Here is a 115,343-nt window from a genome sequence, read left to right on the forward strand (position 1 = left end):
CCTTTTTTATATAATTCTTCATTTCCAAAAAACTCTATTTTCTTTTTTAAATCACTATTAAATTTAAAATGGATTTTTTCCTTAGGCATTTGTAATTCTGCATAGGTTATAGTATATCGTAATGAACGGGTTTCAATAACAGCTTGTTTTATTTCTTCCTTACTGTCTTTATATTCTTCTAATATTTTATTTTTCTTTTCTTCAGAAATTTCACTATAATATTCCTCTTTAATTACCTTATAATATTCCTCTGCTTCAGGGAATTTAAAATTAACAAATTTATTTTCCTTATGAGCATAAGAATTACGTATAACATTCATGTCTTCAGTACTTAAAGTATCAATCATATTTTTTGTCATATTATATTTGAAATCATTAATTTTATAATTATTCATATATCTAAAATACAAAAAATTAGACTGATCATATGCAATTAAAGGCATTTGATTGATTTCCTCAGCATGAGAAAATCTTGGGTCAGCGGGATAACGTTCTCCAAAAATGGTTAATAATTCCACTTCTTTAGGAAAGATTGTACTTATTTCATATATATCACTTTCTATTCCCTCATCAATATATGTATATTTAGAATAATCTTCTTTAGTTTTGCAGCTTATAAAAAGTAAAATACCTAATAATAAAATAGAGTTTTTCATAAAAGGTTAGTTTTTCAATATTTGCATAGATATAAAAAATAAAAATAAAGACTTTATATTATTACCGTTTAAAGATTTAGTTTTATTTCTTTGCCTTAGGTCGTATTACATATAAACCACCTGAATGCGGGAATATGTTTGAAATGTTATATATGTATATAAATATATATCCTTTTTTGTATAATTCTTCAGTGCCAAAGAAGATAATTTTACCATTACCTAATAAATTATATTTAAACTTAATATTTTCATTAGGCATATGTAAATTAATGAAATCTGTTTTATAATAGATAGACATCAAATTTTTCATTTGATTTCTTTTATTCTCATTATCAGGGTATTTTTCATAAATTATTTTAATATTTTCCTTTGATATGGTATCTTTTAATTCACTTTTTGTCTTATAATATTTTTCAGCTTCAGGGAATTTAAAATCTACTAAATCATTTTTTTTCTTATAATTATCCTCAAAAATCTTTTTGTATCTTTTAATACTATCCTCGTTATTAATGGTATCTTTTTTATTAGTTAGACAATTATATTTCATATAATAAGCAATAGAATTATCACGGTCATATATAATAAAAAAAATCATATTTTTTTTATTAAAATATATCAAAGGCATATCCCATGTTTTTTTTTCCTGTTCAGGAGAAAACATTCCTCTAGTCAAGGTATATCCTAACATATTTTTGATTTGATATTTCTCGGACATTAGGGATACAATTTCATAGTTATTACTTTTAAGATTATCATCAATATATGTATATTTAGAATAATCTTCTTTAGTTTTGCAGCTTATTAAAAGTAAAATACCTAATAATAAAATATAGTTTTTCATAAAAGGTTAGTTTTTCAATATTTGCTCAGATATAAAAAAATAAAAATAAAGACTTTATATTATTACCGTTTAAAGATTTAGTTTTATTTCTTTGCCTTAGGTCGTATTACATATAAACCACCTGAATGTGGGAACATATCCAAATTATAAAAAATATATATATACATATATCCTTTTTTATATAATTCTTCATTACCAAAGAGTTCTATATTCTTATTTAAATTACAATTAAATTTAAAATGAATTTTTTCCTTAGGCATTTGTAATTCTGCATAGGTTATATTATACCGTAATGAACGGGTTTCAATAACAGCTTGTTTTATTTCTTCTTTACTGTCTTTATATTCTTCTAAAACTCTCTTTTTTTCTTCTTCAGAAATTTCACTATAATATTCCTTTTTAATTACCTTATAATATTCCTCTGCTTCAGGGAATTTAAAATTAACAAATTTATTTTCCTTATGAGCATAAGAATTACGTATAACATTCATGTCTTCAGTACTTAAAGTATCAATCATATTTTTTGACATATTATATTTGAAATCATTAGTTTTATTATTATTCTTATATCTAAAATACAAAAAATTAGACTGATCATATGCAATTAAAGGCATTTGATTGATTTCCTCAGCACGATAGGTTCTTGGGTCAGAAGCATAAGGGGGACCAAAAATGGTAAATAATTCCACTTCTTTAGGAAAGATTGTACTTATTTCATATTTATCACTTTCTATTCCCTCATCAATATATGTATATTTAGAATAATCTTCTTTAGTTTTACAGCTTGTAAAAAGTAAAATACCTAATAATAAAATATAGTTTTTCATACATCTAAACTTTTTTCGTCAATAAAAATACAGTAAATAAAATTATCATATCGTTTATAGTATTGATTCCAGATTCCTCTAAATACTATTCCATGTAATGAATCTGTCTTTTCATATAATCCTGATTCAAAATGCTTCAGTTCTTCAAGTGTATTAAATTCCTTGGCTAAAAGCTTTTGTAAGGTAGGTGTACTAATGGTTAAAAATCTAAATCCTAATTCAGTAATCTTTTCTTCTAATAAGTTTTTATTAGGTCTATCATATTGTAAAAAATCCTTCATGCTTTTCATTCCTGCTTCTTTTTTCTTTAAAAATTCCATAATAGTCTGCTCTTCTAAAAGTTCCTCAATATCTTTGCTATATTGGTCAACCAATAAATCTACTGCAATAGAAAGATGCCCGGCCATTTTACCTACCCAAGAAGGGAAAAAACCAAAGAATTTCTTTAGTGCCAGATTTCCCAATCCTTTATAATCCGGGGTGCCTGTAGACAGGCTTTGTTCCATTTCCTTTACATCAATAACAAAGCTTAGGGTTTCAAATATCTTAGTACTCAGGTTTGCTGCTGTGTGTACAGGATGGCTTTGGGCGAAAACTTCCAATTGGTTTAGTCCCAGGGTGGTGGCATAGTGGGTGTCTCCCTGCAGGGTAGGGTGTGCCACACGAAAACCGGTATTAGATGCCCGCTTTATATTACGTACATTTCCGTCTATCATAGTAATATCCGTATCATATACGTTTTTGCGGTGTATTACCCTTCCATCCGTGTACATAAGAGAACCTTTTTCTAACTCGCGTATAGCCAGCGTATAAGAATATTCCTTAAACTTGTCCAATGCTTTTGCAGTAGCTTCTTTCATGGCATCTTTGGCTACTCCCTTTATTTTTCCTTTTATTTTTTCTTTGGCCTGATCTATTTTCTTTTGGGTATAATCCTCCTGGTTTAACAATAATTGCAGGTAAATAACATTTCCCTCACTGCTTCGTATTTCGGGAAACTGGTAATTGATTCCGGGTTTTATAAAATATAAATCGGGAATATCGGGTAGCCCCACACTAAGGTAATCCCGAAAAGAAACCGGTAAGCTTTCTTTCTGGTATACCGGTCCGTTATTATTAATTGACCCGATACTGTATGAGGGTTTGTATTCTGCCACGCAATATATTTCTATATCTCCCGGAGTATTATCTTCTTTTACAAAGTCTATAGTCAAATCATTATACAGTATTTTAATAGGAACACAGGCCCTGTTTTCTTCATTGATATAGGCATACTTAGGTCCACCTTTAATTTCCCGATCACTGGCTATAAAATCAAATCCCAATCCCAGCTGTAAGTCATAAAAGGAAATATGTAGCCGGCTCAGGTCTTCATCTATGACATCGTTTGCCTCATTATATATAGGAATATTCTTGGTTTCAATCTGGAAAAACACAGTATCACCTAAACAGGCTTTGTGTATTTTAATAAGCCCATCTCTATCAGAGCTCCACCAGCCCCGTATAATATATTTGCCCCCGGTTTTGGGTTCTTCAGGGTCTCCGCAAATCATTTCCGCATCGGTAGTGAGCTCTATGGCCTCTCCGGCATTTATGGTAAAATTCTCATTATAACAGGTTAGGGTTTCGTATTCCTGAATTATCTTTTTTCCTGCTATTTTCACTATTTTTCCTCCTGCCATAACTCTTAAAATAATCTGGATTTTTCCCCGCTGTTCGTTTTAAAATTTTCACGAGAATGAAACTGGGTTTTTCCTTGAGTTGAAGTTACTTTTTCTTGTGCATTTTCCATTGCTTCTTTTGCTTTAGAGCTTATATTTCCTAGAGCTTCTTCATAGATATCCGCGGCAAACAAGGAATACTGCCTGCCTACCTGGGTGGAGGAATTTTTCCCTACGCTTGTGGTTTGATCTATTCCCACGTTGGTAACCATATTTTTTCCGGCACTCAGCTTTATATCTTCCCCGGCATGTACAGAAAAATTTTTAGGCGCATGTATCGAGATATTCCCTTCACCATCCATAAACATTTTGTTTCCGCTGGGGTCTTCTATCAAGATAGAACCCTTCCCTTGGGCATCATTAAAGATAATCTTGGTCCCACTGCGGGTTTGTATCACCTTTATATCATTCCCCTGCGTATAATACGCCGCAATTTCCCCTCCGTTATAGGCGGTCCCCAGTACTACCGGACATTCGGCATTGCCTCCTTGAAAGGCACATAAGACCATTTCCCCAATCTCCGGGTTAAAATACGTGCCCTTGCTTCCCCCACTATGCGGCTGTATCACCTGCACCCAAGGGGTACTGCTGTTTGACGGCTGCTGCCAGGTAAATTGTACCCGTACCCTTCCCATTTTCTGTGGGTCTTTATTATCTATAACCTTGGCATGCTGGATGTCTGCCTTGGGGGTATTGCTAAGGTCTGTGTAAAAAGGTACACTCAGGTCTTTGGGCACTCCGTAAAAGGTATTGGTATACCCCTCACCATCGGCAAAGTCATGTATAATCTCCGTGATTTTATAGGATTCTATAGGTACTTTTCCGTTTTTGAATATTTTATGATCCGGAATCCAAACCAGCATCTTAGCTATATCTCCGAGCATTATATTCGGATTATTGGAGGTTACTTCTATATCTATCAGGTTTTGTCTTTTTTTGTTTTCCCTCAAAACCGCCTGTTCTATATCCCGTCGACTCTGAGGCAGCAGGCTTTGTTCGTAAAAGCCCGAAGGTTCTACATGGAAGAGCTTTTGGGATACCTGATCGGCATATTGCTGGAAGGGGTTTTTTGAAGCTTCTACCGACTGCCCGGAAGAGTCTACACTATAGCTCTGAGACTGCTTGGGGTCGTATCCGCTATAGTGGTAGTGCTGGGGCTGTACCTCCATTTTCAATTCATAGTCATAGACATCTTCTCCTTCCATCAGTTCGGTAATCTTTCCACCCCAGGGAGAGAAGATAAAGCGGCTGCCGTCATAGTAGAAATATTCTCCGTAACGTGCCGCCAATCGTTGGATAAAGGCAAAATCGGTCTCGTTATATTGTACTATATAGGGGATTTTTTCTTTATGGTTGGGGTTGATTGTGAAATTTATAAGGTTTTGGGGATAGTCGCGGATGACTTCTTTGATGATTTCCTCAAGGCTTTGGTTCTCAAAGCTGCGGCAATGAGACCCGTTTTCCATCAGGATAGAGGGCGATTTCCCCTGCAGGACGATTTGTTTGATCCCGTCTTTTTTGCGGGTGGAAATGCTTGTAAGTACACCGGTAAACAACGAGCAGCTTTTTCCCCATTGCTTGAAGGTAAAGGTTATGCGTTTGCCTAAATCTTTACGGCTGTTTTCTAACAGGTAGGCTTGGTTTTCTCCGTACTCATCGGGATCGCAGAGCATTTCAAAGGTATCGTGGGAATTAACCCTCTGGCGGATTTGAAGGCGGAAGTTCGTGTGGGTGAATCTTGCTTCTCCTGATATTTGTACAAAAACGCTTACCAAGGGAGAGTCGCCGTATAGGTTTTCGCGGCTTCCGCCATAGGTAGCAATTATGCCCTGTAGGGATTGTTGGCGGGCAATTTCTTCCTGGCTCAGGATTTTGAAGGGAGATGAAGGCAGTTCCTCTGGCTCCGGAAATAATGAATCTGACATAAAGCTAGGTTTTTGAGTTGTTTTTTATTAAATAACTAAATAATTAATCATTATTAACCTCATAATGAGATAAGCAAAAATAGGGTTTATTTTAATATGATGGCAACTTTTTTTTAATTATTTTTTTCTGTATTGCTTTCTATGAAAGGATTCTGTTCGGTTTGTATAACAACATTCCTACCCATGTATTATGAATAAAGGGATTCTATATTTTTGTTGACAACCAAAAAAGCAATAAATAATTTTAAAAAGATTGGAAAATTGGGTGAAGAGAAAGAAATTTAGATACTTCTTTTTTCAATTCGGCATAATTTCCGGTAGGAACTACTGTAATATTTTTGCCCGGTTCAATTCCGCAAGCCTCTGTAATAATCATAGGAATATCTAAAGAAATAGCCTCCAGTAAAAGTTGAGGGTGGTGTTCAATATATGCAGGATAGACAAGAAGAGCTATATTATGGAACAGATTATCATTATCGGCAAATTCCACCTCTATATTTTTCCAGAAATCATTTTTTTCTATGGCCTTTCCTGCAATAACTACCGGAAGCCCCAGTTCGGTTATGAGTTTTCGCATTTCATAGGCTCCTTTTCTGCCTAAAGATGAAGCAGGAAACAAAATTTTTTTCCCTTCAGGGGACTTATGTATCTTTTTTTGTGGAATATGCCAAGTGAGTAAATGACTTTTAGAAGGAAATAATTTAGCTATTTGAGTATGAGGGGTAATAATTTTACGGGCTTGTTTCAGGGCCTCATTTTCAAGGCTCCATATGGATGCGGACGCTCTGAAGTCATGCAGGGTAGGACTTTCAGAATAGGTACTGAAAGCTACATCCAGCTTTTTCTGTAAAATTTCTATTGGCAAACGGTACATAAGAACATCCAACGTTCTTCCTGCAGTATGGAAATCTTTATATAAAAAAGGAAGTAGGTTTTGTGAAACTACTAAATGAGTACTTTCTATTGGGATCAATTTAGCCATTTTACGGCAAATTTTTTGATCTTCAGCAAGCGCCAGTTCAAAAGGATTTTTTCCTTTATGTATTTTGAAATTCAGAATCCGACGTAGGGAAGGGATAGAACAAGTTTGAATATTTTTTCCCTTTAAATTCCAGCAATTTTTACTGTTTTTCAATTTATTTTCGGGCGTAAAAGGAAGGAGAACAACATCATTTTCATTAATAACCGATTCCAGGTACTTTTCATATTCGATCCATTTCTCATCCAGTATATAGGTAACTTTTCCGGTATTTTTTATTTTTTCTCTACCATTATGTAATATACAGGCTTTGTTTCCGCAGGAATAACAGTCATTTATTGAAGAAGCTTTAAAAAACTCTTTATAATTTGTGTTGAGTTCTGGATTATTTTTTTGTGAGCTTTTAAATACAACCATCAGCCGGCTATCGGTCATTTGAACTTCTATACGGAAGGGAAAATTGGAGCGGAAACGCAGGTCTATATAATTCCATTTTACAGTAGCATCGCGATTTTTTTCAGCTAATGAACCGGCAATCACCTGAGAGTGCCTATGTCGCTCTATAATTTGAAAATCAGCTTTTAAAGCAGCATCATATAAAGCATTGGAAAGTTGGCATAAGCCGCCGCCCTTGGTAGGAACAATACAGCCTTCTTTTACTTCTCTTCCGGTAACAAATCCCTTACCGAAGTTGGGGTTTCCTATATATTTCCAAAAACTGAAAATTTCTCCGGCAGGAATTTCCACTCCGTTAATATTCCGGGCTGCCAGTCTTAAATTCTGGATTTTGCCGGCAGTAAGTATCCAATTATCTTCCTGGTCGTCCGCATTCCATAAGTAACTTTCTGATGCGGAAATAATCGGTAGGTCTATAAGGGCTTTTTTATCAGGAAATTTTTTATTTCCTTCCAGAGCATTTTTTAGCATTCTTTGGGCAGATAATAGGCAGGTTTTGGTAGTAAAAAGAGTGTTCCGATATAAATTATGTTTTTTTGCCAGTATTAATTTTTTGTTCATAGTAGACTTTAGTTAAGAACTTTTTACGACCAAAAATACATAAAAAATATTATAATAAAATCTAAAAAAAAGAAGCTATGTGGGCAAGAATAAAATATTTTTATCTTTGCACAAATTTTTCAAAATATGAAATGTGGAATTGTGGGCTTACCCAATGTAGGAAAATCTACTTTATTTAACTGTTTATCCAATGCAAAGGCTCAGTCGGCCAATTATCCTTTCTGTACTATAGAACCCAATGTGGGTACCGTATCAGTGCCAGATCTTCGATTAAATAAATTAGAAGAACTGGTAATTCCGGAAAGAGTGGTGCCTGCAGTGGTGGAAATTGTAGATATAGCCGGATTGGTAAAAGGTGCCAGCAAAGGAGAAGGTTTGGGAAACCAGTTTTTGGCAAATATACGGGAAACGAATGCCATTATTCATGTTTTACGATGTTTTCAGGATGATAATATTACTCATGTGGAAGGGAGTATAGATCCTGTGAGAGACAAAGAGATTATTGATATAGAGCTACAACTGAAAGACCTTGAGACTATAGAGAAAAAACTTGAAAAATCTAAAAGAGCAGCAAAAGCCGGAAATAAAGAAGAGCAGTTAATAGTTTCCGTTTTAGAGAAACTACAGAAATTTATAGAAGAAGGACGCAATGCCAGAGAATATGAAACGGATGAAATTACCGGTCCGGTTGTGGCAGACTTACAGTTACTTACTTTCAAACCTATTCTATATGTATGTAATGTTGATGAAAAATCTGCGAAGAGCGGGAATGAGTTTGTAGAAAAAGTACGAGAAAAAGTAAAAAATGAAAAAGCTGAAATTATTGTATTGGCAGCCCAGATAGAAGCAGATATATCTGAATTGGAAACCTATGAAGAAAGACAGATCTTTTTAGAAGAATTAGGATTGGAAGAACCGGGCGTAAATCGTTTAATTCGTCAGGCATATCATTTGTTAGATCTTCAAACTTATTTTACGGCAGGAGTAAAAGAAGTTAGAGCTTGGACCATACAAAAAGGATGGACGGCACCACAGGCAGCAGGGGTTATTCATACGGATTTTGAAAAAGGATTTATCAGAGCTGAAGTTATTGCGTATGAAGATTTTGTAAAATATGGTTCTGAAGCCAAGGTTAAGGAAGCAGGAAAACTATCGGTAGAAGGAAAAGAATATGTAGTAAAGGACGGAGATATTATGCATTTTCGTTTTAATGTATAGCTAATCTTTGGGTTTAGCTTCAATTTACTAAGATTAGTATTAGTATTGATTTTTTATTATTAAAAAAGAATAAGTATTTTATCTTATATTTGTATATTTGTAGCTATTTGTTAATTAAATAGCTATTTTTTTGTTTTTATTTTAATAATTATTATTTCAGTCTTTAAGAAATTGAAAATTATTCATTGTTTAATTATTGGTGAAATAAAAAAAAAATTACATATTTGTACCCAATAATTAAATTGTTTATGAAAAAGATCTTACTTACTATGTCAATGGCTTGCTTAACTATAGCAGGTTTTAATGCACAACTGAATAAAGGAAAAATCCAAGCTTTATCCACTGCAGCAAAAGCTCTTACCGTTACAGATGCTGAGGTACAAGATGCTGCAGCTGCATCGGTAAAATGGATGGATGAACATAATGCTACATGTTCAACCAAAGATAAAGATAAAAAGAAAAAGGCCTATGCAGATCGTTTAGAAAAAATATTCGGCCCTTATAAAAATTATGACGGATTAAAACTTAATTATAAGGTATATTATGTAATAGATGTTAATGCATTTGCAAGTCCGGATGGGAGTGTTAGAGTGTTTTCTTCTTTAATGGATATGATGACTGATGATGAAATATTAGGAATTATAGGACATGAAATAGGACATGTGAAATTAGGGCATTCCAAAAAAGCATATAAACAGGCTCTTCTTACAGCTGCTGCTGCAAAATATGCCGGATCTACTACAGGTTCTGTAGCGGATTTGGTAAATTCCGATTTAGGTGATATTGCAACTAAACTTACCGGTGCGCAGTTTTCTCAAACCCAGGAATCAGCTGCAGATGATTATGCCTACACTTTTATGGTAAATAATGGAAAAGATCCTCATGCTCTGGCTACAGCTTTTGAAAAAATTGCAAAATTGGAAAAAGAAGCCGGAGCAGATAAAAGTACCGGAACTAAGATATTTTCAAGCCATCCGGATAGTGAAAAACGAGTAAAAAGAGTAGAAAGTAAAATTAAAAAAGATAGTAAAAAATAAATAAATACTCTATAATAATAAAAAAATAAAACTACCGGCTAGCCGGTAGTTTTATTTTTTTAATTTTTTGTAAAATTAAAATAATTGATTATTTTTGCATCCGAATTGATTAACCTCTGACGAAAGACGTGAATGTTACTCAAGGTAAATAAGTCATATAATAATACATGGAACCATTAATTAAATATGTACAGGATAAGTACATTGCAAAAAAAGAATTTCCTGAATTTAATGCAGGGGATACTCTTACTGTTTATTACGAAATTAAAGAAGGTAATAAAACGAGAACCCAGTTTTTTAAAGGTGTAGTAATACAGGTAAAAGGAACAGGGGCTACAAAAACTTTTTCAATCAGAAAAATGAGTGGAGATGTAGGGGTAGAAAGAGTATTTCCTATAAATATGCCAGCTCTACAAAAAATAGAGGTAAACAGAAAAGGAAAAGTTCGTAGGTCTAGAATTTACTACTTTAGAGATTTAAGAGGTAAAAAAGCCAGAATTAAAGATGCAAGAGTAAAAGAAGCATAGATTTACTATTCTTTATAATATAACGAAAGGACTGAAAATTCATTTTCAGTCCTTTTTGTTTTTATAAACTTCAAAGCTGTGGTCTGTATATAAAATTATAATTTTTTGTATTTCTTTTTCGTTTGTATTTTCTTTATTTAATTTTTCATTACTATGAGAATCTTCAATTTTGTTACTATTGTTAGCATTTTCATTAAAAGTAGACTTTATTATTTCCTCCGGGTTTTGTTCTTCAGATTTCCTATTGTCATCATCTAAAGGAAAAAGGAGAGGAGAGGAGAGAGTTTCAATAGGCTCTAAATAAGAAGCATCTTCTGTTTTTATTGAGCTGTTATCTTCGTTATTTTGAGATTTTAAAGGTTTCCCTTTGCCTAATATTAGCCAGTCAGAATTTATTTCAGGAAAACAACGTAAAGTACTTTCCAAAAAATCTAAGGAAGGTTTATTTCTTCCTGAAGTTATATGAGAAATTCCGGATCGTTGTACCTGAATTTTATCGGCAAATTCACTAGGTGTTAATCCTAAGATTTCTATTAATGCAATTATTCTTTTGTTAATTTCCATATTTTACATTTGTATATTTAGTTACATATGTAACATACTAGTTTTTATGCAAAATTAATTAAAATATCTCAACAACTTACATAAAAACATTTAAATCTCACTTTAACACAATCTTTAAATAATTAAATATATTTTATTGGTAAACAATAATTTGAATTATATAAAATAAGCATATCTATTTTTTTCAGACAAAACGGCATAGTTTTCATTATCAAAAACATTTCAATTATTTACATTTGTAATTTACAAATGTAAATAATTGAAAACTCTCTATTTTTGAATATATTTGTAAAAAAGTATCTTATGTCCACAGAATTAAAAATCGTTGATCTAGAGCAAAATTTAGACGTTGAAGAAATTTTCAATAACAGATATGTCAATCCTAAAAAATTAAATGACTTCCTAGTAAAAAATTATAAAGAGAATCTAACCTTGTTGGGATATTCTGTTTGTAAAAAACCTATTTTTAAATTATCTATAGGGGTTGGTAAAAAGAATATTCTTCTGTGGACTCAAATGCATGGTAATGAAACTACAGGAACACTGAGTGTTTTAGATTTATTAAAATTTTTAAAAAACGAAAATAAATTAGCAAAAGAGATTTTCGAAAAATTTACATTAGATATAGTTTTAATGCTAAATCCGGACGGATCAGAAATCTGGACGCGAAGGAATATTATGAATATAGATGTAAATCGTGATTTTTTAGCGGAAGCTTCTCCTGAAATCCGAATTTTAAAAAATCTTGTAAAAGAGAAAATCTATGATTTAGCTTTTAATCTTCATGATCAAAGAACTATCTATGGAGTAGGGACAACAAACCATTCAGCTACATTGTCGTTTTTGTCGCCTTCAGTTTCAGAAGATAGAGAAATTACAGAAATAAGAAAACAATCTATGGGAATAATAGCTTCTATATATAAAGAAATAACTAAAATATTACCTAATAAAATTGCCCGATATTCCGATGAATTTTATCCGCGTTCTGTTGGAGATAATTTTCAAAAGTTAGGAATTCCTACCCTTTTATTCGAAGGAGGACATTATCCTAATGATTATTACAGACAGAAAACAAGAAAATATTTTACTTTGGCCTTAATTACAGCTTTACATTCTGCGCTTAAAGATAAATCTACTTGGAAAGATAATTATAAAGATTATTTAGAAATCCCCGAAAATTCAGTTTCATTTTATGATATAATTTATAGAAATGTAGCATTGTCTGAAGATGTAAAAAATACGGTTGATATAGCTATTCAGTACTCAGAGTTCATATTTCCTGAAGAAGAGGATATTTCTTTTGTAGCCAAAATTGAAGAGATTGGAGATTTGTCTTTTTTATATGGTCATAAAGAAATTAATGCAGAAGGAAGAAGATTTTATTCTGAAAATAATAAGTATCCTAAAATAAATATGGAGGCAGATTTTCAATTAGATGAATGGGTGATAGTTAATGGGAATAAGTTGGAATCAATAGTATAATAAAATAATACTTATATTTGTAACTATATTTAGAATATTAATTATTAGATGTTTTTTAATTCTTTTAACTACGCAATTTTTTTATTAATAGTATTTATTTTATATTGGTTTGTTTTCAATAAAAAATTAAAAATTCAGAATCTTTTTCTTTTAGTTTGTAGTTATTATTTTTATTCTTGTTGGGATCGTAGATTTCTTATTTTACTTATATTTTCTACTTTATTAGACTTTTTTTCAGGAATAATGATTGAAAGGCATAATAATAAAAGAAAAAGACGTTTTTGGTTATTGCTTAGTATTATCATAAATTTAGGTTTTTTAGGTTTTTTTAAATATTATAACTTTTTTATACAATCATTTGCTGAGTTATTATCTAATTTAGGTATAAAGCCTCATATTTGGACTCTTCAAATTATTTTACCGGTAGGAATTTCCTTTTATACTTTTCATGGACTTTCATATGTAATAGATATTTATAAAAAAAGAATTCCTGTAGAAAAAAATTTTGTGGATTATGCACTGTTTGTAAGTTTTTTTGCTTTATTGGTTGCGGGTCCTATAGAAAGAGCTACCCATTTACTTCCTCAGTTAAAGAAAAAGAGAAATTTTAATTATTATCAAGCAGTAGATGGATTGCGCCAGATTTTATGGGGATTATTTAAAAAAATAGTAATTGCTGATAATTGTGCACATTATGTAAATATTATTTTTGATTCTTCAGATACATTATCAGGAAGTGAACTTGTTACAGGGGCAATATTATTTGCTTTCCAAATTTATGGTGATTTTTCAGGTTATTCAGACATTGCTTTAGGATCATCCAGGCTTTTAGGGATAAACTTGCTCAAAAATTTTAATTATCCTTATTTTTCCAGGGATGTAGCAGAATTTTGGAGACGTTGGCATATTTCTTTGTCTTCATGGTTTAAAGATTATTTGTACATTCCTTTGGGAGGAAGTCGTGGAGGTACTTGGATGAGAATTAGAAATACATTTATTATTTTTTTGGTTAGTGGTTTTTGGCATGGTGCTAATTGGACTTTTATATTTTGGGGAGGATTAAATGCATTGTTCATTATGCCTTCTATCATATTAAAAACAAATCGTCATAATTTAGATATTGTAGCACAAGGAAAAAAACTACCCTCTTTAAAAGAATTTACATCTATTTTATTGACTTTTATCATTATTACCTTTGCATGGATATTTTTTAGATCAGAAAATTTACATCATGCTGTATCTTATATTTCGAAAATATTTAATGCAGATTTATTCACAGTTCCTTTTATTCAGGATAGGAGGAAATTGTTTAGAATAATTGTGGTTTTTATATTAATATTGTTTTTCTTAATTATAGAATGGATAGGGAGAGAAAATAATTATGCTTTAGAAAAATTGGGTAATAATTGGAATTTTATAATCAGATGGTTCTTTTATTCATTTATTATTTTCTTAATTTTTATGTATATGGAAATAAAAGGTTCACCATTTATTTATTTTCAATTTTAATATTTATAAACAATGTTTAAAAATAAACAAATAATAAGATTTCTGACTAAAATTATATGTTTTTTAGGTTTTTCTATGGTTACTTATTTTTTACTTTTAATTATATGGGGAACATTTTTACCTATTTTTATCAATAAAAATTTACAATTTAAATTTAGAACAGAAGGACATACTTATACACGTTTAAAAGAAGCGGACACGGTAAAAAATGTAGATATTCTTTTTATAGGAAGTTCTCATGTCTTTAGAGGATATGATCCTAGAGTTTTTGAAAAAAATAATTTAAAAATATTCGATCTGAGTTCTGTAGCACAAACTCCTGTAATTTCGAAATTATTATTTGAAAAATATATTCATACCATGAATCCAAAATTGATTATATTAGATATATATCCCACTATTTTGGATATGGATAGAGCTGAAGCAAAAGCAGATTATTTATCTAGTACTGAATTTAGTATGACAAATTTAAAATTAGCAGTTCAATCTAAAAATATATTAGTAATTAATACTTTCTTATACTCTACGTTTTTTCATAGTAGTGGAATATTTGATTCTTATAAAGAACCTAAAAAAAGGTTATATGATAAATATAATTTAAAAGGAAATTACGATGAGTATATCGGTGGGGGATTTGTTGAGACTTCATATAAAAATGGAAATTATGTTCCTGAAAAATTTAAATCTGTAAAATTAGGGTTTCATCATTCTAATATAGAAGAACTTAAAAAATTAATTACACTTATTAAAGAACATAATATTAAATTTATATTAATACAGACTCCTGTAACTAAAAATTTATTTAATTCAATTACTAATAATCGTGATATAGACAAGCAATTTTCTTCTTACGGACCCTATTATAATTTTAATACTATTTTAGATATACCAACTCAGTATTTTTATGATTCGAATCATTTTACGCAAGAGGGAGTAAAATTATTTGACCAAGAATTTATAAATTACATGAAAAAAGATTCAACTTTTGTTTCTGCATTACCATTACATTAAGTTTGGAAAAAATGGTTAATTGGTATGTATAATTAATTCATAATTTTTGTTGGAATATTTAAATATAAATCAAAAAATATATTAAAAAAACTATTTTTTAGGATTTTCCCTATTAGGTTTAATGCCATTTTCTTCCGTAATATACTTAATATTTCCTATTCTAATATCATTAGAATAAACACTTATACAATTTGGATCTTTCTCCCAATATTCCTTAACAGTATATCCATTCATGGCTCCTGAATATTTTCCTTTTTCTACCTTTAAATTGTCAGGATTAACTATAATTTTTAAATCTGTTGCCAAATTCATCATTTCCATATCTCCACGGCTATTTCCTCCAACTATCATAGGTTGGGTTTTAATATATGTATAAATAGCCTCAGCTTTGCCATTATCTTGAGGATATGGGAAAATCAGTTTATTAGTTACTTTATTGTCAGACGAAATTACAGATTTCATTCCTATAATTCTTTCTTTAGGAATTCCTAGTTCATAATTGATAAATCCCTGATATAATAATTCTGTTGAAGCAGTTACTACCCATATTTCAAAGCCATATTCTTTAAGGTTCGCTAATAATTGTTTCATCTCTGGATAAAATTTTCCTTGAAATTTCTGTTGATAGGTGTTCATACCTATTTTTTCAATTTCATAAGGAGACATCCCTGAAAGAAAATTTAAACTATTTTGCAAATATCCATATTCTTCTTTAGGGTGTATAAGTTCATCTATATATTTCATTTTTTCTTGAGATTTAGCATCTTTTTTTCCATAATAGTTATCTTTCGCATAACTATAAATTGCTTCTTCAGATAAGTAAAAAGGAGACTGTCCTAAGAGTGTACCATCGCAGTCAAATACAGCGACTTTACGTTCTGTTTTTGTGAGTGTTGAATTGAGAAAAGATTCCAGACGCTGATTTATTTCATCAGAAAAGCCATATATTTTCCTATAAGTTTGTGATTGAAAAAAAGATGGTATTAATAGAGCAAACCATAAAAAAAAATTTAGGATTAATTTTTTCATACTTAATTTTGTCTTATATCAGGTTGTAAAATTACAAACAATTATATTTATGTGCTATTTTATTGTCTAATGTTTATATTTTAATTATGAAAGTCTATTTTATAAGAAATTATTATTATTCAATTTCAATTATGTAGATAATAAAGTTTGTACTATATTTTTTCAGTTTTCTTTTAATTTATCATTAACCACTCTTTCTTAAATACAAGCAAGCAAAATAATAGTAAGTAATTATGGTTAATAACAAACTATATTTTTTTTCCGCTAAATATATAATGATAAATCAATGTAGTTAAAAATAGTGAAACAAATTTATTAGTTGTTTAAGCTATTAATTAAAAATAATACTTCAAAGATTTTATTAATAGTAGTATCTGAAAAATATATAAAGCAAAAATATATCTAAATCACTAATTTTGTAATTTCGTTTAAATTCAATAATAAAAAATAATTAAATGTCAACAGATAACAATATTTTACAAACTATCATTATTGGGTCAGGACCCGCAGGATTTACAGCTGCAATTTATGCGGCAAGAGCCGAAATACATCCGATTTTAATTTCCGGTATGGAACTAGGCGGACAATTAACTACCACGACGGAAGTGGAAAATTTCCCAGGGTATCCGGAAGGAATTACAGGTCCGGAAATGATGTTGCAACTTCAAAAACAAGCTGAAAAATTTGGTGCAAAGTTAATTGTAGATACAGTTACTGAAATAGTTTTTGGAGAAAATCCAGGAGATATTCATCAAGTAATAACTTCCTCGGGGAAAGAATATCAAACTAGAACTGTAATCATATCAACAGGAGCAAGTGCAAAATATCTCGGTAAAGATTTTGAAGAAAAATATAAAGGAGGAGGAGTTTCTGCCTGTGCAACCTGTGACGGTTTTTTTTACAGAGGAAAAAATGTTGTAGTAGTAGGAGGTGGAGATACAGCTGTAGAAGAGGCTACCTATTTGGCTAAAATATGTAAAAGAGTTTATATGGTTGTTAGAAAAGATTATTTACGAGCTTCTAAAATTATGCAGGAAAGATTAGTCCAAACCCCAAATATTACACTAATGTATAATCATGAAGTTGTTGATTTAAAAGGAGAAAACAATTTAGTAGCCGGGGCAGTTGTAGTAAATAATAAAACCAATGAACAAACCGTATTAGAAGTAGATGGTATATTTATAGCTATTGGTCACCAACCTAATACTAAAGTATTTCAAGGAAAAATTGATATGGATGAAACCGGATATATTCAGGTAAAACCATTTTCAACAGAAACGAATGTTCCCGGAGTTTTTGCGGCAGGTGATGTAGCAGATAAACATTACAGACAGGCTATTACAGCTGCTGGTTCTGGTTGTATGGCAGCCTTGGATGCAGAAAAATATTTAATACTTAATAACCATTAAATTGTTTAAGGTTTTCATAACTTCATGAATTTTTCCAGTGAAATATTAGAACAGGCTGTAGAAGAAATTTCAAAATTACCCGGAATAGGAAAAAGAACAGCTTTAAGGTTAGCACTTCATTTGTTGGATGTACCCATAATTCAGACAGAAAATTTAACAAAAGCATTGTCTAATTTAGTAAATGAAATAAAACATTGTAAAATTTGTAATAACCTTTCTGATACAGATATTTGCCATGTTTGTTCTAATATATATCGTGATGATAAAATTATATGTGTAGTTGAAGATATACGTGATGTAATGGCTATAGAAAGTACACATCAATATACAGGAAAATATCATGTGCTGGGAGGAAAGATATCTCCTATGGAAGGAATAAGCCCTGCCGATTTGTGTATTACTCCGTTATTAAAACGAATAAAAGAACAAAAAGTAGAAGAAATTATATTTGCATTAAGTGCAACTATAGAAGGAGATACAACTATGTTTTATATTTACAAAATTTTAGGAGATACCGACATTAAATTTACAACCATAGCAAGAGGAATAGGTATAGGTGAAGAGTTAGAATATACAGATGAACTTACTTTAATAAGATCGATTCAAAATAGAATTCCTTATCATCAAAATATAAAAAAAGATTGATTTAAATTAAAAAAACCTGAAGTGATTACTTCAGGTTTTTTTAATTTTTTAACCTCCTATATATGCTTATATTTGTAGGAATTTATTTGACAGCATTTGGAAACAAAAGAAAAAAAAAATTTAAAAAGAGGACTTACTAATCGACATATTCAGCTAATAGCTTTAGGAGGAGCTATAGGTACAGGATTATTTTTAGGAATAGGACCTGCAGCCGTTATGGCAGGACCTTCGGTTATTTTAGGCTATGCTTTTGCCGGATTTATTGCCTTTATGATTATGCGCCAATTGGGGGAAATGGTAGTCGAAGAACCGGTATCAGGAAGTTTTAGTTATTTTGCCTATAAATATTGGGGACCGTTTGCAGGATTCATCTCTGGTTGGAATTATTGGATATTGTATATTTTCGTAAGTATGGCTGAATTAACAGCTATAGGCACCTATGTTCAATTTTGGTGGCCTCATATACCATTATGGGTTTCCAGTTTATTTTTTTTCTTGATAATAAATGCTATCAATTTGGCAAATGTTAAAATATATGGAGAAGCCGAATTTTGGTTTGCAATAATAAAAGTTATAGCTATTATTGCAATGATAGTATTTGGCTGTTATTTATTACTTAGCGGTACAGGCGGCCCCCATGCTTCTATAGCCAATCTTTGGAATGATGAAGGTTTTTTTCCAAAAGGTTTTTTTTCAATGAATGAAAATGGAAAATATCAGGGATTGTTGGCGGCTATGGCTATAATCATGTTTTCATTTGGTGGTTTGGAACTTATAGGTATTACTTCTGCTGAAGCAGAACATCCGGAAAAAACCATTCCTAAAGCAACTAATCAAGTTATATATCGAATTTTGATTTTTTATGTAGGCGCTTTAATAATTTTATTTTCACTTTCTCCTTGGAGAGAAATTACAATTGACAGTAGCCCTTTTGTTACTGTTTTTAATACTTTAAAAGGTTTTCGATTTACAATTACTGGATTTACAATTTATTTCACCCATATTGTAGCAAATATTTTAAACTTAGTAGTTTTAACTGCTGCTTTATCAGTATATAACAGTAGTGTATATTGCAATAGCCGAATGTTATATGGATTATCTATTCAAGGTAATGCTCCGAAGTTTTTATCTCGTTTAAATAAAAATCATGTTCCTATCATGGCTATTCTTGTATCTGCTGTTTTTGCTGCTATATGTGTTATTATTAATAAATTAATACCACAAGAAGCACTAGAATATTTAATGTCCTTCGTTGTTTCCGCTTTAATTATTAACTGGATAATGATAAGTTTAACTCACTTATTTTTCAGGAAATCTAAAAATAAAGATAAAATAATACCGAAATTTAGATCGTTCGGCTATCCTGTTACAAATTATATATGCTTAATATTTCTAATAGGTATATTAATAATTATGTGGCTTACTGGTATGAAATTATCTGTAGAATTAATTCCAGTTTGGTTAATTATTTTATTTATAGGCTATAAATTTGTTCAACAAAATAAAAAACAAAAATAATTTTTTATTTGATTTATATTTTGATTTTTAAATTTAATTTATAATAAATAGAAATTCAAATATTATAGAATTTTTGTATATCATGAGGATATTATTTTCGAGTCAGTAATTATATGCATAGTTCATAACAAATTCTTTATATAGAGGCGGAAAAAAAGGAATAAGGATTATTTATTAACACTGGATCAGTAAATAAATGGTTACTTAGTTTCATCTAATAGAGGAGTATAAGTATTTGAATCATCTCTCTATAAAATACATAATAAATAATGAAATGTTTAATGGTTATATAAAATTATAGACGGAACACAGAATGATTTGAAAGAGTTAACCTCTGATACTATCTGATATTAATGGTGTAGGAACAACTTCGCAATTGTTCATGAGTAGAACAGTTGCAGGCATAATTTGGTACTTCTGCAAATAAATATATGAATTTCTATATCGATTTACATTATTAAGCTTTTTAAAATTTATATAAAAAGCTCCTTATTAATAATGATAAATATTCCTAATTCAGGTTTCTAATGGACTAATATAGACTTGTAACCTATGGTAGGTTTGCCTTAATAAATTACAGAATATACTTAAATAAACCAATTAAATTATACCTTTGAGATACCTGAACTCAAAATTATGGCAATGTTAGCTCAATTTTCCTTAATCAAAATATTAAGAATCATTTGTTAACGATTACTTTTCGAAATGAAGTAATGATTATAATTTATGTTATTTTAATCATTTTTCTAAAATTTCTGAGAGTATTTGTGCAGATGTTGAATTAGGAAAAGTAATACTTATTTTTTGTGAAATAGTGGGAGCTATTTCAGTAATGTATTTTTTATTATGATTAATTCCATGTGGTATTTTCCAACCATAAAATATAGCCGGAACATGAGTATCATAAGTATAAGAACTTCCATGCGAAGTACCTTGTATCATATATTCCATATAGGCAGGGTCTAATAATACATAAATTTGTCCGTTTTGTGTCTTGTCATATCCTCTGAAAATCATAGAACCATGTTCGTCAGTAGCAGAAGCATTAAGTATTTGTTTTTCGGTATAGGTTCTTTTTACTCCCGGAAAAGTTTCTATATAATCGGCAAATGTTTCAAATACATCTTCTTTGTTTATACCGTCTTTTTTGATTGCTTCTTCATCAAAATACACATTTTGGTTATAATATGTTGATATAAAATCGTTACCATAAGTTTTTACAGAAAAATCTTTCAATTTTTGTTCTATTTCTTTTCTTTTTAAAGAAAATACCTCATATCCCTTATCATGAAGATATAAAGGATTTTCTGCTCCGGAATGGTCAGCCGTCAAAAAAAGTAAATAATTTTCTTTTCCAACTTTTGTATCTAAATAGGAAAGAATATCAGCGATTAAAAGGTCTAAACGCAAGTATGTATCTTCAGTTTCTATTGATCTGGGAGACGTTTGATGGGAAATAACATCTGTAGCGGAAAAACTAAGAGTTAAAAAATCTGTATCATTATCCTGTCCTAAATTTTCTTTTTGTATAAGTTCCTTGGCAAAATCAACAATCATATTGTTAGTAAAAGGAGTAGATTTTAAAACTTTAGCACCATCTTTTTCATAAGCAGATTTTAAATTATAAGGGAAAATAGCTTTATTATCTTTGTTTATGGATAAAATTTCATAAGGATTTTCATCGGGTAAGCTTTCTTGATAAAATGTTTGATCTTTCAGTAGTTTCCATCCTTCATTAATATATTTCATATATATTTTTTCATTATTAAATGAATTAACCCATTGGGGAAAATCTTTCCCATAAAAAGAACTGGAAATGAAATTTCCATTATTAGATAACCAATATGCTCTATTAGCAAAATGACCTGCAGGTAATATGGCCCCACGGTCTTTCATACTAATTCCAAATACTTTTCCTCGAAAATTTGTAGCTAATCTTAATTCATCTGTTATAGTTGTAGATTGTAAATTTTTTGGAGACATTAATCCTTCCTCTGGTTTCTCAGGATTTCCTTGTGGGGTTACTGTAGAATCCTCTGTGCAATATATTTTTGTTTTGGAATTTCTTATGTACCAACTATTGCCCAATATCCCATGATTTACAGGTGTAGTACCGGTATATACAGAGGCATGTCCGGGTGCGGTATGTGTAGGTACATAATTATAGTGCATGTTAGTATATAAATACCCTTTATCTATTAATCTATTAAAACCATTTTTTGAGAAATAAGGACCGAATCTATATAAATATTCCATTCTCATTTGATCAACAACAATGCCTACAATCAATTTAGGTCTTTCAATTTGAGCATATGAATATAATGTAAAATTAAGAAGTAATAAAACGGTTATTTTTTTTATGTTCATTATATTTTTTTGTTTTTGGAAAAAATTAATAATTAAATTTTAAATGAAATAAAACTAATGGTTAAAAAATATAAAATTAATATATATTAAAATTTTGTGAGTTTTTCAAGGGCAAATTGAATCATTGAATCAATGGCTGAATAGGGATCTTTACTAAAAGTACCCGAATATCTGTTAGTTACTATAGTATTTAAAGAAAGGGCTTTATGTCCCATAAGATGCGATAATCCATAAATAGCCGAAGTTTCCATTTCAAAATTTGTAATGCGATTATTATTATATGTAAATTTAGTTAATTGTTCATTCATAGATTCATTATCTAAATTTAAACGTAATATTCTTCCTTGAGGTCCATAAAAACCAATGGCTGTAGCTGTAATCCCTGATATAACTTTAGAATTTTCTGTCATTAAATGCAGTAATTCTTCAGATCCTTCTGCTAAATAGGGTAAAGCTCTTTTTGGATTCCATTTTGTTTGTATAATAAACTCCTTAGCTATAGGATTCTCATAAAAAGATTCTGTATTTGCATAAAAGCTCATTAGCCCATCAAAACCTAGTCCGTAAGTGGAAGCAACTATTGTATCAACAGGAATATCTTTCTGAATTGCACCGGAAGTTCCTAAACGTACAAATGTTAATTGTTTACGAATTGGTTTAATTTCCTTTTTTTTCAAATCAATATTGGCTAAAGCATCCAGTTCATTTAGAACTATATCTATATTATCAGTTCCCATACCTGTAGATATAACAGTTAGCCTTTTTTGATTAAGTATACCTGTGTTAACGATAATCTCTCTTTTTTGTGAGCGAGTTTCAATCGCATCAAAGTATTTTGATACATTTGAAACACGATTTTGGTCCCCAACTAGAATGATAGTATCTGCTAATTCTTCGGGTTTTATATTACAATGATAAATACTTCCGTCAGGATTTAATACTAATTCAGAACTCGATAATTTACTTGCCATTTTTTTATTAGATATTGTATGTTTAAATAATTATAAAAAAGAGGGAGATATTCAGGTTATCCACCAACACGTTTTGCATTAAAACCTTTATTTTTTAGTATATCCATAATTTTATCCCTGTAATTTCCTTGAATAACAATTGAATTTTCTTTTACAGATCCACCTACTCCTAATTTTGATTTGATATCTTTAGCCAATAATTTTAAATCTTCATTTGTACCATTATAATTTTCAAGAATTGTAACCGGTTTTCCATTTCTTCCTTTTTTTTCATATTTGCAAAGAATAGGTTCTTTCTGAAGAAATATTTTTTTTTCTTTTGCTTGTAATTCAGGAAGATCTTCCTGAAACTGATGATCAGGAAATAATTTTTTAAGCTGATCTTGCAAGTCCATTGTATTATATTTTAATGCTAATTTACAATTTATTATTTTTTGTATTGTTTCTTTTTGAAAGAAAGTGTTTTAATAAATGTAATTATATTCATAAAGTAATGATTATTTTTTTTATTTTGAAGTAATTTTTCACAAAATTAAATTTGTTTCCAAGTAAGTTAAAATTAAGATTTTTTCATTTAATGATTTATGAGAAAATAAAGAATACTTAAAATTATTCTTAATTATATAAAATCACTTCAGGGATTTAGAAACTATAAATCATAAAAAAAATTATATTATAAAAGAACATATAATGAAAATTGTTATTTTAGACCAAATATCTAAAAAAATACATTAAATAAAAATTATGAAGTTTAGAATTAAATATCGTAAAACAACTATATAGAAAAATTATCAATAGTTTTATCTTTTTGCCAATTATATTCAATTTCAGAAGCTATAGTATCCGCTATTTTTTCTCCGTGTAAATCAGAAATAAAGCCTAAAACCATATCCATTCCGGAGCTTATTCCGGATGAAGTATAGAATTTACCATCATTATTCCAGCGGGCCTTTTTTAACCATCTGACATTTAAATTATTTGATATTACCCATTGAAATGCTTTTTTATTGGAGGTTGCAATTCTTCCATTGAGAAGACCTGTTTTTGCTAATAAAGCGCTTCCGGTACATACAGTAAGGATGAATTGACTTTTTTGAGATATTTGTAATATATTATTAAGCAATGGTATATTATTTATTTCTTTACGAGTTCCCCAACCACCGGGAATCAAAAATATATCTGTACCTTGTAAAATTTTTTCTAAAGAAACTGTTTCTAAATTAACTCCATGTGAATTTTTTATGATTCCGCCATTTAATGAATAGAAAGTAACAGAATAAACATCTTTAAGTCTTCCAAAAATTTCCACAGGACCAAATACATCTAAGGTTTCAAAATCCTTAAAAAGTAAAATAGAAACTTCTTTCATAAAATCGAAAATTATATGTTTATTATAATTATATAATTTAAATAAAAAAAGCTCATTCTAAAAGATATGAGCCTTTTTATCTTAATTAGCATTTCTTTTGGAGTTTTTTAGCTGAATTTTAACACACATGGCAAATCTACGAAATATAATTTTTAAAAATTAAAATGTGATAAAATTCATATAAAATAAAATTAATAGATATTATATAAAAAAAAATAAATTCTGTTTTTAAATAGCTACTTTACCTTTGATATGTGGGTGAGGATCATAACCTTCAATTGAAAAATCATTATAGGTAAAGTCAAAAATATCTTTGACTTCAGGATTTATTTTTAAAATTGGTAAAGGTCTCGGTTCACGGGTTAATTGTAATTTTACCTGATCTATATGATTCCTATATATATGTACATCTCCAAAAGTGTGTACAAATTCACCTGTTTCTAAATTACAAACTTGTGCCATCATATGTAATAATAGTGAATAAGAAGCAATGTTAAACGGAACGCCTAAAAACACATCTGCACTTCTTTGATAAAGTTGAAGAGATAATTTTCCTTGAGCAACATAAAATTGAAATAAGGCATGACAAGGTGCTAAAGCCATATTAGGGATATCAGCTACATTCCAGGCAGAAACAATAATTCTCCGGGAATCTGGATTATTTTTTATTTGATTAACAATTTCCGAAATCTGATCTATGTGTTTACCATTAGGAGCTCCCCAGCTTCTCCATTGATGTCCATAGACAGGACCTAAGTCACCATTTTCGTCAGCCCATTCATCCCAAATTCGCACTTTATGTTCATGTAAATATTTTATATTAGTATCACCTTTTAAAAACCATAATAATTCATAAATAATAGAACGAAGATGTATTTTTTTTGTGGTAATTAAAGGAAATCCTTCTTGTAGATTAAAGCGTATTTGATATCCGAAAATGCTTATTGTACCGGTTCCGGTTCGGTCTTCTTTAACAGTACCATGATCTAATATATGTTGTAAAAGATTTAAATAGGCTTGCATAATGATATTATTAAGTAATGTAAAAATTATTTATGTGAATAATTTTTGTATTATTTTTAAATTATAGCGTAATTTATATACAATATTTAGAAATATTTACCAATTTAATTTGTATTATATATTTTTGAGTAAGTAAAGTTTAAATTTTTTTTCTAAGTCTTGCCACCGGAATGTTTAGTTGATCTCTATATTTTGCAATAGTTCTTCGCGCTATATTATATCCTTTGTCATTTAAAATTTTCATTAAATTATCATCTGTTAATGGTTTTTTAGGATCTTCTTTTTCAATGACGTTTTGTAATATAGTTTTAATTTCTCGAGTAGATACTTCATCTCCTTCAGAATTTGTGAGGCTTTCAGAAAAGAGATCTTTAATTAGTAAAGTACCATAAGGTGTATTTACATACTTACTGTTCGCTACACGGGAAATAGTAGAAATATCTAATCCGGTTATTTCAGATATATCTTTAAGAATCATAGGTTTAATTAATTCTTCATCTCCGGTTAAAAAATAATCTTTTTGATAATCCATAATGGCTTTCATAGTGACAAACAAGGTTTGTTGACGTTGTTTTACTGCATCAATAAACCATTTTGCAGAATCAAGTTTTTGTTTAACAAACATTACAGCATCTTTTTGTTCTTTTGATTTATTTTCTGTGTTCTTGTATGTATCAAACATCTCAGAATATTCTCTGGAGACTTTTAATTCAGGAGCATTTCTTCCGTTTAGGGAAAATTCTAATTTACCATTTACAATTTTAATAGTAAAATCAGGTATTATCTGATCTGTATTTTTTGAATTATTAGTAAAAGCTTTACCTGGTTTAGGGTTAAGTTTTTCAACTTCTGTAATGGCATCCCTTAATTCATCTTCAGAAATAGAAAATTTCTGTTGTATTTTGTTGTAATGTTTTTTAGAAAAAGCATCAAACATTTCATCAATAATTCTATAGGCAAGCATGACGCTTTTAGTTTGATTGCGAGATTTTAATTGCAATAAAAGGCATTCCTGTAAATCTCTTGCACCAACTCCGGTAGGATCTAATTTTTGAATATAATTAATTAATAAATTCTCAACGGTTTTTATATCTGTATAAATGCTTTGGGTAAAAGCAAGATCATCTACTATAGAACTTAATTGTCTTCTTAAATATCCATCATCATCCAGATTACCTATAATAAAATCAGCAATTTCTTGTTCCTCTTTTGTTAATCTGAATGTATGTAATTGATTTTCTAAATGTTCATGAAATGATTCATACTGGGCATAAGGTATTTCCTTTTCATCATCATCATCACTATAATTATTAGAATGAGTTCGATAAGATGGAATTTCATCGTCGCTTAAATAATCATCTATATTGATATAAGGAGCTTCAATTATTTCATTTTCAGAAGATTCATCATAATCATTTGTATCATATGGATCATCAGAATCATAAAAATCATCTTGCGCATCATTTTCCAGAGCCGGATTTTCTTCTATTTCCTGTTTTACAGCTTCTTCAAAAGCTAAAGTAGGAAGTTGAACCAGCTTCATTAGTTGTATTTGTTGCGGAGATAATTTTAATAATTGTTTTAGTCTTAAATCCTGTTTTAACATAGACTTATTATTTATATTGAGTAATAATTTAAATCAAATTTACATTATTAAATGATAAGATACAAATACGGGTATAATTATTGTATTAATAAATTATTTTATATCAATTTTATTTTTAGTTTGATGATATATTATTAAAAATAGATAAAAATTAATATTTTGAATTTATAATTATATATTTAAATGTAATTTTTATTAATAGTATAGAGTAAGTTAATAATTATAAGATTAATATGTAGTATTTATATTATACTTATTTAACAGAGAATAGAGGATAATAATATAATTTGATGAAAAATTTTAATTGAAAGTTCTTTAAAAATTGAAGTAAAAATTAAGTTATCTTAACAATCTATTATTGTAAAAAACTCATAAAAAAAGATGTCCAATTTGAACATCTTTTTTTTATTATTTCTTTAAAAATCAGCGTTATTTGGAGTCCTAGGGAAAGGTATAACATCTCTGATATTGCTCATTCCTGTGACAAATAAAATCAGTCTTTCTAATCCTAGTCCAAAACCGGAATGGGGTACTGTTCCATATTTTCGTGTATCGAGATACCAGTTTAGTTCTTTTTCATCCATTCCTAATGAATTCATTTTTTGCTTTAGAATTTCTAGACGTTCTTCTCTTTGCGACCCTCCAATTATTTCTCCAATGCCAGGGAATAATACATCCATTGCCCGAACAGTTTTTTGATCTTCATTTAGTCGCATGTAGAAAGCTTTAATTTTAGCCGGATAATCAAATAGAACTACTGGAGATTTAAAATGCTTTTCTACTAAATATCTTTCATGTTCAGATTGTAGATCCACTCCCCACTCGTCAATAGGATATTTGAATTTTCCTTTCTGATTAGCTTTTGATTTTTTAAGAATTTCTACAGCTTCCGTATAGCTTAATCTTATAAATTTATTATTAAGTACAAACTCTAATTTTTCATGTAAATTTTGTTCGGATTTTTCTTCTTTAGGTTTTTGTTTTTGTTCTTCTTCAAATCTTTTATTAAGAAAATCTAAATCGTCTTTACAATGGTCAACAGCATATTGTATACAATATTTTAAAAAATCTTCAGCAAGGTCAATATTTTTTTCCAAGTCATAAAAAGCCATTTCCGGTTCTATCATCCAAAACTCAGCTAAGTGTCTTGTAGTATTAGAGTTTTCAGCCCGGAAAGTAGGTCCAAAAGTATATATTTTCCCAAGCCCCATAGCGGCAGTTTCACCCTCTAATTGTCCGGATACGGTAAGATTGGTTTTTTTACCAAAAAAATCTTGAGAAAAATCTACCTTGTCTTGATTGTCTTTAGGCAGGTGGTTTAAATCAAAATTGGTTACGGTGAACATTTCTCCAGCTCCTTCAGCATCAGATCCTGTTATAATAGGTGTATTTATATAAAAAAATCCATTTTGGTTAAAATACTGATGAATGGCAAAACTCAGTGCATTTCTGACCCTCATTATAGCTGCGAAAGTATTGGTTCTAAATCTTAAATGAGCCTGTTCTCTCAATTTTTCTAATGAGTGTCTTTTAGGTTGTAGAATTGTTTCCTGAACTTCTTCAGGATTTGCATATCCATAAATTTTTATTTTTTTTGCAATTATTTCAATTTCCTGACCAGCACCCTCACTTTCTGTAACAGTTCCTTCTACTCGAATTGAGGATGCGGTTGTAATTTGTTTTAAAATAGTAGGATCAAAATTATTGAAATCTATAACTATTTGAAGATTATTTATTCCTGAACCGTCATTCAAAGAGATAAATCGGTTAGAACGAAATGAACGTACCCATCCTTTAACCGTAACCTCTTCGTGTAGGGCTTTTTTTCCTTTAGATAACAATTGTTTGATACTATAAATTTTCATGGAATTTTTATATATTTTAAGGTGCAAAGATAAATATTTTTGTGTTATTTTTTAGATATAAAGAAAAGATTGAATGATTATTTGGCTATGTTGAGTAGTTATAAATAAAAACTTTCCATTAGATAAATTTTTATTCTAAATAATAAAATACAGTTATTAAAATTTTGTTTTAAATTCCTTTTTGTTAAAGCATTTATAACTGGTAAAGCATTAGGTCTAAAAACGGATTTTTTATTTTAATATTTATAATTTAAAATTATACACAAATTTTATAGCTACATAAATTTCAGTATATCATAAATGTTCTATTTTTTGCATAAAGTTATGCTTATTTTGCACATTTAGAAAGTATGAAATATTTTTATTTATGTATGATGGAAATTGTATCTTCATTCGTATTTCCTAGACTTGAATTATCTTTTGTATCCAATATTTTATTTAATAAGATATTAATAGAATCAGATTTATAAGTATCAGTTTCTACCATCGGGAGTGGATAGTCCCCAAATAGGCTAGTTAATTTAAAAGCAGAATAAACGGAACTTGAAAATTTATTACCTATAGCTATTATGGTTACTTTTTCATCAATAAGATGAACAAAAACAGCATTACTTCCATGCCACCATCCATTGTGATAAGTAATTTTTTTTCCATTTTTAAGAATCTTCATTCTCATACCTAACCCATAGTTTTTTACCCCATCTTTTTCTTTGCTGTAAGGAGTAAACATAAGGTTTAGTAAATCTTTATTTAAAAAGTTTGGGGCATACATAGCCTGGCTTAATCTGAACAAATCTTCGGGAGTGGTATATACATTTTTGTCGCCATATATTAAATCCAAATGATCAAATTTATAAGCTTTTCCATTAGCATAGTAGGAAGGGGTAGCTGTAGCAAAGTCCTTTTTTTGAAAGACATATGAATGATTCATACCTAGAGGTTTAAAAATCATTAAGCTCAAAGCTTCAGGGAATTTCTTTTTAGTAATATTTTCAACAATTAATGCTAATAAAGCAAAATTGGTATTTGAGTATGAAAAATGGGTGTTTGGTTGTGATAAAAGCTCTGGTTTATATGTAGTGAATATTTGTAATATGTCATTATTTGTAAGTTCTTTTTTCTTGTCCCATATCTTAGGATCATCAACTAAATAAGCGTAATTAGGTAATCCGCTTCTGTGGGAAAGTAAATCTTTAACAGAAATTTCGGAATAGGGAAATGAGGGTAATATAGTATTTACTTTTTGATCTAAAGTTAATTTTTTTGCCTCAACTAATTTCAATATAGCTAAAGAAGTAATTACTTTACTTACGGATGCTATATGCATGGGGGTAGTAGAGGTAATAGGATTTTTTAAATTAGCATCGGCATATCCTGTATATTTTTCTAATAATATTGTATTTCCCCTGGCTATTAAAACTCCTCCGCTTAGCTTTTTTCCTTCCCATATTTGAGAAAAGTAATTATTAAGGCGAATTTTAATTAAGTTATCATTAGAGGCATGGTTTTCAGATTGGGTAAAAATAGTATTGAAGTTTATATTATGAAATCCAGGAAAAGTAGTATTTAAAGTATTAATATTTTTATTTGTTGATTTATTACAGCTAAAAAAAGTTAAATTAAGTAAACAAATACAAATAAATAATAACAAGTTTTTTTTGTGCATGGATTTTCTTTTAAAAAATGCAAGTTATAATTTAAAATGTTAATATTTTACTAATGAAATTATAAAAAAAAATAAATTTATTATATCTATGATCATTCATTATTAAATAATTCGTTTTGCAATAAAACAAATATTTTTATTAATTGTACAGGTAAAAAAAATATAGTTTTCTCCACCTTCTTTTATAGAATATTTTTTTTTAATTTGTTCCGTATTTAACGGATAGTTACGATTGATAATATTATATTTATTGTGAATGTTTTTTGAAGGTGAAAAATCAGTTTCAATTATTTCAAAAATTCTTCCTGGAAAGTTCTCAATAAAATTATCCGAAGTATACAGGTGTGTATTTGGGTGTAGTTTTTTCAGATTAAAACGTAGGCTTATAAGTTTAAAAGCTCCAGATTTTAAAATAGAATTGTTAGGCATAAACAAATATTTTTCTAGCGAAGAAAAAACAACATTAGTTATATTTTTTTCTTCATCTTTATAAAAAGAAAATTCAGGTTGAAAAGTTTCCAAATTAAAACAATGTATATGGGGATTTGTATTTAAAGAGGTTTGCGGATTTAATTTAACCAGTAATTCTTTTACTTCATTTTTCACTGCCAGTATATAAATATCTGAAAGGTTAAGCTGCTCAACGGTTTTTTGAATATCTAACAGAGGAGATAATTTAATATATACATTAGTGGATTTATTAGTTAAAATATCACGTATTTGGAGTATATTCGGAAAGAGATCTTCCAATAAAAATTTTTTATTTTTATTTTCGTCTCTGCGCGAAGGGTCTAAATAAATAAAATTAAAAAAATCTTGATTTTGATTTAGAAAATTTTCAGCTGTATTATTTATAAAGTTAATATGAGTTCGATTTAAAGCCTGAAAATTATGAATAACGAGGTCCATTAAATTAACATCAGGTTCTATAAAATAAAATTCTTTTGCATATTCTGAGATAAAATAACTATCGATTCCGGTTCCACCAGTCAAATCAATTCCTTTTTCGCCTTTTATTATTTTTTGTTTAAATAAAGCTGTGCTTTGAGTTGAGGCTTGTTCTAGGTTAATATGTGGTGGATAGATAATATTTTTCTGTTTACTTAAGAAAGGAAATTTCGTTATGGCAATTTTTTTTCCTTGTATTTGTTGAACAATTTCCAGTGAGGTAACATTTTTAAATGGAGATTTTTTTAACCTAATTTCTGATAAATCTGAAGAAAGGTTATCTACTATATATTTTTGCACCTCTTTATCCAATAAATTTTTATTTATCACTTTTTTAATCTGAATTTTTTGCTAAAATACTATATATTTAAGCACTAATTTAATAAATGAGAGATATTATATATTTGTGTTTTTATTAATTTTTACTTTAATATATATAAACTCAATCTATCGATTTATCTGAAATTTAATCAGCAAGATTATCAATATTGCTTTAATTAATGGAATAAAGAGCATGGATGAATAGAAATAAAAAACTACCTTTGTGTTTCTATTTGTACAAAACAACTATTCTATACTTAAAAAAACAAAATATGCTCATGAAAAATTCATTCTTTTACTTAGCTATTATTATTATATTCTTGGTAAGTTGCGATACAACTCCCAAGGTAAGCTCAAAATCTTTTATAATAGACAATCCAACCTCTGCTACTATCACTGTAAAGATAGATGAACAAGATTATAAGATTCCAAGTAATTCATCAGTTACTACAACTTTAGATTTTGGAAAACATTCAATGACATACAATGGAGAGAAAGTTAATTTTTTTGTAAAGCCCAATGATCAAAATTGTATTATAAACCCTACATTGAGTAATTATTATCTTTATCATGAAATTTATTTGGTAAAAGGTGCTGAAAATGTAACTGAAGATAAATTGAAATATACAGATGATTATTTATACCCTTATGTTAAACCAAATGGAGATACTATAAATGTACCTTTCCTCTTAATCAGTAATACATTATTTATAGAGCAATATCAATATTATTGGCATTTTGATATGGATCATCCTTTTGTCGATATAAATAGTAAAGTAGACGAAAAAGAAAAGAAATTGATGGAAGAGTATATAAAAACATTATTTAAATCTAAAATATTTCGTGAGCATGATTTTCTTGAGTATGTGAAAGATAAAGGAATAGATTTACCTGAAGGTTTCATAAAATCAGAAAAATATAAACTTAGTAATTTACCAGCTTATGAATTTATATCCCAAGATGTAATTGACTCTTGTCCATTATTTAAAAATGATTTAAAGAGTATCAAATCCAGCTTTGATTCCCTTCAGATAATGACAGATAAGGCACGTGCATACAAGCTAATATCTTATGAGTTAAACAATCGCCTTAATGATGTAAGAATTGGAGTCATTAGGCAGAATAACCAATCTTGTGATTTTAATAAAATTGATATGTTAACAAAGCGCAAACCTTCATTTGGAGAGATGAATGCTTATATTGTTAAATAAAAGTATGCTATAAGTAAACATTTAAAAGAAAGATAGATAAATCTCCTAAAAAATATTTTTTGGGAGATTTTTTTAATTTTATATGAGAGTTAAAATTAAAAAAGGGGAGAAGTTGACGGATTTTGAGTGTCCTATCTAACCCATATGCTGTTAGTGTATTAGCAAGATTTCGTTTTTCTTTTTTCACTCGTTTTTCACTTTGTTTTGAAAGTGAATTTTAGAGAACTTTTCCTCTCTAAGCGATAGTGTAAAGATAGTATTTCTGTTCTTATATTTAATAATCAATTTTGAAATAATTAAGTGAGTCTTTATATTTATCTTGGGCTGTTAAACATGTATCAATTAAATAACCGTGAGCTTTTTCCCATTCCTGTAATCCCCGATAATAAAACCATTTCAAATCTTCATCAATGATAAAAGGTATCAGGTTATTAGCCAAACATTCCTTAAACATAATGAGGCGACCGACACGCCCGTTACCATCCTGAAAAGGGTGTATACACTCAAATTTGTAATGAAACTCAATTATATCCTCAATCGTTTTACTCTTTTGAGAATGATAACTATTGAGTAATTCTTTCATCGTATTTTGGACTTCTTTGGGAGAACAGGTTTCCATTCCTCCTACTTCGTTAGGTAGTTTCTTATAATCGCCCACCCTGAACCAATCTTTTCGGCTATCCGAGGTACTGGACTTAAGTATATAGTGCAATTCTTTTATAAGCGATTCGGTAAGTTTTGACTTTGCTTTTTCAATAATCAGGTCGATACAACGGAAGTGGTTGGATGTTTCGATTATATCATCCACATTAATAGTTTCGTTAGTTACCCCTATTGTATTTGTTTCAAAGATATAACGAGTCTGCTCTTCGGTTAGCTTACTTCCTTCGATACGATTGGAATTGTAAGTTAAGTCGATTTGTGTACGATGATAGATACCCCCTTTCAGCTTCATATTTTTTTGCTCTTTAAGGATATTGAGCAAAGGATTATCACTGAATCGGCTACTACTTTTTTGTGGTAAAAGGGCATCTTCGGGTATATTCCACGTTTTACCTGTTAAGAAAGCTCCTTTTATTCTTCCTGTCGCACAATAGTTGCGAATGGTTCTTTCTGGTACTCCCCATTTCTCCGCAAACTGACTAACTGATAGATATTGCATAAATCTAATAAATTGCTGTTATCGGCAAGTTTTATTTAAAATTAGCCTTAAATGTAATTTATTTTGCCGATATAGGCAAGTTTTTATACAGCAAAAAAATAAGTTTGGTATATCTTCTTATAGGATTTTATCTATCTCTTGAGCCCAGCCATCTTTATGTACTATTCGCATTTTTTGCAAATTTCCATCAAGGATTTCTTTTTTTGTCAATTTAGTAAGTTCTTCCCAATCTTTATCAAATACATAAGTAGTATTACCCATCTTTGAACTTTCAAAAATATAGATTGATTTTTCGGGAAAGCCGAAAACAGTGTAATCATAGAAACCACCCTCGCCAAATGCAAGAAAGGATGGATTCTTAGAAGTAATCTTTTCTATTCGATGTTGAACAACAGGTCTATTTCCTTTGGGTAACCTTTCTATTCTATCTTTAATAATAGGTTCAACCTGACTCCAAGGATATTCTCCTTTCGGTAGAATTTTCCAGTTTAACCTTAATACTTGAGGACTTTTTATGATATGTAAATCGGAATTCAAAATATCACATTCTCCAAATAGTTCCAATAACAAATTAATAGCATGCTTATTAATTTCGTAATTATCAACCTTTTTTACAAGTTTGTTTACTAATAAAACTTTCGATTCATTTATATTTTCAATTTTAAGTTCAAGACTAGGTGGTTCAATAAAATCCCTTTGGTATCTCTCTCTTCTAATATAAACAAACTTGGAATGTTCATCACCAAGCCAGTCTGTCCATGTCCAAAGTCTTTCTATATAGTATTCTTCTTTGGGAAGATCTTTTCTGCACTGATGCCTATTTGCATATTTTCTCTTTCACCAGCAATTTGTTTTTCCTGTATTTTGAGTTGGTCGGTTATACTGCTATTCTTCATCGTATTGTAATATTCAAAGCTTTCTGTTAGTTGTCTATCATAGCCGAATAGCCTGTCAAAACCATACTCTGCCTGCTGGAATAAATTCGTTCGGTCAAATCCTCCTTTTATAGCTCCTTCCTTGGTGTTCCTGTGGTTAGTTAGCGGACTTATCTTAATTTTGTTAGATTGGCCTTTACGGCTGACAATCAAATGACAGTGCATATTATTCTGATTATTACTCTCTGACCTTGTACTATTCCTATCAAAATGTATCTTTCCGTAAAACTTTATATCTTCTGATTCTAAGCCTTTGTTAAAGTTCTTGGCATATTCGGGTATAAAGATTTCTCGGATATATCTTTTCATGGCTTCGGTTTGTTCTTGTTCGGTGTTACCCATTGCCCGAAGTTCTTTTTCCGATGGGCTTACATGGATAGCGTAAAACTTCGCATCCGTTTTTAGTAACTGACCTATATTCTTGTCTATATCTTTTATAACCTGTGATTTATAGATGTTATCATCCGTCAGATTGAAAAATCCCTCTGTGTAGATTCCCTGCTTCATTCGTTCTATATCTTCATGTTCGAGGTAATTGCAGAGTTGTCGGCTACTGCCTGCATTGTTGTATGTACCTTTCGATGGTGGTGGAAAGTCGATGTTCATCTTACTGGCTGTTTATCAGATTGGTTATCTGTGATTTTAGATTTTCCTTCTTCTTGCTATCCATTACTCCACAGTTGGATAGCTCTATATACAGATAGATTATTTGCTCTATCTTCTTATTGCCCTGCTTGAAAATCTTGGATAAAGAGTTGATAGCATTGGCATGGTTATTCAGTACATCATTCTGGCTCTTGAAACTGTTGCCGATAACTTCGGATAGTTTAGCCAGTATATTGCGATTGTCCTGTATATTTTCTGCTAAAGAATCAACTAACCCTTTTGATATTGTATCGAATTTTGTAGTGATTGAATGACTTGTGCGTATCATGGGATTGAGTTGTTCTTCTTCATAGTGTCGGATAAAACGGATCAGGTCATCCTGCCGTTTATTTATTTTCCGAAGTTCTGCTTTTGTCGATTCGGGTGTTTCGCTTGGATTGATACTTGCTTTATCTAAATACACAAAAGCCAGTTTTACAACTTCTCCCTTTTTCAGCGAATAGCGTTTACATATCTTTTCCACCAGTTTATTGGTTTCGCTGTCGATAGCTATCGTAGTAAATATAGTTTTGCGATGTTGGTTTGCCATAGTTATAACTATTTTATAGTTATTCGTATATTTAACCTGCTTAAATAGAATTGTTTGTCAATTCTTATTATAGCAGGTGTTATAACAGCATGTTTTAATAACATGCTAAAGCCGAAGGCTTTGCCCCGAAGGGCAAGAGGCAGAACAGGACGAAGTCCGGTTCCCTCTTGCTGAAATTTAGCGAAAACAAAAAGAGCGGTCGAGCGATGTTGTTTTGCTAAATACGGAGCGGTTACTCGAAGGTGTTGATAATAAACAACCTTCGTCATTTTACAATATTCAGCTTAAAGCATAGAACGCAGAATCATTCCTCTTTCCTGTCCTGACTATCCTCTTTCGGATGCTTTTTCTCAAACTCTTGGAAAGTTTGCAAGTCCATATGTTCTTGAACAAAGTTCCGAACATCGGAAGTTCGATAATAGGTTTTATGACCTATTGAAAAGTAAGGTAGTTTACCTGCTGTCCGTTACCTTTGGAGTGTCCTGTAACTTACTTTCAGGAGAAAAGCCAAGTCCTGATTGTCGAGAATCTTTTCATCATCGGTAAATACTTCTTTAGTATTGATAAGTGATTTTAGGTCTTGCCCTATATCTGTTAACTTCTTGGATAGTTTTTCCATCCAGTTTAAAAAGTCCTGATTGTTTAAATACATAATATTCTGTTTTTGAAATTAATATTCTTATTAATTCCAATCGATTGGTAAGGCAAAGCTCAGCAGAACGAAGCAAACAAAATAGGGGAATCCCTATGGACTCCCCTAAATTTAGCTTGTATAATTCTGTATATTAATATTATACAAGTTCATTATTTTTCATCTTTCTATATGTCCCTATTTCTGCGTTCCCTAATAATCAAGTGCATTAGTCAGATTGCAAGTCTTTCGGTTGAATACCCTGCTTTTGGATTTATAGGCATCTCCAAAAGTGAAGTTGAAAGCTTCTGCTAATGTGTTGGCAATATGGATATAGGGAACTGGCTTCCCTGTTTCATCCAGAAACTGGTTGGATAATTTAAATGCAGAAGTAAACTCTCCCATACTATCAATCCCCAAGCATTTCGGCTTAGGGATAAAATAGATTTTTGGATTTTTAGGGGCAGAATCTTCTTTTGGAAAACAAAAGCGTTGATTTTGGGCAATTTGCAGCTTCAGCAATCCAATTTCCGATTCTAGTAACCATATTGTTTTCTGACAATACAGATTTTTAAGCGCATTTTTCCCCCTGCTCGTATAAAATTTGTGTTTGTAGTGCTTGGAACTCGATACGAGTCAGGTTTAACAACCGAAACAGTTGTGTATAATCTGTTTCTGATTGAGTTTGGGTCTTTACTTCGTCTACAAGTTCTACATAGGCACTTTGCATTTCTTCATTCGGCACTGGTGAGGGCTCAGCCAATAAGCTGAAAAGCCTCGTTGTTGTAAGATCATTCATAAGCATAGTTTAAATTGTGAATAAATAGGATTCTATATTGGCTATTTCGTGTATGCTGAATGAATCTAGCTCCAATCTTTATAAAAATCAAATATTCTGTAAAAACGTAATGTATTCATGAGCATTTTCATCTATCCTACTATTTGTCCCATTATGCTCTGCTCCATAAAAAGCAAATAGAGGTTTATAATCAGCCCTGACATATTTAAATGTTATCTCAAAGGGTACTGTGAGTTGCTCTAATGTATATTGGTATCTTCCTGTGGCTTGGTAATCTTCCTCATTAATACCTGCTGTGATAGCTAGTGCTACTTTCTTTCCGGCTAATTTATATTCACTATTTCTGCCATAAGCCCAGCCATGTGCTAAAACTTCATCTAACCATTTTTTGAAAAAGGGTGGACAATTAAACCAGTAAAAGGGGAATTGGAATATTATCTTGTTATACTGTTCCAATAACTTTTGTTCTGCTTGAATGTCTATTCTTTCGTCAGGATATAACTGATGAATATCGTGTAGGACATAATTCTGCGGATATTTTTTTAATTCATCAATCCAACGTTTATTTATGATTGAGTCTTTCAGATTAGGGTGAATAATTACTATTAACGTTTTCATGGTGTTGCTTAATTATTTAAATTTTGTTCTAATATAAATTTCAACCAAAGGTATATAACAAACTACATTTTTCGTATATTAGCATCTAATTGTATGGTACTATCAAAAATGTAAGTAATGTCTAAAATTAAAGAAACATCAACACATTGTGCAAATAAGAAAAGTATGTCCGAAGAGTGTGCAGAAGTATATGCTGCAAACCTAATCGGTGGACAATGGACTTTGGTTATCTGCTGTCATTTATTTAATGGAAAAATGCGTTTTAGTGAATTAAAAAAGAGTATTCCTGATATAACAGAACGAATGTTGACCCTTCAATTACGTAAAATGGAAAATAATGCTTTGGTCAAAAGAACAGTTTATGCAGAAGTTCCACCTCGTGTGGAATATGAATTAACTCCAATTTGTTTAGAACTTAAACCTATTTTAGACCACTTACTGGAATGGGGCAACAAACACAAAATGTCAAAGAAGTTATAATATGTTTATATAAGAAATCCACTTTTTAGATATTTATAATGAAATAACAACTTTACCAACAGTATGCCCAGATTCCATCTGTCGGTGTGCTTCCTGAATTTCGTTGAATGAAAAGACCTTATATATATGTGATTTTATAATTTCAGACTCTAATAATTTTGCTATTTTTCCGAGGTCACTACCATTTGATTTTACAGCCATAAATAGACTTCCTTTAAAATCTTTTTCAAAAGCAACTTTTTTAGACTTTTCGGTAAGATTTGAAGGTAGATTTATTATTGTTCCACCTGATCTTAAAATATTTAGTGATTTTCCAAAGTTATCTCCTCCTTGTGTTTCTAATATAAATTCAATATCCTCCAGCACCTTCTCAAAATCTTGTGTCTTATAGTCAATAACGTCATTAGCGCCGAGTTTATAAACAAAATCTTTATTTTCTGTGCTTGTTGTACCTATTACATAGGCATCCATATATTTTGCAATTTGAACAGCGTAGTGACTAACACCACCAGAGGCTCCATGTATTAATACCGTCTCTTTTCCCCTCAATAAGCCATATTCATTGAATGCTTGCCATGCAGTTAACGCAGCCATTGAAGATGCAGCAGCTTCATAGTGAGTTATATTATTAGGTTTGAGAGCAATTTGGTCAAAGGGTGCTGCGACATATTCTGCATACGCATTTCCGACTCCTGGAAAATTAATCATTCCAAAAACTTCATCACCAACTTCAAATTGGTTAACAAATTGTCCTTTTGCAACAATTTCTCCCGACACATCCCATCCCAAGACTATCGGATTCTGTTTTATAAATTTATCTACCTCAGCTCCACCTTGTCTTGTTTTTACATCTACGGGATTTATACTAAATGCCTTTACTTTAACCAATACATCTTGGTAATTTATTTGAGGAACAGAGATTTCCTCTTGAGCTAAATTGGTTATTTCACCAAATCCTTTTAATACTATTGCTTTCATTTGATAATAAATTTTTACTTGAAAACAAAAATATACCATTATAATGCTATTTAAATTGTATATATATGCGCTAATTCGGCATATTTACTACATGAAAAAAGAAAATATATATAAGCCATTTGAGATTATTTATGAAAAAACAAACCATTGTCCAATAAAAGATCGGGTTTTCAATTTTTTCGAGTTTGTTTATATCCGTTCGGGAAGTGGAGAGCAAAATATAAAAATGAATAAAAGTAAATATGGCACAGGGGATTTATTTCTAATATCACCCGATGATTGTCATACCTTTGATGTTAAGTCTACGACAGAGTTTTTATTGATAAAATTTAATATAACGTATATCAGGAGCACCAATTGGTGTTTGAATAATAAGTCTCAATTAGAATATATCTTGAGTAATGTGAATAATGCAACAAATGAGATAATAAAAATTGATGTAGATAAATATATTATTCAAAATATTTGCGAAGCTATAGTAAAAGAGCATGCAAATGAAAATTTATATAGTCAAGAAATTATAAAACAGCTAATTAATAGCTTGATATTACTTGTTGCACGAAATATATCTGCCTACATTCCTTCAGTAATAAACGAAAATACAGATAAGAAAATTCAGGATATCTTACACTATATACAGAATAACATAACTAATCCCGACAAAACCAGTATACAAAATATAAGTAACCATTATAATATTTCGGAACAATATCTTAGCCATTACTTTAAAAAGCATACCAACCTGACCATTAGAGAATATCTAATTCGTTATCGCTTAAAGATGCTTGAAAACAGATTATTATACAGCGAATACAAGATTTATGAAATAGCTGATGAATTTGGTTTTACGGATGAGAGCCATCTGATAAAATTTTTCAAACAGCATACTGGAAGTACTCCGAGTAAATTTAGAAAGGATAGATTGATATCACGATAAATACTGAAAGACTGAATACTATTTTTTCTTTTCAACTGATAAACCACCCATTTAAAAAGAGAATAATAAAAGCAAGGTTTTATCAAATAATACTCTTTTGAAAAAAGGAAGATTATTTGCACAAACTCGTCAGAGCCTGACCTTGCTGAATTATTCTCTTAAAATATCTTCGTGTTCAGATAAAAGAAAACTTACTTCGCTTGCTTATAATACTCCTGAAAAGCATCGAACTCACTTCTGACCTTATTTACTTCAACATAAATCTTTTCGTTCAGTATCTTAGCGTAAATCTGTGTTGTAGTGATGTTTGTGTGTCCGAGCATTTTGGAAACACTCTCTATTGATACGCCTTTGGTCAGCATAATTGTCGAGAATGTATGTCGCCCTGTATGCGTTGTCAACCTTTTGTTTATGCCACACAGTGAAGCAATTTCCTTCAAATATTCGTTCATCTTTTGATTGGTGTGCATGGGGAGCAATTTATCAGTACCTAATCTTCTGTATTTTCGGATAATGCTCAAAGGAATTTCCAATAATGGGATATTGGCTTCTACATCCGATTTTTGCCTGCTTAGACGTAACCACTTTTGCCCGAAACCATCTTCGTAAATATTATCGGTAGTCAGATTAACAACATCTATGTAGGCGATGCCCGTGAAGCACTGAAAAGCAAAAACATCTCGTACTTCTTCCAATCGTTAACAATCAAATTTCTTAGATAGGAGTTTCTTAATTTCAGGCTCAATTAAAAATTGTTTATGCACAGGTTTATACGAAAGAGTCATATCATCAAAAGGATCGTGAGTAATATACCTATTCTTTAGAGCGTTGATTATAATTTGTTTTAGATAGCGTAAATGTTTTACTGTTGAGTTATGACCGCAATCGCAAACTGATTTCAGATAGACCTCGTAATCGGTGATAAACTGAAAATCTACATCCCTTATTTGCAAATCATCTTTCTTGTATTTATGCAGTATAAAATCGGCAACACGTTTACGTGTAGCCAGATATTTAGATAGGGTGGTATCTCGGATTGTTTTACCGACAAGGCTTCGTTTTTGTTCTACTTTGATGTCATACAGAGAAAGAACTGTATTTTTCCGAATTTCTTTACCTAAATAGGTGTCACGAAGTTTGTCAGCGGTAACATAACCGTCTTTTTCAAGAATAGCTTTATAATGCTTGTCTAAGGCTATCTTTATTTTATCTAAAGCATCATTGATTTGCTGAGCTTCTTTTGTTCGTCTGATTGCCCTGCCTGTTTGGCTCCACATTTCAGGCTTTACAAATTGCAGGGAACTGAACTCTGCTTTGTCTCCACTGATAGAAATTCGGACACTAATAGAGGCTAATCCGTTGCTGTTTACTCTTTTTCTTGTCAAAAAGAGGATTCGATAGGTACTGTTCATAACTCAAAATTTTCACGATTCGACAAAATTATTGACTATCGCTTAAAGATTCAGCACCCCGAATAAAGCCAAGTTAGGTCATTGTAAGTCATTTATTACCAGTGAGTAATTTGACAGAAAGTGAACAAAACGAAGTTGAAATTTTTGTTCACTTATTTTTCACTCAACTACTGTCTTTCGATGACTTTTATTGGCTTCGGCGAAAAAGAAAAAAGTCTGTTAATTTACTGACTAACAGACTTTATGTCTTTAATTGGCTTTTCCTGTCTTTTTAGGGCTTTACCGTTTTGTGGGCGTTCCTCTTTCTAGAAATTTGGTAATGTTATTTCTCCTCATCTTGCTTATTTTTTTTACGATATACCATATATATCGCAATCACAATAACGATACCAACAATAAAACCAATTTGGCTCATATTTTTACATTTATATTCTTCTTGCAACCAAAGAAGCTGTTATTAAATAAAAAGGAAGCGAGTTGCATCCATATTTAGTAATTATCGCTAAAGACCAGAATACATAAAGATGAGAACACATATTTTAAAAATTTTTTAGTAAGGCTGTGAATATCTAATTGTTTAAAATCATGCAATTTTAACTAAATAAGGCACTTCTTATTTTCAATATATTTCCTTAAAAACCCATCAAATGTAATTATTTTTATTTTCATATAGAAAGATTCATTTTCTATTTTATTTATTTTTTGAAATATAATTAAATAAATTTGATCTTAAATGTGTATTAAATCGAATATAAATAATATCTATATCTTTTTTTAACATAATATTTATATTATTTAAATGTAAAATACATTATTGTTATATTATATATATTTTAATTTATTTTATCTATATATACTTTGAAAAAAATCTTGAAAAGGATACAATAACAATAAAAAAATCTATTGTTCTTTCAAAAGTTTTTTATCGAACACATTGGTTTAATTTTTACATACTTACCAGAAATCGAAATTGATATTGTGTATTTGTCACCTAAAAAATTAATCAATTTTATACTTAGTGTATATAAATTAAAAATTATGTAACTTTTCGTTTTTCGTAGAAAAGGAATACAAAATATATTAAAAACATAATCTTGGTTTTAATTTAATTATTAATACTTATTTATTTTTTAGGAAAATCCGGTCTTTGCATTTTATATCTACTTGAAGAGAGGACTTCTAAAAAGGATTCTAAAGCTTCAATTTCGTCCTGGTTTAAATTTAGAGGAATTATAAGAGAGTCAATTACCGGATACATAGGATCTTTAAGTTTTTGTTCTTTAGTAGGATTATTTATTAATAGAGTATTATTATATAAATTAATGATGCCTGTTAAATTATCCATAAAGCCATTGTGCATCCAGGGCCGAGTAAGTAGTAAATCTCTCAAAGACGGGGTTTTAAATTTACCAACATCCTTAGGATCTTTTGTGGTTTCATATAACCCTAAATCCTCAAATTCTCTTTTATAATAAGTAAGACCAATGTTGTGAAATTTTTCATCAGTAAAATATTTACCATAATGGCAGTTCATGCATCTTGCTTTAGTCCTGAATATATGCATACCATATATTTCTTTATCTGTAAGTGTAGAATAATTACCTTTTATAAACTTATCAAACCTGCCGGGCTGACTTTTTATAGTTCTTTCAAAAGCTGCTATGGCTTTGGTAATACGTTCATAAGTTATTTTTTCATTTCCGTAAGCATTTTTAAAAAGACTTTTATACCCTTTTATTTTAGAAAGTTTTTTTACCACTAGGTCTTTATTAAAGCTCATCTCATTATGAGCTTCCAAAGGACCCGCTATTTGTTCCTCCAGGCTAGAAGCTCTACCATCCCAAAACATTTTATCTTTGAAAGCAGAATTGTATAGAGAAGGTGCATTTCTTCTTCCCAATTGATGGTCGTGCCCTAAAGAAACACTACGGTGGTCTGTCCATCCTAATTCCGGATCATGGCAACTGCTACAAGAAATTTGATTGGAGGAAGAAAGTTTAGGATCAAAAAATAGCATTTTACCTAAAATAACTTCCGGTAGTTCCTGAGTTTCATAGAAAAGTGTGTCTATTTCAAGCGGTTCAAATTCTTTCCATGGAATACCTTTATCTATAAAAGGAGAAGGCCACTTTTCCAAAGGTTGTTTATAGCTTTCTATAATTTCTTTTATATCAACTGTATGACTTTTATAATTATAAAAGCAGAAAAGGATAACTATTAATAAAAATATTTTTAAGAATATGCTCTTTAGGTTTTTCATGTCTGTTTTACATTTAAAAAACTAATCCTAAACTTATTGATTGTGAATAATTAGGCTTTTGGTGATAGAATGTATATTGTAAGGATTGGTCTACAAACAAGTTTAGATTAGAAATTTTGAAATATACTTTTACTTGTAAGTTTGTTTTGAAATAATTTGAAGATTTAAATTCAAAATCATCTTTGAGCTGTTTTTGAAAACTATCATGGATTCCTGTCATTTTTAATTTATTTTCGGAACTTAAAGATTCTTTCCAGCTTACAGCGGATGAAATAAAAAAATGAGTTCCCGAAGTAAAAGATTTATTTAGTCCCAGGTTTATACCCCAAGATATGTCGGAAAATTCTTGATAAGAATAGGGGTAAACATATTTTTCTTTTTCATTTATTAAATTAGTGAAGGGGCTGATAGAGTAGGAGCCGTTAACAATTTTTCTTGAATATAAAAAAGATAGATTTAGGTCGCTTTTTTTATGGGAATATTGTTGTTTTTTATCTATACAATCCATGTGCGAACCTAAATCTATGTAATAAAATTCTGTACCGGTTCTTTCTTTATAAGTGCCGTTTATACTAATCCCTAAGGTATAATTAATACTTGGGTCAAATAATTTTATTAAGGAAATATAATAAAGATTTTCTTTAATCTTAGAAAGTGTTAGTTTACTATTGGTGTTTTCTTCTACTTTTTTATTGTTGAATCTTTCAATATTTGCAGAAAAGAAAAAATTCTTTTTTTCGGAATTAAAAAATTGAATTCCACCTCTGTAAGTATTACCACTAAAACTAGTATTAAAAACTTTTCCTGTAAAGAGATAACTATAGTTGCCCAGTCCTAACATCTGGTAAAGTACAGGTTTACCTACAAGACTGGCAAATTTAACATCATTGCTTTGAGTATAATTTTTAAATCCCATATTAGCCGAAATAGTATATTGAGGTAAGATATTTCTACTGTACCCCAAATCAATATCTAAATCTGACACCAGATTCTTGGGTCTGGGATCTATATCTCTATATTCTTGTTGAGCTTTGTAACGTCCGAAAATACCTAGTATATTTTTTCCGGATTTATAAGAATAACCACCTTCAAAAAAATAAGTTTCGTTATTTAAATTTCCTCCAATGCTATCTGCTGATATATAGGGATATATATTTTCTAGGTCGGAATTTTCATTTAAAACTACTTTTTTTATAACATTTTTCGAATAAAAGGCTTTTCCCCAAACTATGTGTTTTTGGGGAGATAGTATTTGGTATGATTCTACTTCTACTTTTATGCCTTCTAAACCTTTTCCTTTATTAACCTCATAATATTTATTTGAATTTTGAATATGATATTCGCTAAATATCTCTGAGAAAGAAAAATTTCTGTAATAAAACATATTGGCCGGATTTTTTTCTATTTGATATCTGTAAAAATTGCTCCGGAAGTCATATTTATCAGTCAAAGTAAGTTGTAAAGTATCTATAACTTGCCCAAAGCAAGATATACTTACCAATAATAAAATAACAAAATATGTTTTATTCCTATATGTCATATTTGTTTACTTTTTTAATGATGGTTTTCCTGATTTAAAATCTTTTTTAGAATTATTGGTATCTTGTAATATTTTATAAGGTATTTGGGTAGTAACTATTCTGTTTACACTCTTTCCGTATCTGGATTCATCTCCTTCATGAAGGCTGCAAGTTGTCCATCCGCTATCTAAAGAAGTTGATGTTAAAATCCAATCTGGATCTTTACCATTACTTAAATTAACAGCATCTATAATCCAATTATTGGGAATAGCCATAGCATCTCCATCCATAAGAAAACCAAATTCATTATATGTATAATGGTAACTATTTTCTGCAAGAAAAGTTTCTTTGGACATATTTTCCGGTAGACGAGCAATCACGTAGCTCCTAACTCCTTTTTTATCAATAGATACAGAATTAAACAATTCCGAAGTGTTAGGTACTTGTGGATTGTCTACACTTTCATCATCATAAGGACTATACATTTCAAAATTTGCAGAACTTAAATTGATATAATTTTTATCTATTGCATTATGATTATTAGCACTTTCTGCTATTACTATGGAAGATCTTGGTGGAATAGGATAATCTTTCCCTTTACCAGGTAAAATAATTATGCCTCCGGCCGCAAATTTTTGTTCCATAATATTAGGAGAATAGTCATTTTTATCATTAGTTGTAAATTCTGATTCAGCTAAAAGTAATCCGTCAGCATATACTACATAATCCGAATTGTTGTATAGCTTAAAGTATCGGTCGCCAAAGTATGGGATTCCTGTTAGCGAGTTTTTACTACCCGTATAATAAATTTCTTCAAATATTAAATCTCCTTTTTGGGTTATGGATTGATGTACAGAAAGTTCTATTATTTGATTTTCTCCTGTAATAGATATGGATTCTAATATGCCGGTTAGTTTAATTGGGGCTTTATCATTGTCAATAACTCCTTCAACGGATATTTTATAATTTCCGCTGATGAGATCGATATTTAAAATTGGAGATTTACTTTCTACTTGGGTTTCTATTCCTGAATTTATTTCTTTAAATGAGACAATAAAATTTACAGGAGATGAAATATCTATTTCTTGAGGATAAGATAGTCTTAATTCTACTTTTGTTTTGCTATTTGAAGAAATATCCATATCATCATCTGAAGAACAGGAAAAAAAAAGTAAAATAATTACTATATTAAATAGTATTTTGTTAATTAATTTCATAGATTTATTTATTTAATGTTATATTATTATTCTAGAAAAAGTTTAGCTCTGGGAATAAAATCTTCAGTTGAATTATTTGTATCTTGTAAAATATCTATTCCATTAGCATTTTTTTCTTTAAATTTTCTTTTTATACATGTATCAAATCTTGTAATATCTTTATCATTTAAAGAGCAATAGGTCCAACCTCTGTCTATAGAGGGAGAAATAACCAGCCAGTTATGTTTTCCCGGAGTACTTACATTTGCCGCATCTGCAATCCATTCATTAGGTATTTTATATACTGACCTTTTAAATATATTCCCTGCTTCATTTAAATAAGAATAATCATATTTGTATTGATTCAGATATTCATTTAGGGAAATGTTTTCTCCCAACCTGGCTATGGCATAGGTTTCTGCCCCTCTATTATGCAAATAAACTGTATTAAGTTTCATGGTGGTGAAAATAACTTTTGCATTGGGAACTTCCGGATTATCTACTTCTCCTAATTTTGGATTATCTGTATTAGGAAACTCAAAAAGATATTGAGTACCTGCTTTTCCAATAACAGCAGCAGGAGTGAGATTATAGGCATTAGGATTTGTAGTTTTATGATTTATGGCATTGTCACAAACAACTATGGATTTTCCTGGTTCTACCGGATAGTCTTTTCCTTTTCCGGGTAGCATTAGTATGGCTGAAACAGGAAAGGAACTGCTAAAAATATTGGGGGTTACATCACGTTTAGTCCAGGGGTTAAATTCTGATAGGCAAATTAATAAACCATCAGCATATAAGGTTCGGTTACTGTTATTATAGATTTTAAAATATTTTCCTGAGTCGTATTTTTTACCGGTAGGGTATATTGTTCCTGTAAAAAAAACTTCCTGAATAACAAAATCTCCATCTTTGTTGATATTTTTAAGATAAAGAGGTATAGTCAGGTTATTGTTTGTAGTGTTTATTTGGATGTTTTCTATTAGACCATAAACATTTAAAGTGTCATTTTCAACTACAACATATCCTTCTATATTTATTTGATAATTTCCGGAAACAATCTTTTTAGTTAGGCTTTTTTCAGTTTCATTTTCAAATTTGTATTCAGTTCCCGAGTTTTTCTCTTTTAATAAGAGGGTAAAGTTTCCTTTAGCATCATCTTTTATACCTTCAGGATATAAAAGATGGGTTGTAAAATTGTTTTGTTCTGTTTCTGTATAACTGTCATCATTGGAACAGTTGTATAACAAGAAAAGCATGCTTAAGAATAAAGCAAATATTTCTTTTCCATATTTGAATTTTTTCATATTTTATTATAGTTTAAAATTAATTTCCATTCCAAAATAAGGAGAATAGGAAGATCTTCTTTGTACAATTCCGTATATTTCATATTTTTTATTATAGTTATATAGTTTATTAACAAACATGGAAACGGTTATTTTTTCATGATACATTTTTTTTGAAAATTTTAGGTTTATATTAAGTGAAAGAGGTACTCTGCGAGAATCTAAATTATTGTTATCTCTGTATAACCATTTCAGATAGGTGTCATTTTTGTCAGCTTCCGTATAAGGATGTAAAACCTCATCATATCCCATATAATACAGTGGAGATCGATCTTTTTTCATGTATTCAGTTAAATTATACCATGAACATTGTACAGATGCTAAAAAGTTCATTTTTAATATAGGAATGTAAGTGTCTGCCATAAAACTAGTGGAAAAAGTTTCCAACTCATATCCGTCATCATCTTTGTATAGGCCTACGAAAGGAATTTTTTCATTATTCAATATAACATCTGAAGATTTATACATGGGAACACTATTACGGTAAATAGTGTTAAACCAAGCACCACTAAAGGTGAAACGTGTATTGATTATAGAAAATCTTTTAGAAGAATATTGGAATTCTACTCCTTTTTTATCAGTGGTACTTCCATTTTCTGTTTTCGTATAAGTAGCAAAATCATTTTTTATTTCATAAGATAGATTAGTAAGATCAGGAGGAGCAGTAATATTTATATGGTCAATATTATCAGTAATATATTTCTTATAAATAAAATGTTTATAATAAGTCATGGATCGGAAACCGGAAGTCATTTTTTCACGGAATATTGTTACTGATAAGTTGTTGTTATCATAACTAAAATCAAATCTTATTTCTTTTTTATTATTATTAGCTACCGTTAAGTCTTTGTTTTCTTTATTAATAATATAAGTTTGAAAGTTTAATTTTCTATACTCCGGATTGTTATGAAAATAATTTAATTGTGTATAGTTTATGTAATGAAGATCTGGATATAATAACTCTAGAGTAGGCACTTTTTTGTGTTCTCCATATCCTAATGTTATATCCATAGTAAAGGCTTTATTATGAATAAACATTTGAGGCATAGACCATTGGAAATTAGCTCTGGGTTCCCAAAAAAAGCTTTTGGCTAGTTTATAAGAATGATCCATATTAGTCATTTTAAAAGATCGTAATCCTAAACTCAAAATAAAATGATTTTTATTAATATTGAAGCCTATTTTATCTTCTGCATATAAGGATAGTTTAGACATAGACGGAATATCTTTATATCTTCTTGGGAAAGAACCCATATTTAGATTAGGGGGTTGTAAACGATTATAGATTTGACCTTTACCGTTATTTTTAGAATAGGTCCAATCACTTCCAATTAATATGCTATGTTTAAAACCTAAAGTTTTGGCATACATATTTGATATTAGTTTAAGAAATACATCTAAGGGTTTTCCTTCTACATATAGATTAGATGCATAGTTCTTATCTAGATAAATTCCGTCAAAGGCACCTTCGTCCATAGATATGGGTAGGGGAGCCACAGCTGGTAGCTGTATAAACTTTATTTGCTCAATTTTGTCAACTTCTTCTCTAATAGAGGTACTTAACTGAATATCTTTAATCCATTTTTTTTTCAATAAGAGTTCAAAATTATTAGATATTCCATATTTATAATAAGTGGATTTGTATCGATCTATTTTATCATAACCGGTATCAGGATCAAATTTTTCGTCATCTATAGAGCCAGTAAAGTCTAAATTAAGATCCCATACTAGTTGAGAAGAAGTTAATGAGAATATTTTTTGGCTTCGGAGTGAGGCTGTATATCTTTTATAAGTATCATAGGTATTTCTAGGCTCTGATTTAGCATCAAGTACATCCATACTTGCATTTATGTTCCATTGATATTTAGGAATTTCAAATCCCTTCGCTATATAATATAGTTTACTATAACCATCAGCCTTAAATCTTCCTTCCCACTTATTTCCTCCTTTTTTTCTTGTTATATTCACAACACCTGAGGTTAAATCTCCATATTCTACAGAAGGAATTCCACGTATAATTTCAACTTTTTCTATGTCATCTGTAGAAATCGTTCTCATATCGATTCCGATAGAAGTAGTTTTTTTTCTTTGATTGGAAAATTTCTGTCCGTTTGTAATGGCTTGGTTCAAAGGATCGGGAGAATATTGAAGGTCAGCATTTGTATTGATAGGAATGCCATCAATCATAAAAAGCGTACCCAAAGAATTTGTATTATATCCGGAAACAGATCCTGCTTGTCTGAGTTGAATAGGATTTACAGAAGTAAATACAGGATCCATTGCTAATCCTCCGGGCAATAATTCCAATACATCCGTAAAACTGGAAGGTTGCAAAAGTTCTAAAGCTTTTTTGTCTATAATTGATTTTGTAGTGATACCTTTTGACTCTTTTGCTGTTACGATAATAGTTTCTAATTCATTTTCTTTTGTTTTTAATTTTATTTCTTGAGTTAAATTTCCGTTTAGTTGAATCTCTGAGCTGTAGGGAGCATATCTGGAATGAGATATGAATAATGTATATTTACCTTTAATAATTTGAATGTCAGCTTTTCCTTTTTCATCGGTATAAAAGGTTATAGTTTTATTTTCTTTACCTTGGATAATAATTTTAGCATTATTGATCAAATTGTTTTCTTCATCTTTTATTATTAGTTTTAATTCTATTTTAATTTCCTGACAGAAAATAAATCCAGGAAAAAAAATTAGTAAAAAAATATATTTCAAACAACTCATTACTTTTAATTAGTCTAAATAAGTATTAGCAAATATATAAATTTTGTATTCTAAAATGAGGTATTATTAAAAAAAAATCAAAAAAAATGAATAAATTATGAATAATTGAAATTCCTTTTCTAAAGAACATATATATAATATAAAATATAATTATTATAATAATATTTATTTGTATTTCTTTTTATTAAAATACTATACATTACTATTAGTACTTTATAATTTAATTTTTATTATTTGAGATAAATTTTATGAAATTATTCTGTTCTATTTTTTGATATTTTAGAGTAATTTTGCACTCATTTTAATTATAATAAATAGGAGTGGATAAAAAATATTTAGGTTCCTTTTTCATAATCCTAGCTTCTGTAATGCTTGGTATAGATGGAGGAATATTAATTGGTTTGTATTACAAAATATTTCATTTTTATAATGTTAAATTTATTGTATTCGTAGCTCATCTTATACCTACCTTATTTCTGTCCGTTTTTTGTTTTAGAAAATATAAAATGTTAAAAATATTTTCTTGGAATGATTATGTATATTTATTTTTGATTGCTTTATTCGGAGGAACTATAGGCACTTTATCAATAGTAAAAGCATTACAACTTAGTGGCTTTAGTAAAGTGAGTATAGTTATATTATTGCAGAAATTGCAGCCTGTTTTTGCTATAGCTATGTCTATTATAATATTAAAAGAAAAGCCCAATCTCAAATTTTTTATAGTTGCTTTGGTGGCTTTGGTAGCCAGTTACCTATTAGCTTTTGGATTTCAAAGTCCCATGATGCTGGAAAGTAATAATATCCAAGCTATTTGTTATTCATTACTTGCTGCATTTTCTTATGGAAGTTCTTTGGTATTTGGTAAAAAAATTTTACATAAATACGATTTTTTTACTAGTACTTTTTATCGTTTTTTCTTTACAACAATCATTGTAGGGGTTTTAGTAATTTTATCCGGTAATTTAATTAGTGATATCAATTATTTTTTGGATAATCGATCTTTATTATTATTTGCTGTTTTTTGTTCGTTTTGGGGATTGACAGAAGTTTTTGTTTATTATGTCGGTTTAAAAAATACCCCTGCATTATTAACCTCTATATTTGAACTGACTTATCCTTTTACGGTTGTTCTAATAGATACCTTTGTTAATAAGTATTATCTATCATCTTTACAGATTTTTGCAGTTGTTTTGCTCTTAGGATCTATTATTTATCTTAATCTGAATAATAGAAAAATTATCCGGAATAAATAAAGGTAAAAAATTTTTATATGTTTTTTGTTATTGCTTGAACAATCCTAAATCGGTTGAAAAAACTTTTTAGAATAACTCTGAGTACTGTATATCCCGGAATGGCAAAAATCACTCCAATAGCACCAAATAAAACCCCGAATATTAACATAACTAAAAATATTTCTAATGGATGTGATTTTACACTCTTTGCATAAATGAGTGGTTGAAAAACAGCATTATCAATTAATTGAGCTATTAAATATAAAATACTGATCCATATAATATTAGGAAATATTTGAGAATTAAGATCCATACCTAAAGTAAACATACTGCTCATACTTAATATGTTTATAATAAAAAAACCTACTAAAGGACCTAAATAAGGAATTAGATTAAAAAATGCACAAAATATAGCTATAATAATCATATTTTCTATGCGGAAACTTCCTAATATTATTAAGTATAAAATAAACATGGCAAAAATTTGTAAACAAATACCCAAAAAATATCGGGTAAGTAAATTTTTTATATTAGAAAGGGCTAAAATTACTTTTTTTATATCTTTAGTCGGAGCGGCACCAACAATGATTTTGTTGAATAAATCTTTTTCTCTAAGAAAGAAAAATGTTATGAAAACTATAGAAAATATAGAAATACCTATTTTGGATAATATGGAAAAACCAATTTGAATTGTGTCCTGATGAATTTTGAATTTATATTTCGGAGTTAGCAATTTAGCATAATTTCCATCAAATAAATAGATATGTTTGTTTTTTAATGACTCATCAATAATTTTAATTTGTTCAGTGATAGATGCCTGCAGTTTATTAGTATCAAGTAAAGATAGATTACCTGCTTGCTCAATAGCTAAAGGGATAATTAAAGAAAGAAAAGCAAAAAATATGCTGAACATTAATAATATAGTAATAAAAGCAGAAATAGTTTTAGAAATTCTAATTTTTCCATTTAAAAAATTCATAATAGGTCTGCCCATAAGAGAAAGAGCAAAGGCAATAAATAAATAACCTAGAATAAAACGTATTTTCCATAAAAGAAAAACCAACAAGACCGTCAAAGCTATAACAGTTACAGCACTAATAATACCCTTACTTAATTCTTTGTAATTCATTATATTTGAATAAAACTTTTTAAGTTTTCACTAGTAATTTTTAAGTTTTGTTTTTATTTTATTAAAAGTAGTTTAATCATTTTTTAATAATTCCATTAAGTCTAATATAATTATAGATTTGTTTTATGTTATTTTATGATTTAAACTTGATGATTTATTTTTTTGACTTTTAATCTACTTTTGTTTTTTATCTTTTCTTTCTGGGAAAAATCAGAAAAGGTTCGATTTATAATACATACCTAAACTTATTTTTTAGGTTTGGTTTTTGGGGTTATGGTATCCTCATAGTTAATAATAATAAAAATATTTTCATTATTTTTTTTAAAAAAATAATTTTCACGGGCATATTTTTCTCGCGCTTCTTTATTGTATTTTAGATTTTTGTATTGTATATTTTCAGAGTCTAATTTATTTTTATAATATTCTTTCTCATGTTCCAATTTTGATATTTCACTATTTAATTCTTTATGCGTAAGGTAAGAGTTAGTATCAAAAAATAACATCCAGATAATAAAGATCACGGAAAGAATAAAATACATACTGGAATACCAGTTTTTACCCAGTATTGTAATTTTTTTCGTAGATTTATTAATCTGTGACATCGTGGGTTAATGATTAATTATGAGTTACTTTTAAAGTATTTTTAATTACAGAACTTAAAACATCAATAGCTACAGTATTTTTTTTCATTGTTGGAATTATAATATCAGCAAAGGCCATAGAAGGTTGTATAAATTCTTCATGCATAGGTTTTAACGTAGTTTGATATCGTTCAATTACTTCTTCTAAATCTCTACCTCTTTCCTGAATATCTCTTCGTATTCTTCGGATGAGTCTTTCATCAGAATCAGCATTAACAAAAACTTTTACATCAAATTCTTTTCTCAGTTCAGTATCAGCCAAAACTAAAATACCTTCAACGATTAAAATTTCCTTAGGTTGAATCATCGTTACATCTTCTGTTCTGGAATGTGTAATAAAAGAATAAAGAGGTTCATTTATCGGTAGTCCTGATTTTAATTGTTGTACGTGTTTAAGTAATAAGTCAAAATCAATAGATCTTGGGTGATCATAATTAAGTTTGACTCTTTCATCGAAAGATAAATTAGGATTATAATGATAATAATTATCCTGTGTTAAGACATTGACTTGATTTGAGTCTAGTTGTTTTAAAATATTATTTACTACTGTTGTCTTTCCGGATCCTGTTCCCCCTGCAATACCTATAGTTAACATTAAAAAATATATTTTATGATAAATTTACAATTATAAATGGAATATTAAAAAATAATGTTACAGTTCTTTCAATTTTCCTTTAAAATCATTTAAAGATTTATAATTTTTGGCTTTCATGATTGTTTTTAGTTCAGTTAAAAGTCTTGAAAATACAGAAATGTCTTCTTTCATGAGCTGTGTTCCAATTTGTACCATAGAAGCCCCACATAAGAGGTGTTCAAAAACATCTTTACCTGTTTCAACCCCCCCACATCCAATAATAGAAATATCATTTCGTAATAATTTATAGAACATTCTAACATTGGCTAAAGCAGTAGGTTTTATATATGCGCCTCCAATTCCCCCAAAACCATTTTTTGGTTTAATCACTACAGATTCATCTTCAATATATAATGCATTTCCAATACTGTTAATACAAGTTACAAATTGTAGTGGATATTGATTGAGTATATCAGCTACTATTTCAAAATGGGCAATATCAAAATAAGGAGGAAGTTTTACACCTAAAGGTTTAGAATAAAATGAAAATATTTTATCTAAAACTTCTTCTGTTCGTTCAAAATCATAACCCGTTTGAGGTTTTCCCTGAATATTGGGACAAGATAAATTTAGCTCAACCCAACCCTGAAAATCAGAACTGTTAATCTTATTAAGCATTTCCATATTCTCTTCCAAAGATAATCCTGCAATAGAGAAAAATAAATGGTCATTTCCCAATTTATGTTCATCTAAGACATAGTCTAAGTAAAATTGAAACCCTAAATTAGGTAACCCCATAGAGTTAATGCTACCTAGTTTTAAATCTACATAACGAGGAGAGGGGTTACCCTCTCTAGAAGAGATTGTACAACTTTTTGTTATCCAGGTTCCGGATTCTGAATTTTTAAGTTTTGAAAGATCCTCAAAAGTCATACACTTAGCACCGGAAGCATTCATTAAACAATTGTCAAAAATTTTATTAGATATTTTAGTCTCTACGGATATCATGGATTAAATTTTTACAAATATCTAAAATTTTAAATTATAAAATTAAGTTACCAGGAGTTAAATTATTAATTTTTGTATAAAATAAAATAAATGAAAAAGTTATATTTGCCAAAAATTAAATTATATGGAAAATCAAAATTTTGAGCAACCATCTCAATCGTCAGAAGATCATTTTACAGTAACGCCATCTATGCCAAGTAATAATCTTCCATTAGCGATAATTTCAACAATTTTGGGTTGTTGTTCTCCTTGTTGGATTGGTTTAATATTAGGGATTATTGCTATTGTATATTCCTCTCAGGTAAGAACAAAATACAATGCTCAAGATTATGATGGAGCTTTGCAGGCTGCAAAAAATGTAAAAATTTTTTCCTTTATATCCTTAGGTTTAGTGGTTGTATATATAATAATTCAGCTAGTTATCTTATCTATTTACGGAATAGGGTACTATAAAAATTATTTTAAACAATTTAGATAATTAATTTTTAAAAGTTTAATCAAAAATGTATAAAAGTTGGGAGTATATTTATAATATATCCCAGCTTTTATTTATTAAAGTAAAAAAAGAAATATGAAAAGGATATGGGTATGGAGCTTTCTAATTATGGTAAGTTCTATTGTTCTAATCTTTTATTATTCTACTGATCCAGTACATACACATTCGGGTGTTCCCTGTACATTTAAAATTGTTACAGGTTATAACTGTTCAGGGTGTGGGGGACAAAGAGCTTTACACCTTCTATTACATGGAGAATTTTTACAGGCATTACGATATAATTTTTTAATTATTTTCTTTCCTTTTTTTATATATCTTCTTTATGTAGTAATAAAAGTATATATTTTAAAAGAAAATAATCATATACCTAAATTTATGTTTTCAAATGATTTAGGGACTATGGTTTTAGTTATAGTTATATTATTTACAATTTTAAGAAATATTCCTTATAAACCATTTATTTATTTAGCCCCACCTCCATAATTTTTATAATTTATTTTATTTATAAAATATATCTTTTAATTCTAATAAATGTTTTTCATAATTAGGTAATACATTTATAGAAGAAAGTATAATATAAGTGAAAAATAAAACAAAACTTATCAATATACCATTAATAGCCCATTCTTTAGCTTTATCACTTAATTCTAAGGCTTTTTCATATTTATTTTTTTTCCAATAAATTTTGGACTTGGCATATAAAATAATAGATAAGATTCCTATTGGAAGACATAATAAGCAACACAAAATGATTTTTAGATATGGAATTCTTTTCAATTGAAAATTATCAGAATTAAAAGAACTATGATTCATAATCATGAAATTTATGTAAAGATACTAATTAAAGTAAAATATCTCTTATCTTTTTAACTTTTGTAAAGTAAACCATATAGAAAAATAGAATTTAATTGATTATCAATCAATAAGAAAGAGTAAAAAAAGAAACATAAACGATTTAAAAATAACCATAAAACCTTGTTACGCTTTAATTTTCATAGATTCAAATAGTTCTTATGACAAATATATGCAATAAATTTTGTAACTATCTTTCTTCAATTTTTGGAGTTAGATAAATCACCTAACTGTAGTTATTTTTGTTTGAGAAATCCATAATTTGCCAATATTCTTTTCATTCATCAAACCTTCTAAAAATATCATATCCTAATTGCACATCAGTTAAATTATAAATCACATGCTTATTAAAATAAATATTTAGAGTTCAGAGTTTGTAAAATAACCTCGGCTTTATTTATCAATTCATTTATCTCATCAGAACGAACATTCACTTCTCCGGAATTTATTCTGACTCTTTTATGATAAGATACCTACATTATAATTCAAAAAATCCGATATATTCGGCAATTGTTTGATGAAAGCAGGAATAAATGCTTTTCAGCAAACCGAATGGAGTGGTAAAGTGCTTGAACTGACAATCAAATAAAGCATAGGTACTTAGGCATATAAGATAAGATTGCATCAAATATGAAGCCTTTTTGTATAAGAACTTTTCAGCAAATAAAATTGAGCTGTAAGACAAAATTACTTTATGGTTTTTGCATTTTCTTTGCATTATAGAGAGATGTATAAATAAAATTAGAGAATATGAGACCGAGGATTATTTGCCACATGATGACGGCGGTGGACGGAAAGATCACAGGTTCGTTTATGGAAACAGATGCCGTAGACGGCGTAAATATGGAATACGAACGTACCAACAATTTCTACAATCCGCAAGCATGGCTCTGCGGACGGGTTACTACCGATGAGAATTTTACTTTTTATCATAAACCGGATCTGGACCGAAATGCTTCGGTCGTTCCCGAAGGAGACTTTGTAGCCGTAAAAGACGCTCCGATGTATTATGTGTTGGTGGATGCTTCGGGAAGAATCGGATGGGAGTCCAGCGATCTCAAATACGAAGGCCGCCCAACCGCTCACGTCATCGAAGTGCTGACTGTAAAAGCATCGAATGCCTATAAGGATTTTCTTCGGCGGTTGAATATATCCTATATCATTGCCGGAGATCAAAACCTCGATTGTGCGCTTGCTTCCGAAAAGCTACATGAACTTTTCGGCATCGAAACCCTGATGTTATCCGGGGGTGGCAATATAAACGGTTCATTTCTGAATGAAGGCCTGATTGACGAATTAAGCCTTGTTATCGCTCCGGTCACGGACGGTTCTCCGGATACAGTTACCCTTTTCGGACGTGCCGGCTGCCTGCCCGAAAAACCACCTGTGGAGTTCTCGTTGCTGGCGGTTGAGCAACTGTCCGGCGATGGTGTTTGGTTAAGATATAGCATAAAAAAATAAAGGGATGAAGAAATTATCCGTTATGGCGGTTTTACTGCTCCTTTTTTGGGGTCAGTCCTGCGATCGGCAACAGAAAAATAACAATCAAAATTCAAATGATATGAATACAACAGAACATTACACATTCGGATTAAGCGACCGTGTAACCCGTCAAAAAGTACACTTCAAAAACCGCTTCGGAATCGGATTGACAGGAGACCTCTACATACCGAAAAATCAGAGCGGTAAATCGGCTGCGATAGCCATTAGCGGACCTTTTGGGGCGGTCAAGGAACAAGCTTCGGGATTCTACGCCAACCAACTCGCCGTACGTGGATTTGTCGTATTGGCCTTCGATCCTTCGTATACAGGCGAGAGCGGCGGCGAACCCCGTTATGTGGCTTCGCCTGATATCAATACCGAGGATTTCAGTGCAGCCGTCGATTTTCTTTCCACCTTTGATGGCATTGATCCCGGACGCATCGGAATACTCGGCATCTGCGGATGGGGCGGGCTCGCGCTCAATGCCGCCGCCATCGATACCCGTATTAAGGCTACGGTAGCTTCTACAATGTACAATATGAGCAGGGTAAATGCCAACGGTTATTTTGACGCGATGGATGCCGATGCGCGTTATGAACTTCACGAAAAACTCAATGCCCAGCGTACCGTGGATTTCAAAAACGGTACTTATGCCCTTGCGGGGGGCGTGGTGGATCCGCTGCCCGATGATGCGCCGCAGTTCGTGAAAGACTATTATGCCTATTACAAAACACCACGCGGTTACCACGAACGGTCTCTGAATTCCAATAATGGCTGGAACGTGACCTCTTCCCTCTCGTTCATCAATACGCCACAGCTCGCGTATATCGGAGAGATACGTAACCCGGTATTGATTATCCACGGAGAGAAAGCCCATTCGCGTTATTTCGGCGAAGATGCTTACAAGAAACTTACGGGTGATAATAAAGAACTGATGATAATCTCCGGAGCGAACCATACAGACCTGTATGACCGTCTGGATATGATTCCGTTTGACAAGCTGGCATCATTTTTTAATGAAAACCTGAAATAATGGATATAATAGAAAGATTACATCAGGGCGAGATGATCCGGCTGGACGACCCCGATTATCACAAAGTGCAGGAACAGATAGATTGGGTGTTTGCAAAAACAATAGAACTCAATAAGCTGCCCTTCGGACACGCTCTGATTAGGGAGAAAATCAATGAACTGCTCGGCATCAGAATAGATGAAACAACCACAGTCTGCATTCCCTTTTATACCGATTGGGGAAAGAATACCACCATCGGCAAAGAGGTCTTTATCAATATGGGCTGCACCTTTATGGATCGCGGAGGCATTACGGTTGAAGACAGGGTACTTATCGGCCCCAAAGCCAATATCATTACAGAAAACCACCCCGAAGACCCTGAACTGCGGCGGTATGTCTATAGTAAACCGGTACATATCAAAAAAGGGGCATGGATAGGAGCTTCGGCCACTGTTCTGCCGGGTGTCACCGTGGGCGAGAACGCTATTGTAGCGGCAGGTGCGGTAGTAACAAAAGATGTCCCGGATAACACTATAGTCGGAGGTGTTCCTGCAAAAATAATACGAAAAATCAAAACAAAATAAGCCATGAAGAAGTTCTTATACTATGCTTACAATACCTGTCCGTTTTATCCGGTTGGGTAAGACCGGTGACATCCCGCGCGAAGAATCGTTGTCAGCACCTGGGAATGGTGATGTAACAGTATTCATTTCAATAAGCTAAATCTGAAAATTTGATGGAAAAGATAAATGTAAAGAAAGCGCTACTTTTAGTAATAATTATTTCAATAACTAATATACAATATAATATGGCACAAGAAAAGATTACACAAACTGCCGGTCGCATGCAATTAGGAGAGTTTGCTCCTAAATTTGCTGAGTTGAATGATGAGGTTCTCTTCGGAGAAATATGGAACCGTCCGGGTCTTAGTCCGCGTGACCGTAGCATGATTACCGTCGCAACCCTCATAGGCAAGGGCATTATAGATTCGTCACTAAGCCATCATTTGCAATTTGCAAAAGAAAACGGGGTAACGCGTACCGAGATTTCCGAAATGCTCACTCACATTGCTTTTTATGCCGGATGGCCTAATGCATGGGGAGCGTTTCGCATGGCTAAAGATGTATGGGCAAAAGATAGTACAGCAGACGACAATGGCAAGGCAGCATTTCAGCTAGAGATGATTTTCCCGATAGGAGAGCCCAATAAGGCTTATGCCAAATACTTTATCGGCAACAGTTATCTGGCTCCTATTTCTAAGGAGCAAATTCCTTTTTTTAATGTAACATTCGAACCCCAGTGTCGGAATAACTGGCATATTCATCATGCAACTAAAGGTGGCGGGCAGATGCTTGTATGTGTAGCAGGGCGTGGCTGGTATCAGGAAGACGGTAAGGATGCTGTGCAGATGCTTCCCGGCGATGTGATACACATTCCCGCTAACGTCAAACATTGGCATGGAGCTGCTGCCGACAGCTGGTTTGCACACCTTGCTTTTGAAATTCCCGGAGAGAATGCCTCGAACGAATGGCTCGAACCTGTAAGCGATGTAGAATATGACAAACTTGGAAAATAAAAAAGAATAAAATGATGAAAACGTTAGTAAGTTATTTTTCCGCGACAGGTATAACAAAGGCTCTAGCAGATTATGGATGCCGATATATATGAGATAAAGTCCGAAACTCCAATATCGGATTTCCGGTTTGGTGGTATATTGCTCCGATTATCATCAATACTTTTATGGAGAGCTACGATTTTTTGGCAAAACAGTAATTCTTTTCGTCACTTCCGGCAGAAGTAGTTTTAGCAAAGCAGTCGAAAATTTGAGAAGATGCTGTTCACTAATGACAGTTATCAAAGAAGGCAAGGGTATTTTGTATACGTTCATTCGAAGCTGAAATAAGAATGAGGACAAAGAGTCTGAAGTATTTTGTTGAAATACAGCAACAGTCCCAATACTTTAGGCTTCAATTCTTTGAAAAATTCTATTTTGGTCTGTAGTGTTATCGATTTCAAAACGAGAAAATAATCACGTAGTTCAGATAGGCAATATTTGAGGAATTTAACCATTCTGACAGCCTTTTCACGAGATAAATAGCCCTTACAAATCAATCATTTGTGATTCAATATTTATCCTATCCATTATTTCGTTGAAAACTGCGTTCATATCACAAAGAATATTTAGCTTCTGAATATGTATTTTATAGTTCTTGAAATAAAGATAATAAGCCAATCCCTTCTATATCTGGTTTTAATGATAAGAAGTATGCTTGTTGCTCACTTCTTTTTATAAAAGCAGCTCTTAAGCCTGCACATAATGCACCATATACATCCCAATTATGGGAGGCAACTAACATACATTCTTTTATAGGAGTATTTAAAAGGTATGCAGCTTTAAGATAAACATCCCGATGCGGTTTATAACTTTGGAAGATTTCTGTACTAATTTGTTTGTCAAATAAATAATCAATTTTGGCATTTGTTAGTTGTCTTTTTAGTAAATCTTCTGACGAATTAGATAGAGCCACAATCAAGTATCCTTTTTCTTTGAGTATTTCGAGAGCTTTTAAAACGTCCGGAAATGCCGGTAATGAAGATAGAATATTCAGCAGTTGAGTTGAGGTATCTGCGGTAAAATCAGTCCTCTTTAAGTTAAACACTACCTTCAAAGCATCTATTGCAATAAGTCCGAAGTTTTTGTAAGTATCGGTAACCGTTGAGACTAATGAGTAATGCAATAGTTTTGAGAACCATAAGTCGTAAGCATTTTCACCGAATTTATAAGAAAGAAACGATCTTAAAGGGTCGGTGTTTAAAATAGTTTCATTGATATCAAAAAATAAAACTTTTGGCTTTAAAATAAGTTGATTTGTTTTCATAATATTTATATTTCAAAACATACTAATATGTATGTTTTTAATTAAAAAAAATTACAAGCTCATTATATATTTTATAATAATCTCAATAAATTCATTAAGTTTGGTATCATTTTCATCAATTTTTCTGATTGTTCTTATACCTTCATATGCACTAATCAAAAATAAAGCAGTAGCACTAACATTCGTATCAAAGTTAATCTTCTGTTCTTTTTTAGCTCTGATAAGAATATCTTTGATAGCTTTTTCCCACTCATTTATAGTGTTCATTAAAGCAGAGTTGTATTGTTTGTAGCTGTTTAATTCTGTAATAAATTTGTTTAAAGGACAACCTAATTCTTTTTCGTTTTTTGTAAAAGATTTAAGGCGTTTAGAAAAGGTATCACATAATAGTAAGACTGGATCACCTTCTCGATACAGAGGCGAAATCATTGTATCATAAATCCTGCTATGTACTTTAGTCTTAATAACAGCCAAAATAAGTTCTTTTTTATCCTTGAAATGATGGTAGAAAGCACCCCGAGATAAATTTACTTTAGTAGTGATATTATCAATACTTGTCTTTTGTAATCCATTTGTATAAAATAGAATATATGCGGCATCAATAAGTAATTGACGTGTAGATTCTGATTTTTCTTGCTGCTTCATATTTCAAATATAACAAAAAATATACATATGTGTATGTTTTTTTGGGATATTTTGTTTACATTTTCCAAGAAGTTATTTGAATAATGGGAAACCTAAGCAAAATAAAGTGCTTTGCTCGTTTCCCAACCATTACCTATTAAAGATTACTCGCTATTAATTGTCTGTTTTGCTGTTAGATATATTAAAATGTCACAATAGTTGAGAATGCATGCTGACTTATATAGATTCCGAGTTTCTTGTTAATGACGCAGCGTGTATCGATGACATTCAGTCCCGAATGTATGGTCATCTTGCAAGGGATATATCTAACACTTTAATGTCAGACTATTTTTCGCAATATTTTTCTATAATTACTAATTGGGATATACAACAACTGCACATGGTATTCTATTCCTGTTTTCTGACGTTTAGAAATGATCTATTGGCTACTTTCTTCCATCTAATGGATATTATTAATGTTAGGTTCTTCATATCGATATACGAAAGGCCTGTAAATACAGAAATCACAAAATATCCTTACTTTTTTTGCTGTCAGACTTTTGATCGTAAGCCATAAATCTCTCCAATTCTTCTTTGCTCAGTGTCTTATGTATGGGGTCTTTCATTAATGTGGCAAAGTTTGAGAACGGATTGAGAAATAGGATTTTCTGATTTACCGCATTACGGACTATTTTTTTGAAATAAATCAGACAAATGTAGCTTGTTCCGACGCTGAATTTACGGTTCGTTAGTAAATACCTGTAATAGTCTTCGATATGAGAATCGTCTTCAAAAAATCAATGTGGTTTAATCTTTATACATTGATTATGATTATCAATCTGAAGTTGTTAAATTTCATTAATCTGCTTTTATGTTGTACATTTGCCAAGTTAATAATAAACATTATAAAAATAAATTTATTTCATGAGTAGATATACGGTAACCTCAGCATTACCTTATGCCAATGGTCCTTTACATATTGGTCATTTAGCCGGAGTTTATATTCCTGCGGATGTATATGTAAGATTTTTAAGAAGAAAACAACATGAGGTTGTATTTATAGGAGGGTCAGATGAACATGGGATTCCTATAACTATGAGAGCTAAAAAAGAGGGGGTTACCCCTCAGGATATAGTAAACCGGTACCATGAATTAATGAAAAAAACATTTTTAGAATTAGGTATTTCATTTGATAATTATTCACGTACCACATCACAAAAACATAAAGAAACTACGCAGGAATTTTTTCTTAAATTATATCATAATCATAAATTTACAGAAGAAGAGTCAGAACAATATTATGATGAAAAAGCTGGTGAATTTTTAGCAGATAGATATATTGTTGGAACTTGTCCTAAATGTGGAAATTCTAATGCTTATGGAGATCAGTGTGAAAAATGTGGTTCAACATTAAGCCCTAGAGAATTAATAGATCCTCATTCTATGCTAAGTGGAGAAAAACCTATATTAAAAAAAACCAAACATTGGTATTTACCCTTAGAAAAGTATCAAGATTTTATATCTGACTGGATTTTGAAAGGTCATAAAGACGATTGGAAGGCCAATGTATATGGTCAGGTGAAATCTTGGTTAGATGATGGTTTGAAACCCAGGGCTATGACCAGGGATTTGGATTGGGGTATCCCTGTTCCTCTAAAAGATGCACAGGGAAAAGTTTTATATGTATGGTTTGATGCTCCCATAGGATATATATCTTTTACCAAAGAATGGGCGGAAAAAGAAGGTAAAGATTGGAAGCTTTATTGGAAAGATGCAAATACTAAATTAGTTCATTTTATAGCTAAAGATAATATAGTATTTCATTGTATTATTTTTCCGGCAATGTTAAAAGCTCATGGAGATTTTATTTTACCATATAACGTTCCGGCAAATGAATTTCTTAATTTAGAAAATGATAAAATTTCCACTTCAAGAAACTGGGCTGTTTGGGCGCATGAATATTTAGAAGATTTTCCAGGAAAACAAGATACTTTACGTTATGTTTTATTATCTAATGCTCCTGAAACTAAAGATAATAACTTTACTTGGATAGATTTTCAAACTAAAAATAATTCCGAATTAGTAGGAGTATTTGGCAATTTTATAAATAGAGTATCTGTACTGATTCATAAATATTATAATGGTGAAGTTCCCAATCCAAAAGATCTATCAGAAATTCCTGAATTACAAGAGTTATCTAAAACAGCTCAAAATATTTCAAAATATTTGGAAAAATATGAATTTAGAAATGGATTAAATTCATTAATAGCTTTAGCAAGAATCGGAAATCAATATTTGCAAGAGCAAGAACCATGGAAAACAATAAAAACAGATCCTAAAAAAACAGCAAATACCTTATTTGTATCAGTACAAATAGTTGCCTATTTAGCTCAGTTATCAGAACCATTCATGCCATTTACATCAAAAAGAATTATAGAAGGATTAAATATTTCTTATTATTCATGGAATGATTTAGAAAATGGATGTGAAATTTTAAAAGCAGGACATAAAATAAAGAATATTCCTTTACTATTTGATAAAATTGAAGATGAACAGATTAATTATCAGATCCAAAAATTAGAAGAAAAGAAAAATAAAAACGTAATGCCTCAGTCCGAGATAGAAACTCAGAAAGATGTTATTTCTTTTGAAGAATTTGAGAAATTAGACCTTAGAGTAGGGACTATTTTGGAGGCTAAAAGAGTTGAAAAAACAGATAAATTATTAGAATTTAAAATAGATACAGGAGTTGATATTCGTACAATAGTATCAGGTATAGCAGAAAGTTTTTCTCCTGATGAATTAATAGGAAAACAAGTGACAGTTCTTTTAAATTTAGCTCCGAGAAAAATAAGAGGAATTGAAAGCAGAGGAATGTTGTTATTAACAAAAAATACCAATGGTAAGTTTTCTTTTTTGGTTCCGGAAGAAATAGTAGATAATGGATGTAGAATTAAGTGAATTTGATAAATAAATAGCTTTTTTATTTAAATTATATATAGAAAACTTCTAATATATACTTATTTTTAGTAGTTTTGCAAGGAAGAGATTTTCTAATTGCAAAGATCACTAAAATCTTAATCATATAAAACACTAAAAAATGGAATTATTCAATTCAATAAACGAGTTCATATCTCCAAAATTAGTTCAGGATATTTCTAAAGACTTCAAGGAAGATGAGAGTAAAATTTTATCTGCAATACAAACTACAATTGCAAGTATATTAGAAATTTTAATCGAAAAAAAAGAAAATAAGAAATTTATTTTATTATTAAAATATGCTGGGAGTTCAGGTTTGCTGTTTAACTTTTCAGATTTATTTAGTGACAAAATTTGCACTCAAAATAAAAAAATAGTTTCTAAGTTTATACAATATTTATTTCAGGATAAAAAAGATAAATTTATCAATATTATAAGTTTGGATTCAGGATTATCTAAAGAAAACGCAAAAAAAATTATTTTCAGAATTATTTTATTATGTGCAGCATTTATAGGAGAAAGTTTATTGTCTGGAATTAATTTTTCTGTATTAAAAAATCATATAGAAGATGAAAGATTTAATTTTCAACAATATATTCCGATAGAAATGAATACATTAATAGATAAATTAAAATCATTTTCAACATATAAATTATGGTCTTCATTATTTTAATGTGATGATGAAATTTATTTATTTTAATACCTAAATTATTATTACAAAATATTATAATTTTATTCCTATACAATGTTGTATTAAAATTAGAATGATTCATACAATTGCTTTTTATAATGTAGAAAATTTTTACGTAGGTTTTGATGATAAAAATTCAATAAATAAAAATACATATACATTTTCAGGTAAGCGCTCATGGACAAGAACTAGATATATAAATAAATTACATCGTATTACTAAAACTCTTGGCTTAATTGGTAGAGAAGAAACAAATAATAGCCCTACAATTATAGGTTTATGCGAAATTGAAAATAATAAGGTAATTAAAGATTTGTTAGATTGTTTTCCTAATGGAGAAAATTATAAATATATACATCAGGATTCATTAGATGAAAGAGGAATAGATACAGCTTTTTTATATAATAAAAAATTTTTTTCTTTAATAGATAACGATTTTATTCGAATTCAAGTTTTTAATTCCGAAGGTATCCAAGAATATACAAGAGATATCATTTATGTTCATGGGAAATTATCAAAAATTCCAATTTATTTTTTTGTTTTGCACTTACCTTCTAAAAGAGATCAAGACAAAAATAAATTAAAGAGAATATATATACTACATAAATTAAGAGAAAAAATAGATTTAATTTATAAGAATGATTCAAAAGCTAATATTGTGATTATGGGCGATTTTAACGATAATCCAGAAGCTTCCTACATATATCGGGAATTAAAATGTAAAATGGTTATAGATAAATTATCTTTTAATGATTTTTTTAATCCTTTTGTCAACTTATACAATAATAATAAATTTAGTGTTGTTTATAAAGGAAAAGGAATGTTATTTGATCAAATTATTTTTTCTCAATCATTTTTTCTTAATAATAATAGTAAATATATAAACTCTAACGTTTTTAATGCTCCTTTTTTACAAGATACAGAACGAAAAAAAACAGGAATTCCTTTTAGAACTTATTCAGGGAGCAGATATTTAGGAGGGTACAGTGATCATTTTCCTGTATATAGTTTAGTAGAAGTTTAAATATTTAAAATATTTTTTTAGTATAATTTTTTTTTAAAAAAGCTAATATATCTCTTTGCGTATCAAAAATATCATCAATTAAATTTTCTTCATTTTCTTGATTATTATTAATTACATTTTTTTCAGACTCTTTATTCAACATATTTCCTTTACCGGTTAATAACCAGGTAGGATTTAATTCAGGAAAAGAAGTTAATATTTTCTCAATAGTATCACTATGTAATCCGGAATTATTTTTTCTGGCTCGTCCTATTAAACCTACAGATAATCCGGCTATGGAGGTAATTTTATTATCGTTAAGATTTTTATATTCCATAAACTCTACTAACCTTTCTATAGTTGTTTTATTGATATTTTTCATAATTTTAATAAAGTATATAGAAAAAATTATATATTTGCATGAATTGCAAATATAATAAAAAATACTTATTATATAGAAAAATATCAAAACTAATTAGATTTACTTATAATTATAAAATATTAAAATGGTTAAAGATGATTTTTTAGAAAGAGTGATAAATGTTCTTCAGAAACATGAAAAATTTGAATATATTGATTTTGAAATTAATATAAATGACGGAGTTTTAAAAATTATTTATCTTATAGAACCTAAATTTCATATTCTTTTTAATGATAAAAATCATTTTAAAACCAGAGAAGAAGGTGAATCTTATGATATATTTGGAGAAGCTTGTCCCGGGAAATTTTCCTTTAAAGATACTTTTTTATTAATTGATAAAAATGAAGTTTATATTAAAATTCATGATTGGTTAGATTCTATATGGAAGGAAATATCTACAGAATCACCTTTGAGCCTTTTAGTTGAAGAACAAAAAAATGTAGAACAAATATGCGAAAAGTTTGATCATATTGAGGGATATTTTACAACCGATGAATTGTTAAAAATTGATAGAAAGCTTGATGAATTGAAAGAAGAATTTGGGATGGAAATTAAAAATATGGTAAGAGATCCTAAATTGTTAGAAGTAGAGTTAACTAAATTGAATAATGATTTCGAAACACTAAAACAAACAGCACCTTATTTAAAAAGAAAAGGATGGATTAAAAGTTTTACAGGTCGTGTATTACATAATCTAAGTAGATTATTAAAATTACAGCAAAAATCAATTTTAAATTCTTTTTCTGAAGAAAAATAATTTTATAAACCTCCATTCAAAACACTAAAATTTTTTTATACTTTCAGTTTAAACAGCTTTTTTATAAATATTATTAAATAATACTATTTATAATATAGATTTTTATCTATGTTATGTAGAAAGATTATAATCTATATTCACTTACATAATAAACTATTGTAATTCACATAGTTAATTACGTACTAATAAAAAATGTTATATAATTTTCTATAAAATATTGATAAAAATCATTTATTTATTTTGGTATTTAGAATAAAATCTATATATTTGCAGTATAAAATAATGATAATCTTATATATCAAATCGACAAGAAAGAGCTTAATTAACACTAAAGCAATATTAATAATTTAATTTTTTATTTTTACGAAAAGATTTTCATTATTTGATTTAATATTTTAAACAAATAAAGAGATTACTTTAAAGTAATCTCTTTATTTTATTATAATATTAATAAAAATATTAAAAAATAGAATATTTATTATTTAGATTTATTTGACTCTTTTTTCAGTATTTTATCAAATTCTTCAATAGAAACAACTTTTTCGTTCTTTTTAACCTGAGTATCAAATATTTTAAATAACTCTTGTTGAATTAAGCTTCCTGAAGATTGACGAACATGTTCCTCGTTTTTCATAGCATTTGCTACATATTTATCTAATTCGCTATCTGGGATATCAGTATATCCATACATAGCAAATTGTTGTTTCATTTGATTTCTTGTAAATTCAATTAAATCAGGATATTGAATGTTTACATTATTATCAGAAAGAATTTTTCCTTCAATTAATTGATAGCGTAATGCTTTTTCAGATTTCTCATACTCAGTAGAAGCTTCTTCATCAGATAAAGGTTCTTTAGAATTGCTTTTAATATATTTAATTAAAAATTCAGATGGAAGATCGAAAGAAATATTAGAAAATAACCATTCAACACATTCATTCATGAATTTTGTATCAGATTCTTTTTTATAATAATTTTCAATTTCTTCTTTAATTTTATTTCTAAGTTCTTCTACAGACTTTACTTTATCTTTACCATATACTTTATCAAATAACTCTTGATTTAGTTCTGCTTTAGTACGAGTGGAAGTTTTTTCAATAATTATTTTTAATTTAGCATTAAAATGATGAGCTTCATCATGAGATAAACCAAAAAAATGTTGTAATTGATGGACATCATTAAATAAATCTTGAGCTTGTATTTCAATGACATCATTTACTTTCTTTTTAAGAAAAGTTTTTTTATCTTTTAAATCATCTACTATAAAAGTAACTGAAACATTTATACCCCCATCAACAGGATTTCCTTCAGAATCAATTTCTTCTACTTTTCCTGCAAAATTCCCTCCTTCTTCAATTTTATCAGTATCTACAAGTTCCCCAAATTGAGTTTGCATTTTTGCAACAGTATCATCAATTTCTTTTTCTGTACTTTCTATCTTATAATAAGGTACATTTGCTTTTGATAAATCTACTTTAAATTCGGGAGCTAAGCCAACTTCGAATTTAAAAGTCATTTCATTGGCATTAACATCTAAATTATTATCACTAATAGGAAGTGGTTGTCCTAGAACAGACAATTTATTTTCTTTAATGTAGTTACTAAGATTTTCATTTAATACTTTATTAATCTCTTCAAATGTAAGAGAACCTTCATATTGTTTTTTTATTACCCCCATAGGAACTTTGCCTTTTCTAAATCCGGGCATGCTTACTTTTTTCCTATAATCTATAAGAGATTTTTCTACTTTAGGTTTATAATCTTCAGGGGAAATAGTTATACTAATAACAGTATTTAAATCATCTATTTTGTTTTGTGTAACATTCATTTGTTTCCTATTTATAAGCCGGCAAATTTACAAAAAGTATTTTATAAACGGAAATATTTAACCTAAAGAATGTAAAGTATATAATTAGATAATTTTTCGTAAATTTATCCCATAATAGATTCCAATGAATCAGTTAAAATTATAAATTTTATGAAAATTACATTTTTTTCAGCTAAACAATATGACAGAGAGTATTTTGATCAATATAATAAAGACTATAACTTTAATTTAGAATATGTACCTAAAACGTTAAATGAAAGAAGAGCTACAAATATGGAGCCCTCAGAAGCCATTTGTGCATTTGTGAATGACGTGATTAATGCTGATGTAATTAAAATATTAGCTGAAAAACAAGGAGTAAAATACATAGCTATGAGATGTGCAGGTTTTAATAATGTAGATTTAGATGCAGCTAAAAAATACAATATAAAAGTATGCAGAGTCCCTGCATACTCTCCTGAATGTGTAGCAGAGCATGCTGTTGCACTTTTATTAACATTAAGTAGAAAAATACATAAAGCATATTATAGAATTCTATCTCAAAATTTTGCTTTAGATGGACTTATAGGAGATTCTATACATAATAAAACAGTAGGTGTACTTGGAACCGGTAAAATTGGAAAAAATTTTGCTAAAATTATGTATGGTTTTGGATGTAAAGTTTTAGGATATGACGTTTTTGAATCTCCTGATTTTAAAAAAAATGGAGGAGAATATGTTACAAAAGAAGAATTGTTAAAAAGGGCAGATATTATAGCTCTGTTTCTGCCTTTATTACCAGAAACAAGATATATAATTAATAAAGAAACTATAAAAACTCTTAAAAAAGGAGTAGTAATTATAAATACAGGAAGAGGGGGGTTAGTAAATACAGAAGATCTGATAGATGGCATTATGAGTGAACATATTGGTGGATTTGGTGCTGATGTATATGAAAATGAAGGAGTTTTATTTTTTAAGGATCTTTCTGAACAAATTATTCCCGATAAAAAATTTAAATTATTAACAAGTCTTCCTAATGTTTTATTAACTGGACATCAAGCTTTTTTAACCAAAGAAGCTTTAAGCCAGATAGCCTCATGTATTTTATTAAATTTAGATGAGTTTAAAAAAGGAAAAGAATTATCAACTCCGGGAGCTTTTTTAGCATAAATTTCTCCCATTAATCCAAGCTTTTTTTTATAAGACATAATAAAATTTATTTTCTCGATTAATAGTATATTTGCGATATGCATAAATCGATTTAATTTTGGAAATTAGAAAAAATTTAGATAATTCTGTAGTAGATTCTCTTTCTTTACTTTTAGAAAAAAAGAGAATTTCTTGTATTAAACAAAAAAAAGGAGAAAATGTTTTTTCGAAAAATATTTTTGTATTTGATACAGAAAAAAAAGATAGTATTCAAAAAGTAAAAAAAAGTTTATATAAGGAAAATAATTCAAATAAATTCAGCTTTATAGATGTTTCAATTATAAATGATGAGTTTACATTAATTCCCTTAGAATACTTTGAAGAAGAATTAGCAGAAGTATTTTTAAATTACAATGTTCCTTATTCTGAGAATAAAGGACTTAGATATTGTTGGATACCCAATTTTGATTTAGCTATAGTTTTTTATTATCCTGAAGAAATAGATAATTATTTTAAAGATTTAGCAGATAAAGTAAGAATAACTCATACTGGATTTAAGTTTTTATCCAAAATAGCAGAAAAAAAAACTGATGGATTTCACCTATGTATTTATAAAGAGTATTTTGAATTAATAGTAATAAATAAACAAAAACTTTTGATTTACAACGTTTATCCTTATAAAATAATGCAAGACATACTTTATTTCTTACAAGTAATTTCAAAAAAACTATCTATTACTTTGTCTAATTCTACATTATACTATTACGGAAATTTTGAAAAAAATATAGACTTTTTTACATCTTTTTTAAAATCGTTACATCCCGGATCAGAAAAAAGATTTGAATTAGAAAATTATACCACATTAGATACTTTATGATAAGAATTATATCAGGAAATTTAAAAGGTAAAAAAATCATAGCGCCTAATAATTTTGATGTTAGGCCTACTACAGATTTTGCAAAAGAAGCTCTTTTTAGCATAATTAATAATCAATATATTTTAAGTCAAATATCGGTACTTAATCTTTTTTCAGGAATCGGCTCTATAGATTATGAATTTGCTTCGCGTGGTTGTAAAGATATTACATCAGTGGAAATCAATGTTAAACATGTAAAATTTATAGTTGAAACCTTAAAAAAATTAGATATACAAGAACAAGTAAATATAATAAGGCAAGATGTCTTTTCTTTTATACAAAAACCAAGTTTTAAATTATATGATCTAGTTTTTGCAGATCCGCCATTTAATTTTACATTAGAAAAATATGAAGAACTTATTAATTTAATAATTAATAATAATTTTTTAGCTGATTCTGGACAGTTGATTTTAGAACATAATCCTCGTATAAAATTTTCAGGAAATTCTAATCTTGTAGATAATCGAAAATATGGCAATATATCATTTTCGTTTTTTAAAAAAATTTAATAGATCATAGATTTAATTTTTCAGATTTTATCTAAAGGCTTTCTTAATTTTAATCCTTTAGCTTTATACTGAGAAGGAGTAAGTCCGGTAACTCTTTTAAATTGAGACGAAAGATGAGATAAACTACTGTAGTTTAATAAATAAGATATTTCAGATAACGAAATTTCATTATAAGAAAGTAATTCTTTTACCTTTTCAATTCTTTGCAAAATAATATATTGCTCTATGGTTATTCCTTCTGTTGTAGAAAATAATTTACTTAAGAAAGAATAGTCTTTATTTAGCCTTTGAGAAATTTCTTCCGATAAATTAATATTATTATATTTTGTAGTTTGAATACGAGAAATTATGATTGATTTAATTTTTTCAATAATTTTTTCTTGATAATCATTTAGTATTTCAAAACCCAAGTCTTTTAATTTTTTGTTTAATTTGTTTTTTTGTTCATTAGTGAGGTTAAAATTTAATCTTACTACTCCTAATTCAACGTAAATAAAATCAATAGAAATTTCTTCTAAAATGTTTTTCACAGCCCATATACAACGTGAACAAACCATATTTTTTATATATAAATTCATAATTTATATTTAAAATTTTATAATAAAGATAGTAAATTAATTATTATAATAAAATCATTATGTATTTTTTATCTTAATAATATATATGTCGGAATAATAATATATATCATTTGACTAATATAATGTTTTTAGTAATTTTGAAAAAAAAAGATATGGCAATTATAGCACCCTCAATACTTTCGGCAGATTTTGGATATTTGAACCAAGATATAGATTTGATCAACAACAGTGAAGCCGGTTGGTTTCATATTGATATAATGGATGGTGTATTTGTTCCAAATATATCCTTTGGCTTTCCAATTTTAGAAGCAGTTAATAAGAAAGCGCAAAAAATTAAAGATACCCATTTAATGATTGTAAATCCAGATCGATATATTGAAACATTTCATAAGTTAGGTACGAATTATTTAACAGTTCATTATGAAGCGTGTACTCATTTACACCGAACAATTCAAGCAATTAAATTAACAGGAATGAAAGCGGGGGTAGCACTCAACCCTCATACTAATATTCATTTGCTGGAAGATGTAATTACGGATTTGGATTTAGTGTTAATTATGAGTGTAAATCCAGGATTTGGAGGACAAAAATTTATAGAAAATACTTACAAAAAAATAGCAAATACGAAAGATTTAATCTTACAAAAAGAATCTAAAGCTCTAATACAAGTGGATGGAGGTATAAATTTAGATAATGCTAAAAAATTGACAGAGGTAGGAGCAGATGTATTGGTGGCTGGAAGTACTGTGTTTAATGCAAAAGATCCGATGCAAATGATTCATGATCTCAAACAAAAAGCAGAATCTTAAGAAAAGTAAATTTTAAGAAGTATAAGATAATGGTTGTAATTTTTACATATTTTCTATATAATAAATGAAATTTAAAAATATTCATTTTATCATAAATCCTATCTCGGGAAAAGGAAAAGGAAAAGAAGTGATAAGAAAGATATATAGTCTTTTCCCAAAAGAAAATATAAAAATAAAAATTACTCAAAAAAAGCAGGATGCATTTGATTTTACAATACAATCAGTTCATGAAAATGCAGATTTAATTGTAAGTTGTGGAGGAGATGGTACCCTCAATGAAGTAGCTTCAGCTTTAATAAACCAAGAAGTTCCTTTAGCCATAGTGCCTATAGGTTCAGGGAATGGTTTAGCTCGCCATTTAAATATTTCTCTTAATGAAGAACAAGCTTTACAGAATATCTTAAATTCAAAATATAATATAGAAAAAATTGATTGCGGAAAAATAAATGATACATATTTTTTTAGCAATGCAGGATTGGGCTTTGATGCTACAGTTGTAAAAATATATTCACAACAAAAACAAAGACAATTTGTAGGATATTTAAAATGTCTGTTTTTTAGTATTTTTAAATATGAGCCTATTAAAATTTCTGTTAATTCAAAATCTATAAATTATACAGGAAAAATAATGATGCTAAATATTTCAAACAGTAATTGTATGGGATATGGCTTTTCTATATCGCCCAAAGCATCTCTTCAAGATGGAGAATTTGACATAAACCTTGTTGAAAAATGTTCTTGGGCAATGTTTAGCTGGATCGGAATAAGTTTTTTATTAAATAAGAAACTTAGTAAAAAAAGGAGACAATTTAATTCAAGTCAATTAACTATAGAAACATCTGCAAAATATATGCAAATTGATGGTGAATATCACATATTAAATTCAAAAAGACTACAAATTTCCCTTATACCAAATTCTTTAAATGTATTGGTGAATTAATTTGAAGTGGAGTTTTCTGAAATAGAATATTTTGCTCTTCTCAATGCTATATTAAATTCATAACCAATTAGGGTTAACATTACTGAAAGATTTATCCAAATCATAATAATAAGCACAGATCCGATTGAACCATAAAGAAAATTAAATCGAGTAAAATATGTAATATAGTAACCGAAAAAGTAAGTAGTTAAAGAAAAAAGAATAGTAGTAAGAAATGCGCCGGGCATAACTTCTTTAAAACTAAATTTAGCAGTTCTTCCCCAGTAATAAAGAAAACAGATTCCTATAAAAAAAATAAAAATAGATAAAATAAAATTTAAAATATTTATAGCCAGACGATATTCACTAATATTCAGGGGGAGAGAATCTTGGAAAACTCTAAAAATAATTTCAGTAATATAAATTAATAAAAGTGATAAAAATAAAAAAATAGTAAAAAATAAAACTATAAAAATACTTAATAGAAAAGATTTGAATCCCTTAAATTCAATGGGTTCATGATTATTTATAGATTTAAAACCTCTGATTAATGATCTTACTCCTTTGGATGATAGAATAATGAATAAAAAAATTGAAAAAATTAAAAATAAAAGATTAGGTTGCTTTAAATTGTTATTTACTAAATCAATTCTCTTATTCATATAATTATTTACAATTTCAAATATATTAGTAGGTAATAATTTTTTAAGAAGAAAATTATAAATGATTTGTAATATTTCTTCATAATAAGGCATACGACTTATAAATAAAAGAAATAAAATTAAAAAAGGGAATAAGCTCATAAATAGACTCCATGAAGCTGCTGCTGCTCGTATTCCTATAGCTCCCTTGGTTATTCCTTGAATATAAATTTGTAATATTTCGTATATAGAAATATTATTTAAAGAAGCGATTTTCTTTTTTTGTAAATATTTTTTTATATGCTTAATATTAATTGCTTTCAATGAAAAAATTTTAAAATAAATTCAAATATAATTACATAATTTAAAAATGTTTAGATAAAAACTCATAGATTTATAATATTATTTTTGTTAATTTTTATTAAAAAGAATATAAAAAATAAATTATTATAATATATTATTTAAATTTTTATAAAGTATTAATATAATTTAGTTAATTCATGGTGATTTAAAAATCTTTTATAATATTAAAATAGTTCATGGGAAATTAAAACGGTTTTTTATCAATAATTGATAATTTATAAAATGAAAATATAGTTCTATAATCTAAATATTTTTATTTTCAACTAAAACAAATGTAATGAACTTTAAGTAGGTATAATTTAAACTAATTATAATATTATTGATATGAAAATAAGAATCAAATAATATTAAACCCAAAAAGTAAAATATATTTTTATTAAATATGATAATTATCAATATATAGGTTCTTTGATAGAAATATATAAAGCAAAAATAGTATGATTTTATAAATGTAATTGATTGAAATAGTGATGTTTGTAATATATTTATGATTTACTTTGCATATTTTTATAAAATTAGTAGATTTGAAACATTACACAGAATAAAATATACTATAAAAAGTAAATAATTAAATGGACCAATTTTCATTTTTAAATGCAATACATACTGAATATATAGAGGAAAAATATAAAAGATACTTAAAATATCCAGATAGTATAGAACCAAGTTGGAGAAGTTTTTTTCAGGGTTTCGATTTTGCAAATAAGTCCTATGATAATAAATCTTTAAAAAAAATTGATATTAATAATATAATATCTAATGATATAGCTAAAGAATTTAAGGTTATAAATTTAATTAATGGTTATAGACAAAGAGGGCATTTATTCACTAAAACTAATCCGGTAAGACAAAGAAGAACTTATACACCCACTTTAAACTATGAAAATTTTGGTTTAACTTCATCAGACCTCTCTGAGAGTTTTAATGCAGCAGAAATAATAGGATTGGGTAGGTGTACACTCAAAGAAATAATAGAACATTTAGAGAGTATGTATTGTGATTCTATAGGAGTGGAATATATGTACATAAGAAATCCGGAAGAAGTTAAATGGATACAAAATTGGTTAAATAATAATTTTAACCATCCTATCTTAAGTATAGAAGAAAAAAAAAGAATACTTAAAAAATTATCACATGCTGTAGCTTTTGAAAATTTTTTACATACCAAATTTGTCGGTCAAAAACGATTTTCATTAGAAGGGGGAGAATCTTTAATTCCAGCTATTGACGAAATAATAAATCATTCCTCAGAACAGGGAGTAAAGGAAATAGTCATAGGTATGGCTCATAGAGGTAGGTTAAACGTATTAGCAAATATATTTAATAAATCTTACTCTCAAATTTTCACTGAATTTGAAGGAAAAGATTATATAGATACAATCTTTTCAGGAGATGTTAAATACCATTTAGGCTCCAGCAATAAATATAATACTAAAAAAGGAAAAACTGTTAAAATTAGTTTGGCTCCAAATCCTTCACATCTAGAAACAGTAGATGCCATAGTAGAAGGTATAGCAAGAGCTAAAACAGACCATGATTATAACGAAAATTACGGTGATGTGTTGCCCATTCTTATACATGGAGATGCAGCTATTGCTGCCCAAGGTATTGTATATGAAGTTCTTCAAATGATGAGTCTTGATGGGTATAAAACAGGAGGAACTATACATATAATAGTAAATAATCAGGTAGGATTTACTACAAATTATTTAGATGCCCGTTCAAGTACCTATTGTACAGATGTAGCAAAAACAGTTTTATCTCCGGTATTACATGTTAATGCAGATGACCCTGAGGCAGTTATTCATGTAGTTCGTTTTGCCTCTGATTATAGAAATAAATTCCATAAAGATGTTTTCATTGATTTATTAGGTTATAGAAAATATGGACATAATGAAGGTGATGAACCCAGGTTTACTCAACCTCAATTATATAAAATTATTTCTAAGCATCCAAATCCTAGAGAAATTTATCGAGCAAAATTGGAGAAAGAAGATGTTATTACTACTCAGATGATTGCAGAAAGTGATGAAGAATACAGAAAATTATTAGATAAAAATTTAGAAGCTTCTAAAGATATGCCACAAGCTACAGTTGAGCTTTTTATGCAACAAGAATGGAAAACATTTGATAAGGTTGGTGTTAATGAATTATTAAAACCTATAGACACAAAGTTTCCATTAAATACACTAAAAGAGATAGCTTATAAAATAACAGAAGTACCACAGGGCAAAAACTTATTTAACAAAATAAAACGTTTATTAAAACAACGAAGAGAAATGGTAGAAGTGTCCAATGCAATAGATTGGGGGATGGGGGAGTTACTGGCTTACGGTTCACTTCTTACCGAAGGGCATGCAGTAAGGCTTTCCGGAGAAGATGTTGAAAGAGGTACTTTTTCACACCGTCATGCAGTAATTAAAACAGAAGATACAGAAGAAGAAATTATACTTCTTAATAATTTAGATACTCCAAAAAAATTTTATGCCTATAATTCTCCTCTTTCTGAGTATGGTGTATTAGGATTTGAATATGGATATGCGATGACGACACCATATTCACTTACAATTTGGGAGGCTCAATTCGGAGATTTTGTGAATGGAGCTCAAATTGTTATAGATCAGTACATTTCAGCAGCAGAAGATAAATGGAAAATGCAGAACGGATTAGTAATGCTTTTACCTCACGGTTTTGAAGGACAGGGAGCAGAACATTCTTCTGCAAGAATAGAAAGATTTTTACCTTTATGTGCCAATGGGAATATGTATGTTATAAATGCTACAACACCAGCTAATTTTTTCCATGCCATAAGAAGACAAATGAAAACTAATTTCAGAAAACCCTTAATTGTATTTTCACCTAAAAGTTTATTAAGACATCGTAAAGTTTTTTCTACATTAGAAGATTTAGCCAATGGAAGTTTTCAAGAATTAATTGATGATAATACAGCAAATGTGAAAAAAGTATCTAGATTAGTATTTTGTTCCGGTAAACTATATTATGAATTATCTAATAAAAAAGAAGAACTAAATGAAGAAAGAATTGCTATAGTAAGATTAGAGCAATTATATCCATTACATTGGGATAAAATATATCAAATATTAGATAAATATGAAAACAAAAAAGAGTTTATATGGGCACAAGAAGAACCTGAAAATATGGGTGCATGGTGGTATATATTGAAAGAATTTAGAAAATTTGATATAGATGTTATTAGTCCTTCTCCCAGCGGATCTCCTTCTCCTGGATCACATGATAGATATGATAAGATACAACATGCTTTAATTCATACAGTTTTTGAAAATTTAAAATAAACAAAATAAATATATAATTTTATGATACTTGAAATGAAAGTTCCCTCACCAGGAGAATCAATAAAAGAAGTTGAAATAGCAACCTGGTTAGTAAAAGATGGAGATTATGTGGAAAAAGATGAGGCAATTGCAGAGGTTGATTCTGATAAAGCCACATTGGACCTTCCGGCAGAAGCTAGCGGAATTATCACATTAAAAGCTAAAGAAGGAGATACTGTACAAGTAGGTCAGGTAGTATGTTTAATTGATACTGATAAAATAAAACCACAGCAAAAGGAGAAAATCGATGATATTTCCAAAATTGAAATCGAAAGAGAAGATTTTAAAAATATAGATACTCCAGAATCGTTTCAAAATAAAAACATACAATCAGTATCTTATGCATCTGGAACAGCTTCTCCAGCAGCTAAAAAGATATTAGAAGAAAAGAATATATCTGCCTTATCTATTCAAGGAACAGGTAAAGATGGAAGAATTACAAAAGAAGATGCTTTGAAAGCAGCACCTTCTTTGGGAAGTTCAAATGGAAATGGATCTAGATCTTCAACCTCAACAAAATTATCAGTTTTAAGAAGAAAAGTATCACAAAGATTAGTGTCCGTTAAAAATGAAACGGCAATGTTGACTACATTTAATGAAGTAGATATGAGTGAAATTTTTCGTATAAGAAGCGAATATAAAGATGAATTTAAAAATAAACATACAGTAGGTTTAGGATTTATGTCATTTTTTACACTTGCAGTGGTGCGTGCTTTAAAACTTTTTCCTGATGTAAATTCTATGATTGATGGAGATTATAAAATTACCTATGATTTTCAAGATATTAGTATAGCTGTTTCCGGTCCTAAAGGATTAATGGTTCCTGTTTTGCGTAATGCTGAAAACATGACATTCAGAGGTGTGGAACAAAATATAAAAGAATTAGCAATTAAAGTAAGAGAAGGTAAAATCACCATAGATGAAATGACAGGAGGAACATTTACTATTACCAATGGAGGAGTTTTTGGATCTATGATGTCTACACCTATAATAAATCCTCCGCAAAGTGCTATTTTAGGAATGCATAACATAGTAGACCGCCCCGTGGTAAAGAATAAACAAATTGTAATATCTCCAATGATGTATATTGCTCTTTCCTATGATCATAGAATTATTGATGGAAAAGAATCAGTAGGGTTTTTGGTCGCTGTAAAAGAAGCTGTAGAAAATCCTGTAGAATTATTGATGAATAATAATATTAAAAAAGCATTAGAATTATAATACAGTTTTTCTTATTCTTATTAAGATAAAGAACATTATAGTTAGTTATTACTAAAATTATATACAATATTTGTATTCTTGTATTTGTTTTTGTTATTTTTATAAATCTTTAATAATTAAAATTAATATATAATAAATATAGAATTAATGATTTATAATTATGAAATATAAAATTTTATTAGTATTGTTTTTAGTAAGTATTTTTCTTTTTTCAGCACAATCTGATGATGAATTAAAAATAGAAAAATTTCTTTCCGAACAAAAAGAAATTTCATATAAAAAAATTAGTAATCCTAAAGATAAAATACTAAAATATGAACTTTATATTAAGCAACCATTAGATTGGAAAAAAACAAAAAAAGGATATTTTTACCAGAAAGTGATATATACTCATACAGGTTTTGACCGTCCTGTATTAATGCAAACTCAGGGGTACAAGATATATGATAGAAAAAATGAATTGCAACAAATATTAAATTCTAATGATTTTAATATTGAACATAGGTATTTCGGTGAATCTATACCTGATTCCTCAGTATTTAACTGGAAGTATTTAAATTTATATAATGCTGCAAATGATCTTCATCATATCAATGAAATATTCAGAAAATTATATAAAAATAAATGGATAAGTACAGGCATAAGCAAAGGTGGCCAGACATCTATTTACTATAGATATTTTTTTCCAGATGATGTAGAAGTTTCCATTCCTTATGTAGCTCCTATAAATTATACTTTAGAAGATCCAAGAATTTATTCTTTTTTAAATAATGTAGGAACGGAAGAATGTAGAAAGAAAATAGAGAATTTTCAAATATATATGTTAAAAAATGAAGAGGAAGCTCTTAAAATTATAAATACATATTCTGAAGCAAGAGGACTCACTTATAATTATTTAGGATCTATAAATAAAGCTTATGAATATTGTGTACTAGAATATTCTTTTTCATTTTGGCAATGGGGTTCGTCATGTAATTCGATTCCTTATACAACTGATATTGTTCAAGCTGTAGATTATTTATTGAATTCAATTGATATTAGTTTTTTTAGTGATCAAGAAATTAAAGAATTAGCCCCACATTACTATCAAGCAAATACAGAGATGGGGTATTACGGTTATAATATAACTTCATTTAAAAAATACCTAAAATATTTTACAGAAAATCCTTCAGCAATATTTTCACCTAAAGAAGTTGGAAAAGTAAAATATTCACAAGAATTAAATAAAAAACTGAAAAAATGGTTGGATACTAAAGCAAATAATATTATTTATATTTATGGGGAAACAGATACATGGAGTGCGACTAAAGTAAATCCTTCATCTCAAACAAATTCTGTAATTTTAGAATTACCAGGAGCCAATCATGCTTCGGCAAGAATTGTAAATATGAGCACCTTACAAAAAAATGAATTAAGTGAAATATTATATAAATGGATAGGAATAAATCCGGATTATAGTCTTTTAAAATAAGACATTATGTAGTTAAATGAATTTTTTAGAAGTAAAAAATACTATACTTGGTGCTTCATTACCAGGAATAAGTGCCCAAAAAGAATTAGCGCCTTTTAATAGGGTAGAATATACTTATGAAGAAATTAAAGAAAAAAAAGCTCAGCAAGCATCAGTTTTAATTACCTTATATCAAAAATCGGGAGGTGTGTATTTTCCCTTGATTTTAAGGTCTGAGTATGGAGGATTTCATTCAGGACAAATAGCTCTTCCTGGAGGTAAAAAAGAAGTTTATGATCATACTGACGAAGAAACAGCACTAAGAGAAACTTACGAAGAAATAGGACTAAATAAAAATACATTACATATTATTAAAAAATTATCTCCTTTATACATTTCAATAAGTAACTTTTATATACACCCTTTTATTGCATTTTATGAGAATAGTCTAATTCAATTTCAATCTTCACCTAATGAGGTTCAAAAAATTATTGAAATCGAACTTGAACAATTTTTATTTGGAACAAAAATTGTTAATAAACAAATATCAGACGTATATTTTCAAGAAGTACCTGCATTTCAATATGGTAGTATTACAATTTGGGGTGCAACAGCTATGATATTAAATGAATTTAAGCATTTATTTAAATAATAACTTACTTTTGTATGCGTGAACTAAATGAAGACAATAGATGAAAGACAAAAAGAGAATATTTAAAGACGCATTTGGACATTGGTTTTTTTTAAAAAGATTTTTAGTATTTACCTTAGGGCTTTTTTCTTATAATAGATTTAATGGATTTAATAAATTAAAAATAAAAGGGACAGAAAATTTGATAAATCTTCCGAATACTAATGTATTATTTGTATCCAATCATCAGACATATTTTGCAGATGTATTTGCTATGTATCATGTATTTTGCGCCGTAAAACATGGATATATAGATACAATAAAAAATCCTATTTACCTAATGGATCCAAAGATAGACCTTTATTATGTTGCTGCTAAAGAAACTATGAATAAAGGATTACTTGCCAAAATATTTTCATATACAGGAGCTATTACCGTAAAAAGAACGTGGAGAGATGCAGGCAAAAATGTAAACCGTTTGGTAGACATGTCTGAGATAGGAAATATTATTAAAGCTTTAAATAGTGGTTGGGTAGTAACTTTTCCGCAAGGAACTACAACTCCATGGTCACCTGGTAGAAAAGGCTCAGCAAAAATAATACAAAAAAATAAACCTATAGTGATTCCTGTTGTAATAGATGGATTTAGAAGAGCTTTTGATAAAAAAGGTTTAATTGTTAAAAAAAGAGGAGTTGAGCCTAAAATGACATTTAAGCCACCTTTAGAGATAGATTTTGAATCTGAAAATGCTAATACTATTTTAGATAAAATTATGATAGCTATCGAACAAGCACCTGAATTTTTAAAAGTCAAATCAGTAGAAGAATTGGAGGCTGAAAGAGAAGAAGAAAAAACAAGACCTTTTTTTGAAATATAAATTTATATTAAAAATTAAAATTATAGATTCATAAAAATGACAGTATATTAAAGCTGTCTTTTTTAGTTGAAAAAGGTATCTTTGTAGTAGATAAACACGTATAGATGAAAATACATTTTATAGCGATAGGGGGTAGTGCAATGCACAATTTAGCTTTAGCGTTAGCAAAAAAAGGATATCAAATAACCGGTTCAGATGATGCTATTTTTGAACCTTCTCGTTCAAGACTTGAAAAGCAAGGAATATTACCTAGGGAAATGGGGTGGTTTCCAGAAAAAATCAGTACAGATTTAGATGCCGTTATTTTGGGAATGCATGCACATGAAGATAATCCGGAATTAAAAAGAGCTAAAGAACTAAATCTGAAAATATTTTCATATCCAGAATTTCTATATGAACAATCTAAAAATAAAACTCGTGTAGTTATATCAGGTTCGCATGGAAAAACCACTATAACATCAATGATCCTTCATGTTATGAATTATCACCATCTAGATGTTGACTATATGGTAGGAGCTCAATTGGAAGGTTTTGATACTATGGTAAAGTTAACCAATCACAATGAATTTATAATTTTAGAAGGTGATGAATATCTATCATCTCCGATCGATCTTCGATCCAAATTTCTTTTATATAATCCTAATATCGCATTAATAAGTGGAATTGCTTGGGATCATATAAATGTTTTCCCTACTTTTTCTGAATATAAAGCGCAGTTTACAGCTTTTATAAACAGTATAAGTCAAGGAGGAGTACTAATTTATAATGAAGAAGATCAGGAAGTTAAAAATGTAGTTGAAAAATCAGAAAATTATTTAAAAAAATTTCCATATCATACACCAAAATATACTATCAAAAATGAGAAAGTATATTTACTGACAGATCAAGGAGAAATACAACTTTCTATATTTGGAAAACATAACATTTTAAATATGGAAGGAGCTCGTCTTATCTGTAATCAATTAGGAGTTCAAGATGAAGATTTTTATGAAGCAATAATATCTTTTAGAGGAGCTTCACGTAGATTAGAAAAAATCTACGAAACGCCAGAATATATAGTTTACAAAGATTTTGCTCATGCCCCATCCAAAGTTTCTGCTACAGTTTTGGCAGTAAAAGAAAATTATCAAAAAAAGAAATTGGTAGCCTGTTTGGAATTACATACCTATAGCTCTTTAAATCCTGAATTTTTACAACAATATAAAAATTCATTATCTCCAGCAGACCAGGCATTAGTTTTTTATAGTGAAGAAGCTCTAAAAATTAAAAGGATGCAACCTTTATCTAAAGATTTAATTATCGAATCTTTTGGGGACAACGATTTAAAAGTATTTACTGATGCAAAATCATTAGAAAAATATTTGAAAGAGATAAACAAAGAAAATACTGTTTTTTTAATGATGAGTTCAGGAAATTACGGAGGAATAAATTTAGATAATGTTTTTTATTCTAAATAGAATTATTTTAAAATATATTCATGGAGACCTTTTTATAAATATTTTCCCAACGTGTATCGAAATATGCAATAAATAATTAAAGTTTACTAAAATTAAATTTAACAAATAGGAAATTAAATTAAAAAGGAAATAAAAATCCTTAAAAAGTAATTACCTATGTTTTATTTTTTAACGTTTCTTAAATTCTTGAACATTTAGCTAAATCTATTATTTATTTTTTTATAAATTTAAACTTTTAGTTTATTTCTGAATAAATAAAAATATCATTTTCTTCATTTTTAAACATATCATTTTCAATGATAAAATAATATACATATAAAAAATTCTACTTATTTATATTATATCCCCTTAAATATGTACATATATAAAGAAGACAAAATAAACCTCTACAAATTTTATTAACTAGAGTAAACTTATTAAATATGTCCACTAAATTTCAGTAAATCAATGATATATAATTTAATAAGTAATTTTATTTAATAAAAAGTTTCTCCTTAAGAGCTAGAAAAAGTGTTTTTAACATTAACATAATATTAACATACTAAATAAAATAAATAAATAGGTATTATATATTTTTGTAATATAAATTTTTATTTATATATTTAAAATATTAACAATAAAACGTTTTATTATGTCATTTAAAGCAATTTTTGAAGTTTCTGGTAAAAAATATAATATTTTAAATGTAAATTATTCTTTAGCTCAAGAAACTGACCCTACAGGAAGACCATCAGCTCAAACCAGAGGAGGACGAATAGAATTAACTATAGAATCTACAGGAGAAACAGATATTTTTGAATGGATGACTAATAGTTTTGAACGGAAAGATGGAAAAATTGTTTTTTTAAAAAAAGATTCTCGTTCAACTTTAAAAGAGTTAATCTTTAATGAAGGATATGTGGTTAAATATAGAGAAAATTTTAATTCAGTAGGAAGAAATCCTCTTACAGAAACCTTTATTATATCTGCAAAGTCCATAAAAATAGGAACAGCTAAGCATGTAAATGATTGGGTGTAAATTTATTTTTTAGCGTTTTACCTTAAAATTTTAATTCTTATTGTTATTAATTTAATTGATATTTTACTTACTTATATAGAATTAATTTATATACAAATTTAAATATGTCTTTTTTAGCCAAATTAGAATTAGATGGAAAAACCTATAACGTTCTAGAGTTTAGGATTTCATTGCAACAACCTGTGGATAATAATGGAAAACCCTCTATGGAGCCACAAGGAGGAACCATATTTTTGGTAGTGGAATCTACTAATGAAACTGATTTTTTCAAATGGATGATAAGTAGTACACATACAAAAAACGGAGAAATTATATTTTACCGTAGAGATGCACTATCTAAGATGAGAGATTTAAAATTTACCAAAGCCTATTGTATTGGGTATAATGAAATTTTCACCTCTACGTCTAGTGCTCCTATGCGTGTAGAGCTAGTGATTTCTGCCCAGTCTATCTCAATGAACGGCAATGAATTTAAAAAGAACTGGCCTTCTGAAGTTTAACTTAAAATGAAGATTTATGGCATCAGATTATGAAACCAAGGTTTTTTTTTCACTAACCGCTCATTTCGGTCAAAAAGAAACATATTATACTAGTACTTTTGGGGTAGGTGTGACTTATAAATTTTCTCCTCACTTGCAAACAGGAGTTAACTTAGGTTTTAAAGTTTATAATGGAGGATTAGGTAGTATTCCCGGCAGTGATAAATTGAATTTGGACTTTGTAGGAACCGGAGCATTTACCACCGGAATAGGAAAAGGCAATCCTATGGATTTAAATCCACTTACTATAGAACATGGTACCGGTATGCAGGATAGATATAAAAAATCAATTACAATAGGAACTAATTATATTTTCAATAATTTTGGGAGAAATCAACAGGTAGGTTTTCTTCAAACCCGTTTTAATGATTTTACCTTTCAGAACTATAATGATTTTAATAAATTTGGACGGTTATCAGATGGGCATGATCGCTGGTATACAGGTGGAGGGAATGTGACTATGGGTAGTAATTCGTCTAATTATCAGGTTATTTTATCTTCCGATGTTTTTACTTCCGATACGAATAATGCTGCATTTACTAGGCCAGATTATGTAGACTATGATTTATTAGAGAAGAATAATCCACTTCCAGGTAATTTTAGAGATCGATTTACTTATACTCCTAATATAGCAGGAGAGCTGGATCAAAATTATTTGAATGAGCACAGAGGAGGAAGGACTTGGCTCAAAGAAAGGGACTCTTTCTCTCTTAATCAGGGACGTACATCTGTACTGATAAGAACACCTGACGGAACTACTTTTGGTCTTAGTCATTTAGGATCTTTTGATATGTGGTCGCAGGAGATTATTCACAGAATGATAAATTTTCATTTAATACCCCCCACTTCTCAGGATCAATTCGAGTTTTCTTATAAGAAAGGGTTTTAAATAAAAGACTTTCAGTTATTTTATTGCTTAAAATCTAATTATATGTTAAATAATAGTTTTAAAACAAAATTATGGCAACACCCACAAATACTCGGATATTAGTTAGCGGAGAGCCTATAACCAGTTTTAACCAATTAGTTATAGAACAAAAGCTTAATGCACACCATAAATTTTCGATAGTTTATTCCGTTCCATTTGAATTAATAGGCAGTTCTTTAGAAAAAGCCAAACAACAGGTAGGAGCAAAAGTATTGATATCTATTTCACCCAGTCAGTTTAGTCTTGATAATGAGTTAGAATTCAGGGGGACGGTTTCAGAAGTTAAATTACTTAGGGCTGAAGGAGCCTCTGCAAAAATAATACTTAACGGATATAGCCCTACCTACCAAATGGAAGGACTTCCGGATACCTGTTCTTATTCAGATAAAAAGATCTCTGAAATTGTACATGATATTATAAGCAAGTATCCTTCAGATAAGTTAGAGCCTGTAATAAATATAGCTAACGATGAAAAATTGGCTTATACTGTAAAATACAAAGAAAGCGATTTTCAGTTCCTTTCTCGTCTTGCAGCTAAAAAAGGACTATGGTTTTATTTTAACGGAAGACAGTTGGTTTTTGGAAAGCCTGAATCCCGAACTGTAAAAATGGAATACGGAAAATTGCTTAGTGACTTTAATATAGGAATGAGAGCAAAACCGGTAAAATTTAATTTTTTAGGTTATGATGCTTCTAGTAAAAAGCAGGAAAACAAATCATCAGATTCCGTTTCAGTAAAAACCAATACTATTACGAATTACCTTATTGAAAATTCCAAATCTTTTTTTCCTATAACTTCTAATTTATTGTATAATAATCCTATAACCGAAGAAAATATTAGTAATCATTTAACAGAAAGGTTAAAAATACAATTGCAAAGTCAGGTATCCGATCTGTTAGTTGCATCAGGAACCTCGGATATTTCATCTTTGCGTTTAGGTGATATTATAAACATTCAAGACTCAGCATTTTCTACCAGCAACTTTAATATTTCTTCGTTAACTCCTCAGAATTACGGTTCATATTATATTACAGACATTTTACATGTATGTAATGAATCTGGTAACTATTATAATAATTTTTACGGAATACCTGTGGAATCCGAATGTCCACCTTACGGAAATGTTTTTCTTACCCCTGTTGCAGAAGCACAATCAGCCATAGTGATGGATAATAATGATCCTAAAGGATTGAGCCGTATACGAGTGCAATTTCCATGGCAGAAAGAAAGTGGAGAAAAAACTCCATGGATTAGGATGCTGACTCCGTATGCCGGAAGTGGAAAAGGAATGCATGTCTTACCGGAAATAGGAGAAGAAGTAATTGTAGATTTTGAAAGTAATAATGCAGAAAAACCGGTGGTTTTAGGAGCATTATTTAACGGTCAGGAAAAATCAGGATTGGGCGGCCAAGGAAATTATATAAAAGGATTACAATCGGTTAAGGGAAATAAATTACAATTAAATGATAAAGATGGAAGTACCTTATTAACCGATCAGCCGGGTTCTGTAAATATGAAGTTTGACGGCTCTGGAAATTCCTCCATAGGAGCAGCAACTACCCAGAGTATTACAGTAGGGGGAAATGAAGAAAAGCCTGAAGGACAGGCTAAGTTAAATATGGATAATCAAGGAAATATTACTTTAGACGGAGCAACAAGCCTTACTATAACCATAGGAAATAGTTCCCTTACTATGCATGAAAATGGAACAATTAACCTGAAAGGGAAAAATATTACAGTAGAAGATAACGGAAAAACGGTTATAGATACCAAGCAGGATATTTCCATATCAGCCTTACAAAAAGTTGGAATTGATGCTTCAGGAGCAATGGATATATCTACCGGATCTGATTTAACCATAACCGGAGGTCCTTCCGCTGTAATATCTTCAGGTGATACGAATATCATGTAAAATAAAAGTTCACTTATGGATGATTTAGAATATATTACCAAAGGGGCTTTAATGATGTGTGATAAGGGAGCGGCCCCGGACTATTTTAAACCGGATTTCAATACCAAAACCAAAATAGATGAATGTTTGGTAGCTACGGAAATGGATGCAAAGCCGGTTAAAAATATTCCGTCTTTTAAAATATGCTCTTTAACACAGAAACCTTGTGTACCTGTTACCAGTCCTAAAACTTGGAAAGACACCTGGCAAGTAAAAGTGGACGGAGCTGAAACTTTAATAGGTAAAAGCACCTGTCCCTGCTCTGCAGGAGGAAAAATTGAATTTATGACTAGTGGGCAGGTTCCTCTACCTGCAGATGCAGCAGAAGAAGTACAAAAAATGCAGGATCAGGCCCAGGAAGAGTTGAATGATAGTGGGGAAGGAGATAGTGTTGGGGAATCTGGACTAGTAGAAGGTTTTATTCCGGTATGGGGAAGTGGACGAGATGCAGTAAATGATTTTCAGCAAGGAAGATGGGGCTGGGGATTATTTAATAGTGCTATGGTAGTAGTAGATGTTTTTACTTTAGGGGGAGGAAGCGTTGTAAAAGGAGCCATAAAAGGAGGAGTAAAAGCAACAGCTAAAGCAGTTGGGAAAAGTGCCGTGAAAGGATTGGCTAAAGGTTTAGGTAAAGGGGCTTTTAAAAAACTAACAAAAGAAACACTTAAAAGCAGTATAGACGATGTAGCTAAAAAACTGTTAAAAACTTGTGTTTTTGCTTGTTTTCCTGCTGGTACACAGGTACATACTGAGTTAGGACTCAAAAATATAGAAGAAATACAAACCGGAGACAAAGTGTGGGCCTATAATGAAGAAACCGGAGCAATAGCTTTGCAGGAAGTACTCTATACTATGGAGAAAGAAAGTGACCATACCATAGAAATAATTACAGAAAATGAAACAATAGAAACGACAGCACTTCACCCTTTTTATGTAAATGGAAAATGGAAAAAGGCTTCAGAACTTGAAAAAGGAGATAAAATTATAACCCAAAATAAAGAGGAAATTGTAATTAAATCTGTTGAATTTAAGTATACATCCCAAAAAGTTTATAATTTTGAAGTAGCACATTGGCATACTTATTTTGTTGGAGAAAATTTATTTTTAGTTCACAATGCTAAAGGAAAGTGTATTACTGAAGCAGCTGAAGATATTGCTAAGAAAACTGATGAAATTCCAGTATGGAAAGGACCGACTGATTATAGTAAAATAGATACAAGTAAATTTAAAATTGAACCAGGAAAAGATTTTACAGCAGCTCAGAAAGAATCAATTTATAAAGCTAATATGGAACATAATGGAGGTTTATTAAGGAGTGATAAAGATGGAACTATACTAGAAAGAGCAAAAAAGAGCGAAAAAGGAGTAACACCTAATCCTAATGAATCACAAGTTGACCATGTCAAACCAAAATCTAAAGGAGGAACTAATGATCCTTCAGATAATGCTCAAATATTAAGTAGGCAACAAAATAGAGATAAATCAAATAAATAATTTTTAAAATTTAATAACAAATATTATATATTATCTTATGAAACTAACTGATTTACCTAAAAATAAACCTGTAATTACTACAACATTTGTGATTAATGAAAACAAGGATATAGTTTATGTATCCTTAGATAAAGATAATGATTTACAAATGTTTAGTGAAGAGGGGGCTATCATGAAAGAAGCTATAATAGTATCTTTAGATGAAATTTTATTAAAAGATTCCTCTTTAGCTAGTATAAATATTGAAAAAAATGAAAGTGTTTATAGACAAAATAAAAATAGTTTATGGACCAAACAGTAGAGAATATTGATAAATTAAGACGTCAACTTTTTTCTACGAAAATAGCTGAAAGAAAAAAAGTTGTAAAAAAAATTGTAATAGATAAACTTACTGTTTTTCAAGATGATTTATTTAATCTCTTTAAAATAGAATACAATAAAAATAAGTCTTGGGAATTTATATGTTTATTAATTGATACCTTAGGTATATTAAATTATAAAAATGCAGCTAATGAGCTTTTAAAAATTTGTAAGAAAAATGAATCACATGATATGATTACTATTTGTGCATCCAGAGCATACTGTAGAATTAAAAGAAAAAATTTAGAGGATGCAAGTCCAATATTAAAAATGCTTTCTTTTGGAAATTTTTCGGTAGTAGATGGGGCTCTTAAAGCTTTAGGCGAAGATAAAATGATTTTGAGTGAAAATGATCAAAATGAAATAATTAATTGCATACAAAAATTTGAACCTAAATTAGAAAAAGGATTTTCTGATATTAGGATGGGGCTTGCAGCAGCTTGTGAAAATTGGAAAAAAACACCTAAAATTAATTGTTTTTTAAAAGAATGTATTGAAAGCCAATATCAACCATTAATAAAAATAGCAAAAAATTCATTAAAATAATTATTTTAAAATTCATGATAATAATATTAAATGTATAGGGAAGAAAGATTTCTCTTAAAAATTAACAGAATTTATTATTTCTAAAAAGTATTAGATATATGAAAAATTAATATAAAAATTGCTAAAAATTTTACCCCTAATGATAGAATAATATTAAGTGAATTAAGGATTAAAGTAAAAGTAGGTTGGGATAGCTTTGAACTAGAAGAAAGTGATCCGAGAGTAAAAATTATAAAAGAATATTTTAATCCAGATTGGAAAAATATAGTGCAAAGAGAGATTGTTTTTTCAGAAAAAGATAAAGAAAATGCTGAGTATCTTACTATATATGCCAGTAAGATTTTAGGAGATGCTAAACCTGATACAGAAAATAAAATAAATACATTTACATATCCATTCACTGTGTATCCTTATTATAAAGATGTTTTTGAAATATATCCATTCACTGTGTATCCTTATTATAAAGATGTTTTTGAAATAGTAGATACAGATGAAGAATATGGATTGTTGAGAGGGGAGCAAATAGGGAATTATTCATTAAATGGAAAACCTAAATGGGGAAATTCTAATATAGCCTCTGCAAATTACATAGAAAATGCTTTTTTTACTCCACTTGAAACATATGAAAGTATTTTTAAAACCTATTGGCATAAAATCAATACCAGTATGTAATTATAAAACAGGTGAGCCCTTAAAAAATGTATGTCAAATTATACAACAAGGGATTTCAAAATCAAAATTTAATATAAAGGAAATTGATTTAAAGTTATCAATTAAGGTTGATAGATGGAATATTAAAAAATATGTTTTAAAAAATGATATATTTTATCCATCGTTTATAGTTCTCCCGGAGAATTCGATTTTTTTTATACACAAGAATATTTTGGTGATGGAGGGCTTAATCAAAGAAATACGGTTATTTCACATAAGCTTTATAAAATTTTAAAAGAAAATAAAATCAAAGGATTAAATTACTATCCAATGAAAAATTAAGAAAATATATTTATTAATATAGTAAAACAAAGATAAAGCTTAAGTTGTCAGGTCTTTTAATTAAAATTATAGTAAATATCTTTTTATAGATTAAATGAGTTTAATTAAATTTTTTGTGTACATAGAGAAAAGGCCTTTAATGTATCTTAGGGAGAAAAATTTAATCTTATTAGAAAGTTTTATAAATGAATATTTTCTATGTCAGAATGAAAATAACTTAATAGATAAAAATGATGAAATATTCAGAAATGAATTTTATTATTGATTAAAAAGAAATATTTTTTAGCTAATAGAGTTTCTTGGAGATTTGATTAGCCAAATGTCAAAACATGAAAATAAAAATGATTTTGATTTATTTTTTCATTTTTTAAAAATATTTAAAAATGAAAAGTCAATATTTTAATAATAAAAAAAATAAGTAATATTTAAAATTATAATTTTTTTAATTGAAATGCTTTATATGAAGATGATTTTGATTCTACTTATGAGCAGTCATTTATCTTGAATAAAAAGGAATTTTAATAATAAAAACTTAGTTTTGAGTAGAATAAAAAAGTTGATAGTAGAAAAACAATTCCAAAAAGCATCAATTTTATTTGATAATGATAAATCAGATAAGACTTCTACCCAAATAGAATTAGATACAAACGAATATCCGTCCCAGGAATATTATGATTTTATGATCTTTTTAGGAAAAAATTCAGAACAAGAAAAATCAGTTTATTTCTCCTCAATGATATTAGCTACGTCTTTATGTAGTTTTAAGGATGCTTATAAAGAAGCGTATAATTTAGCTAAAAAATTAGTAAAAATTAATGGAAATGATATTGATAACTGGGAATGGTTATTATTTTTTTATGATTTACCAGATAAAGTTATGACACATAAAGAATTGCAAGATGTTCTCATTAATATATTTAAAATAGATAGGAATAATCAAAAAGCTACTAATTTTTTAAATAATTATTTCACAAAAGAAGAAAAAAGTTTTATACTGTTATATGATACATTTAATTTTAGTCTCTATATATAGTCTTTATTGTTTTGTATCAGGTTAAATTCTTATCTCTTTATTAGAGATAAAAAAAATGAAGGTTTTTTCAAAAAAGTACTACAATTAAAAATATTGAACGAGGAATAGGGGAAGTTATTAAACAAAATAGAGATTGCATACTAAAAAATGACACAAAAATGGTCAATATAGTGGTATGGTTGATGGTGTGAAAAGAACTATAGGTTTAAAAAAGGAAGAATTAGACAATATTATTAATAATAACAATAAATAAATAAGTTTAATAATCGATACTTTTATAGTAAAAGAATATATATTTATATTTTATAAAATTATATTTAATATGAGTAATATGATATATATTATTTAAATTTAGTAACTTTATTTCGGTTATCATTTATATATCAATATATTTTTATGGAATTACAAGAAGAAATTTTTACAAAAATTGTTTCTTTAGTGAACAAAGGAAAGCTAAGCTTTCAGAAAAAAAAATTTGAAAATGCCATAGAGTATTATATGAAAGCTAGGGCTATTTTTCCAATTCCGATTGAAGAATATAAAGGGTCCGAACAATTATATATTCTATTAGGAGATGCCTGTTTTGCTAGTAAAAAATATGAAAAAGCCCAAGAATATTATATACAATCTCAAAATTGCGTAGATAAAGATCAGTATTTAAATTCAAAATTTAAAATAGGAAAAATTTTTTTTGAAATAGAACAAACCGATTTAGCAAAAAAATATTTTCAGCAAGTTTATGATAATTTGGGGAAAAAATTATTTTATTTCGAAGATGCTAAATATTATAATCTAATTGTTTGCTCAGAAAATAAGGGGACAAATAAAGAAGAAAAACAAAACTCAGTATATAAATCTTTTAAAGGAAAAAATTATACAAAAGAAGAATGGGATATTTTTGAACAAAGACAATGGGAAGAATATCTTATAAAAAAAGGAAATATTTCAAAAAAGAACGAAAAAGGTTTATTTTTAGATGAAAAATAATGCTGAAATATAGATAAATTTTATATACACAATTGGGAAATGTTTACATTATTTAAAAATAAAAATTTAATTAATTTAGAAAATTTTGAATCTTCTTATATTCTAAACATTAAGAGCTATACTTCTTTAAATAAAGATAAAGAACCATTAATTATAGAAAGAAAGTCTAAAATAAAGTTAAAACAGATAATAGAGGGTTCAAGAATAATAAATACTTATTTTTTAACAGAAACAGAAGAAAATTCAAATGATGAAAATTTCAATAAATTTTTTAAAAAATTATCATTTCTGTCTTTTATAACCGAAGAACTTAAAATTGAAAGAAGTTTGAGAGGGCAAATTCTAACTTTACTCAATATGGATCAAATAGAAAAAAAGTGGAAAAACTGGAAAGAAAAAAAACTTTATGAATTTCTTCCTATTTTAAAAGATCAAGAAAATTTTGTAACTTCATTTGAAAAAGGTCTTTTATTCTTAAAAGATAATATTAAAAATGAATTAGCTTACATACTTCTATTTCCCGAAATTTATCAATTTAAAGATTATATTTCAACTGCTAGAGAATTTACCAGCTTATACATTTTTGATTCGCGTTTGATTAAAGGCGCGGAAATTAAATATAAATTTTATATTTCGGATATATCACAGAAAGAATTTTCGCATAAAATAAATATTCATTTAAAATCAGAGATTACAAATAAACATGAATTGACTATTTTATTAAAAAGTCTAGAAAATAAGTATAATGGTATAACAGATTATAAATTTTTTGAAGATCTGTTTTATAATATAGATAAAAGTACAGGTAAAATAATCTATGCAAAATTAGAACTTACAGAAAATATATCTGAAGGTCATGAATATAAATATTTAATAGATCTTTATCCATTAGAAATATCAATAAATAGTGAAACAGAAAAGATATATAAAACATATAAAGGCAAAGACTTTACTCTAAAGGACTGGGAAAAATTCGAACAAAAACAATTTGATGATTTTGTAAATAATAAGTTAATAAATAAAGATCATGATCTTTTTAATAATGAAAAATAGTAGAGAAACACACAAAAAACAAAAATATATAATATTTTTATGAAATTATTATATTACCTGGTTTTATAATTTGACTATAATTATACATCTTTTAAAAATCAAGTTATATTTTTTAATATTTAACTTGTTTTAAACAAAGATTCAAACCGTATTTCTGGTTTGCACAGGATTAATAATTTTATATTTTTATTATATTTTCTATCCCAAATTCCCAATATAAATAATTAGATAAAAAAATATAGTTTATTTTTAGTTAATAATTTTAAAACCAGTAACCAAATAATATATATTGTTTGGTATATGTGGAAATTATTAATCTCATAATTTGTTCCAATATTAAAATAAAGTTTTATTTATCTTTAATAAGATAGGTAAAAAATTTTTCTCAAAAATATCACCTTAAATATTATCTTTGCTATAAACATATTTCTATAATAAAATATCAATAAATATTTATTTTAGAATGATTATAAATAATATTTTAATAAAATAGTTCTTAATATGTTATGAAAGTTGGTTTATTTATTCCATGTTATATAGATGCTATATATCCACAGGTAGGAATTGCTACATTGGAATTATTAGAAAAATTAGGCTTAGAAGTAGAATATCCTACAGAGCAAACTTGCTGTGGTCAACCTATGTCTAATGAAGGTGATTACAAAAGTGCAGAAGCTGCTGAAAAGTTATTTATTCAAAACTTTAAAAATTATGAATATATAGTAGGTCCAGCAGGTAGCTGCATAAAACAGGTAAGAATTCATTTTGATTGTTTAAAGCAGTCTGAAGACGTAAAACATGTTAGAAAAAATACTTATGAATTAGTAGAATTTTTGCATGATGTAATTAAAGTTAAAGATTTTCCCGGGGTAAAATTTAATCATAAAGTAGCTTTGCATAATAGCTGTAGTTCAATAAGAGGTCTAGGAATAAGTAAACCGTCAGAAATTATGGGTGTTGCATTTAATAAATCAGCAGATCTGTTGAAAATGGTAGAAGGACTTGAGCTAGCCCAAATGAGCCGTCCTGATGAATGTTGTGGTTTCGGAGGAACTTTCTGTGTAACCGATGAAGTGGTAAGTGCCAAAATGGGAAAAGATAAAATTTCTGACTATATAACCAGCGGAGCAGAATATGTAGTTTCTCCAGATATGTCTTGTTTAATGCATCAACAAGGAATAGCTCATAAAAATGGTATAACTCATTTACCTTTTGTACATATAGCACAAGTTTTAAACGGAGGACCCTTTTAAAATCATAATTCATGAAAAAGAAAGTAGTTGATATAGTAAAAAACTCAGCAGATTTTATAAAACAAGATAATATTCACGAAAAACAACATGATAAAAATCTTTGGAATGCCAGATTAAAAAGAGACAGGATTGCTAAAAGCGTTCCTGAATGGGAAGCTCTCAAAGATTTAGCATCAAAAATTAAGGAACATACACTTACTCATCTGGATGAATATTTAAACCTATTTGCAGAAAATGCTTCTAAACGAGGAACTATTGTCCATTGGGCTCGAGATGCTCAGGAACATAATGAAATTGTATATAATATATTACAAGAAAGAAAGGTAACTGAAATAATAAAAAGCAAATCAATGTTGCAGGAAGAATGTGGCATGACAAATTTTTTAGAATCAAGAGGAATAGAAGTTACCGAATCGGATTTGGGTGAGAGAATTCAGCAATTATCCCATCAACCTCCGGCACATATTGTTATGCCTGCAATTGAAAAAACTACAGAAGATATCGCTAAACTTTTTGCTAAAACTATTGGAACCGACCCTAATGATACTGATGCACATTCTTTAAATGAAGCAATGAGAAATAATGCCAGACCAAAGTTTCTTCGTGCTGGAGCAGGAATGACCGGAGCCAATTTTGCCATAGCTGAAACCGGAACATTTGTAGTTTGTACCAATGAAGGAAATGCTGATATAGGTGCATCTGTTCCACCGCTTCACATAGCCAGCATAGGAATAGAAAAAATAATTCCTAAAGTGGAAGATTTGGGGATATTTATAAGGCTCCTATCAAGAAGTGCATTAGGTACTCTTGCTACACAGTATACATCTCACTTTACAGGTCCAAGAAAAAACGGAGAGTTGCATGTTATTATTACCGATAATGGTAGGACTGAAAGATTAGGGATGGATGATTTTTGGACTTCTTTAAAATGTATACGATGTGGTGCATGTATGAATACTTGTCCCGTATACAGAAGAAGTGGAGGATTATCTTATGAATCTACATATTCCGGACCTATAGGAATTATTTTAAGTCCTACGTTTGATTTAGAAAAATATAGTGAATTGCCTTTTCACTCTACATTGTGTGGCTCATGTTCAGATGTTTGTCCGGTAAAAATAGATATTTCCGGACAAATATATAAATGGAGAAAAGTAGTAGTAGAAAAGGGATATATGCCTTTAAACAGATCTCTTGCCTTTAAGGCTGCAGGATCTGTATTTGGGCATCCTTCGTTATTTAGAACAGCTGAAACCATAGCAGAAAAAGTATTGCCCATAGTGCCTGATTTTCTTATATATAGTAAAATAAATCCATGGGCACAGGACAGAGAAATGTTTTCTATGGCTAAACAAACATTTAGAGATTGGTATTTAAAGAATAGAAAAAATAAAAAATGATAAGTACAAAAGAATATATTTTAAATGCAATACGTAAAAATAAACCTGACGGAAGTAAATTTGCATATCCTAAAATTCCATTATTTCCTAAAAGTAATAAAGATATTTTACAGGAATTTAAAGATAATTTAACTTTAAATGCAGGAACATGGCATATAGTGAAAAGTATTAAAGATGGAGAAAATTTAATTAGAGAATTGTATCCACAAGCAAAGATTATTTGTTCTTCTGCAGTTGAATTTAAAGGAAATAAAGATATAACCCAAATAACTGAACCTCATCAGTTGGCAGATGTTGATTTAGGTATTATCCGCGCACAATTTGGAGTTTCGGAAAATGGTATGGTTTGGATAACAGAAAAGGATATGGATATTACTTCTTTAGGTTTCTTGTCACAACATTTAATAATTTTATTAGATCCACAAGAATTGGTGAAGGACATGTATGAGGCATATGCCAGAATTGATTTGCTAAATAACAACTATGGTTGTTTTATGTTAGGACCTTCTGCAACTGCTGATATTGGAGCGGTTATGGTTCGTGGGGCACAAGGAGCTAGAAGTCTTTCAGTATTTTTTATGTAATAATTTAAAAATTTTGAATATTTAGAAATCGAATAGGGGTAAATATAACTTTTACCCCTATAATTTTTTTATGATAATAATTTAAAACATTATGAATAAAACTAATATAATTATTTATTAAGTAAGTTTTTTACATCTTCTAATGTTAGGTTATCTCCATCTATTCTTATAAGAAAAAAGTGATTTCCTTTATCAAAAAATAATATTGTTTGATCTATATATTGCTTGTTATCTGGATCTTTTTTAATAAAAGTTGAAGGTGAAAAAGTATCATGAGTTCTATTAAAAACAGCTTCATAATCTTTATTAGTAGCATATTTATTAGTTTGTTTTTTCATCCTTTTAGCCAGAGATTTATCGCTAGTATAAAGCATCTGTGCACTTTCTATTTTATCAGATACTTTAGAGATATATATACCTTGTTTATCAAAATCAGGAATCATTTTTAATAAAAATTTAGAGACACTAATGGAAGTGACTTCATTTTTATGAGCAAATTTATCAAATAGTTTATCCTGAGAATAGCCAGAAATAATAAAACCTAATAAAAATAAGGTTAGTAATAAGCATTTTCTATTCATAATTAATAAGTTATTTAAACATTTTATAATATTTAAGTAAAAATCATGCCGTATATAAAAATAATTATAAATACTTATATTTATGAGCGATAAAATATATTATATTTTCTAAAAAAAATAATTTTTTAATGGGTTAGAAAAAAATGGATACATTCTTATACCTTAGCTTTTAAGTAAAAGTATCGCGTATCATTCATATAAAATAATAATATCTATATCATCTTACTTACACTTAAAGAAATTAAAAATTATAAAATATACACTAAAATATCGCAATAGTTTTTTCCAGTCTTTCTATTAAATAAAAATTTAACTTATCATGAATGTTTTGGAGATTAATACCTAAATTAAGATAACAATGTGCAGTATGAAAAGAAGAAAAAAATCTTTGGATATATGCTAAGAGGTTGAAAAATTATAAATATTTATTTACTTAAGTAAGTAAAATTATATTTTTATTACATAAGCCTATAATAAATAAAATTATTCCAAGGGGAAATAATACACTTCCCCAAGAAATTATAATAAAATATCCAGTAATATTTCCCCAGTCCATAAATAAAAAAGCGCCCTGAAGAATTAATAAAATATCAGTTAAAAGAAATGCAATAGTAAAAATGATAATCCCTATTTTAATAAAAGCGTTTATCTTTTTTGTAGAAATAAATGTAAGAATAAGAATAAATAAAAACAAAGTATATATTCCCAATACAATAAGATGAATAAATCCAATAGTAAGATTTTTTATAAGATAGGAATGTTCAGCTATTTCAGGAATCCACTGAAAATTTTGGAAAATAATTTTAACAGAAAAAAGAAGAATAAATAGAATATATAAACTATAAATAAAAACAGATTTTTTTTTGAAAATTACCAACAAAGGAGGATGAATATATTTCCAAAATAGAAATAATGAAAAAAGTTGAAATAAAAGACCAATACTATTTAAAATATAAAAAATAAATGAAGAAATATGCCAACTAATAGGAAGGAAAAATGTAAGTATTGCAGTTCCTAAGTTAAAAAAATAAAAAAGATAACTATATTTAGGAATTGGGGAATTATAATTTTTTAAGATTTTAAAAATAAAAGAGAAAATTCCAAATAAGAACCATCCATTAATTTGAAAATGTAAAAAAAACTGGATAGCAATAGGATAAGCTATAGAAGATTTCCCTAAAGTAGGAAGTATAGCTCCTAAGGACCAAACTCCTAATGTTGAAAATAACATTAAAATTAATGCAGTCTTCAAATATAAGTTATCTATGGAATATACATGAGAAATATTTTTCCAGCTTATCCAACAAAAATAATATGAACATACTATATGTAAAGAGGAAAATAAAATAGAAAAAAATGCATATCCTTGAATTGGAAAGCTAAAAAGCATTCCTATAATAGAAAATTGTGTTATCCAGAAACAACCAGTAAATCTTTTTTTATTTTTTGAGGTTTTAGGAATATACATCCAATAAATAAAAATATAAAAAAACAAATAAAGCCAGCCTAATAAAGCTACATGAGAATGGGCATGTAAAAAATTGCCATAGGGTATACTAATTTTATAAAATTGAGTGATTCTAAGTAAAAAGCCTATACAAGAGGCTATAAATAAATTACTCAAACTTGTTATTAACCAGCTTTTCTTCATATACCTATAGAATTATTAAATTTTTATTATTCAATAATAAGTTTTCCTTTCATTGAAAAAGCATGAGAAGGGAAAGAACATAAATAATCATACTTTCCTTTTTCGTTTATGATAAAGGTTATAGTATCTGTTTCTCCACCCCCTAACAATTTCGTATGAGCTATAATATTTTTAGATTCACTGGGAGGAATATAATCATGACTTCTTTCTTTTAAAGCTTTTTTAGCAAAATCTTCCGGATCAGTTCCATGTTTTAAAATAACCAGATTATGTCCCATGTCCATTTTACTGGCTTTACCCACATGCTTGAGTACTAATGTAATCGTTTTTCCTGCTTTAGCTCTTAATTCATTAAGATTATATTGCATTAAATCATTACCTTCTATTTCCAAATAATTTACAGGCCATTTTTTCATTTCTTCCTTAGTTGTTACAGTACTAATATTATCAGCTTTATTATTTTCTGCATTTAAATCAATATTAGCTGAAGAATTATCTGATTGAGTAGAACTTTTGCCACAAGAATATAAAAAAATTATAAATATGATGACTTTTATATTTAAAGATAAATTTCTCATAAAAAATATTTAAGTTTGTAATTATAGAGTTTAAAAAATATTATTTTAATATCAAATGTAAGTAATTTATTGAAAATGTTAATATTGTAAAAAAATAAGTATTAGTAAACAAATTTACAATAGTATTTTATTTATTAATTTGAATATTTAATTATAAAAGATAAAAAATGGAAGTATCTAAATTATTTGAAAAATTACCAATAAAAATTAATAAATTCAAAACAATATCAGGAGGAGATATTAACAAGGCATATTTTTTAGAAACGAAAGAAGGAAATTTTTTTATAAAAATTAATCAAAAAAAATTATTTCCTAAAATGTTAATTAAAGAAGCTAATGGATTAGAAGCCTTAGGACAAACTGGATATATAAAAACACCAAAAATTATAAATTATGGAGAAATAGATCAATTTCAGTATTTAATATTAGAATGGACGGAGAGGGGAGAAGCTAAAAATAAAACATGGGAAAATTTTGGTCATGCATTAGCATATATGCATAAGATAGAACAACCTTTTTTTGGATTTAAAGAAGATAATTATATTGGAAGCTTAAAACAAGTAAATACATCTAGTTCTAATTGGGGAGAATTTTATGGTCAATATCATCTTATTCCCCTTATAAAAAAACTAAAAGAACAAAATAAAATAGAGAAATATGTAGTGAAGAATGTAGAAAATTTATGTTTGAAATTAAATGAAATTTTCCCTAAAGAATCACCATCTTTATTACATGGAGATTTATGGGCAGGAAATTATATGGTTTCAAAACAACAGGAAATATTACTAATAGATCCTGCTGTTTATAATGGACATAGAGAAATTGATTTAGGAATGACCCAGCTTTTTGGTGGATTTCCATCTTATTTTTATGAAGCATATAAAGATGTGTATCCGCTCGATAACAACTGGGAGGAAAGACTACCTTTCAGTCAATTGTACCCTCTTCTAGTTCATTCAGTTTTATTTGGTGGCTATTATGTAGACCAAGTAAAGCAAATTCTTAAAATATTTTAGTATAATTTTATAAAAAAATAAAAAAGAAATATATTCTATTACGTAGTTACCTTTTTATCATTATCGTTTTGATTTCTTTTATAAACAACAGCAGAAACCAGTATACTGGCTTCATAAAGTAAATATAACGGGCATGAAGCTACAAGCATAGAGGGTATATCACCTGGGGTAATAAATCCTGCCAAAATAAGTATAATAATTAAAGCATGTCTTCGGTATGTTTTTAAAAATTTAGGAGTTAATATTCCCACAGCCGTTAAAGCATATACAATAACAGGAAGTAAAAAAACTAGTCCCATACCAAGAACGGTTTGTAATAATATACTAATATAACTGGATAAATCAATATTAACTTTAATAGTTTCGGAAAGATTAAAAAAATATCCGAAGTGCATAGTAAGAGGAGTTACTAAAAAATAACCAAAACAGCAACCTGTAATAAAAAGGCAATAAGTAGATATAAAAAAAGCTAAAGAATTCTTTTTTTCATTTGGCTTAAGTCCGGGCGATATAAATTTCCACATTTCATATATAACATAAGGAAAAGCTATAATAAGTCCTCCAACCATAGCTACATAAAAAGCAGTATTCAATTGTTCAAAAACTCGACGCACCTGAATTGGAAAATGCTCGGGCATTATAAAAGCTTCATCAGATCCCCATAGCTTAGCAATAGCATTCATAATCTTAAAGCTAATAAAATCCTTCTGAACAGGACCTAAAATAATTTTATCCATTACAAAATGCATCTTATATCCTATAAAACAAGCTCCAATGCAAATTGCTACTAATGAACGAAGAATGTGCTTTCGTAATACTCCTACGTGAGCAAGAAAAGGCATATCTCCCGAATTGATCTTTTTTTTCTTAGCCATGAATTATTTAGAAATCATATATAAATTGATTTTTATTTAAAACCATTTTCTAAAAGTATATGTAAATCTATTATACCCACATATTTATCTCCATCTAAAACTACCAATTGTCCTATCTGATTTTTTTTGAGAATCTCTAAAGCTTTATTGGCTAACTCATTTTTTTGAATAGTTTTAGGAGATAAAGACATTATATCTTTTGCCATTATTTTATTATAATCAATATCTTTTGCCATAATTCTTCTCAAATCACCATCTGTAATAACTCCCATAACATGATTATTTTCAATAACAACTGTAATTCCATAAGAAGAATAAGTTAAAGAATTTATAATTTCTTTTAAATGTGAAGATAATTGCACTGCAGGTTTTTTATCCGGTTTTATAAGTTGTTCAACTTTACATAGAAGTTTTTTACCCAAAGCTCCGCCAGGATGAAATTTTGCAAAATCTGAAGATTTAAAATTTCTAGCTTCCAATAAAGCTACAGCAAGCGCATCTCCGAGTGCAAGTTGTACAGTTGTAGAGGTCGTAGGAGCTAAATTATTCGGATCAGCTTCTTTATCTATATGGGTATCCAGAACAAGATCAGCAACTTCAGCTAATAAACAATTTTTATTAGCCGTCATAGCTATAAGTATATTACAATATTCACGCAAGAAAGGAACAATTTCTTGTATTTCAGAAGAAGTACCACTATTAGAAATACAAACAATAATGTCATCTTTTGTGACAATGCCTAAATCGCCATGTTTGGCTTCTGCTGCATGAAGAAACTGAGAGCGTGTGCCTGTAGAGTTAAATGTAGCTACAAGTTTATTAGCAATATGTGCACTTTTACCGATTCCACAAAGAATTAGTTTACCCTTACATTCAAGAATATAATGCACAGCTTTAATAAAATCTTCTCCTAATCTATTATTTAGAGATTGCAGTTCTGCTATTTCAAATAAAATAGTATTTTTGCCTGCATTTAATATTTTTTCATTTTCCAAAATAAATAATATTTTTTTGTTTAAAAATTAAATTGTACTTTTAAATTCTAAACGACAAATTTAATAATAAAAAACTAAGGTTAAAGAATGAAATCCTCACTAAAAGACCTATCCATATCATTAAAAAAATATTTTGGGTTTAATTCATTTAAAGAACCTCAAGAACAAATTATTCAAAGTTTACTAAATAAGAATAATGTATTTGTTTTAATGCCTACCGGAGGCGGAAAGTCTTTATGTTACCAATTGCCGGCATTAATATCTGAAGGTACGGCTATTGTAGTATCACCTCTTATAGCTTTAATGAAAAATCAGGTAGATGCAGTTAGAGGTATTTCCTCAAATGACGGGGTTGCTCATGTACTTAATTCATCATTAAATAAAACAGAAGTTAAAAAAGTTAAAGATGATATTTCTATGGGGATAACAAAATTATTATACGTAGCCCCTGAATCTTTAACAAAAGAAGAATATGTTGATTTTTTTAAAACTATAAATATTTCATTTTTTGCAATAGATGAAGCACATTGCATATCTGAGTGGGGGCATGATTTCCGTCCGGAATATAGAAATTTAAGACATATAATTGAAAAAATAGGTAATGCCCCTGTAATCGCTTTAACAGCAACAGCTACACCTAAAGTACAGGATGATATACAGAAAACTTTAGGAATGACTAATGCAAAAGTTTTTAAATCCTCATTTAATCGTCCAAATTTATTTTATGAAATAAGACCAAAAGTAAATCCAGAAAAACAAATAATTAAATATATAAAGGAAAATCCGGGAAAATCTGGAATTATCTATTGTTTAAGCAGAAAGAAAGTAGAAGAATTAGCTGAACTTCTTAAGGTTAATGGAATAAATGCATTACCTTACCATGCCGGGTTAGATGCCAAATCAAGAGCATTGCATCAAGATAAATTTTTAATGGAAGAAGTCGATGTAATTTGTGCAACAATTGCGTTTGGAATGGGAATCGATAAACCAGATGTAAGATTTGTTTTCCATTATGATATTCCTAAAAGTTTAGAAAGTTATTATCAAGAAACCGGAAGAGCAGGACGAGATGGGGGAGAAGGGCATTGTATAGCATTTTATGATTATAAAGATATTGAAAAATTAGAAAAATTTTTAGCAGCTAAGCCCGTTTCAGAAAGGGAAATAGGAATGCAACTTTTACAAGAGGTTGTTGGGTATGCAGAAACTTCCATGTCGAGAAGAAAATATCTTCTACATTATTTTGGAGAAGAATTTGATGAAAACCATGGATTAGGTTCAAAAATGGATGATAATTCCTTAAACCCTAAAAATATGATTAATGTTTCAGAAGAAATGAAACAGATGTTAATCATTGTTGAAAAAACTCAAGAAAAACTTAAATTAAAGGATCTTGTAAACATTGCAATGGGTAAAGAATCAGTAGTAACTAAATCCTATAAATTAAGTACCGAAGATTATTTTGGAATAGGAAAAGATAAAACGGATAATTTTTGGAAATCAGTTATTAGACAGGCTATAGTACATAATTTATTGAGTAAAGATATAGAATCTTATGGAGTTTTAAAATTATCTGAATCTGGGAAAAAATTTATAAATCAGCCTAAGGAAATTCTTATGGCAGAAGATGTTGATTTTGAAAAAGAAATTGGAGCTCAAAATCAAACTTTGCAGCAATCAGCAGGAGAAAACAATGTATCAGACAAAAAATTATATGAAGATCTAAAAAATATAAGAAAGAAAGTAGCAAAAGAAAATGGAATTCCTCCATTTGCTGTCTTTCAAGATCCTAGTTTGGAAGATATGGCCTTACAATATCCTACTACCTTATCCGAATTATCTAATGTTTTTGGAGTAGGGGAAGGAAAAGCCAAAAAATTTGGAAAAAAATTTGTAGACTATATAGCTAAATACGTGGAAGAAAATGATATTATACGTCCTGAAGATTTAGTTATTAAACAAGTTGCTAATAAATCATCTTATAAAGTTTTTATAATTCAAAGTACAGATAGAAAGTTAGATTTTGAGGATATTGCCAAAGCAAAAGACCTCTCAATGGAAGATTTACTAAGTGAAATGGAAAGTATAGTCTATCAGGGAACTAAGCTGAATATTGACTATTATGTAAACGAATTATTAGATGAAGAACAACAAGAAGAAATAATAGACTTTTTAATGGATTCAGAAAGTGATAAAATGTCACTTTTATTAGATGAATTTGGAGATGAATATTCAGAAGATGAATTAAGAATAATGAGAATTAAATTTATTAGTGATGTAGCTAACTAAAAATTCTAGTTAGGAATTGCAATAAATTTTGGTTTATATATATTTGAGTGAATATAGACAATAAGTTGTATAAATAATATTTAAAAAGAAATAAGAGGTTTTAATATAACAGTCAATAATGAAAATAAATTGTTTTAAAAAAATATTAAAACTATAATGTAAACTATAAATAAGGTCTACTTTTATTACTTAAAAGACTTAAAAAGAAACTGTTTAACAATAAACAGTTCTTTTTTTATTACTTCGCTTTTATTAATTCAACATTAAATAATAACCAGGCATTAGGAGGAATTACACCACCGCCGGCACCTTGTGAGCCGTAACCTAAGGCAGGAGGAATTAAAAAGGTGGCTTTATCTCCTTCATGTAATAAAGAAATACCTTCGTCCCATCCTTGAATAACCATGCCTTTACCTAAAGGAAACTCAATAGGTTCATTTCTAGCAAAAGAAGAATCAAATACATTACCATTAGTTAAGGAACCTTCATAATGAACAGAAACTGTATCTCCTTTTTTAGCTTGACTACCATTTCCTTTTTCTGTTATTTTATAAAATAGACCGGATGGTGTTTGTTGCATATCTTTTTTCAGGCTTTCTAATTGAACTGCTTCTAATTTTTCTTTATTTTCCAAATATTCTTTATTTCTTTCAGATATTAAATCTTTGTTATCTTGGAAAAATTTTGCAGCATCATAATTTTTATAATCTTCACCTTTAGTAATAATGGATACTTTTTCTATTATTACAGGGGTTAATGGTTTATCCTGTGCTCCTGTAGGTACATTAGCTATTTTACTTACAACATCATCACCTTTAATAACTTGTCCAAAAATTGTATGTCGTCCATCCAACCAAGGAGTAGGAACTTCAGTTATAAAAAATTGACTTCCATTTGTATTTGGACCCGAATTAGCCATGGATAGAACTCCAATACCCGAATGTTTTAAATCATTTTTTTCATCTTCAAAACGATAACCGGGACCTCCCATTCCTGTTCCTTGAGGATCTCCGGTTTGAATCATAAAATCCTTTATAACTCTATGAAAGATAATTCCATCATAAAATGGAACTCCTGTTTTTTTAGCACTATTTTGTATTTTGCCTTCGGCGAGACCTATAAAATTAGAAACTGTTACCGGAGATTCTTTGTCATAAAATTTAATGAGCATATCTCCTTGTGTGGTCTTAATATTTGCATATAAGCCATTTTCCAATCCTTCATAAGTCTGTTTGTCTATTTCCAATGTTTTACAATTTATAAGAGTTAATACTAAAGAAAAAAAAAGTATTTTTTTCATAATTTGAATATTTATATATTCAGGTAACAAAATTACTAAATTAAATCTTATTTCTATTGTTAAATTTTGTATTACAAGAAATCGTAGTTTGCAATAAAAATAGCATATATAGAATGAAAATTTTTAATTAAGGAATTTATCTTTAAGTTAAAATATTTTTATTTGTATAAATGAGTTATGTAGGATTTAAATAAAAATACACTTATTTTTTTGTTAATATATTGAATATAAATATATAAATAATATTATTTAAAGTGATGATAGAAGTGTGTTTTGAAAAGTATTTAATGATATCAATGATTTCAGATTAAGAATTAATAATATAAAATAGACCGACCATACATAAAATTACAGGATTATTAAATATATGGATGCTGATATATGAATTAACTTTAAGAAAAAATTATAAATTTTTAAAAGAAAATTTTAAAAATAGTATGTAAATATAACTTATCTTTTTTCTTACTTTTGCATAGCATTAATTTAAGTACTTTAAAGAAATAACATAAATAATGTTTGAAAATATAAAAAATTATTTACAAGAAGTAGAACAATTTACATCAATAAAATCAGATGAAATTGAGCTTTTCAGGATTAAATATTTAGGAAAAAAAGGTATATTGAATGATTTATTTACCCAATTCAAAGAAGTTCCAAATGAACAGAAAAAGGAATATGGACAGCAAATAAATAAATTAAAACAAGCAGTTACAGAAAAAATAGAAAGTTTAAAAGAAACTTTTTCCGTAGAAAATGATAAAAATTCTGATTTAGATCTTACTCGTCCAGGAGTACCTTATTCTTTAGGGAGTAGACATCCTATACATATTATTCGAAATAAAATTATAGATATTTTCAAAAAAATAGGTTTTTCTGTGGCTGATGGTCCGGAAATAGAGGATGATTGGCATAATTTTACTGCTCTAAATATGCCCGAATATCATCCGGCAAGAGATATGCAAGATACTTTTTTTATAGAATTAAATCCGGATAGGGTTTTAAGAACTCATACTTCTTCCGTGCAAATACAATATATGGAGCAAAATAATCCGCCTTTCAGAATTCTTTCTCCAGGCAGGGTTTATCGCAATGAAGATATTTCAGCACGATCACATTGCATGTTTCATCAGATAGAGGGTTTGTATATAGATTCAAATGTTTCTTTTGCAGATTTAAAACATACTTTACAATATTTCACCACAGAATTGTTTGGAAAATCAGAAATTAGGATGCGTCCTTCTTATTTTCCTTTTACAGAACCTAGTGCCGAGGTAGATGTATATTGGGGATTAGAAACAGAAACCGATTATAGAATTACTAAAGGAACAGGATGGTTAGAAATTTTAGGATGTGGAATGGTAGATCCTAATGTGTTAAAAAATGTAAATATAGATCCTGATAAGTATAGTGGGTTCGCATTTGGTATGGGAATAGAAAGGATTGTAATGCTTATGTATCAGTTTGGAGATATACGAATGTTTACAGAGAATGATATACGAATGTTGCAACAATTTAGCCAAGAAATTTAAAAATTTTATATATAATTAATATATGACAAAAGGGAGTGTTCACTCCCTTTTGTCATATAAATAATAATAATTATTATAAAGTAAAGTTTTTTAGTTTTTTAACTTACTTAAGATTTAACTTACTTATATCTATATTAAGCCCTTTAGCTACACCCATGCCTAAAGCGGAACTAGCTCTGAAGAAATGACAAAGTTGTCTATGTATGATTTCATCCTTTTTCTCACCATCTATACCACTCATATGAGCTACAATGTTTTTAATTGTATTAGCTTTAGCATTATCATCCATAATACGATCAAATAAATCGCCAGGTTGAGAATAATGATCATCATCGTTTTCATTTCTATCATAATAATCCACTATAGAACTTTCTAATTCATAAGGTTGTCCTTTATATTCTTTAGGTTCATAATTTCCATCAAAACTATTAGGAAAATAATTTGGAGAACTTCCGCCATTTCCATCATGTCTCATAGCTCCGTCTCTACTATAATTATTTACAGCAAAAGGACAAGCATTTACAGGTAAAGATTGGTAGTTAGTGCCGATTCTGTATCTTTGAGCATCTGCATAAGCAAAAATTCTTCCTTGTAACATTTTATCAGGAGAAAAACCGATGCCGTCAACAATATTTGATGGCGCTAAAGCAGCTTGCTCTACATCTTGAAAATAATTCTGAGGATTTTTATTTAATTCTATTTCGCCTACTTCAATTAAAGGATATTCTTTTTGAGACCAAACTTTTGTTACATCAAAAGGATTCCACTTATAATCTTTTAACATTTCCGGAGTCATAACTTGAATATAAAAAGTATATTTTGGAAAGTTTTTTTGTTCAATAGACTTTAACAAGTCCATTTGAGCATAATCCGGATTTTTTGCTTTATAGTCAATAGATTCTTCAAGCGTTAAATTTTTTACACCCTGTTGGGTTTTGTAATGAAATTTAACATAGAAACGTTCATTTTTCGCATTTACTAAAGTATAAGTATGGCTACCATACCCATGCATATGTCTGAACCCGAAAGGAGTTCCTCTATCCGACATTAAAATCATAACTTGATGTAATGATTCAGGATTTAGTGAAAAAAAATCCCAAAACATAGTAGGATTTTTACAATTAGTATAAGGATCTCTTTTTTGTGTATGTATAAAATCAGGAAATTTACGTGGGTCTTTAATAAAGAAAACAGGTGTGTTATTTCCTACTAAATCCCATATTCCGTCTTCTGTATAAAATTTTAAAGCAAATCCTCTAGGATCTCTTTCACTATCAGCCGACCCTTTTTCTCCACCAACAGTAGAAAAACGAACGAACATTTTAGTTTTTTTTCCTATTTGGGAAAATATTTTTGCTCGCGTATATTTAGTAATATCATGAGTTACAGTAAAAGTACCAAAAGCACCCGAACCTTTAGCATGAACAATCCTTTCAGGAATTCTTTCTCTATTAAATAAAGCAAGTTTTTCATGTAAGAAAAAATCTTGCAATAATATAGGGCCTCTGGGACCTACAGTTTGTGAATCTTGGTAATTTCCGATAGGAGTACCAGAATTTGAAGTAATTTTTTTATTTGTTTCCATATTCACTAGTATTGATTGGGTTTATTTGTTTGTTTGTATACAAATGTATTCATTTTATTTTATATATACAAGTATATATATAATTTTTTAATAATTTAAAATAAAATCAATAAATATAGTGAAGACTAAAAGAGTATTACCTTTATAATATGTTAAAAATAATATAAGATGTTGATGGGTTATAAAACAAGCTATATATTTGTGTAAACTAATGCTTTTATGGAACTATTAGAGTAAACATTTTTAATTGGATTTATATTCTTGAATAAATATTTAAATGTAAAACGCATAAATTTTTTTTATACCATATAGAGATTGTCAGGTAATTTATATGATAAAAAATTAAAAATAAGTTGTGAATGATAGAAATGAAAATTTATAAATATTCTTTTTATACTTAGCAATAGTTCTGAACTTTTTAGAAAACAATCGTGAGCCAGTAAGAAAAACAATAAAAGATAAACTCCTTTTATCTTTGTATAAAGAGCTAGTGTCTAATAGTTATAAATAATAAAAAACATAAATAATAATAAATATGGAAACATTTAAAGTAAAAGCCTTTGGGGCAGAAAGCTCAAAAGCAGATTTAAAAGAAATGCAGATAGATCGTCGTACAATTACACCAAAAGATATTGAAATTGAAATTCTATATTGTGGAGTTTGTCATTCAGATCTCCATACAGTACGTAATGACTGGGGAGGTACTTTATACCCGGCTGTTCCCGGACATGAAATTGTAGGGAAAGTAGTACGGGTAGGTGAGCATGTAACAAAATTAAAAGTAGGAGATTTTGCGGCTGTCGGCTGTTTAGTAGACTCTTGCAGAGAGTGTGAGAGTTGTAAACAAGATTTGGAACAATATTGTTTAAATGGATTTATTGGAACTTATAATGGCAATGATAAACATTTGCATAAACAAACTTTCGGTGGGTATTCTGAAAAAGTGGTGGTAGACGAACATTTTGTTTTAAAAGTACCTAAAAATCTTGATTTAGCGGCCGCAGCACCCTTATTGTGTGCCGGAATAACAACCTGGTCACCTTTAAGACATTGGAAGGTAGGAAAAGGAAGTAAAGTTGCTGTAATTGGTTTAGGCGGATTAGGACATATGGCTATTAAATTAGCTAAAGGGTTAGGTGCAGAAGTTACCTTATTTTCTCGTAGTCCTTCTAAAATACAGGATGCGAAAGATTTAGGAGCAGATGATGTTGTCATTTCTACAGATTCGGAACATATGAAATCTGTAAAGGGCAAGTTTGATCTAATTATAGATACCGTTCCTTATGTGCATGATGTAAACCCATACGTATCAACTTTATCTATTAATGGAACCTTAGTATTAGTAGGATATTTAGGAGATTTAACTCCTATGTTGAATTCTGTTCCTATGATAATGGAAAGAAAATCTGTAGCAGGATCAGTAATTGGAGGTATAGCAGAAACTCAGGAATTACTTGATTTTTGTGGAGAACATAATATAGTCTCAGAAATAGAAATCATCAAAATGCAAGATATTAATAAAGCCTATGAAAGAATGTTAAAAAGTGATGTAAGATATCGTTTTGTAATTGATATGGCTTCGTTAAAAAATTAAAGTTTATGTGTATAAGCAGCAAAAAGAGCCATAGTTTTCTATGGCTCTTTTTCTAATGTTATATATAACCCTCACATTTATAGTATATTATCTTTCTACGGTTTTGTATTGACAGTATAGATAAAATGCCTTATTATAGAATTTTTTACATTCTTCATTTCTTATTAATATGTGAATTTAATAGTATTTAAATATGTATAGATTTAATATATATAAAATTACTAGTTTAATATAAAGTTATACTATTTATATTTAAATAAATAATTTTTTTTAAACAATTAAAATAGTAAGAAAGTTAATAACAATAAGGGAGTATAATATATTTAATTTGTAAGTATTAGTATAAATAAATGGTGTAACTATATTATAACCCATAACCATATATTTATATCTACATTTTATTTTATTTTTTTTGTTAATTATTTATTTTATATTAAAAGAAATAATATATTTGTTGTCTATTTAAGTCTTTACAATTAACTATATATGGACACACTTAACCCCAATGAGGAGAAAAACCCTCTTTTTCAAATTAATCCACCCAAAAATAAACCCTCTTATTTTGCAAAATACGGAGGAACAAAAGAAGACTTATACGGAGATTCCCACTTAGTATCAGTTAAAATAAAGATCAATGGAGTTGATTTTTTCACTCAAACAAATATCCAATTAGAAATCAGGCAAAAAATCAATGACCTGCACGAATTTACCCTTATTTGTGACCCCGACGAATTCGGAGAGAATCATACCACTTACCTTTTACAAAACTCCAGAGAATATTTAGGAAAAAGGATTAGTTTCCAATTTCGACAGTTCGGGAAAACCACCTCTATTTTTACCGGAATCATTACCCAACTTTCCATGCCTAAAAAAGAAGGAATTCGCCAGATTGTTTTTCGGGGGACATCTCCTTCCATTCTTATGGAAAACGGGCTCCATTGCCGCAGTTTTGAAAACCAGACCTTTGAGGAAATTATTAAAGAAGTAATTAAAGACTATCCGCAAAATGTTATAAGCTTTCATATTAATCCTAATTACAATGAAAGGCTGAATTATATAGTACAATACAACAGCACCGATTTTCAGTTTTTACAGCAGCTAAGTAAAAGGTTTGGAGAATATTTTTACTACAATGGAGAACAATTTTGTTTCTCTGCCTGGGGAGGTAAAATTATTGAGTTAATGGAAGGAGAAGATGTTTACGATTATGAAATTAAGATGGAAGTGCAGCCCCAGAATTTTTCCTATACGGCCTATGATGCCAAACAAGGAACAGACTATTT

The 115,343-nt window shown here is 29.0% G+C and carries 103 protein-coding genes and 1 pseudogene (1 of these 104 running past the window's edge); 54 read left to right on the forward strand and 50 right to left on the reverse strand.

From position 1 onward, the window contains the following. From C4S77_RS04495 to C4S77_RS04520, 6 genes are all read right to left on the reverse strand, one after another. Positions 1 to 656, reverse strand: a 656-nt coding sequence (locus C4S77_RS04495) for a hypothetical protein (protein ID WP_146106025.1), incomplete at its 3' end; no start/stop codon positions are given. An 82-nt stretch (positions 657 to 738) separates the two neighbouring features. Continuing rightward, positions 739 to 1,497 (reverse strand): hypothetical protein, encoded by a 759-nt coding sequence (locus C4S77_RS04500; RefSeq protein WP_105246378.1) that lies wholly within the window; start codon positions 1,495 to 1,497, stop codon positions 739 to 741. An 83-nt stretch (positions 1,498 to 1,580) separates the two neighbouring features. Continuing rightward, positions 1,581 to 2,324, reverse strand: a complete 744-nt coding sequence (locus tag C4S77_RS04505) for a hypothetical protein (protein ID WP_105246380.1) — start codon at positions 2,322 to 2,324, stop codon at positions 1,581 to 1,583. After that, positions 2,321 to 4,006, reverse strand: a complete 1,686-nt coding sequence (locus tag C4S77_RS04510) for a hypothetical protein (protein WP_105246381.1) — start codon at positions 4,004 to 4,006, stop codon at positions 2,321 to 2,323. The genes C4S77_RS04505 and C4S77_RS04510 overlap by 4 nt, the downstream gene beginning before the upstream one ends. A 5-nt stretch (positions 4,007 to 4,011) precedes the next feature. Beyond that, complete coding sequence (locus C4S77_RS04515) at positions 4,012 to 5,970, reverse strand: type VI secretion system Vgr family protein (RefSeq protein ID WP_105246383.1); 1,959 nt, start codon at positions 5,968 to 5,970, stop codon at positions 4,012 to 4,014. A gap of 244 nt (positions 5,971 to 6,214) precedes the next feature. Beyond that, positions 6,215 to 7,966 (reverse strand): VanW family protein, encoded by a 1,752-nt coding sequence (locus C4S77_RS04520; RefSeq protein ID WP_105246385.1) that lies wholly within the window; start codon positions 7,964 to 7,966, stop codon positions 6,215 to 6,217. Positions 7,967 to 8,092: 126 nt separating this feature from the next. On the opposite strand from C4S77_RS04520, the gene ychF reads away from it, so the two are divergent. From ychF to rplS, 3 genes are all read left to right on the forward strand, one after another. Further along, a complete protein-coding gene (gene ychF / locus C4S77_RS04525) occupies positions 8,093 to 9,184 on the forward strand; it encodes a redox-regulated ATPase YchF (protein ID WP_105246386.1) in 1,092 nt (363 codons plus the stop codon). A gap of 248 nt (positions 9,185 to 9,432) precedes the next feature. After that, entirely contained in the window at positions 9,433 to 10,221 is a 789-nt protein-coding gene (locus C4S77_RS04530; RefSeq protein ID WP_105246388.1) for a M48 family metallopeptidase, read from the forward strand. Positions 10,222 to 10,388: 167 nt separating this feature from the next. Further along, positions 10,389 to 10,748, forward strand: coding sequence for a 50S ribosomal protein L19 (rplS, locus tag C4S77_RS04535; protein ID WP_105193129.1), 360 nt, complete (start codon positions 10,389 to 10,391; stop codon positions 10,746 to 10,748). A 45-nt stretch (positions 10,749 to 10,793) separates the two neighbouring features. Here the strand turns inward: rplS and C4S77_RS04540 are convergent, their stop codons facing one another. Further along, complete coding sequence (locus tag C4S77_RS04540; protein ID WP_105246390.1) at positions 10,794 to 11,312, reverse strand: helix-turn-helix domain-containing protein; 519 nt, start codon at positions 11,310 to 11,312, stop codon at positions 10,794 to 10,796. A gap of 303 nt (positions 11,313 to 11,615) precedes the next feature. Between C4S77_RS04540 and C4S77_RS04545 the strand changes: the two genes are divergently transcribed. The 3 genes from C4S77_RS04545 to C4S77_RS04555 are packed head-to-tail and all read left to right on the forward strand — an operon-like array spanning position 11,616 to position 15,314. Continuing rightward, complete coding sequence (locus tag C4S77_RS04545; protein WP_105246392.1) at positions 11,616 to 12,794, forward strand: M14 family zinc carboxypeptidase; 1,179 nt, start codon at positions 11,616 to 11,618, stop codon at positions 12,792 to 12,794. 48 nt (positions 12,795 to 12,842) lie between these two features. Next, a complete protein-coding gene (locus tag C4S77_RS04550; protein WP_105246394.1) occupies positions 12,843 to 14,303 on the forward strand; it encodes an MBOAT family O-acyltransferase in 1,461 nt (486 codons plus the stop codon). A gap of 12 nt (positions 14,304 to 14,315) precedes the next feature. Next, the gene (locus C4S77_RS04555; protein ID WP_105246396.1) at positions 14,316 to 15,314 is read left to right on the forward strand and encodes a hypothetical protein; all 999 of its coding nucleotides are present in this window, start codon (positions 14,316 to 14,318) and stop codon (positions 15,312 to 15,314) included. 90 nt (positions 15,315 to 15,404) lie between these two features. On the opposite strand, the gene C4S77_RS04560 is transcribed toward C4S77_RS04555, so the two are convergent. After that, entirely contained in the window at positions 15,405 to 16,343 is a 939-nt protein-coding gene (locus tag C4S77_RS04560) for an HAD family hydrolase (RefSeq protein ID WP_105246398.1), read from the reverse strand. Between the two features lie 455 nt (positions 16,344 to 16,798). On the opposite strand from C4S77_RS04560, the gene trxB reads away from it, so the two are divergent. The 3 genes from trxB to C4S77_RS04575 all read left to right on the forward strand — a co-directional run bounded on the left by trxB (position 16,799) and on the right by C4S77_RS04575 (position 19,915). Next, entirely contained in the window at positions 16,799 to 17,752 is a 954-nt protein-coding gene (gene trxB, locus C4S77_RS04565) for a thioredoxin-disulfide reductase (protein ID WP_105246400.1), read from the forward strand. 24 nt (positions 17,753 to 17,776) lie between these two features. After that, entirely contained in the window at positions 17,777 to 18,397 is a 621-nt protein-coding gene (gene recR / locus C4S77_RS04570; protein WP_105246401.1) for a recombination mediator RecR, read from the forward strand. Positions 18,398 to 18,493: 96 nt separating this feature from the next. Continuing rightward, positions 18,494 to 19,915 carry an amino acid permease gene (locus C4S77_RS04575; protein WP_105246403.1) on the forward strand — a complete coding sequence of 474 codons (1,422 nt, stop codon included), beginning with the start codon at positions 18,494 to 18,496 and terminating at the stop codon, positions 19,913 to 19,915. A gap of 738 nt (positions 19,916 to 20,653) precedes the next feature. Here the strand turns inward: C4S77_RS04575 and pafA are convergent. The 9 genes from pafA to C4S77_RS04620 form a co-directional block, all read right to left on the reverse strand. After that, positions 20,654 to 22,282, reverse strand: coding sequence for an alkaline phosphatase PafA (gene pafA / locus C4S77_RS04580; protein WP_105246405.1), 1,629 nt, complete (start codon positions 22,280 to 22,282; stop codon positions 20,654 to 20,656). Between the two features lie 86 nt (positions 22,283 to 22,368). Continuing rightward, positions 22,369 to 23,253, reverse strand: coding sequence for a nucleoside phosphorylase (locus C4S77_RS04585; protein ID WP_105246407.1), 885 nt, complete (start codon positions 23,251 to 23,253; stop codon positions 22,369 to 22,371). A gap of 56 nt (positions 23,254 to 23,309) precedes the next feature. Further along, on the reverse strand, positions 23,310 to 23,648 hold the full coding sequence (locus C4S77_RS04590; RefSeq protein ID WP_105246409.1) for a translation initiation factor: 339 nt from the start codon (positions 23,646 to 23,648) through the stop codon (positions 23,310 to 23,312). 380 nt (positions 23,649 to 24,028) lie between these two features. Continuing rightward, positions 24,029 to 24,622, reverse strand: a complete 594-nt coding sequence (locus tag C4S77_RS04595) for a DJ-1/PfpI family protein (protein ID WP_105246411.1) — start codon at positions 24,620 to 24,622, stop codon at positions 24,029 to 24,031. A 228-nt stretch (positions 24,623 to 24,850) separates the two neighbouring features. Further along, positions 24,851 to 25,645 (reverse strand): thymidylate synthase, encoded by a 795-nt coding sequence (locus C4S77_RS04600; protein WP_105246413.1) that lies wholly within the window; start codon positions 25,643 to 25,645, stop codon positions 24,851 to 24,853. 139 nt (positions 25,646 to 25,784) lie between these two features. Further along, positions 25,785 to 27,251 (reverse strand): RNA polymerase factor sigma-54, encoded by a 1,467-nt coding sequence (gene rpoN, locus C4S77_RS04605; RefSeq protein ID WP_105193106.1) that lies wholly within the window; start codon positions 27,249 to 27,251, stop codon positions 25,785 to 25,787. A gap of 416 nt (positions 27,252 to 27,667) precedes the next feature. Continuing rightward, positions 27,668 to 29,116: an asparagine--tRNA ligase gene (gene asnS, locus C4S77_RS04610; protein WP_105193104.1), complete on the reverse strand. Its 1,449-nt coding sequence runs from the start codon at positions 29,114 to 29,116 to the stop codon at positions 27,668 to 27,670. Positions 29,117 to 29,477: 361 nt separating this feature from the next. Next, a complete protein-coding gene (locus C4S77_RS04615; RefSeq protein ID WP_105246415.1) occupies positions 29,478 to 30,782 on the reverse strand; it encodes a serine hydrolase domain-containing protein in 1,305 nt (434 codons plus the stop codon). 102 nt (positions 30,783 to 30,884) lie between these two features. Continuing rightward, positions 30,885 to 32,060, reverse strand: coding sequence for a class I SAM-dependent methyltransferase (locus tag C4S77_RS04620; RefSeq protein ID WP_260209441.1), 1,176 nt, complete (start codon positions 32,058 to 32,060; stop codon positions 30,885 to 30,887). Positions 32,061 to 32,329: 269 nt separating this feature from the next. Between C4S77_RS04620 and C4S77_RS04625 the strand changes: the two genes are divergently transcribed. Beyond that, positions 32,330 to 33,262 carry a hypothetical protein gene (locus C4S77_RS04625; RefSeq protein ID WP_146106046.1) on the forward strand — a complete coding sequence of 311 codons (933 nt, stop codon included), beginning with the start codon at positions 32,330 to 32,332 and terminating at the stop codon, positions 33,260 to 33,262. 274 nt (positions 33,263 to 33,536) lie between these two features. On the opposite strand, the gene C4S77_RS04630 is transcribed toward C4S77_RS04625, so the two are convergent. The 7 genes from C4S77_RS04630 to C4S77_RS04670 all read right to left on the reverse strand — a co-directional run bounded on the left by C4S77_RS04630 (position 33,537) and on the right by C4S77_RS04670 (position 38,602). Beyond that, on the reverse strand, positions 33,537 to 34,424 hold the full coding sequence (locus C4S77_RS04630) for a Fic family protein (protein ID WP_105246419.1): 888 nt from the start codon (positions 34,422 to 34,424) through the stop codon (positions 33,537 to 33,539). Positions 34,425 to 34,541: 117 nt separating this feature from the next. Beyond that, positions 34,542 to 34,961: a hypothetical protein gene (locus C4S77_RS04635; protein WP_146106047.1), complete on the reverse strand. Its 420-nt coding sequence runs from the start codon at positions 34,959 to 34,961 to the stop codon at positions 34,542 to 34,544. A gap of 236 nt (positions 34,962 to 35,197) precedes the next feature. After that, positions 35,198 to 35,965: a DUF5712 family protein gene (locus tag C4S77_RS04640; RefSeq protein ID WP_221405089.1), complete on the reverse strand. Its 768-nt coding sequence runs from the start codon at positions 35,963 to 35,965 to the stop codon at positions 35,198 to 35,200. Between the two features lies 1 nt (position 35,966). Further along, positions 35,967 to 36,554 (reverse strand): BfmA/BtgA family mobilization protein, encoded by a 588-nt coding sequence (locus tag C4S77_RS04645; protein WP_105246422.1) that lies wholly within the window; start codon positions 36,552 to 36,554, stop codon positions 35,967 to 35,969. A gap of 844 nt (positions 36,555 to 37,398) precedes the next feature. Beyond that, entirely contained in the window at positions 37,399 to 37,707 is a 309-nt protein-coding gene (locus C4S77_RS04660; RefSeq protein ID WP_105246426.1) for a hypothetical protein, read from the reverse strand. Positions 37,708 to 37,756: 49 nt separating this feature from the next. After that, entirely contained in the window at positions 37,757 to 37,984 is a 228-nt protein-coding gene (locus C4S77_RS04665; protein WP_221405090.1) for a hypothetical protein, read from the reverse strand. An 87-nt stretch (positions 37,985 to 38,071) separates the two neighbouring features. Then, complete coding sequence (locus tag C4S77_RS04670; protein WP_105246430.1) at positions 38,072 to 38,602, reverse strand: NAD(P)H-dependent oxidoreductase; 531 nt, start codon at positions 38,600 to 38,602, stop codon at positions 38,072 to 38,074. A 117-nt stretch (positions 38,603 to 38,719) separates the two neighbouring features. On the opposite strand from C4S77_RS04670, the gene C4S77_RS04675 reads away from it, so the two are divergent. Further along, on the forward strand, positions 38,720 to 39,082 hold the full coding sequence (locus tag C4S77_RS04675; RefSeq protein ID WP_105246432.1) for a winged helix-turn-helix transcriptional regulator: 363 nt from the start codon (positions 38,720 to 38,722) through the stop codon (positions 39,080 to 39,082). Between the two features lie 33 nt (positions 39,083 to 39,115). Here C4S77_RS04675 and C4S77_RS04680 read toward each other — a convergent pair whose 3' ends face one another. After that, a complete protein-coding gene (locus C4S77_RS04680; RefSeq protein WP_105246434.1) occupies positions 39,116 to 40,060 on the reverse strand; it encodes an NADP-dependent oxidoreductase in 945 nt (314 codons plus the stop codon). A gap of 91 nt (positions 40,061 to 40,151) precedes the next feature. Between C4S77_RS04680 and C4S77_RS04685 the strand changes: the two genes are divergently transcribed. Further along, positions 40,152 to 40,997, forward strand: a complete 846-nt coding sequence (locus tag C4S77_RS04685) for an AraC family transcriptional regulator (protein ID WP_105246436.1) — start codon at positions 40,152 to 40,154, stop codon at positions 40,995 to 40,997. 191 nt (positions 40,998 to 41,188) lie between these two features. Here the strand turns inward: C4S77_RS04685 and C4S77_RS13180 are convergent, their stop codons facing one another. The 7 genes from C4S77_RS13180 to C4S77_RS04715 all read right to left on the reverse strand — a co-directional run bounded on the left by C4S77_RS13180 (position 41,189) and on the right by C4S77_RS04715 (position 51,455). Beyond that, complete coding sequence (locus C4S77_RS13180; RefSeq protein ID WP_221405091.1) at positions 41,189 to 41,692, reverse strand: site-specific integrase; 504 nt, start codon at positions 41,690 to 41,692, stop codon at positions 41,189 to 41,191. Positions 41,693 to 41,695: 3 nt separating this feature from the next. Next, positions 41,696 to 42,409, reverse strand: a complete 714-nt coding sequence (locus tag C4S77_RS13185) for a phage integrase SAM-like domain and Arm DNA-binding domain-containing protein (RefSeq protein WP_221405092.1) — start codon at positions 42,407 to 42,409, stop codon at positions 41,696 to 41,698. A gap of 1,123 nt (positions 42,410 to 43,532) precedes the next feature. Continuing rightward, positions 43,533 to 44,669, reverse strand: coding sequence for a cytochrome-c peroxidase (locus C4S77_RS04695; protein WP_105246438.1), 1,137 nt, complete (start codon positions 44,667 to 44,669; stop codon positions 43,533 to 43,535). 13 nt (positions 44,670 to 44,682) lie between these two features. Further along, a complete protein-coding gene (locus C4S77_RS04700) occupies positions 44,683 to 46,209 on the reverse strand; it encodes a DUF6850 family outer membrane beta-barrel protein (RefSeq protein WP_105246440.1) in 1,527 nt (508 codons plus the stop codon). 6 nt (positions 46,210 to 46,215) lie between these two features. Continuing rightward, positions 46,216 to 47,406, reverse strand: coding sequence for a DUF4876 domain-containing protein (locus C4S77_RS04705; protein WP_105193092.1), 1,191 nt, complete (start codon positions 47,404 to 47,406; stop codon positions 46,216 to 46,218). A 26-nt stretch (positions 47,407 to 47,432) separates the two neighbouring features. After that, complete coding sequence (locus C4S77_RS04710; protein WP_105246442.1) at positions 47,433 to 48,692, reverse strand: DUF4876 domain-containing protein; 1,260 nt, start codon at positions 48,690 to 48,692, stop codon at positions 47,433 to 47,435. Positions 48,693 to 48,698: 6 nt separating this feature from the next. Beyond that, positions 48,699 to 51,455: a TonB-dependent receptor plug domain-containing protein gene (locus C4S77_RS04715; protein WP_181042818.1), complete on the reverse strand. Its 2,757-nt coding sequence runs from the start codon at positions 51,453 to 51,455 to the stop codon at positions 48,699 to 48,701. 329 nt (positions 51,456 to 51,784) lie between these two features. On the opposite strand from C4S77_RS04715, the gene C4S77_RS04720 reads away from it, so the two are divergent. Further along, entirely contained in the window at positions 51,785 to 52,717 is a 933-nt protein-coding gene (locus C4S77_RS04720; RefSeq protein WP_105246445.1) for a DMT family transporter, read from the forward strand. 13 nt (positions 52,718 to 52,730) lie between these two features. Here the strand turns inward: C4S77_RS04720 and C4S77_RS04725 are convergent, their stop codons facing one another. The 4 genes from C4S77_RS04725 to C4S77_RS04740 all read right to left on the reverse strand — a co-directional run bounded on the left by C4S77_RS04725 (position 52,731) and on the right by C4S77_RS04740 (position 56,048). Further along, the gene (locus C4S77_RS04725; RefSeq protein ID WP_105246447.1) at positions 52,731 to 53,825 is read right to left on the reverse strand and encodes an AI-2E family transporter; all 1,095 of its coding nucleotides are present in this window, start codon (positions 53,823 to 53,825) and stop codon (positions 52,731 to 52,733) included. Positions 53,826 to 54,070: 245 nt separating this feature from the next. Further along, positions 54,071 to 54,427 (reverse strand): septum formation initiator family protein, encoded by a 357-nt coding sequence (locus C4S77_RS04730; protein WP_105246449.1) that lies wholly within the window; start codon positions 54,425 to 54,427, stop codon positions 54,071 to 54,073. A gap of 13 nt (positions 54,428 to 54,440) precedes the next feature. Beyond that, the gene (udk, locus tag C4S77_RS04735) at positions 54,441 to 55,061 is read right to left on the reverse strand and encodes a uridine kinase (protein WP_105246451.1); all 621 of its coding nucleotides are present in this window, start codon (positions 55,059 to 55,061) and stop codon (positions 54,441 to 54,443) included. 57 nt (positions 55,062 to 55,118) lie between these two features. Continuing rightward, a complete protein-coding gene (locus C4S77_RS04740) occupies positions 55,119 to 56,048 on the reverse strand; it encodes a dihydroorotate oxidase (RefSeq protein WP_181042819.1) in 930 nt (309 codons plus the stop codon). A gap of 124 nt (positions 56,049 to 56,172) precedes the next feature. Here C4S77_RS04740 and C4S77_RS04745 point away from each other — a divergent pair, with 124 nt between their 5' ends. Both C4S77_RS04745 and C4S77_RS04750 read left to right on the forward strand, forming a co-directional pair. After that, positions 56,173 to 56,526: a CD225/dispanin family protein gene (locus C4S77_RS04745; protein WP_105246452.1), complete on the forward strand. Its 354-nt coding sequence runs from the start codon at positions 56,173 to 56,175 to the stop codon at positions 56,524 to 56,526. 93 nt (positions 56,527 to 56,619) lie between these two features. Next, a complete protein-coding gene (locus C4S77_RS04750; RefSeq protein WP_105246454.1) occupies positions 56,620 to 57,027 on the forward strand; it encodes a DUF2752 domain-containing protein in 408 nt (135 codons plus the stop codon). Between the two features lie 15 nt (positions 57,028 to 57,042). On the opposite strand, the gene C4S77_RS04755 is transcribed toward C4S77_RS04750, so the two are convergent. Continuing rightward, a complete protein-coding gene (locus tag C4S77_RS04755) occupies positions 57,043 to 57,357 on the reverse strand; it encodes a CD225/dispanin family protein (RefSeq protein WP_181042820.1) in 315 nt (104 codons plus the stop codon). A gap of 789 nt (positions 57,358 to 58,146) precedes the next feature. Here C4S77_RS04755 and C4S77_RS04760 point away from each other — a divergent pair. The 5 genes and pseudogenes from C4S77_RS04760 to C4S77_RS13530 all read left to right on the forward strand — a co-directional run bounded on the left by C4S77_RS04760 (position 58,147) and on the right by C4S77_RS13530 (position 61,788). Further along, positions 58,147 to 58,857, forward strand: coding sequence for a dihydrofolate reductase family protein (locus C4S77_RS04760; RefSeq protein WP_105246458.1), 711 nt, complete (start codon positions 58,147 to 58,149; stop codon positions 58,855 to 58,857). 4 nt (positions 58,858 to 58,861) lie between these two features. Then, complete coding sequence (locus tag C4S77_RS04765; protein ID WP_105246460.1) at positions 58,862 to 59,911, forward strand: alpha/beta hydrolase; 1,050 nt, start codon at positions 58,862 to 58,864, stop codon at positions 59,909 to 59,911. Beyond that, positions 59,911 to 60,474, forward strand: a complete 564-nt coding sequence (locus C4S77_RS04770) for a sugar O-acetyltransferase (protein ID WP_105246461.1) — start codon at positions 59,911 to 59,913, stop codon at positions 60,472 to 60,474. The genes C4S77_RS04765 and C4S77_RS04770 overlap by 1 nt, the downstream gene beginning before the upstream one ends. A 152-nt stretch (positions 60,475 to 60,626) precedes the next feature. Beyond that, positions 60,627 to 61,466: a carboxymuconolactone decarboxylase family protein gene (locus C4S77_RS04775; protein ID WP_105246463.1), complete on the forward strand. Its 840-nt coding sequence runs from the start codon at positions 60,627 to 60,629 to the stop codon at positions 61,464 to 61,466. Positions 61,467 to 61,579: 113 nt separating this feature from the next. Further along, positions 61,580 to 61,788 (forward strand): annotated as a pseudogene (locus tag C4S77_RS13530) (flavodoxin). 303 nt (positions 61,789 to 62,091) lie between these two features. Here C4S77_RS13530 and C4S77_RS04785 read toward each other — a convergent pair. Further along, positions 62,092 to 62,769 (reverse strand): haloacid dehalogenase type II, encoded by a 678-nt coding sequence (locus tag C4S77_RS04785; protein WP_105246465.1) that lies wholly within the window; start codon positions 62,767 to 62,769, stop codon positions 62,092 to 62,094. Between the two features lie 51 nt (positions 62,770 to 62,820). Continuing rightward, the gene (locus C4S77_RS04790; RefSeq protein ID WP_105246466.1) at positions 62,821 to 63,414 is read right to left on the reverse strand and encodes a TetR/AcrR family transcriptional regulator; all 594 of its coding nucleotides are present in this window, start codon (positions 63,412 to 63,414) and stop codon (positions 62,821 to 62,823) included. Between the two features lie 903 nt (positions 63,415 to 64,317). Between C4S77_RS04790 and metG the strand changes: the two genes are divergently transcribed. From metG to C4S77_RS04805, 3 genes are all read left to right on the forward strand, one after another. Beyond that, positions 64,318 to 66,354, forward strand: coding sequence for a methionine--tRNA ligase (metG, locus tag C4S77_RS04795; RefSeq protein ID WP_105246468.1), 2,037 nt, complete (start codon positions 64,318 to 64,320; stop codon positions 66,352 to 66,354). A 139-nt stretch (positions 66,355 to 66,493) separates the two neighbouring features. After that, positions 66,494 to 67,045, forward strand: a complete 552-nt coding sequence (locus C4S77_RS04800; RefSeq protein WP_105246470.1) for a DUF937 domain-containing protein — start codon at positions 66,494 to 66,496, stop codon at positions 67,043 to 67,045. Positions 67,046 to 67,136: 91 nt separating this feature from the next. Beyond that, the gene (locus C4S77_RS04805; RefSeq protein ID WP_105246472.1) at positions 67,137 to 68,087 is read left to right on the forward strand and encodes an endonuclease/exonuclease/phosphatase family protein; all 951 of its coding nucleotides are present in this window, start codon (positions 67,137 to 67,139) and stop codon (positions 68,085 to 68,087) included. Between the two features lie 4 nt (positions 68,088 to 68,091). Here C4S77_RS04805 and C4S77_RS04810 read toward each other — a convergent pair whose 3' ends face one another. Next, entirely contained in the window at positions 68,092 to 68,448 is a 357-nt protein-coding gene (locus C4S77_RS04810; RefSeq protein WP_105246474.1) for a hypothetical protein, read from the reverse strand. A 124-nt stretch (positions 68,449 to 68,572) separates the two neighbouring features. On the opposite strand from C4S77_RS04810, the gene C4S77_RS04815 reads away from it, so the two are divergent. Further along, positions 68,573 to 69,244 carry a hypothetical protein gene (locus tag C4S77_RS04815; protein WP_105246475.1) on the forward strand — a complete coding sequence of 224 codons (672 nt, stop codon included), beginning with the start codon at positions 68,573 to 68,575 and terminating at the stop codon, positions 69,242 to 69,244. 478 nt (positions 69,245 to 69,722) lie between these two features. Here the strand turns inward: C4S77_RS04815 and tig are convergent, their stop codons facing one another. Beyond that, positions 69,723 to 71,072: a trigger factor gene (gene tig / locus C4S77_RS04820; RefSeq protein ID WP_105246477.1), complete on the reverse strand. Its 1,350-nt coding sequence runs from the start codon at positions 71,070 to 71,072 to the stop codon at positions 69,723 to 69,725. A gap of 150 nt (positions 71,073 to 71,222) precedes the next feature. Here tig and C4S77_RS04825 point away from each other — a divergent pair, with 150 nt between their 5' ends. The 3 genes from C4S77_RS04825 to C4S77_RS04835 all read left to right on the forward strand — a co-directional run bounded on the left by C4S77_RS04825 (position 71,223) and on the right by C4S77_RS04835 (position 73,628). Then, positions 71,223 to 72,224: a 2-hydroxyacid dehydrogenase gene (locus C4S77_RS04825; protein WP_105246479.1), complete on the forward strand. Its 1,002-nt coding sequence runs from the start codon at positions 71,223 to 71,225 to the stop codon at positions 72,222 to 72,224. Between the two features lie 97 nt (positions 72,225 to 72,321). After that, positions 72,322 to 73,080, forward strand: a complete 759-nt coding sequence (locus C4S77_RS04830) for a DUF3822 family protein (RefSeq protein ID WP_181042821.1) — start codon at positions 72,322 to 72,324, stop codon at positions 73,078 to 73,080. Further along, complete coding sequence (locus C4S77_RS04835; protein ID WP_105246483.1) at positions 73,077 to 73,628, forward strand: RsmD family RNA methyltransferase; 552 nt, start codon at positions 73,077 to 73,079, stop codon at positions 73,626 to 73,628. Before C4S77_RS04830 ends, C4S77_RS04835 begins: the two co-directional genes overlap by 4 nt. Before the next feature lie 20 nt (positions 73,629 to 73,648). On the opposite strand, the gene C4S77_RS04840 is transcribed toward C4S77_RS04835, so the two are convergent. Then, positions 73,649 to 74,206, reverse strand: coding sequence for a helix-turn-helix domain-containing protein (locus tag C4S77_RS04840; RefSeq protein ID WP_181042822.1), 558 nt, complete (start codon positions 74,204 to 74,206; stop codon positions 73,649 to 73,651). Between the two features lie 152 nt (positions 74,207 to 74,358). Between C4S77_RS04840 and rpe the strand changes: the two genes are divergently transcribed. Beyond that, positions 74,359 to 75,015 (forward strand): ribulose-phosphate 3-epimerase, encoded by a 657-nt coding sequence (rpe, locus tag C4S77_RS04845; protein WP_105246530.1) that lies wholly within the window; start codon positions 74,359 to 74,361, stop codon positions 75,013 to 75,015. Positions 75,016 to 75,079: 64 nt separating this feature from the next. After that, the gene (locus C4S77_RS04850) at positions 75,080 to 75,955 is read left to right on the forward strand and encodes a diacylglycerol/lipid kinase family protein (protein ID WP_105246486.1); all 876 of its coding nucleotides are present in this window, start codon (positions 75,080 to 75,082) and stop codon (positions 75,953 to 75,955) included. Here the strand turns inward: C4S77_RS04850 and C4S77_RS04855 are convergent. Next, positions 75,952 to 76,899: a YihY/virulence factor BrkB family protein gene (locus tag C4S77_RS04855; protein ID WP_105193038.1), complete on the reverse strand. Its 948-nt coding sequence runs from the start codon at positions 76,897 to 76,899 to the stop codon at positions 75,952 to 75,954. The two genes, C4S77_RS04850 and C4S77_RS04855, sit on opposite strands and share 4 nt — an antisense overlap. Before the next feature lie 611 nt (positions 76,900 to 77,510). Between C4S77_RS04855 and C4S77_RS04860 the strand changes: the two genes are divergently transcribed. From C4S77_RS04860 to C4S77_RS04960, 20 genes are all read left to right on the forward strand, one after another. Next, positions 77,511 to 80,252 (forward strand): 2-oxoglutarate dehydrogenase E1 component, encoded by a 2,742-nt coding sequence (locus C4S77_RS04860; protein ID WP_105246488.1) that lies wholly within the window; start codon positions 77,511 to 77,513, stop codon positions 80,250 to 80,252. Positions 80,253 to 80,273: 21 nt separating this feature from the next. Then, positions 80,274 to 81,512 carry a 2-oxoglutarate dehydrogenase complex dihydrolipoyllysine-residue succinyltransferase gene (odhB, locus tag C4S77_RS04865; protein WP_105246490.1) on the forward strand — a complete coding sequence of 413 codons (1,239 nt, stop codon included), beginning with the start codon at positions 80,274 to 80,276 and terminating at the stop codon, positions 81,510 to 81,512. Between the two features lie 160 nt (positions 81,513 to 81,672). Beyond that, positions 81,673 to 82,983 carry a S28 family serine protease gene (locus C4S77_RS04870; protein WP_105246492.1) on the forward strand — a complete coding sequence of 437 codons (1,311 nt, stop codon included), beginning with the start codon at positions 81,673 to 81,675 and terminating at the stop codon, positions 82,981 to 82,983. Positions 82,984 to 82,999: 16 nt separating this feature from the next. After that, positions 83,000 to 83,614 (forward strand): NUDIX hydrolase, encoded by a 615-nt coding sequence (locus C4S77_RS04875; RefSeq protein WP_105246494.1) that lies wholly within the window; start codon positions 83,000 to 83,002, stop codon positions 83,612 to 83,614. Positions 83,615 to 83,654: 40 nt separating this feature from the next. Then, positions 83,655 to 84,470 carry a lysophospholipid acyltransferase family protein gene (locus C4S77_RS04880; protein ID WP_105193028.1) on the forward strand — a complete coding sequence of 272 codons (816 nt, stop codon included), beginning with the start codon at positions 83,655 to 83,657 and terminating at the stop codon, positions 84,468 to 84,470. Positions 84,471 to 84,574: 104 nt separating this feature from the next. Further along, complete coding sequence (locus C4S77_RS04885) at positions 84,575 to 85,927, forward strand: UDP-N-acetylmuramate--L-alanine ligase (RefSeq protein WP_105246496.1); 1,353 nt, start codon at positions 84,575 to 84,577, stop codon at positions 85,925 to 85,927. A 631-nt stretch (positions 85,928 to 86,558) separates the two neighbouring features. Then, complete coding sequence (gene tssD, locus C4S77_RS04890; protein WP_105193024.1) at positions 86,559 to 86,945, forward strand: type VI secretion system tube protein TssD; 387 nt, start codon at positions 86,559 to 86,561, stop codon at positions 86,943 to 86,945. A gap of 104 nt (positions 86,946 to 87,049) precedes the next feature. Beyond that, a complete protein-coding gene (gene tssD / locus C4S77_RS04895; protein WP_105193022.1) occupies positions 87,050 to 87,445 on the forward strand; it encodes a type VI secretion system tube protein TssD in 396 nt (131 codons plus the stop codon). A gap of 16 nt (positions 87,446 to 87,461) precedes the next feature. Further along, on the forward strand, positions 87,462 to 88,373 hold the full coding sequence (locus C4S77_RS04900) for a polymorphic toxin type 23 domain-containing protein (RefSeq protein ID WP_105246498.1): 912 nt from the start codon (positions 87,462 to 87,464) through the stop codon (positions 88,371 to 88,373). 71 nt (positions 88,374 to 88,444) lie between these two features. Then, entirely contained in the window at positions 88,445 to 90,325 is a 1,881-nt protein-coding gene (locus tag C4S77_RS04905) for a type VI secretion system Vgr family protein (RefSeq protein WP_105246500.1), read from the forward strand. 15 nt (positions 90,326 to 90,340) lie between these two features. Continuing rightward, entirely contained in the window at positions 90,341 to 91,858 is a 1,518-nt protein-coding gene (locus C4S77_RS04910; RefSeq protein WP_105246502.1) for a polymorphic toxin-type HINT domain-containing protein, read from the forward strand. 37 nt (positions 91,859 to 91,895) lie between these two features. Beyond that, positions 91,896 to 92,159 carry a hypothetical protein gene (locus tag C4S77_RS04915; protein ID WP_105193015.1) on the forward strand — a complete coding sequence of 88 codons (264 nt, stop codon included), beginning with the start codon at positions 91,896 to 91,898 and terminating at the stop codon, positions 92,157 to 92,159. After that, a complete protein-coding gene (locus C4S77_RS04920; RefSeq protein ID WP_105193013.1) occupies positions 92,144 to 92,764 on the forward strand; it encodes a hypothetical protein in 621 nt (206 codons plus the stop codon). The genes C4S77_RS04915 and C4S77_RS04920 overlap by 16 nt, the downstream gene beginning before the upstream one ends. Positions 92,765 to 93,031: 267 nt before the next feature. After that, a complete protein-coding gene (locus C4S77_RS04925; RefSeq protein ID WP_105246503.1) occupies positions 93,032 to 93,436 on the forward strand; it encodes a hypothetical protein in 405 nt (134 codons plus the stop codon). A gap of 859 nt (positions 93,437 to 94,295) precedes the next feature. Continuing rightward, positions 94,296 to 94,790, forward strand: coding sequence for a hypothetical protein (locus C4S77_RS04935; RefSeq protein WP_146106048.1), 495 nt, complete (start codon positions 94,296 to 94,298; stop codon positions 94,788 to 94,790). A gap of 396 nt (positions 94,791 to 95,186) precedes the next feature. Further along, on the forward strand, positions 95,187 to 95,777 hold the full coding sequence (locus tag C4S77_RS04940; RefSeq protein ID WP_105246507.1) for a tetratricopeptide repeat protein: 591 nt from the start codon (positions 95,187 to 95,189) through the stop codon (positions 95,775 to 95,777). A 39-nt stretch (positions 95,778 to 95,816) separates the two neighbouring features. Then, on the forward strand, positions 95,817 to 96,830 hold the full coding sequence (locus C4S77_RS04945; RefSeq protein ID WP_105246509.1) for a hypothetical protein: 1,014 nt from the start codon (positions 95,817 to 95,819) through the stop codon (positions 96,828 to 96,830). Between the two features lie 506 nt (positions 96,831 to 97,336). Continuing rightward, entirely contained in the window at positions 97,337 to 98,083 is a 747-nt protein-coding gene (locus C4S77_RS04950; RefSeq protein WP_105246510.1) for a (Fe-S)-binding protein, read from the forward strand. 11 nt (positions 98,084 to 98,094) lie between these two features. Beyond that, complete coding sequence (locus C4S77_RS04955; protein ID WP_105193005.1) at positions 98,095 to 99,483, forward strand: lactate utilization protein B; 1,389 nt, start codon at positions 98,095 to 98,097, stop codon at positions 99,481 to 99,483. After that, on the forward strand, positions 99,480 to 100,067 hold the full coding sequence (locus C4S77_RS04960) for a LutC/YkgG family protein (protein ID WP_245915790.1): 588 nt from the start codon (positions 99,480 to 99,482) through the stop codon (positions 100,065 to 100,067). The genes C4S77_RS04955 and C4S77_RS04960 overlap by 4 nt, the downstream gene beginning before the upstream one ends. 110 nt (positions 100,068 to 100,177) lie before the next feature. Here C4S77_RS04960 and C4S77_RS04965 read toward each other — a convergent pair whose 3' ends face one another. The 3 genes from C4S77_RS04965 to C4S77_RS04975 all read right to left on the reverse strand — a co-directional run bounded on the left by C4S77_RS04965 (position 100,178) and on the right by C4S77_RS04975 (position 102,877). After that, the gene (locus C4S77_RS04965; protein ID WP_105246512.1) at positions 100,178 to 100,648 is read right to left on the reverse strand and encodes a DUF4252 domain-containing protein; all 471 of its coding nucleotides are present in this window, start codon (positions 100,646 to 100,648) and stop codon (positions 100,178 to 100,180) included. Between the two features lie 433 nt (positions 100,649 to 101,081). Beyond that, a complete protein-coding gene (locus C4S77_RS04970; protein WP_105246514.1) occupies positions 101,082 to 102,299 on the reverse strand; it encodes a hypothetical protein in 1,218 nt (405 codons plus the stop codon). A 26-nt stretch (positions 102,300 to 102,325) separates the two neighbouring features. Beyond that, positions 102,326 to 102,877 carry a plastocyanin/azurin family copper-binding protein gene (locus C4S77_RS04975; RefSeq protein ID WP_105193001.1) on the reverse strand — a complete coding sequence of 184 codons (552 nt, stop codon included), beginning with the start codon at positions 102,875 to 102,877 and terminating at the stop codon, positions 102,326 to 102,328. Between the two features lie 167 nt (positions 102,878 to 103,044). Between C4S77_RS04975 and C4S77_RS04980 the strand changes: the two genes are divergently transcribed. Next, the gene (locus C4S77_RS04980; RefSeq protein WP_105246515.1) at positions 103,045 to 103,893 is read left to right on the forward strand and encodes a fructosamine kinase family protein; all 849 of its coding nucleotides are present in this window, start codon (positions 103,045 to 103,047) and stop codon (positions 103,891 to 103,893) included. Positions 103,894 to 103,931: 38 nt separating this feature from the next. On the opposite strand, the gene tatC is transcribed toward C4S77_RS04980, so the two are convergent. Continuing rightward, positions 103,932 to 104,768 carry a twin-arginine translocase subunit TatC gene (tatC, locus tag C4S77_RS04985; RefSeq protein ID WP_105192997.1) on the reverse strand — a complete coding sequence of 279 codons (837 nt, stop codon included), beginning with the start codon at positions 104,766 to 104,768 and terminating at the stop codon, positions 103,932 to 103,934. Between the two features lie 32 nt (positions 104,769 to 104,800). Next, positions 104,801 to 105,763: a KpsF/GutQ family sugar-phosphate isomerase gene (locus C4S77_RS04990; protein WP_105192995.1), complete on the reverse strand. Its 963-nt coding sequence runs from the start codon at positions 105,761 to 105,763 to the stop codon at positions 104,801 to 104,803. A gap of 87 nt (positions 105,764 to 105,850) precedes the next feature. On the opposite strand from C4S77_RS04990, the gene recQ reads away from it, so the two are divergent. Beyond that, complete coding sequence (gene recQ / locus C4S77_RS04995) at positions 105,851 to 108,052, forward strand: DNA helicase RecQ (protein WP_105246517.1); 2,202 nt, start codon at positions 105,851 to 105,853, stop codon at positions 108,050 to 108,052. A gap of 238 nt (positions 108,053 to 108,290) precedes the next feature. On the opposite strand, the gene C4S77_RS05000 is transcribed toward recQ, so the two are convergent. Next, complete coding sequence (locus tag C4S77_RS05000; protein WP_105246519.1) at positions 108,291 to 109,352, reverse strand: peptidylprolyl isomerase; 1,062 nt, start codon at positions 109,350 to 109,352, stop codon at positions 108,291 to 108,293. 512 nt (positions 109,353 to 109,864) lie between these two features. On the opposite strand from C4S77_RS05000, the gene pheS reads away from it, so the two are divergent. After that, positions 109,865 to 110,881, forward strand: a complete 1,017-nt coding sequence (pheS, locus tag C4S77_RS05005; protein WP_105246521.1) for a phenylalanine--tRNA ligase subunit alpha — start codon at positions 109,865 to 109,867, stop codon at positions 110,879 to 110,881. Between the two features lie 103 nt (positions 110,882 to 110,984). Here pheS and C4S77_RS05010 read toward each other — a convergent pair whose 3' ends face one another. Next, positions 110,985 to 112,466, reverse strand: a complete 1,482-nt coding sequence (locus C4S77_RS05010; protein ID WP_105246532.1) for a catalase — start codon at positions 112,464 to 112,466, stop codon at positions 110,985 to 110,987. 535 nt (positions 112,467 to 113,001) lie between these two features. Here C4S77_RS05010 and C4S77_RS05015 point away from each other — a divergent pair. Together C4S77_RS05015 and C4S77_RS05020 are read left to right on the forward strand one after the other, a co-directional pair. Next, the gene (locus C4S77_RS05015) at positions 113,002 to 114,060 is read left to right on the forward strand and encodes an NAD(P)-dependent alcohol dehydrogenase (protein ID WP_105246523.1); all 1,059 of its coding nucleotides are present in this window, start codon (positions 113,002 to 113,004) and stop codon (positions 114,058 to 114,060) included. A gap of 486 nt (positions 114,061 to 114,546) precedes the next feature. Then, positions 114,547 to 115,343, forward strand: part of the annotated coding region (locus tag C4S77_RS05020; RefSeq protein WP_105246524.1) for a type VI secretion system Vgr family protein (this coding region is incomplete at its 3' end). Its footprint extends 1,089 nt past the window's final position; 797 of its 1,886 annotated nt are in view.

Source organism: Apibacter adventoris (genome assembly GCF_002964975.1).
Classification (GTDB): Bacteria; Bacteroidota; Bacteroidia; order Flavobacteriales; family Weeksellaceae; genus Apibacter; species Apibacter adventoris.

Coding starts and splice junctions, on each gene's coding strand:
- C4S77_RS04555 (WP_105246396.1), top strand. CDS start 14,316: ATGTTTAAAAATAAACAAATAATAAGATTTCTGACTAAAATTATATGT.
- C4S77_RS04975 (WP_105193001.1), bottom strand. CDS start 102,877: ATGAGAAATTTATCTTTAAATATAAAAGTCATCATATTTATAATTTTT.
- C4S77_RS04885 (WP_105246496.1), top strand. CDS start 84,575: ATGAAAATACATTTTATAGCGATAGGGGGTAGTGCAATGCACAATTTA.
- C4S77_RS04910 (WP_105246502.1), top strand. CDS start 90,341: ATGGATGATTTAGAATATATTACCAAAGGGGCTTTAATGATGTGTGAT.
- C4S77_RS04745 (WP_105246452.1), top strand. CDS start 56,173: ATGGAAAATCAAAATTTTGAGCAACCATCTCAATCGTCAGAAGATCAT.
- C4S77_RS04515 (WP_105246383.1), bottom strand. CDS start 5,970: ATGTCAGATTCATTATTTCCGGAGCCAGAGGAACTGCCTTCATCTCCC.
- C4S77_RS04550 (WP_105246394.1), top strand. CDS start 12,843: ATGTTTTTTAATTCTTTTAACTACGCAATTTTTTTATTAATAGTATTT.
- C4S77_RS04685 (WP_105246436.1), top strand. CDS start 40,152: ATGAAAAAAGAAAATATATATAAGCCATTTGAGATTATTTATGAAAAA.
- tatC (WP_105192997.1), bottom strand. CDS start 104,768: ATGGCTAAGAAAAAAAAGATCAATTCGGGAGATATGCCTTTTCTTGCT.
- C4S77_RS04645 (WP_105246422.1), bottom strand. CDS start 36,554: ATGGCAAACCAACATCGCAAAACTATATTTACTACGATAGCTATCGAC.
- C4S77_RS04730 (WP_105246449.1), bottom strand. CDS start 54,427: ATGTCACAGATTAATAAATCTACGAAAAAAATTACAATACTGGGTAAA.
- C4S77_RS05010 (WP_105246532.1), bottom strand. CDS start 112,466: ATGGAAACAAATAAAAAAATTACTTCAAATTCTGGTACTCCTATCGGA.
- C4S77_RS04585 (WP_105246407.1), bottom strand. CDS start 23,253: ATGGCAAGTAAATTATCGAGTTCTGAATTAGTATTAAATCCTGACGGA.
- C4S77_RS04500 (WP_105246378.1), bottom strand. CDS start 1,497: ATGAAAAACTATATTTTATTATTAGGTATTTTACTTTTAATAAGCTGC.
- C4S77_RS04675 (WP_105246432.1), top strand. CDS start 38,720: ATGTCTAAAATTAAAGAAACATCAACACATTGTGCAAATAAGAAAAGT.
- C4S77_RS04725 (WP_105246447.1), bottom strand. CDS start 53,825: ATGAATTACAAAGAATTAAGTAAGGGTATTATTAGTGCTGTAACTGTT.
- C4S77_RS04700 (WP_105246440.1), bottom strand. CDS start 46,209: ATGACATATAGGAATAAAACATATTTTGTTATTTTATTATTGGTAAGT.
- C4S77_RS13185 (WP_221405092.1), bottom strand. CDS start 42,409: ATGAACAGTACCTATCGAATCCTCTTTTTGACAAGAAAAAGAGTAAAC.
- C4S77_RS04960 (WP_245915790.1), top strand. CDS start 99,480: ATGATAAGTACAAAAGAATATATTTTAAATGCAATACGTAAAAATAAA.
- C4S77_RS04875 (WP_105246494.1), top strand. CDS start 83,000: ATGAATTTTTTAGAAGTAAAAAATACTATACTTGGTGCTTCATTACCA.
- C4S77_RS04835 (WP_105246483.1), top strand. CDS start 73,077: ATGATAAGAATTATATCAGGAAATTTAAAAGGTAAAAAAATCATAGCG.
- C4S77_RS04980 (WP_105246515.1), top strand. CDS start 103,045: ATGGAAGTATCTAAATTATTTGAAAAATTACCAATAAAAATTAATAAA.
- C4S77_RS04880 (WP_105193028.1), top strand. CDS start 83,655: ATGAAAGACAAAAAGAGAATATTTAAAGACGCATTTGGACATTGGTTT.
- tig (WP_105246477.1), bottom strand. CDS start 71,072: ATGAATGTTACACAAAACAAAATAGATGATTTAAATACTGTTATTAGT.
- udk (WP_105246451.1), bottom strand. CDS start 55,061: ATGTTAACTATAGGTATTGCAGGGGGAACAGGATCCGGAAAGACAACA.
- rpoN (WP_105193106.1), bottom strand. CDS start 27,251: ATGTTAAAACAGGATTTAAGACTAAAACAATTATTAAAATTATCTCCG.
- C4S77_RS04640 (WP_221405089.1), bottom strand. CDS start 35,965: ATGAACATCGACTTTCCACCACCATCGAAAGGTACATACAACAATGCA.
- C4S77_RS05000 (WP_105246519.1), bottom strand. CDS start 109,352: ATGAAAAAAATACTTTTTTTTTCTTTAGTATTAACTCTTATAAATTGT.
- C4S77_RS04810 (WP_105246474.1), bottom strand. CDS start 68,448: ATGAAAAATATCAATAAAACAACTATAGAAAGGTTAGTAGAGTTTATG.
- C4S77_RS04775 (WP_105246463.1), top strand. CDS start 60,627: ATGGAAAAGATAAATGTAAAGAAAGCGCTACTTTTAGTAATAATTATT.
- C4S77_RS04860 (WP_105246488.1), top strand. CDS start 77,511: ATGGACCAATTTTCATTTTTAAATGCAATACATACTGAATATATAGAG.
- C4S77_RS04750 (WP_105246454.1), top strand. CDS start 56,620: ATGAAAAGGATATGGGTATGGAGCTTTCTAATTATGGTAAGTTCTATT.
- metG (WP_105246468.1), top strand. CDS start 64,318: ATGAGTAGATATACGGTAACCTCAGCATTACCTTATGCCAATGGTCCT.
- C4S77_RS04560 (WP_105246398.1), bottom strand. CDS start 16,343: ATGAAAAAATTAATCCTAAATTTTTTTTTATGGTTTGCTCTATTAATA.
- C4S77_RS04790 (WP_105246466.1), bottom strand. CDS start 63,414: ATGAAGCAGCAAGAAAAATCAGAATCTACACGTCAATTACTTATTGAT.
- C4S77_RS04940 (WP_105246507.1), top strand. CDS start 95,187: ATGGAATTACAAGAAGAAATTTTTACAAAAATTGTTTCTTTAGTGAAC.
- ychF (WP_105246386.1), top strand. CDS start 8,093: ATGAAATGTGGAATTGTGGGCTTACCCAATGTAGGAAAATCTACTTTA.
- C4S77_RS04765 (WP_105246460.1), top strand. CDS start 58,862: ATGAAGAAATTATCCGTTATGGCGGTTTTACTGCTCCTTTTTTGGGGT.
- C4S77_RS04900 (WP_105246498.1), top strand. CDS start 87,462: ATGGCATCAGATTATGAAACCAAGGTTTTTTTTTCACTAACCGCTCAT.
- C4S77_RS04590 (WP_105246409.1), bottom strand. CDS start 23,648: ATGGACTTGCAAGATCAGCTTAAAAAATTATTTCCTGATCATCAGTTT.
- C4S77_RS04615 (WP_105246415.1), bottom strand. CDS start 30,782: ATGCACAAAAAAAACTTGTTATTATTTATTTGTATTTGTTTACTTAAT.
- C4S77_RS04600 (WP_105246413.1), bottom strand. CDS start 25,645: ATGCAAGCCTATTTAAATCTTTTACAACATATATTAGATCATGGTACT.
- C4S77_RS04770 (WP_105246461.1), top strand. CDS start 59,911: ATGGATATAATAGAAAGATTACATCAGGGCGAGATGATCCGGCTGGAC.
- C4S77_RS04905 (WP_105246500.1), top strand. CDS start 88,445: ATGGCAACACCCACAAATACTCGGATATTAGTTAGCGGAGAGCCTATA.
- tssD (WP_105193022.1), top strand. CDS start 87,050: ATGTCTTTTTTAGCCAAATTAGAATTAGATGGAAAAACCTATAACGTT.
- C4S77_RS04970 (WP_105246514.1), bottom strand. CDS start 102,299: ATGAAGAAAAGCTGGTTAATAACAAGTTTGAGTAATTTATTTATAGCC.
- pafA (WP_105246405.1), bottom strand. CDS start 22,282: ATGAACATAAAAAAAATAACCGTTTTATTACTTCTTAATTTTACATTA.
- C4S77_RS04785 (WP_105246465.1), bottom strand. CDS start 62,769: ATGAAAACAAATCAACTTATTTTAAAGCCAAAAGTTTTATTTTTTGAT.
- C4S77_RS04950 (WP_105246510.1), top strand. CDS start 97,337: ATGAAAGTTGGTTTATTTATTCCATGTTATATAGATGCTATATATCCA.
- trxB (WP_105246400.1), top strand. CDS start 16,799: ATGTCAACAGATAACAATATTTTACAAACTATCATTATTGGGTCAGGA.
- C4S77_RS04955 (WP_105193005.1), top strand. CDS start 98,095: ATGAAAAAGAAAGTAGTTGATATAGTAAAAAACTCAGCAGATTTTATA.
- C4S77_RS04665 (WP_221405090.1), bottom strand. CDS start 37,984: ATGAATGATCTTACAACAACGAGGCTTTTCAGCTTATTGGCTGAGCCC.
- C4S77_RS04625 (WP_146106046.1), top strand. CDS start 32,330: ATGAAAAATTCATTCTTTTACTTAGCTATTATTATTATATTCTTGGTA.
- C4S77_RS04705 (WP_105193092.1), bottom strand. CDS start 47,406: ATGAAATTAATTAACAAAATACTATTTAATATAGTAATTATTTTACTT.
- C4S77_RS04815 (WP_105246475.1), top strand. CDS start 68,573: ATGGTTAAAGATGATTTTTTAGAAAGAGTGATAAATGTTCTTCAGAAA.
- C4S77_RS05015 (WP_105246523.1), top strand. CDS start 113,002: ATGGAAACATTTAAAGTAAAAGCCTTTGGGGCAGAAAGCTCAAAAGCA.
- C4S77_RS04595 (WP_105246411.1), bottom strand. CDS start 24,622: ATGAAAGAAGTTTCTATTTTACTTTTTAAGGATTTTGAAACCTTAGAT.
- rpe (WP_105246530.1), top strand. CDS start 74,359: ATGGCAATTATAGCACCCTCAATACTTTCGGCAGATTTTGGATATTTG.
- asnS (WP_105193104.1), bottom strand. CDS start 29,116: ATGAAAATTTATAGTATCAAACAATTGTTATCTAAAGGAAAAAAAGCC.
- C4S77_RS04800 (WP_105246470.1), top strand. CDS start 66,494: ATGGAATTATTCAATTCAATAAACGAGTTCATATCTCCAAAATTAGTT.
- C4S77_RS04630 (WP_105246419.1), bottom strand. CDS start 34,424: ATGCAATATCTATCAGTTAGTCAGTTTGCGGAGAAATGGGGAGTACCA.
- odhB (WP_105246490.1), top strand. CDS start 80,274: ATGATACTTGAAATGAAAGTTCCCTCACCAGGAGAATCAATAAAAGAA.
- rplS (WP_105193129.1), top strand. CDS start 10,389: ATGGAACCATTAATTAAATATGTACAGGATAAGTACATTGCAAAAAAA.
- C4S77_RS04680 (WP_105246434.1), bottom strand. CDS start 40,060: ATGAAAGCAATAGTATTAAAAGGATTTGGTGAAATAACCAATTTAGCT.
- C4S77_RS04520 (WP_105246385.1), bottom strand. CDS start 7,966: ATGAACAAAAAATTAATACTGGCAAAAAAACATAATTTATATCGGAAC.
- C4S77_RS04870 (WP_105246492.1), top strand. CDS start 81,673: ATGAAATATAAAATTTTATTAGTATTGTTTTTAGTAAGTATTTTTCTT.
- recQ (WP_105246517.1), top strand. CDS start 105,851: ATGAAATCCTCACTAAAAGACCTATCCATATCATTAAAAAAATATTTT.
- C4S77_RS04505 (WP_105246380.1), bottom strand. CDS start 2,324: ATGAAAAACTATATTTTATTATTAGGTATTTTACTTTTTACAAGCTGT.
- C4S77_RS04530 (WP_105246388.1), top strand. CDS start 9,433: ATGAAAAAGATCTTACTTACTATGTCAATGGCTTGCTTAACTATAGCA.
- C4S77_RS04540 (WP_105246390.1), bottom strand. CDS start 11,312: ATGGAAATTAACAAAAGAATAATTGCATTAATAGAAATCTTAGGATTA.
- C4S77_RS04825 (WP_105246479.1), top strand. CDS start 71,223: ATGAAAATTACATTTTTTTCAGCTAAACAATATGACAGAGAGTATTTT.
- C4S77_RS04755 (WP_181042820.1), bottom strand. CDS start 57,357: ATGAATCATAGTTCTTTTAATTCTGATAATTTTCAATTGAAAAGAATT.
- C4S77_RS04670 (WP_105246430.1), bottom strand. CDS start 38,602: ATGAAAACGTTAATAGTAATTATTCACCCTAATCTGAAAGACTCAATC.
- C4S77_RS04915 (WP_105193015.1), top strand. CDS start 91,896: ATGAAACTAACTGATTTACCTAAAAATAAACCTGTAATTACTACAACA.
- C4S77_RS04840 (WP_181042822.1), bottom strand. CDS start 74,206: ATGAATTTATATATAAAAAATATGGTTTGTTCACGTTGTATATGGGCT.
- C4S77_RS04965 (WP_105246512.1), bottom strand. CDS start 100,648: ATGAATAGAAAATGCTTATTACTAACCTTATTTTTATTAGGTTTTATT.
- C4S77_RS04850 (WP_105246486.1), top strand. CDS start 75,080: ATGAAATTTAAAAATATTCATTTTATCATAAATCCTATCTCGGGAAAA.
- C4S77_RS04920 (WP_105193013.1), top strand. CDS start 92,144: ATGGACCAAACAGTAGAGAATATTGATAAATTAAGACGTCAACTTTTT.
- C4S77_RS04510 (WP_105246381.1), bottom strand. CDS start 4,006: ATGGCAGGAGGAAAAATAGTGAAAATAGCAGGAAAAAAGATAATTCAG.
- C4S77_RS04545 (WP_105246392.1), top strand. CDS start 11,616: ATGTCCACAGAATTAAAAATCGTTGATCTAGAGCAAAATTTAGACGTT.
- pheS (WP_105246521.1), top strand. CDS start 109,865: ATGTTTGAAAATATAAAAAATTATTTACAAGAAGTAGAACAATTTACA.
- C4S77_RS04695 (WP_105246438.1), bottom strand. CDS start 44,669: ATGAAAAACCTAAAGAGCATATTCTTAAAAATATTTTTATTAATAGTT.
- recR (WP_105246401.1), top strand. CDS start 17,777: ATGAATTTTTCCAGTGAAATATTAGAACAGGCTGTAGAAGAAATTTCA.
- C4S77_RS04945 (WP_105246509.1), top strand. CDS start 95,817: ATGTTTACATTATTTAAAAATAAAAATTTAATTAATTTAGAAAATTTT.
- tssD (WP_105193024.1), top strand. CDS start 86,559: ATGTCATTTAAAGCAATTTTTGAAGTTTCTGGTAAAAAATATAATATT.
- C4S77_RS04740 (WP_181042819.1), bottom strand. CDS start 56,048: ATGATATCCGTAGAGACTAAAATATCTAATAAAATTTTTGACAATTGT.
- C4S77_RS04710 (WP_105246442.1), bottom strand. CDS start 48,692: ATGAAAAAATTCAAATATGGAAAAGAAATATTTGCTTTATTCTTAAGC.
- C4S77_RS04805 (WP_105246472.1), top strand. CDS start 67,137: ATGATTCATACAATTGCTTTTTATAATGTAGAAAATTTTTACGTAGGT.
- C4S77_RS04760 (WP_105246458.1), top strand. CDS start 58,147: ATGAGACCGAGGATTATTTGCCACATGATGACGGCGGTGGACGGAAAG.